The 115,343-nt window shown below is 39.1% G+C and carries 115 protein-coding genes, 3 pseudogenes and 2 other annotated features (1 of these 120 only partly in view); of the genes and pseudogenes, 59 read left to right on the top strand and 59 right to left on the bottom strand.

The genetic code is table 11. From position 1 onward, the window contains the following. From I6L31_RS17625 to I6L31_RS17600, 6 genes are all read left to right on the top strand, one after another. A protein-coding gene (locus tag I6L31_RS17625; protein WP_155237302.1) for an LPD1 domain-containing protein crosses the window boundary here: on the top strand, window positions 1–5,048 show its 3' portion. Its footprint begins 2,179 nt before the window's first position; only the last 5,048 of its 7,227 coding nucleotides appear in the window; the start codon falls outside the window, past its left edge; it ends in the stop codon at window positions 5,046–5,048. Window positions 5,049–5,057: 9 nt separating this feature from the next. Continuing rightward, window positions 5,058–5,489 carry a hypothetical protein gene (locus I6L31_RS17620; RefSeq protein WP_005005806.1) on the top strand — a complete coding sequence of 144 codons (432 nt, stop codon included), beginning with the start codon at window positions 5,058–5,060 and terminating at the stop codon, window positions 5,487–5,489. A gap of 272 nt (window positions 5,490–5,761) precedes the next feature. Continuing rightward, window positions 5,762–6,334 (top strand): hypothetical protein, encoded by a 573-nt coding sequence (locus tag I6L31_RS17615; protein ID WP_005005807.1) that lies wholly within the window; start codon window positions 5,762–5,764, stop codon window positions 6,332–6,334. Beyond that, a complete protein-coding gene (locus I6L31_RS17610) occupies window positions 6,288–7,076 on the top strand; it encodes a hypothetical protein (RefSeq protein WP_005005808.1) in 789 nt (262 codons plus the stop codon). Before I6L31_RS17615 ends, I6L31_RS17610 begins: the two co-directional genes overlap by 47 nt. Window positions 7,077–7,084: 8 nt before the next feature. Continuing rightward, the gene (locus tag I6L31_RS17605; protein WP_005005809.1) at window positions 7,085–7,567 is read left to right on the top strand and encodes a hypothetical protein; all 483 of its coding nucleotides are present in this window, start codon (window positions 7,085–7,087) and stop codon (window positions 7,565–7,567) included. 97 nt (window positions 7,568–7,664) lie between these two features. Then, window positions 7,665–9,521, top strand: coding sequence for a phosphohexomutase domain-containing protein (locus I6L31_RS17600; protein ID WP_005005810.1), 1,857 nt, complete (start codon window positions 7,665–7,667; stop codon window positions 9,519–9,521). Between the two features lie 48 nt (window positions 9,522–9,569). Here I6L31_RS17600 and I6L31_RS17595 read toward each other — a convergent pair whose 3' ends face one another. Together I6L31_RS17595 and I6L31_RS17590 are read right to left on the bottom strand one after the other, a co-directional pair. Then, on the bottom strand, window positions 9,570–9,971 hold the full coding sequence (locus tag I6L31_RS17595) for a hypothetical protein (RefSeq protein WP_005005811.1): 402 nt from the start codon (window positions 9,969–9,971) through the stop codon (window positions 9,570–9,572). Between the two features lie 49 nt (window positions 9,972–10,020). Continuing rightward, complete coding sequence (locus I6L31_RS17590; protein ID WP_005005814.1) at window positions 10,021–10,434, bottom strand: hypothetical protein; 414 nt, start codon at window positions 10,432–10,434, stop codon at window positions 10,021–10,023. A 266-nt stretch (window positions 10,435–10,700) separates the two neighbouring features. On the opposite strand from I6L31_RS17590, the gene I6L31_RS17585 reads away from it, so the two are divergent. Continuing rightward, entirely contained in the window at window positions 10,701–13,706 is a 3,006-nt protein-coding gene (locus tag I6L31_RS17585) for a DotA/TraY family protein (RefSeq protein ID WP_005005815.1), read from the top strand. A gap of 61 nt (window positions 13,707–13,767) precedes the next feature. Here I6L31_RS17585 and I6L31_RS17580 read toward each other — a convergent pair whose 3' ends face one another. Continuing rightward, window positions 13,768–14,262, bottom strand: coding sequence for a hypothetical protein (locus tag I6L31_RS17580; protein WP_005005817.1), 495 nt, complete (start codon window positions 14,260–14,262; stop codon window positions 13,768–13,770). Between the two features lie 243 nt (window positions 14,263–14,505). On the opposite strand from I6L31_RS17580, the gene I6L31_RS17575 reads away from it, so the two are divergent. The 3 genes from I6L31_RS17575 to I6L31_RS17565 are packed head-to-tail and all read left to right on the top strand — an operon-like array spanning window position 14,506 to window position 17,391. Continuing rightward, window positions 14,506–16,518, top strand: a complete 2,013-nt coding sequence (locus I6L31_RS17575) for a peptidoglycan DD-metalloendopeptidase family protein (protein WP_005005819.1) — start codon at window positions 14,506–14,508, stop codon at window positions 16,516–16,518. Window positions 16,519–16,540: 22 nt separating this feature from the next. Further along, entirely contained in the window at window positions 16,541–16,951 is a 411-nt protein-coding gene (locus I6L31_RS17570; RefSeq protein ID WP_005005820.1) for a hypothetical protein, read from the top strand. Window positions 16,952–16,965: 14 nt separating this feature from the next. Then, on the top strand, window positions 16,966–17,391 hold the full coding sequence (locus I6L31_RS17565; RefSeq protein WP_005005821.1) for a hypothetical protein: 426 nt from the start codon (window positions 16,966–16,968) through the stop codon (window positions 17,389–17,391). 52 nt (window positions 17,392–17,443) lie between these two features. Here the strand turns inward: I6L31_RS17565 and I6L31_RS17560 are convergent, their stop codons facing one another. From I6L31_RS17560 to I6L31_RS17545, 4 genes are all read right to left on the bottom strand, one after another. Further along, the gene (locus tag I6L31_RS17560) at window positions 17,444–18,088 is read right to left on the bottom strand and encodes a hypothetical protein (protein ID WP_005005822.1); all 645 of its coding nucleotides are present in this window, start codon (window positions 18,086–18,088) and stop codon (window positions 17,444–17,446) included. Continuing rightward, the gene (locus I6L31_RS17555; protein WP_228128638.1) at window positions 18,081–19,004 is read right to left on the bottom strand and encodes a 3'-5' exonuclease; all 924 of its coding nucleotides are present in this window, start codon (window positions 19,002–19,004) and stop codon (window positions 18,081–18,083) included. The genes I6L31_RS17560 and I6L31_RS17555 overlap by 8 nt, the downstream gene beginning before the upstream one ends. Window positions 19,005–19,070: 66 nt before the next feature. Continuing rightward, window positions 19,071–20,290, bottom strand: a protein-coding gene (locus I6L31_RS17550; RefSeq protein WP_155237303.1) for an IS3 family transposase whose coding sequence is annotated in 2 segments (ribosomal slippage) — window positions 19,071–20,014 and window positions 20,014–20,290 — 1,221 coding nt in all. Because the reading frame shifts where the segments join, the coding sequence is not laid out codon by codon here. Further along, window positions 19,899–20,015: a sequence feature (AL1L pseudoknot), on the bottom strand. Its footprint overlaps the gene before it by 117 nt. Before the next feature lie 985 nt (window positions 20,291–21,275). Beyond that, window positions 21,276–21,485 (bottom strand): hypothetical protein, encoded by a 210-nt coding sequence (locus tag I6L31_RS17545; RefSeq protein WP_004676710.1) that lies wholly within the window; start codon window positions 21,483–21,485, stop codon window positions 21,276–21,278. Between the two features lie 321 nt (window positions 21,486–21,806). Here I6L31_RS17545 and I6L31_RS17540 point away from each other — a divergent pair. Then, window positions 21,807–22,939 (top strand): IS3 family transposase gene (locus I6L31_RS17540; RefSeq protein ID WP_223235881.1). Its coding sequence is split into 2 segments (ribosomal slippage): window positions 21,807–22,059 and window positions 22,059–22,939, totalling 1,134 coding nucleotides; the frame shifts between segments, so codons are not numbered across the junction. Between the two features lie 332 nt (window positions 22,940–23,271). On the opposite strand, the gene I6L31_RS17535 is transcribed toward I6L31_RS17540, so the two are convergent. Next, window positions 23,272–23,541, bottom strand: coding sequence for a hypothetical protein (locus I6L31_RS17535; RefSeq protein WP_004984984.1), 270 nt, complete (start codon window positions 23,539–23,541; stop codon window positions 23,272–23,274). 94 nt (window positions 23,542–23,635) lie between these two features. Beyond that, the gene (locus I6L31_RS17530) at window positions 23,636–23,863 is read right to left on the bottom strand and encodes a hypothetical protein (RefSeq protein WP_005005832.1); all 228 of its coding nucleotides are present in this window, start codon (window positions 23,861–23,863) and stop codon (window positions 23,636–23,638) included. Window positions 23,864–24,547: 684 nt separating this feature from the next. On the opposite strand from I6L31_RS17530, the gene xseA reads away from it, so the two are divergent. Together xseA and xseB are read left to right on the top strand one after the other, a co-directional pair. Next, entirely contained in the window at window positions 24,548–25,810 is a 1,263-nt protein-coding gene (xseA, locus tag I6L31_RS17525) for an exodeoxyribonuclease VII large subunit (protein ID WP_005005834.1), read from the top strand. Then, window positions 25,803–25,997, top strand: a complete 195-nt coding sequence (gene xseB, locus I6L31_RS17520) for an exodeoxyribonuclease VII small subunit (RefSeq protein ID WP_004986572.1) — start codon at window positions 25,803–25,805, stop codon at window positions 25,995–25,997. The genes xseA and xseB overlap by 8 nt, the downstream gene beginning before the upstream one ends. 46 nt (window positions 25,998–26,043) lie before the next feature. Here the strand turns inward: xseB and I6L31_RS17515 are convergent. Then, a pseudogene (locus I6L31_RS17515) lies at window positions 26,044–26,246 on the bottom strand (transposase); the annotation flags it as partial. 260 nt (window positions 26,247–26,506) lie between these two features. Here I6L31_RS17515 and otsB point away from each other — a divergent pair. Together otsB and I6L31_RS17505 are read left to right on the top strand one after the other, a co-directional pair. After that, window positions 26,507–27,361, top strand: a complete 855-nt coding sequence (gene otsB / locus I6L31_RS17510) for a trehalose-phosphatase (protein ID WP_005005835.1) — start codon at window positions 26,507–26,509, stop codon at window positions 27,359–27,361. After that, the gene (locus tag I6L31_RS17505) at window positions 27,349–28,785 is read left to right on the top strand and encodes a trehalose-6-phosphate synthase (protein WP_005005838.1); all 1,437 of its coding nucleotides are present in this window, start codon (window positions 27,349–27,351) and stop codon (window positions 28,783–28,785) included. The genes otsB and I6L31_RS17505 overlap by 13 nt, the downstream gene beginning before the upstream one ends. Window positions 28,786–28,848: 63 nt before the next feature. On the opposite strand, the gene I6L31_RS17500 is transcribed toward I6L31_RS17505, so the two are convergent. The 5 genes from I6L31_RS17500 to I6L31_RS17480 all read right to left on the bottom strand — a co-directional run bounded on the left by I6L31_RS17500 (window position 28,849) and on the right by I6L31_RS17480 (window position 33,433). Further along, window positions 28,849–30,039: an MFS transporter gene (locus tag I6L31_RS17500; RefSeq protein ID WP_004986555.1), complete on the bottom strand. Its 1,191-nt coding sequence runs from the start codon at window positions 30,037–30,039 to the stop codon at window positions 28,849–28,851. A gap of 383 nt (window positions 30,040–30,422) precedes the next feature. Next, window positions 30,423–31,067: a glycosyltransferase gene (locus tag I6L31_RS17495; protein WP_005005840.1), complete on the bottom strand. Its 645-nt coding sequence runs from the start codon at window positions 31,065–31,067 to the stop codon at window positions 30,423–30,425. Continuing rightward, window positions 31,064–31,663 (bottom strand): class I SAM-dependent methyltransferase, encoded by a 600-nt coding sequence (locus tag I6L31_RS17490; RefSeq protein WP_005005841.1) that lies wholly within the window; start codon window positions 31,661–31,663, stop codon window positions 31,064–31,066. Before I6L31_RS17490 ends, I6L31_RS17495 begins: the two co-directional genes overlap by 4 nt. Further along, complete coding sequence (locus I6L31_RS17485; protein ID WP_005005846.1) at window positions 31,656–32,432, bottom strand: PIG-L deacetylase family protein; 777 nt, start codon at window positions 32,430–32,432, stop codon at window positions 31,656–31,658. Before I6L31_RS17485 ends, I6L31_RS17490 begins: the two co-directional genes overlap by 8 nt. Beyond that, window positions 32,420–33,433 carry an acyl-CoA/acyl-ACP dehydrogenase gene (locus tag I6L31_RS17480; protein WP_005005847.1) on the bottom strand — a complete coding sequence of 338 codons (1,014 nt, stop codon included), beginning with the start codon at window positions 33,431–33,433 and terminating at the stop codon, window positions 32,420–32,422. The genes I6L31_RS17485 and I6L31_RS17480 overlap by 13 nt, the downstream gene beginning before the upstream one ends. Before the next feature lie 264 nt (window positions 33,434–33,697). Between I6L31_RS17480 and I6L31_RS17475 the strand changes: the two genes are divergently transcribed. Beyond that, window positions 33,698–33,931 carry a DUF2171 domain-containing protein gene (locus tag I6L31_RS17475; RefSeq protein ID WP_004772208.1) on the top strand — a complete coding sequence of 78 codons (234 nt, stop codon included), beginning with the start codon at window positions 33,698–33,700 and terminating at the stop codon, window positions 33,929–33,931. Between the two features lie 200 nt (window positions 33,932–34,131). Here I6L31_RS17475 and I6L31_RS17470 read toward each other — a convergent pair whose 3' ends face one another. Then, the gene (locus tag I6L31_RS17470) at window positions 34,132–35,538 is read right to left on the bottom strand and encodes an iron-containing redox enzyme family protein (protein ID WP_005005848.1); all 1,407 of its coding nucleotides are present in this window, start codon (window positions 35,536–35,538) and stop codon (window positions 34,132–34,134) included. Window positions 35,539–35,711: 173 nt separating this feature from the next. Here I6L31_RS17470 and I6L31_RS17465 point away from each other — a divergent pair, with 173 nt between their 5' ends. The 5 genes from I6L31_RS17465 (at window position 35,712) to I6L31_RS17445 (ending at window position 40,912) form a co-directional block, all read left to right on the top strand. After that, on the top strand, window positions 35,712–36,644 hold the full coding sequence (locus I6L31_RS17465; RefSeq protein ID WP_005001898.1) for an IS5 family transposase: 933 nt from the start codon (window positions 35,712–35,714) through the stop codon (window positions 36,642–36,644). A gap of 563 nt (window positions 36,645–37,207) precedes the next feature. Continuing rightward, on the top strand, window positions 37,208–37,384 hold the full coding sequence (locus tag I6L31_RS17460) for a hypothetical protein (RefSeq protein ID WP_004986537.1): 177 nt from the start codon (window positions 37,208–37,210) through the stop codon (window positions 37,382–37,384). A 107-nt stretch (window positions 37,385–37,491) separates the two neighbouring features. Next, window positions 37,492–37,788 carry a hypothetical protein gene (locus tag I6L31_RS17455; RefSeq protein WP_004981674.1) on the top strand — a complete coding sequence of 99 codons (297 nt, stop codon included), beginning with the start codon at window positions 37,492–37,494 and terminating at the stop codon, window positions 37,786–37,788. Between the two features lie 71 nt (window positions 37,789–37,859). Beyond that, the gene (locus I6L31_RS17450; RefSeq protein ID WP_004986536.1) at window positions 37,860–38,543 is read left to right on the top strand and encodes a DUF421 domain-containing protein; all 684 of its coding nucleotides are present in this window, start codon (window positions 37,860–37,862) and stop codon (window positions 38,541–38,543) included. 290 nt (window positions 38,544–38,833) lie between these two features. Continuing rightward, the gene (locus tag I6L31_RS17445; RefSeq protein WP_005005850.1) at window positions 38,834–40,912 is read left to right on the top strand and encodes a catalase; all 2,079 of its coding nucleotides are present in this window, start codon (window positions 38,834–38,836) and stop codon (window positions 40,910–40,912) included. A gap of 67 nt (window positions 40,913–40,979) precedes the next feature. Here I6L31_RS17445 and I6L31_RS17440 read toward each other — a convergent pair whose 3' ends face one another. From I6L31_RS17440 to I6L31_RS18390, 9 genes are all read right to left on the bottom strand, one after another. Next, a complete protein-coding gene (locus I6L31_RS17440) occupies window positions 40,980–41,120 on the bottom strand; it encodes a hypothetical protein (protein ID WP_004981682.1) in 141 nt (46 codons plus the stop codon). 278 nt (window positions 41,121–41,398) lie between these two features. Beyond that, a protein-coding gene (locus I6L31_RS17435) for an IS3 family transposase (RefSeq protein ID WP_151833610.1) occupies window positions 41,399–42,618 on the bottom strand; the annotation gives its coding sequence in 2 pieces (ribosomal slippage) (window positions 41,399–42,342 and window positions 42,342–42,618; 1,221 coding nt in all). Next, window positions 42,227–42,343: a sequence feature (AL1L pseudoknot), on the bottom strand. Its footprint overlaps the gene before it by 117 nt. A gap of 47 nt (window positions 42,619–42,665) precedes the next feature. After that, window positions 42,666–43,271, bottom strand: a complete 606-nt coding sequence (locus I6L31_RS17430) for a UvrD-helicase domain-containing protein (RefSeq protein ID WP_228128632.1) — start codon at window positions 43,269–43,271, stop codon at window positions 42,666–42,668. Between the two features lie 228 nt (window positions 43,272–43,499). Then, a complete protein-coding gene (locus I6L31_RS17425; protein ID WP_005005861.1) occupies window positions 43,500–44,201 on the bottom strand; it encodes an IS1 family transposase in 702 nt (233 codons plus the stop codon). Between the two features lie 34 nt (window positions 44,202–44,235). Beyond that, window positions 44,236–44,634 carry a hypothetical protein gene (locus I6L31_RS17420; RefSeq protein ID WP_005005864.1) on the bottom strand — a complete coding sequence of 133 codons (399 nt, stop codon included), beginning with the start codon at window positions 44,632–44,634 and terminating at the stop codon, window positions 44,236–44,238. Next, window positions 44,634–45,203 carry a hypothetical protein gene (locus I6L31_RS17415; protein ID WP_005005866.1) on the bottom strand — a complete coding sequence of 190 codons (570 nt, stop codon included), beginning with the start codon at window positions 45,201–45,203 and terminating at the stop codon, window positions 44,634–44,636. Before I6L31_RS17415 ends, I6L31_RS17420 begins: the two co-directional genes overlap by 1 nt. Window positions 45,204–45,215: 12 nt before the next feature. Then, window positions 45,216–45,890 (bottom strand): hypothetical protein, encoded by a 675-nt coding sequence (locus I6L31_RS17410; RefSeq protein WP_005005868.1) that lies wholly within the window; start codon window positions 45,888–45,890, stop codon window positions 45,216–45,218. Between the two features lie 12 nt (window positions 45,891–45,902). After that, window positions 45,903–46,808: a hypothetical protein gene (locus tag I6L31_RS17405; RefSeq protein WP_005005870.1), complete on the bottom strand. Its 906-nt coding sequence runs from the start codon at window positions 46,806–46,808 to the stop codon at window positions 45,903–45,905. A 122-nt stretch (window positions 46,809–46,930) separates the two neighbouring features. Continuing rightward, a complete protein-coding gene (locus tag I6L31_RS18390) occupies window positions 46,931–48,460 on the bottom strand; it encodes a secretion/conjugation apparatus DotM-related subunit (protein ID WP_005005872.1) in 1,530 nt (509 codons plus the stop codon). Window positions 48,461–49,816: 1,356 nt separating this feature from the next. On the opposite strand from I6L31_RS18390, the gene I6L31_RS17390 reads away from it, so the two are divergent. Next, window positions 49,817–50,653, top strand: a complete 837-nt coding sequence (locus I6L31_RS17390; protein WP_005005874.1) for a ParA family protein — start codon at window positions 49,817–49,819, stop codon at window positions 50,651–50,653. 9 nt (window positions 50,654–50,662) lie between these two features. Then, window positions 50,663–51,724 (top strand): ParB/RepB/Spo0J family partition protein, encoded by a 1,062-nt coding sequence (locus tag I6L31_RS17385; protein ID WP_005005876.1) that lies wholly within the window; start codon window positions 50,663–50,665, stop codon window positions 51,722–51,724. A gap of 44 nt (window positions 51,725–51,768) precedes the next feature. On the opposite strand, the gene I6L31_RS17380 is transcribed toward I6L31_RS17385, so the two are convergent. The 6 genes from I6L31_RS17380 to I6L31_RS17355 form a co-directional block, all read right to left on the bottom strand. Further along, a complete protein-coding gene (locus I6L31_RS17380; RefSeq protein WP_005005878.1) occupies window positions 51,769–52,596 on the bottom strand; it encodes a hypothetical protein in 828 nt (275 codons plus the stop codon). A gap of 61 nt (window positions 52,597–52,657) precedes the next feature. Beyond that, window positions 52,658–53,748, bottom strand: a protein-coding gene (locus tag I6L31_RS17375; RefSeq protein ID WP_141738495.1) for an IS4-like element ISAba1 family transposase whose coding sequence is annotated in 2 segments (ribosomal slippage) — window positions 52,658–53,208 and window positions 53,208–53,748 — 1,092 coding nt in all. Because the reading frame shifts where the segments join, the coding sequence is not laid out codon by codon here. 33 nt (window positions 53,749–53,781) lie between these two features. Next, window positions 53,782–54,888 carry a ParM/StbA family protein gene (locus tag I6L31_RS17370; protein WP_005005883.1) on the bottom strand — a complete coding sequence of 369 codons (1,107 nt, stop codon included), beginning with the start codon at window positions 54,886–54,888 and terminating at the stop codon, window positions 53,782–53,784. Window positions 54,889–55,193: 305 nt separating this feature from the next. Further along, entirely contained in the window at window positions 55,194–56,489 is a 1,296-nt protein-coding gene (locus tag I6L31_RS17365; RefSeq protein WP_005005886.1) for an ATPase, T2SS/T4P/T4SS family, read from the bottom strand. Between the two features lie 27 nt (window positions 56,490–56,516). After that, window positions 56,517–57,326, bottom strand: coding sequence for a type IV secretory system conjugative DNA transfer family protein (locus I6L31_RS17360; protein ID WP_005005889.1), 810 nt, complete (start codon window positions 57,324–57,326; stop codon window positions 56,517–56,519). A gap of 37 nt (window positions 57,327–57,363) precedes the next feature. Then, entirely contained in the window at window positions 57,364–57,810 is a 447-nt protein-coding gene (locus I6L31_RS17355; protein WP_005005893.1) for a DotD/TraH family lipoprotein, read from the bottom strand. Window positions 57,811–58,886: 1,076 nt separating this feature from the next. Here I6L31_RS17355 and I6L31_RS17350 point away from each other — a divergent pair. From I6L31_RS17350 to I6L31_RS17295, 12 genes are all read left to right on the top strand, one after another. After that, window positions 58,887–60,107, top strand: coding sequence for a hypothetical protein (locus tag I6L31_RS17350; RefSeq protein ID WP_227518656.1), 1,221 nt, complete (start codon window positions 58,887–58,889; stop codon window positions 60,105–60,107). After that, complete coding sequence (locus tag I6L31_RS17345) at window positions 60,108–60,395, top strand: hypothetical protein (RefSeq protein WP_032055042.1); 288 nt, start codon at window positions 60,108–60,110, stop codon at window positions 60,393–60,395. A gap of 10 nt (window positions 60,396–60,405) precedes the next feature. Next, window positions 60,406–61,089: a DotI/IcmL family type IV secretion protein gene (locus I6L31_RS17340; RefSeq protein ID WP_005005897.1), complete on the top strand. Its 684-nt coding sequence runs from the start codon at window positions 60,406–60,408 to the stop codon at window positions 61,087–61,089. Between the two features lie 85 nt (window positions 61,090–61,174). Continuing rightward, window positions 61,175–62,050, top strand: a complete 876-nt coding sequence (locus I6L31_RS17335; RefSeq protein ID WP_227518657.1) for a DotH/IcmK family type IV secretion protein — start codon at window positions 61,175–61,177, stop codon at window positions 62,048–62,050. Window positions 62,051–62,071: 21 nt separating this feature from the next. Further along, complete coding sequence (locus I6L31_RS17330; protein ID WP_005005904.1) at window positions 62,072–63,595, top strand: DotG/IcmE/VirB10 family protein; 1,524 nt, start codon at window positions 62,072–62,074, stop codon at window positions 63,593–63,595. Between the two features lie 5 nt (window positions 63,596–63,600). Then, on the top strand, window positions 63,601–64,482 hold the full coding sequence (locus tag I6L31_RS17325; protein WP_005005907.1) for a hypothetical protein: 882 nt from the start codon (window positions 63,601–63,603) through the stop codon (window positions 64,480–64,482). 10 nt (window positions 64,483–64,492) lie between these two features. Continuing rightward, window positions 64,493–65,068: a hypothetical protein gene (locus I6L31_RS17320; RefSeq protein ID WP_005005910.1), complete on the top strand. Its 576-nt coding sequence runs from the start codon at window positions 64,493–64,495 to the stop codon at window positions 65,066–65,068. A gap of 167 nt (window positions 65,069–65,235) precedes the next feature. Then, window positions 65,236–65,649 (top strand): hypothetical protein, encoded by a 414-nt coding sequence (locus I6L31_RS17315; RefSeq protein ID WP_005005912.1) that lies wholly within the window; start codon window positions 65,236–65,238, stop codon window positions 65,647–65,649. A gap of 110 nt (window positions 65,650–65,759) precedes the next feature. Next, window positions 65,760–66,647 carry an HNH endonuclease signature motif containing protein gene (locus tag I6L31_RS17310; RefSeq protein ID WP_005005914.1) on the top strand — a complete coding sequence of 296 codons (888 nt, stop codon included), beginning with the start codon at window positions 65,760–65,762 and terminating at the stop codon, window positions 66,645–66,647. Between the two features lie 10 nt (window positions 66,648–66,657). Continuing rightward, entirely contained in the window at window positions 66,658–67,860 is a 1,203-nt protein-coding gene (locus tag I6L31_RS17305; protein ID WP_005005916.1) for a hypothetical protein, read from the top strand. A 61-nt stretch (window positions 67,861–67,921) separates the two neighbouring features. Further along, the gene (locus tag I6L31_RS17300) at window positions 67,922–71,104 is read left to right on the top strand and encodes a hypothetical protein (protein ID WP_005005918.1); all 3,183 of its coding nucleotides are present in this window, start codon (window positions 67,922–67,924) and stop codon (window positions 71,102–71,104) included. A gap of 122 nt (window positions 71,105–71,226) precedes the next feature. Continuing rightward, the gene (locus tag I6L31_RS17295) at window positions 71,227–74,019 is read left to right on the top strand and encodes a hypothetical protein (RefSeq protein ID WP_005005919.1); all 2,793 of its coding nucleotides are present in this window, start codon (window positions 71,227–71,229) and stop codon (window positions 74,017–74,019) included. A 40-nt stretch (window positions 74,020–74,059) separates the two neighbouring features. On the opposite strand, the gene I6L31_RS17290 is transcribed toward I6L31_RS17295, so the two are convergent. Next, the gene (locus I6L31_RS17290) at window positions 74,060–74,245 is read right to left on the bottom strand and encodes a hypothetical protein (RefSeq protein ID WP_058952567.1); all 186 of its coding nucleotides are present in this window, start codon (window positions 74,243–74,245) and stop codon (window positions 74,060–74,062) included. A 409-nt stretch (window positions 74,246–74,654) separates the two neighbouring features. Between I6L31_RS17290 and I6L31_RS17285 the strand changes: the two genes are divergently transcribed. From I6L31_RS17285 to I6L31_RS17250, 8 genes are all read left to right on the top strand, one after another. Further along, complete coding sequence (locus I6L31_RS17285) at window positions 74,655–74,828, top strand: hypothetical protein (RefSeq protein ID WP_005005921.1); 174 nt, start codon at window positions 74,655–74,657, stop codon at window positions 74,826–74,828. 86 nt (window positions 74,829–74,914) lie between these two features. After that, window positions 74,915–76,003 carry a DUF6685 family protein gene (locus I6L31_RS17280; RefSeq protein WP_005005924.1) on the top strand — a complete coding sequence of 363 codons (1,089 nt, stop codon included), beginning with the start codon at window positions 74,915–74,917 and terminating at the stop codon, window positions 76,001–76,003. Window positions 76,004–76,015: 12 nt separating this feature from the next. Then, the gene (locus tag I6L31_RS17275) at window positions 76,016–76,522 is read left to right on the top strand and encodes a hypothetical protein (RefSeq protein ID WP_005005926.1); all 507 of its coding nucleotides are present in this window, start codon (window positions 76,016–76,018) and stop codon (window positions 76,520–76,522) included. Then, window positions 76,515–77,057: a hypothetical protein gene (locus tag I6L31_RS17270; protein WP_005005928.1), complete on the top strand. Its 543-nt coding sequence runs from the start codon at window positions 76,515–76,517 to the stop codon at window positions 77,055–77,057. The genes I6L31_RS17275 and I6L31_RS17270 overlap by 8 nt, the downstream gene beginning before the upstream one ends. Next, entirely contained in the window at window positions 77,054–77,425 is a 372-nt protein-coding gene (locus I6L31_RS17265) for a hypothetical protein (RefSeq protein WP_005005929.1), read from the top strand. Before I6L31_RS17270 ends, I6L31_RS17265 begins: the two co-directional genes overlap by 4 nt. Before the next feature lie 9 nt (window positions 77,426–77,434). Continuing rightward, window positions 77,435–77,854, top strand: coding sequence for a hypothetical protein (locus tag I6L31_RS17260; protein WP_000145713.1), 420 nt, complete (start codon window positions 77,435–77,437; stop codon window positions 77,852–77,854). Between the two features lie 5 nt (window positions 77,855–77,859). Beyond that, window positions 77,860–78,312: a hypothetical protein gene (locus I6L31_RS17255; protein WP_005005931.1), complete on the top strand. Its 453-nt coding sequence runs from the start codon at window positions 77,860–77,862 to the stop codon at window positions 78,310–78,312. 102 nt (window positions 78,313–78,414) lie between these two features. Next, window positions 78,415–78,576 (top strand): hypothetical protein, encoded by a 162-nt coding sequence (locus tag I6L31_RS17250; protein WP_005005933.1) that lies wholly within the window; start codon window positions 78,415–78,417, stop codon window positions 78,574–78,576. Window positions 78,577–78,612: 36 nt separating this feature from the next. Here I6L31_RS17250 and I6L31_RS17245 read toward each other — a convergent pair. After that, window positions 78,613–79,703 (bottom strand): IS4-like element ISAba1 family transposase gene (locus I6L31_RS17245; protein ID WP_100607965.1). Its coding sequence is split into 2 segments (ribosomal slippage): window positions 78,613–79,163 and window positions 79,163–79,703, totalling 1,092 coding nucleotides; the frame shifts between segments, so codons are not numbered across the junction. Window positions 79,704–80,048: 345 nt separating this feature from the next. Here I6L31_RS17245 and I6L31_RS17240 point away from each other — a divergent pair. After that, a pseudogene (locus I6L31_RS17240) lies at window positions 80,049–80,165 on the top strand (IS5/IS1182 family transposase); the annotation flags it as partial. A gap of 30 nt (window positions 80,166–80,195) precedes the next feature. Here the strand turns inward: I6L31_RS17240 and I6L31_RS17235 are convergent. Then, window positions 80,196–81,215: an AraC family transcriptional regulator gene (locus I6L31_RS17235; protein ID WP_005005934.1), complete on the bottom strand. Its 1,020-nt coding sequence runs from the start codon at window positions 81,213–81,215 to the stop codon at window positions 80,196–80,198. Window positions 81,216–81,367: 152 nt separating this feature from the next. Here I6L31_RS17235 and I6L31_RS17230 point away from each other — a divergent pair, with 152 nt between their 5' ends. The 8 genes from I6L31_RS17230 to I6L31_RS17195 all read left to right on the top strand — a co-directional run bounded on the left by I6L31_RS17230 (window position 81,368) and on the right by I6L31_RS17195 (window position 89,398). Beyond that, the gene (locus I6L31_RS17230; protein WP_005005936.1) at window positions 81,368–82,813 is read left to right on the top strand and encodes a coniferyl aldehyde dehydrogenase; all 1,446 of its coding nucleotides are present in this window, start codon (window positions 81,368–81,370) and stop codon (window positions 82,811–82,813) included. A gap of 114 nt (window positions 82,814–82,927) precedes the next feature. Further along, window positions 82,928–84,646: a GMC oxidoreductase gene (locus I6L31_RS17225; RefSeq protein WP_005005937.1), complete on the top strand. Its 1,719-nt coding sequence runs from the start codon at window positions 82,928–82,930 to the stop codon at window positions 84,644–84,646. 480 nt (window positions 84,647–85,126) lie between these two features. Then, the gene (arsC, locus tag I6L31_RS17220; RefSeq protein WP_005005940.1) at window positions 85,127–85,561 is read left to right on the top strand and encodes an arsenate reductase (glutaredoxin); all 435 of its coding nucleotides are present in this window, start codon (window positions 85,127–85,129) and stop codon (window positions 85,559–85,561) included. A gap of 57 nt (window positions 85,562–85,618) precedes the next feature. Then, window positions 85,619–85,939, top strand: coding sequence for a metalloregulator ArsR/SmtB family transcription factor (locus I6L31_RS17215; RefSeq protein ID WP_004981310.1), 321 nt, complete (start codon window positions 85,619–85,621; stop codon window positions 85,937–85,939). 6 nt (window positions 85,940–85,945) lie between these two features. Beyond that, window positions 85,946–86,419, top strand: a complete 474-nt coding sequence (locus I6L31_RS17210; protein ID WP_005005946.1) for an arsenate reductase ArsC — start codon at window positions 85,946–85,948, stop codon at window positions 86,417–86,419. A 7-nt stretch (window positions 86,420–86,426) separates the two neighbouring features. Then, a complete protein-coding gene (arsB, locus tag I6L31_RS17205) occupies window positions 86,427–87,470 on the top strand; it encodes an ACR3 family arsenite efflux transporter (protein WP_005005948.1) in 1,044 nt (347 codons plus the stop codon). Between the two features lie 5 nt (window positions 87,471–87,475). Further along, the gene (gene arsH / locus I6L31_RS17200; protein WP_005005950.1) at window positions 87,476–88,180 is read left to right on the top strand and encodes an arsenical resistance protein ArsH; all 705 of its coding nucleotides are present in this window, start codon (window positions 87,476–87,478) and stop codon (window positions 88,178–88,180) included. A 153-nt stretch (window positions 88,181–88,333) separates the two neighbouring features. Next, on the top strand, window positions 88,334–89,398 hold the full coding sequence (locus tag I6L31_RS17195; protein ID WP_005005952.1) for an ArsO family NAD(P)H-dependent flavin-containing monooxygenase: 1,065 nt from the start codon (window positions 88,334–88,336) through the stop codon (window positions 89,396–89,398). A 274-nt stretch (window positions 89,399–89,672) separates the two neighbouring features. Here I6L31_RS17195 and I6L31_RS17190 read toward each other — a convergent pair whose 3' ends face one another. The 3 genes from I6L31_RS17190 to fahA are packed head-to-tail and all read right to left on the bottom strand — an operon-like array spanning window position 89,673 to window position 92,213. After that, window positions 89,673–90,248 carry a VOC family protein gene (locus I6L31_RS17190; RefSeq protein ID WP_005005954.1) on the bottom strand — a complete coding sequence of 192 codons (576 nt, stop codon included), beginning with the start codon at window positions 90,246–90,248 and terminating at the stop codon, window positions 89,673–89,675. A 21-nt stretch (window positions 90,249–90,269) separates the two neighbouring features. Further along, window positions 90,270–90,908, bottom strand: coding sequence for a maleylacetoacetate isomerase (maiA, locus tag I6L31_RS17185; protein WP_005005957.1), 639 nt, complete (start codon window positions 90,906–90,908; stop codon window positions 90,270–90,272). A gap of 21 nt (window positions 90,909–90,929) precedes the next feature. Continuing rightward, entirely contained in the window at window positions 90,930–92,213 is a 1,284-nt protein-coding gene (gene fahA, locus I6L31_RS17180) for a fumarylacetoacetase (RefSeq protein WP_005005958.1), read from the bottom strand. 185 nt (window positions 92,214–92,398) lie between these two features. On the opposite strand from fahA, the gene I6L31_RS17175 reads away from it, so the two are divergent. Continuing rightward, window positions 92,399–93,220 carry an IclR family transcriptional regulator gene (locus I6L31_RS17175; RefSeq protein ID WP_005005960.1) on the top strand — a complete coding sequence of 274 codons (822 nt, stop codon included), beginning with the start codon at window positions 92,399–92,401 and terminating at the stop codon, window positions 93,218–93,220. A gap of 253 nt (window positions 93,221–93,473) precedes the next feature. On the opposite strand, the gene I6L31_RS17170 is transcribed toward I6L31_RS17175, so the two are convergent. From I6L31_RS17170 to hppD, 3 genes are all read right to left on the bottom strand, one after another. Then, window positions 93,474–94,700 (bottom strand): amino acid aminotransferase, encoded by a 1,227-nt coding sequence (locus tag I6L31_RS17170; RefSeq protein ID WP_005005963.1) that lies wholly within the window; start codon window positions 94,698–94,700, stop codon window positions 93,474–93,476. A 29-nt stretch (window positions 94,701–94,729) separates the two neighbouring features. Next, the gene (locus I6L31_RS17165) at window positions 94,730–96,130 is read right to left on the bottom strand and encodes an amino acid permease (RefSeq protein WP_005005964.1); all 1,401 of its coding nucleotides are present in this window, start codon (window positions 96,128–96,130) and stop codon (window positions 94,730–94,732) included. A 165-nt stretch (window positions 96,131–96,295) separates the two neighbouring features. After that, the gene (gene hppD / locus I6L31_RS17160) at window positions 96,296–97,357 is read right to left on the bottom strand and encodes a 4-hydroxyphenylpyruvate dioxygenase (RefSeq protein WP_005005966.1); all 1,062 of its coding nucleotides are present in this window, start codon (window positions 97,355–97,357) and stop codon (window positions 96,296–96,298) included. A 548-nt stretch (window positions 97,358–97,905) separates the two neighbouring features. Here hppD and I6L31_RS17155 point away from each other — a divergent pair. The 3 genes from I6L31_RS17155 to I6L31_RS17145 all read left to right on the top strand — a co-directional run bounded on the left by I6L31_RS17155 (window position 97,906) and on the right by I6L31_RS17145 (window position 100,652). Further along, window positions 97,906–98,996, top strand: a protein-coding gene (locus tag I6L31_RS17155; RefSeq protein ID WP_100607964.1) for an IS4 family transposase whose coding sequence is annotated in 2 segments (ribosomal slippage) — window positions 97,906–98,446 and window positions 98,446–98,996 — 1,092 coding nt in all. Because the reading frame shifts where the segments join, the coding sequence is not laid out codon by codon here. A 21-nt stretch (window positions 98,997–99,017) separates the two neighbouring features. Continuing rightward, window positions 99,018–99,527, top strand: coding sequence for a hypothetical protein (locus tag I6L31_RS17150; protein WP_005005975.1), 510 nt, complete (start codon window positions 99,018–99,020; stop codon window positions 99,525–99,527). 240 nt (window positions 99,528–99,767) lie between these two features. Next, the gene (locus tag I6L31_RS17145; protein WP_228128633.1) at window positions 99,768–100,652 is read left to right on the top strand and encodes a hypothetical protein; all 885 of its coding nucleotides are present in this window, start codon (window positions 99,768–99,770) and stop codon (window positions 100,650–100,652) included. Window positions 100,653–100,707: 55 nt separating this feature from the next. Here the strand turns inward: I6L31_RS17145 and I6L31_RS17140 are convergent, their stop codons facing one another. From I6L31_RS17140 to I6L31_RS17120, 5 genes are all read right to left on the bottom strand, one after another. Continuing rightward, the gene (locus tag I6L31_RS17140) at window positions 100,708–101,085 is read right to left on the bottom strand and encodes a hypothetical protein (protein WP_005005978.1); all 378 of its coding nucleotides are present in this window, start codon (window positions 101,083–101,085) and stop codon (window positions 100,708–100,710) included. Between the two features lie 13 nt (window positions 101,086–101,098). Next, complete coding sequence (locus I6L31_RS17135; protein ID WP_005005980.1) at window positions 101,099–101,458, bottom strand: hypothetical protein; 360 nt, start codon at window positions 101,456–101,458, stop codon at window positions 101,099–101,101. A gap of 531 nt (window positions 101,459–101,989) precedes the next feature. Further along, window positions 101,990–102,940: a hypothetical protein gene (locus tag I6L31_RS17130; protein ID WP_005005981.1), complete on the bottom strand. Its 951-nt coding sequence runs from the start codon at window positions 102,938–102,940 to the stop codon at window positions 101,990–101,992. A gap of 11 nt (window positions 102,941–102,951) precedes the next feature. Beyond that, entirely contained in the window at window positions 102,952–103,422 is a 471-nt protein-coding gene (locus I6L31_RS17125) for a hypothetical protein (protein ID WP_005005983.1), read from the bottom strand. 65 nt (window positions 103,423–103,487) lie between these two features. Continuing rightward, on the bottom strand, window positions 103,488–103,895 hold the full coding sequence (locus I6L31_RS17120) for a hypothetical protein (protein ID WP_005005986.1): 408 nt from the start codon (window positions 103,893–103,895) through the stop codon (window positions 103,488–103,490). A 221-nt stretch (window positions 103,896–104,116) separates the two neighbouring features. Between I6L31_RS17120 and I6L31_RS17115 the strand changes: the two genes are divergently transcribed. Further along, entirely contained in the window at window positions 104,117–104,410 is a 294-nt protein-coding gene (locus I6L31_RS17115; RefSeq protein ID WP_005005987.1) for a hypothetical protein, read from the top strand. A gap of 195 nt (window positions 104,411–104,605) precedes the next feature. On the opposite strand, the gene I6L31_RS17110 is transcribed toward I6L31_RS17115, so the two are convergent. Both I6L31_RS17110 and I6L31_RS17105 read right to left on the bottom strand, forming a co-directional pair. Beyond that, window positions 104,606–105,409 (bottom strand): DUF4942 domain-containing protein, encoded by an 804-nt coding sequence (locus I6L31_RS17110; RefSeq protein WP_005005990.1) that lies wholly within the window; start codon window positions 105,407–105,409, stop codon window positions 104,606–104,608. A gap of 317 nt (window positions 105,410–105,726) precedes the next feature. Then, a pseudogene (locus I6L31_RS17105) lies at window positions 105,727–105,891 on the bottom strand (IS4-like element ISAba33 family transposase); the annotation flags it as partial. A gap of 70 nt (window positions 105,892–105,961) precedes the next feature. Between I6L31_RS17105 and sdhC the strand changes: the two are divergent. Next, complete coding sequence (gene sdhC, locus I6L31_RS17100) at window positions 105,962–106,336, top strand: succinate dehydrogenase, cytochrome b556 subunit (RefSeq protein ID WP_005005993.1); 375 nt, start codon at window positions 105,962–105,964, stop codon at window positions 106,334–106,336. 859 nt (window positions 106,337–107,195) lie between these two features. Here sdhC and I6L31_RS17095 read toward each other — a convergent pair. From I6L31_RS17095 to I6L31_RS18475, 6 genes are all read right to left on the bottom strand, one after another. Continuing rightward, window positions 107,196–107,462, bottom strand: coding sequence for a hypothetical protein (locus I6L31_RS17095; RefSeq protein ID WP_003464988.1), 267 nt, complete (start codon window positions 107,460–107,462; stop codon window positions 107,196–107,198). Window positions 107,463–107,631: 169 nt separating this feature from the next. Next, complete coding sequence (locus I6L31_RS17090; protein ID WP_003464986.1) at window positions 107,632–107,913, bottom strand: DUF427 domain-containing protein; 282 nt, start codon at window positions 107,911–107,913, stop codon at window positions 107,632–107,634. A 67-nt stretch (window positions 107,914–107,980) separates the two neighbouring features. Beyond that, window positions 107,981–108,253 carry a glutaredoxin 3 gene (gene grxC / locus I6L31_RS17085; RefSeq protein WP_005005995.1) on the bottom strand — a complete coding sequence of 91 codons (273 nt, stop codon included), beginning with the start codon at window positions 108,251–108,253 and terminating at the stop codon, window positions 107,981–107,983. Between the two features lie 453 nt (window positions 108,254–108,706). Next, window positions 108,707–109,453, bottom strand: a complete 747-nt coding sequence (locus tag I6L31_RS17080) for a ferredoxin reductase (RefSeq protein WP_002118292.1) — start codon at window positions 109,451–109,453, stop codon at window positions 108,707–108,709. Next, window positions 109,446–110,048 (bottom strand): sulfite oxidase-like oxidoreductase, encoded by a 603-nt coding sequence (locus I6L31_RS17075; protein ID WP_003464980.1) that lies wholly within the window; start codon window positions 110,046–110,048, stop codon window positions 109,446–109,448. The genes I6L31_RS17080 and I6L31_RS17075 overlap by 8 nt, the downstream gene beginning before the upstream one ends. A gap of 156 nt (window positions 110,049–110,204) precedes the next feature. Next, entirely contained in the window at window positions 110,205–110,330 is a 126-nt protein-coding gene (locus tag I6L31_RS18475) for a hypothetical protein (RefSeq protein WP_256380712.1), read from the bottom strand. Between the two features lie 185 nt (window positions 110,331–110,515). Between I6L31_RS18475 and I6L31_RS17070 the strand changes: the two genes are divergently transcribed. Continuing rightward, a complete protein-coding gene (locus I6L31_RS17070) occupies window positions 110,516–110,986 on the top strand; it encodes a TlpA family protein disulfide reductase (protein ID WP_003464979.1) in 471 nt (156 codons plus the stop codon). Window positions 110,987–111,311: 325 nt separating this feature from the next. Here I6L31_RS17070 and I6L31_RS17065 read toward each other — a convergent pair whose 3' ends face one another. The 6 genes from I6L31_RS17065 to I6L31_RS17040 all read right to left on the bottom strand — a co-directional run bounded on the left by I6L31_RS17065 (window position 111,312) and on the right by I6L31_RS17040 (window position 115,296). Further along, window positions 111,312–111,605, bottom strand: coding sequence for a DUF1330 domain-containing protein (locus I6L31_RS17065; RefSeq protein WP_010591688.1), 294 nt, complete (start codon window positions 111,603–111,605; stop codon window positions 111,312–111,314). A gap of 58 nt (window positions 111,606–111,663) precedes the next feature. After that, complete coding sequence (locus I6L31_RS17060) at window positions 111,664–112,095, bottom strand: GlcG/HbpS family heme-binding protein (RefSeq protein ID WP_005006001.1); 432 nt, start codon at window positions 112,093–112,095, stop codon at window positions 111,664–111,666. Between the two features lie 72 nt (window positions 112,096–112,167). After that, the gene (locus I6L31_RS17055) at window positions 112,168–113,181 is read right to left on the bottom strand and encodes a zinc-binding alcohol dehydrogenase family protein (RefSeq protein ID WP_002118279.1); all 1,014 of its coding nucleotides are present in this window, start codon (window positions 113,179–113,181) and stop codon (window positions 112,168–112,170) included. Between the two features lie 45 nt (window positions 113,182–113,226). After that, on the bottom strand, window positions 113,227–113,535 hold the full coding sequence (locus I6L31_RS17050) for a hypothetical protein (protein ID WP_005006003.1): 309 nt from the start codon (window positions 113,533–113,535) through the stop codon (window positions 113,227–113,229). Between the two features lie 91 nt (window positions 113,536–113,626). Then, the gene (locus I6L31_RS17045; RefSeq protein WP_002118270.1) at window positions 113,627–114,595 is read right to left on the bottom strand and encodes a magnesium and cobalt transport protein CorA; all 969 of its coding nucleotides are present in this window, start codon (window positions 114,593–114,595) and stop codon (window positions 113,627–113,629) included. After that, window positions 114,592–115,296, bottom strand: coding sequence for a glutathione S-transferase N-terminal domain-containing protein (locus I6L31_RS17040; protein ID WP_005006007.1), 705 nt, complete (start codon window positions 115,294–115,296; stop codon window positions 114,592–114,594). Before I6L31_RS17040 ends, I6L31_RS17045 begins: the two co-directional genes overlap by 4 nt. Between the last annotated feature and the right edge of the window lie 47 nt (window positions 115,297–115,343).

Here is a 115,343-nt window from a genome sequence, read left to right as displayed (position 1 = left end):
CTAAAAGTGCGTCATTCTTAAAGAACGGTGTAAATGAGATTTTATTCCGTAATTTATTGGTGCCAAATGCAAGTGAAAACTTCAATCGTAAGACTAAATCTGATTCTGTTCCTGAGGATATTTTTGCTAAAACTTCATCACATACAGATGGGTTTAGTCTGGACCGTCAGTTCAATCGCTTTGTTGAGGTTCAAAGCTTCCAAAAGGCATTAACAGCCAAATATCCGCAACAAGACTGGTCATTTATCACAAAGGATGACCGTGGCGAAAACATCAAGTCGATTGCTGAAGATATGCAGTCTGACATGGAAGAAGACCGCAAAGATGCAAAGGATCTGTTGTCGAGTATCGAACGTCAGTTTTATTCTAAAAATTCGACCTTATTTGTCTCGAACATGGATCTCGCTGCAGATGAAATCTATGTTCAGATTAAACCAACGGGTGACATTGACGATTTAAAAGTTAAAACCGTTAAATCAAATGAATTTGATGAAAACAAACATTTTTCATTGTCTACCGATGGCTACAAAGCAACAAATCAAGCGTATGCGAACATTGCCAAGTATTTTGTTGAGAAAACCCTATATCTAGAAGACGGCGATTATGACAAGGCAAAAAAAATAGCTGCCTTAGTGATTGCTGGTGAAGATAAAGAGCTCAAACAAGAAACTAAGAAAGTCTTTGGTGTAGAGCTGACTGCAGATGACTTGAAGCAAGTCCAAAGCATGCAGTTAGAAGATGGTAAGCTCCAGTTAAACAAAACTGCCCTACCGAACCACAACTACAACAACATTCAGCTATTCAACTATCTGAACCTGATTGATATTAATCAGCGTACAGTTTTTGGCAAATTTGATGTTGAAGTACAAAAAGAATTTGAGGTGATTAAGGAACTTCTCAAACCTAATGTAGCTTTTCAGAATAACGTTAAATATTTTTCGCTATCAGCTGAAGAAGAGAACGTACAGTTCAATAGTGAATCTGAATACTTTAACACTCAGCTAGAAAATGCTGTAAAGCACTATGAAGATCACCACGGCGCAATCAAGATCCCTGATCATGATATGTTTATCACCGTGTTTCAAAAGAATGATCTTCAGTATATACGCCTCTACAATCATAAAGACAAAAATGCGCCGTTTATTGGGCATTCAGTTTCCCTAGATGCCAATATGCATAAGGCTACTGGCTTTAATGATAGAGATGCGGTTAAAACGTCTGCGAATGCTTTGTTTAAGTTATCGACTTCACGCAACAGCATGACGTTTATGCCTCCAGCTAAGTTCACTTTTGAAAAATATTACGAGTCAGATCTCAACTTCTTCAAAGCTAAAGACAGTCAGCAAACTTTAATCAATAAAGTGTTTACGTCTTTACCAAACAAGATGTTCCAGTACATTTCTGATCATCCATCTAATTTCAACTCTAAATTAGATTTCATCAGCAATCTTAATTCTGCAACATACGAAAAGTTTGAGGATCTTAGCTACGAGAAAAAACCGAATGAAGTCACTGAGCTTCTGAGCAACATCTCTCCAGCGTACACCTATGTTATCGCTCATGTAGATGGCCAGACAGCAATCATGCCTAAAAACTTAACCAAAGTTTTTGATGTTCAGGCATTTGAAGAAGTTCATCCGTTTGATTTGGTGAGCTCTAAACTGCAGAAAAGCGATCTTAAAGAACTTTTTAGCAATGGTATCAATGGTGAACCTGATCCATTCATTAATAACCTTAAATTTAGTGTTGTATTAAAGCGTGTAGGCAATCCAGAACTTGAGGATATTCAGCCTAGATTTATGTTAGAGCAGATCGCCGTGAATGAGGCGTTTGCAGAAAAATATAAATCCTTAACCGCGTTAAATGAAGTCAATACCGTCATGCTTGAGCATGTCAAAGCTTTACAAGATACGGTTAAACAGGCTTATGCTGAGCATTTTGTAGGTTCCAACCCTAAAGTTCACCAATACAAGTTGCTAAACAAATCATCTCAACAAGATGAAACACCGCAATTGTTTATGGTTGATACGGACTATGAGCCTCAATTGACTGCCGTGCTTCTTCGTATACCGTCTCATGACTTTCAGTATCAATTGATTACTGGTTTTGATGATGTAGACCAGTATAGTCACGAAATCTTAAATGCTATCGAATCTAAGGTTAATTTCGGTACCACTTTAGAGCAATTAGCACTATCTGACTTGCCTGAAATTCAGATTAAACACAAAACTGACTTTGAGAATAAGCGGTTAGCAAGTTTGCATTTCCAAACTTTGATTACGAATACGCTTGGTGCTCTATACGATCAAACCGCACACATAAAGCCGTATATCAAAACTGAAAATCACAAATTGTTTTTGGCCATCAAGCCATCGACCGACAATGAATATGCATCGGTTAAACTTTTTGGTGATAAAGCCGATATTCACGGTGATTACAAGTCTCTGTGCGTTTTTCCTGTTAAAAGTATGCGCTCAGTTGAAGATGTCTTACAACTTCAAAACCGTGTGTTTACTGACTTCACGTTTATCGATCAATTGGTACCAAAAGACAAATATGTGCCTGTTGATGTAAAGGTAGAGCCAAGTGACTCCCCGGCTACGTACTTAGGTGATGTAGGTGCCAAGTTTGGCGGTGCACATAAAGATCGCTACGGTGAATATATTTCATTGGAATATATTTCAGCGACATCAGCCGATCAAACAGCTACGGACTATCGAAAAGCAAAAATCGTTGCAAATAAAGAATTCCAAGCTTGGTACACCAATACGCCACTCGGTATTGATGACAAAATATTCGTAAAGGCAATGTATGACTACTGCCCAACTAAACCGTTATTCTCTAAAAATGCGTTGATGCTTGATAGCCAACGTGCGACAGAATTACGTGCGTATGTGGCTGTTGTTTCTAACATCAGAAATTTGATGGTAGATACTCAAGAAGAGTTGATTCATGCGGTAAGAAACAATAAAAGCTTATCTCCTGAAAGTCTTGGTATGACTGATCGCCAACGTAAAGACTATATCGGGCTTTATAGTAAAGGTACCAAGAACAACTACAAAAACTACTTCCAATTGCTTAGCAATTTGAATGAGTACTACATTATGCCAGAACATACAGGCGGTATCAGTGTTCAGCTTGAGAAAATCATCGAAAAAACGATTGATAAAGAACTCAGTGAGATTCTATCAACAGGTAAGATCTTTGATTTTTACGGTAAGTCGAAAGTCACTAAAGATGTGAGCGATGCGATCAGCAACATGCAACGTACTGGCTTATATTCAACTGTGCTTGAACCATACGTTCTGAAAAGTGCGATTGAAAGTGGTTTAGTTAAAGCTGAATCTGCACCTATTTATGTTAAAGATCCTGTTGCACCAGTTATAGAAGCAACGACTGAAGCTGTGAATACACCTAAAGCACCACGTTTGCCGTCATTTACCAGTGAAGTGAAAAAACTTGAAAATGGTTTTGTGACTGAAAAAGTCCAATCAAGCATTTACGGATTGTTAAATTACTCTCGTACTGGTCCTGATCACCGCCAAGGTGCCGATGTGGATTCATTCAAGCTTAAAGATGACTTTTCTATCCGTGGTGTTGAAGTAGGCAATAAAGTTAGTCCTGTGGCTCAACAGTTGGTTAATGCCGTGTATGACTCATTGGCTGACTTAAAACAACTCATGGGCTTTAAATCAAACAATGGTTTATTGAACTTGGGCGTTGCTTTGGCTTCACGCGGAATTAAAGGATCTGCAGCGCATTTTGAGCTGTCTAAGAACGTGGTTAACTTAACTCGTGATAGCGGATCTGGAAGTTTGGCTCATGAGTATGGCCATGCGCTAGATGCACACTTAGGGATGTTGGAAAAAGCGGAAGTATATAAAAATCACGCTCAAATGAATCGTTCTGTACTTCAGGACTATTATGAAGACATTCCTAATTTTGAGATACCAGGTGCACGACACTTCTTATCAAATATGTTGGATGCTGGATACTCCCCTGTTACTGAGTCCGGTCGTGCTTTTGAAAAGTTACATCGTGCGATGATGAATGAGCCAGTTCAGGCAATGAAAAATTACGGTCAAGTACTTCATGAGAATGCTGAGAATGCAATCAAGGCGTACCACACTGTTGCTGATTCAATGCATGATGAAGTGATTAAGAATAAAGAGAATTATCCTAATTCTACGCGCAAAACTTTAAACAGCTTCTTTGACTGGCACCAAAAGCACTATGAAGATCTCATTCGCCGTCAGTTTGAGAAAATTGAAGAGTACTTGAAGAAGTATGAGCGTGAATATAAAGCTGATACAAACCTATCTTTCTTCAGTACGGTTCAAGACAAGGTGGATGTCATTGTCTCTAAAATTAACACTGACATTAATGCTATAAGCTTTAAGTCGTTTGAGCGCTATCAGCAAAAACTTAATGATATGCGCCAGCCAGAACATCATTTACCTACAACCGGTTTGGAAGAAAAAATTACAGGTGTTGCGACTGCAGCGAATGTGGATTTAAAAACACTATCGCAAAACCTATCTGAATACTTGATAGAGTCATCTAAATACAAGTTCTATAACCTGGTAGAGAAGTACATGCCTGAGGGTGTTAAAAATCCTCATACTCAAATGCAAAACTTCTTTGATAAGTCACAAGACGTTGAAATAAACGTAGGTGATATTCGTTTTAGTGACAATCTATCGCGTTATAAAAAGGATTGTTTAAATATCGACAGTGCTGAAAATCGTGCAACGCCGTATTACGCGACCAGTACCGAAATGTTTGCCCGTTATTTTGAGACTTATTTGTACTCTAAAGTTTCAAATGAAAATGAAATGAAAAACTCATTTTTAATTGACGGCTACCCTACCGTACAACCTAAAGGTTTAGAGTTTGAGATCTGCAGAAACTTGACTGAACAATTAGTCGAAACTTGTGTGAATGAAATATTTGATCAAGATCTGCAAAACGAAAATACCCAAAAAATTATTGCTGAAGTTTCGATTGAAAAAGAAAATGAAGCTGACCAATTAAGACTTGAGATGTGAGATAACTAAATGCAATACGAAAATATTCATGAAGCAAAAACGCCACTTAAAAGCATGATTACTCGTAGTCATGCCTATATTCGCCTGTTGGTAGAAAAAAGTATGGCTGATGGTATTAAGTTTAAATATCACAACGGTAGACGTTTAACTCAAATTGATGATCCTGAGCGTGTTGTTTCTCAAATCTTCCCTTATTTTTTCCGTTTAGTTTTCTTGGAAATATCTACTTATTACGGTCAAACATTTGATGGTCTTAAGTTTCATTCTAAGAAACGTGCAACAGGAACATTGCAATTAGAGGTCAGTATTCTTGAAGACAAAATACCGAACCAATTAGAGTTTTTCACCTTTATTAGTTACGTTTTTAACTATGGGTTTTTAAAAAATCAATTCCATGAAGACTTAACCCTTTTAACCAAAGCAACAAAGTTTGCCAGTTAAAAGGTAGATCCATTTTAAATCTTAGATTTAGGTATATACTAAAAATAATTTTTAAATATTTAAACTTTCAATGTGGCTTTATAATCAAATAAAGCCATATTGATTTAGAAACAAGTTAGATATTTTTAAATTAAAAGTGTGGCGAAAGTATCAGTTTTATAAGTCAAACAGTCTGCAGTCTTTTAGGTAGCTGTTGTAATGAAATAGTCATAATTGAGTCGCTGTACATTTGATGTGTATGCCCTTTTATTAATCCCATTGGAGATGATCGAATGCAAAAACCATTGCATGAAAATCTTGAAAACTTTCTGCCTTACTTGAAAAGTGAACTCGCTGCCAAAGGTATTTTAAGTGCGTCACTCAAAACCATCTTTTTGAACTACATTGATCAGATCACAAAAGAGAATAGATTCGTCACCCATACCAATACCACCGATCGACAAATTGTATATATAGAACGTGGCGATGATGCATTGTTGTTGCGCTTTAAATATTTTGTTGAAAATAATGAGTACTTAGAAGTTGAGTTAATCATCACGGATACTCATGTAAAGTTGGTTTATGCTGAATCACCAGAATTACACTTGCTTTATGATGATGAAACACCAATTTGCTTAGATGCTGGCCAATTAATCAAGTGTACCAATGACTATGGCACATCACTTGCTACTTTAATTAGCGCCCTATTCCACTGTTTACTCAGTGATGATCCACAAAAAAATATCCAAGACGTACTTAATCAAACTAATCTTTTTGACAAAGTTTCAGATGAAAATGCCGAATTAAACAAGGGTTCACATGATTTCGATAACCGACAAAATCAAGCAAATATCTGGGTTTTCTGATTCAGATTCAGAAGTTGTTAAGGATAGTGTTTTATCCTTATCTACTGCTTTGTGGATCATGAATATACTCATGTCCACAAATTTTGTTATTGGTTTAACCAAGAGAGATCAGAAGCTTTTTGATAATGCCAAAGAAACGCTGATTACTGAAATGAAGCGGTTAAATTACAATCTTAACGATTATAAAGTACTCCCTGTTTCAAAAAAGAATGAACCGCTTTTGCTTCAAATTAAACTTGAACAAAAATCAGATCGGATCATAGATTTAGTCAATGCCAATTTAAAGGATTTATCCAAAGACGAGTCCATGGTTATTGAAGTTCTTTATGCAAATTTAATGAATAGTAATAGTGGTGTTTGCATCACTATAAGCGATATTCATGATAAAACAGCGCTTCAAGTCAGTGAGATTCTTACTGACATTTCAAAAGAATTAAAGGTATCTACTTTATCCGATGTTCTTGATATTTATGCACGACCAATTGAACATAATAATGCCAAGGTGAGCTTTAACCTGGTGAACCCATGGGCATTATCAACCGATAGAAAAAAGACTCTTTGCATTGCTGCACCCATATTCAATGAATACAACAGTCCATTTAAATTGATTGCACTTCTTCAAAATCTCATTTATCTAATTAATCAGAAGTGTACTAAAGAAACGGACCTTCTATTCGATTCCATTAACCTACCAAAATTTCAAAATAGACTTTTTGGCCAAAGCTTTTTTTATATTAATTAGGACTAACCATGAAAAACCAAACACGCCCATTTACTGTAGTGTTGTTGGCTCCTATTGCAGAACAACCTATTCATGCTTTAGTTGCGCCATCAGGTGATTCAATTCTGTTATCACAAGATACGAAAGTCTCTACTCTCGCAAATATTCCAGATATGATCGAATCTGAGTTCGGTACATATGATGAATTTCTTATCGAACATCGCGATCAATTTATGCTGTTTAACCAAGTCGCATCTGATTTAGATCCTGATCTAATTTTTCCTAAAGTGCATTCAGACCTACTTGAAGATAGCTTATGTATTATTCGTTCTATTTTCGCTTTTGAACGTTTCAAATTAGAAGAAGAACAAAAGAATGCTACTCGTAAAGAGCCTAAAGAAATTAATCAAGAATATTTAATGAAACGTGCGATAGACCAGGCAATGACTTTAGAGCAAGATGTTTCTGACCTTTCATCAAATGTAGAGCGCTTACAAAGCCCGATGTCTTAAACTCCATTAAATATATTTAAAATTAACTTTAAACCCTCTCTTAAAACTTATATGCTTATTAGTAATAGTTTAAGGGTGTGGTTTAAAGTATTTTTAGATGGATACAAATTTAGTTTTTTTCGATGACTTTAACGCTACTTCTAACACCTCTTCTGGTGAAAATCACCGTTCTTTAATTAACGTACTATTCTTCTTTCTCAACTATCATAAAGGTACGTTTTTAGCTGATACGATATTTTTTGATACCCACTATCAAACAATTGACAACCGTAATATTGTCGGGGTTTTGCCTATTCTTTTTAGTATCTGCGAGATTGACCGTTCAAAAGGTCACACCGGGCAAATAGTCGATATTCAACAGGATCTAAATAACGTAGATGAAGATGATTATGAACTTGTAATTGATATAGATGATACGCAAACATTTAATTTGTTCTACCACTTCCTTAAACCATCCAATGATGCACCTGTAAAACCACACCTTAATCAACTAAAAGTATTCCCAGACAACTTAATCGATTCGATTAAACACCATGAGCTTTTAAATTACATTCTTGCTCTCATTGAGAATAAGATCTGGACCGATTCTGATGTATTTACGTATGAGTACAAAAATAGGTTTTTGTATTGCGTTTTTATCTATTTGTCCAAGACCATAGATCTAAGTTTTAATAGCTCTCACGATTCTTTCACGAGCTGGCTTGAGCTGCGTAACCTATCTTGGTTTGGTGCTAATGAAGTTGATACCAGTGACTTTGCAACATTAGAGCTTTATATACATGCCCTATCCTACACGCTAAAACTGGCAAACCATGTTGTAAAAGCAATCATCAATAATAATGTGACGCCGTTTAAAGTTGCACCGCAAGAAGAATTGTTTTACTTTTTTGCTGAACGTACAGACGCACGTTCTCCTAATGAAGAGACTACACCGCCGTATACGCCAGCGGAAGATGATGAAACTTTTTCCACTGAACTTTCTAGTGCTCCAGTACCAGCACCGTCAAATAAGGAAACACCAAAAGTAACCGATGCTTATTTATTGGTTGGTGCGGATCTTGAGGATTCTGAGTCCACAACACCAGAAAAGAATGTGATTACTCAAGACTTCAACTATCAAGCACGTTTAAATGAATTGTATGAGCTGTCAAAATCCATCAAAGATGAAATTATAGATGCTCCAATCATTTCTATTAATCAAGCGTGGAATATAGTGCAAGATAAATGGAAGTTTTATCTCGATACTTTTTCAAGTAGCTACTTCAATATGAATGATTTTGAGAAGACGGCTATTCTTAAACAATTGAAATCACTCAAAGCCAGTATTTTTATGAACTGGTTTGATATTAAGTCGGGTGCTGGCCAGCAAGTATTTATTGATCTAGTGTCATACGACACGTTTAAGATTGAGTTTCTTTCTTCTGAAGCTAAGATGATCCAAACTTACATGAAGGACCGTATCAAAAATCAGATGTATTTTGAAACTACAGCGCCACAACCAAAGTTTTTGAGAAATCTAAAAAACTTATTTAATGAACGTGTCGATACGCAAAAAATTAAAGACATCGAAAACACTGAACTTTTGTTGAAGGTGAATGGCATTCTTGACGGTGTTACCAAAGATCTCATTGACAATATCAATCTGCATTTATCAAATGACATTTATCTTGTGAACTACTTTTCTAATGTAGATAAGGAACTGGAACCGCCCAAATATCACTTATTAGATATTTTGCTTCGTACTTCAGTGCTTAACCTTATCTATGTTTGCCCTACCGCATCACTCAATGCAACCAAGGATCTTCTAAATGCAATCACTGATCCTGAAATTGAGGTTTCAGCTTTTGATACATTCGACCGCAAACAATATCAAAATCAAATTGTAAAAGAACTCGCATGTTCATTCCGTCAGCGCATAGATCCATCTGAACTTTTGAAGCTAGATATTACGTAGATATAAAAAATGCCCATCATTCGGGCATTTTCTTTTTAATGGTTAGGCTTACCAAGGTCTAGGCTCTGGTGGGCGTGATGTGTATTCGTTATCCGTATTGTTTTCAGATTCATTGTCTTGGTCCAATTCTGGATCTGTTTGTTTGTAGCGGTTTTGGTAATCTTGCTGCTCAATTAAATCTTCTAGAGCCATTTCTTTAAAGTGGCCAACAAGTAATGAACGTGTTTCTTCTTGGTATTCTGGTTCTTGCGCTAATTGACGACCAATTTCATTCGGTAGTTTATTGTCGTAGATATATTTTAGGTTGGTTCGTTGTGTTTGTAGTGTGGGTTGTGGGTTAAACTCGTCAGTAAGGGAAACTACTTTAGCTTCACTAAAACTAGCACCACAATTAAAAACGGCTCTGGTCGCGTCTTGAAGTATATCTTCTTCGTTCTGAATGTTTTCCATTTGGCTTAAACCCTTTATTAAAGTCAGAATCTTAAAATTAAGATATGTATTAAGATACCCAATTATACTTCAATAAATTTTCAATTTGTACCTTTAACGCTTCTTGCTCTAATCTGTCTAAACCTATTGTTGCGATGTTCTCTAAAAACTTGTCTTTATACTCGTTGTAACTTTCTATATCGTCTTTTTTAATGGTTTTGTCTAGATTTAACGTAAGCATGAGGTTTAATACTTTTAATATTTTTAGGTTCTTGCGTTTTTTGAGAACTTCAATAGGATCTAATTCAAAAGTATTTATTTTATCTAGTTTTTCTTTATAAGTTATTGCCATTAAAGGGTTTATGCTTTGGTTGAGTATGTAGGATAACTCTAAAACAGTTATATCTTCCCCCATATCTTTAGATACAGATTTCTTAATTTCCGACAGTAAAATTAAGTGAGATGTAAACTTTGCTTTATCCATAATAGTCTCTTGTATTTAAACTAAATCATTAAAACAATTAGCAAGTCATGTTTAAACTTTCTGTATATACCAATAATAGTTTTGTGGTACATTATTGCTAATTTAAAAACCATTGTTATTTGTAATAAAATGGTTTTAATGATTCTTTGGTTAAAAGGTATTAAGCCTTTTAGTTAAACGTCTAACTTGTAATTTATAACACTTTGCTTTTAGTCGTCTTAAGTAAGCGATGTATAAGAAGCATTAAGAAAAACGGTGAGTTAGCTATGAGTTTATTTTGTCAATCGACAAATCCGAATTGTGATGGCGACCAAGCCGTTACTCTTCTCTCATCTATCTTTGGACACGACTTCATCAATGCGTTTATCAATGCGTCTGGACCAGCTTCGACAGTACCATCATCAGGTTTACTCACTAATATATTATTAGGCGGTGTAGCTAGTGTGGCAATGTCGTTGGTTTTGGTTTTTGCGATCGGTATTGGTTTAACAGCACTTTTGAAAAGCGCCCAGGACGGTGAAGCTTTCGGGAAAGATTCAAAAGTCACTACGATGTTTTCCCGAATATTATATTCGATTATTTTACTTTTACCTACGGCGTCCGGCTACTGTTTCATTCAAGTAGTCGTGCTAGGTATGGTGCTATGGTCAAATAATGTATCCAATACAATTAATAATAGAACGTTAGGCGAATCCTTAATGGCTTCGGCTAGTTTGTCAGATACGCACGATCATCAGCGTGACATCTTTGGATTTAGGAAAAATGCGCCTGTTATGCTTCGCCAGTTGCATTGTATTAACGTTTTAAACCAAGAGTTTTATACTCTACCACCAGCATTCGGGCGCTATTTTAGTGATGGTGCTTATGGGGGGAATGCTAATCCTGGTGTTAGCATGACTGCAGTAGAGAAAAAGCAAAACTACATTGATAAAACCGCTAAAACTGCAAGTAACTGGACATCTGTTACTTATAACTTCGCTTACGCTGACAGCCGTTTAGAAGTTGGGGGCAAAAAAGAGCCGATCTGTGGCGGTGCTTCAATGAACGTTGTTAATCCAGCTGCGGTTAATGCTGAATTAATGGACATTCCTGTTTATAAACTTCGCCAATCAGATCAAAACAAGATCAACGTTGCTTTGGCAAATGTTCAAGCTAAGTTACAACAAGAAAAGAACAATCTATATCGTCAATTCTTTATCGATTTAGAAAAGTGGTATATCGCGTATCAAGTAAATGCTAATGCTACTGAGCAAGAAGGCACATTCCCTATTAGTAAAGCTGGAATGGATGCCTTTAATGCGCTAGTTGATAATTATGTGAATAAGAGTCATACCGTAACGAATAATGTTCTGACTTCTGAAAATGGCTATACTGCGGTTCAAACTGTTGTTAATACGCTAAATCAGCGCGGTTGGATGATGACGCCTGAAGCTCGTATTAAAGTAGGTCAATATCGCGCTATTGTTGAGAAGTATATTACTGAACCTTTGTGGACGTTCACCCCTCCTACACTGAATTCAGCAATCATGAGCAACTCAAAAGGTGAAGCAATTTATAACACCGTTTATGTTGCAATGGATAATGCTGTTGGTAGCCTTACATCCAACAATAATTGGGTGGCAAACGGCGATATTGCCGACTCTACCAACTTAATATCAATGTCTACCGATGGTGGTGACTCAAACAAAGTATCCAACATCGATCAAAAGTTTTCGGCGTATGGTTCTGCTTGGGCAACAAACATTACTAAATCATTGGTAATGGGTATATTGGTCGGTGAAAAAGGCGATGCGGAATTATTAAATAATAATTCGTCTAGCTCAAATATCAGCCCTACTACATTGCACCGCAATACGAATGTTATCCGTAATATTCAAGATACTGGTGAAGCAATCTTAGTCTATAAAGCTGTGGCTCAAGGTACTGTTGTCGGCATGAAATTAGTCGTGCTTACTGCTCGTTCTGGTTCTGCACTTGTTCAATGGGTACCAGGGCTTAAGGGCGTAACTGAAGAAGGCACCAACGCTTTAGAATATGCCGTTGAAAATATCTTTGCTCCTATCCTTGGTCAGCTAGTAACATATTTGACGATTCTTGGTGTGTGGATGGCGGTTGTTATTCCATATATGCCAATGATCTTCTTTGGTCTAGCTTGTGTGGGTTGGATCATCCATATCCTATACGCTGTGTGTGGTTTGCCTTTATGGGCGCTAATGCACATGATCCCTGAGCGTACTTTTGTCGGTAGCCAAACACAAGGTTATGTCACGGTATTAACGTTGTTCATGCGACCAATATTTATCATTGTTGGTTTCTGGATGGCTGAAATTATTATCGGGCCAGCTCTCGTTACGCTTACTGATATGTTCTTTAGCTACCAAGGTGCAATGAGCATCGCTTATTCATCTAATACGTTTACAGTTATCTTTACTGAGCTGATTACGTTTATCTGGAAGTTCTTCTTATATCTATTCTTGATGACTTCAGCGATCTACCTGATTTACGGGTTGGTATTTAGTGTTGCTGACCAAGTACAACAATGGATTGGTTCTGGATTGAATGGCGGTCAGTGGGGTGAAACAAACTCAAAAGAAGCTATTCAAAAGTTTGGTGGCGCTGCAAGTACGTTGTCTGGTCCATCTCCAGCATCTCGCCGTCCTTTACCGCCTGGTAGACGTCCTGATGGTGGTAAGGGTGGTCCAAACAATCCGAAAGGTGGTGGTGGTGGCAATGGTGGTACAGGTGGTAATACATTAGGCGGTACTGGTAGTACGACTGCATATAGCCCTGTAAATATGCCAGCTAGATCCGCTTCTTTTGGCGCTGCAACTGGTGGTACAGGTGGTATTACTCCAAGTGGTGTCAGTGGTGGTACGGGTGGTACAACTGGTCTTGGTGCTAAACCAACATCACCTAGCCCAAGCCAAGGTCAATCTACATTCGGTATGGGTGCTACAAGTGTAAGTGGTACAAATAATACGCCTACTACTGGTGGTGGTCTATATGGTGCAAATGCTTACGGAAAAACAGCTTCTACGTTTAATCGTGGTGTAGCTAAAGCATCAGCATCTAAGACTGGTTCTACTTTCGGTAGTGTGAATGTTGCAAGTAGTACTGGGTATACGTATGGTACTGGTTCGACTCCTAATGCACGTTTTGGTGCTAGTTCTAGTGCAACCAAGAAATCTAATATTTCTGGCCGTAGCTCTATGACTAATCGTGTGCGTTCAGGTTTAAGCTCAACTCTGTCTAAGTTTAAAGGTAAACCTTAAAATCTAGACAATAAAAAATGGTGCTCAAAAAGCACCATTTTTTTTATCAAAATATTCATAATTAAAAGTTAATTTTCTGAATGTTGTTTTTGCTTGTAGAGTTAAAAATAAATCTACGAACGCCGATATTAACAAGTTGCTGTTGATCTTTCTCTAGCTGACCAACTGCATGACTGTAAGCACGGTTCAAATTGTTATATGAACGGTTTTGCACAAGTAAGTCAAAGTTGTTGATACGCTCTTTTTCTAACTCAATTTGCTTGTTATTAAGCTCGATGTCTTTTGCTTTCATTTGGGCGCAAACATTGTTGTACTTGTTCGCCAGCTCATTGTGCTTGCTTGTAACGTCATCAATGTGTGCGTTCGCTTCAGCAACCAATTCGTTATACTGATTTGTAATACCTTTGATTTTGTTTTCTAGCATTTCAATGTGAGCTAACAAGGCATTTTCATTCTTCTGGTGTACTTTGTTTTGGATTAAAAAGTCTAATCCCATTGAAGCGCGGTCAATCGCTTGGTCGAAAGTAGCGCTTAAAACGTGTGCGTGATTTAACATATTTAGATACCTCACTACTTTTATTAAATTAAAATATTAAAACCATGTAACCTTATTCTTAAACCTATCAATAAGATTAACGCTATATGTATATACTATCTTAAAACAAAACCTAAAAACTTTTTTTAAAGTATAAAATAAGTATTTAATCGTATATACTTAATCCGTCCACTTAGATATTAGGGACATTTAATAAGAAGTTAATTTATTTTAAGAACTTCCTTTAAGCCTGGCGATTCACTTATGAAATTTAGACCCTCATTTCAATTAAAGCCCTTGAGCTGTGGCATTAAAGTCGCAATTTTAGTGACTTGCTCGGCTTTTATTTATACCGCTAACGCTGATCCTATTTCTGAAAACGTAACCGCTACAAACGCTAATACGGCAAAAGTTCCTAACAACGCTCAAAAAATGATTTTCCATAAATATTCGATCATGCCGAATGATGGGCGCCGTAGTGCTGGTCGTTTTGGTGAATTTCGTTTGCGAGGGGGCGCTGCTGGTAGTCATAACGGTATTGATATTAGTCGTGCGAATCCTAATGACCTTACACTTAAAGCAATTGGTTCAGGTTCTATTGTCTCTTATGACACACGTTCATCTGGTTCAAGCAACCAATCAACCACTAACCCACTAATTATGCAGATGGATACTGGCGATCGAATCATGTATCGCCATACTGATCCATCGTATCAAAAAAAATTTAACGCTTACCCTGGTCAACGTATTCAAGCTGGTCAAAACATCGCACACATGTCAAATAAAGGCTGTGGTTCATGTGCCGTGCATTTGCACATTGAATATGGTGTAAAGGCAAAACGTGGGCTAGATGTTTGGCTGAATAAAAACTTAGATCAAGTTTTTAAAAATCCATCCATTGCACTTCAGCAACGCGTTAAAGGATCTGCGCCATTTGTGGGTAGTTCTGAATATAAGTTAACAGATCCTACGCCATATTTACCTCAGGACGTTGTGATTAGTGTCTCGCCACAAGGACAAGCATTAGAAAACAAATACACACCGTACTTGGGTAACACCATTAGGACTCAATGGAATGCCTTATATTCATCATCAACAGGAATCACCCTCCCCGTTTCTTCATCGGTAGATGGCATTGCAGTAAAACAAGGCAAAAAGCTTCCAGCACTTGCATTTAGTGGCGATGTTTCGATGGATGCTTATGGATCTGCACAAGTGCAAGTCGCTCAAATGATTGCTGACGGTACTATCTCACCTGAAGCAGCTGCAAGCGGTACCATTTATGCAAATGATGTTGCTCAATATGCACCGCCTAGAACTATATTTGGTGGTACGGCTGATGATGTGGGTTTTGATATTGGTGCACTTCATTCTACGCCAGCAGAATTAATTGAAAACATTGGTACTGGACGTTATGGCAACTCTAAATGGTTTAATGAATTAGCAACCATGTCGATGATGGGGCTTTTGATTGAAAAGCTAAACATTATCAATGCACAAAACTATTTGACTAAAGAGATCCATAAACAAAATGAACGCTTAGAGGCTCTTTTGGCAGCTTATACAGCGTCAGAAACTCAACGCTATTCTGGCCGTGTAGATGAACTTTATACGAAAGCTGAACAACCAACTGTTATTCCTGAAGTAGCAGTAGTTGAAATGCAACAGCTTTTTGATGAAGGTGGAAACGGGCAAGTTTATTCAGATGCACAAATCTTAAAAGGTGGACAAGGTACTCCAGATCGTAAATGTGGTTGGGGTATACCAGGTGTTTTTGGTGCGGTTAAAGATGGTATTAAGCGTGTTGCTTTAAAACATGGTTATAACCCTAATGACGTTGCAGCTATTCTTGGTTTTGAATCTGGCGGTTTTAATCTTAAAATTGACAACAACGCTGGTGCATATGGTTTAAGTCAATGGACTAAAATTGGTATAACAGATATTAATGCTTCAGATTTAACAGCGAGAGGAATACCAGCTTCAATTAAATCAAACCCTAAGCAAATCACTACCCTGAGTGCTCAACAACAAGTCGAATTATTAGATTTATACCTTGCAGTAAAAGCACGACAACGTAAAAGCGACTATAATAATAAAACAATAGCTGGGTTTTATGCTCTAGTTTTAGGTGGACCATATAAAAGTCCTAGTCGTGAATATAATGCGAACAGAAACCTTGATAGAAACCCTCGTGATGGTGTTGTGACTTTAGGTGAAGCCGTTACATTTGAAGGTATTGTTATGCGTTTATGTCCTTACTATTCTGAATACCCTTAATAGAGCAATTAAAGGAAATATTATGAAAAACAGATTTTTGTCTTTATTGGGTTTTAGCCTTTTAGCATGTGCATCTTTTAATGCTAGTGCTAATACTAGCTCAGACTCTATTCGTGCTGAACTTGAAAAACTGCGCTTAGTAAACGTTAAATGTGCTGCGGTTTCTAACGATCCATTTGATGCAAAACACCTAAATTGCTATACAAATGTTTATAACCGCGCAAGTCAGCTTGGTAGCCTTGCTTCTAAATATATTAATAATGAAGAAGCTCCGCGTGTTCTAGCTGATCACAATCGAAACTTTACTCAGTTACTTGCTAACTGCGATCAGTTATACGCTGGCCAGACTGCAAAGTACAAAACACTAAGCATGCAATGTAAAGCGACCAACAAATTAGGTTGGGCAATGTTTATTCCGGCATTAATGAAGTAATAAAGGATCAGATTATGAAAAAGTTTTTAAGTTTAGCTTTGATATGTGCTGCTACCATTATTACGTCATCTGCCAACGCTGGTTATAAGACCAAAGCTGAAGCTATTCAAGCTTATAACAAGGTACAAGCCGAGTATCAAAAATGCGTATTTAATTATAATGAAGCGCGTGATTCTGAGTACGGTTCACCAGAACTTAAGTGCAATACACCGTACAACCAATCATTAACACGTTTCATCAAAGACGTTCGTGCGGAAAGTCAAAAGAATGCTGCAGCTTGGCAAGCAATCAATATACAACATATTAAATTTAGCCAAAACTGTGATAGTCAAACTATGGTGAGTTCATACAATCCATCGTTTTTTATTCGTCAATCTTATATGTGTGAATCCTCTGCTTTTACATCTTTAGCACAAGTGGCAATCGACCTTTCTTATTAATTTCAAAACATAAAAAGGGCATCTATAAGATGCCCTTTTTTGTCGTTTGGTTTTAGACTTTTTCTATAATTGTTTCGGTATCTGGTGTTTCAACTTCAAACCCAAAGTGAAGATTACCGTATTCAATTGCTTCTTCTACCCAATGCAAGCCCATGTTTTGCTCATTTCCTACTTTGCTTGAATCATAAGCCTCAAGGGGCATCACCCTCTTAATATCATTTTCGATGAAAAAATATGCATAACAGTGAGGGTGCACGTAGATTCCATCAAAATAAAATGGAATTAAATATCTCCCCTTTAATTCCTTAAACTGCTCAATTGTATGTTTACTTGAAGCAATTCCACCGCCTGAATCTATGACAATGCTTCTAAAAGATCCTGAAGGAATATCAACGATAGCTAGGCCATCGAACGTTTCTACACCATTTAATATCTCTTTAGTTTTGAGAAAAACACCTGGTTCAAAATGGCGTTGCTTGAAATTAAAATCTTCTGTGAAACTAAAGTTTGACTTTGTTTCCTTTTCAATTAGATGAAACATTTCAAGAAGTGGTGTGATTATATCTGCGACCTGTGAGCCCTTTTTCTTAACTAGCTCCATGATATACGGTTCGTGATGAAACTCTCCGCGAATATAACTAGCATTGTGACATGCCTGAAACACTCTATTTTGCAGAACTTCAACTTGATTAGGCATTTGAAATCTCCATATTTTTTGAATTTAAGTGTTCCAATAAATCATTAATGCCATCTGTAAATAATATGTTTTTGGCTCGTGTTACGGTCACATACAACAGCCGTTTTTCATCTGCAGAAATCATTAGCTTTTTATCGAGAATTTTATAGTTAAACCCTTTTGCGATTAGGACATTATCCCACTCTAAACCTTTACTCTTGTGTGATGTGCTAATGACCAAAGTATTTTTTGGGTCAGTTTCATCATCAGCCATACTATTTTCTAACGCCCACTCAATCACTTGCCATGAGTATTGGTTTGTTAGATCCAGAAAGGTTTTTAATTCTGTAGTTGCCCCCTCCACTTCTCCAAACACTTGTATATGGTCCACAAGCTCTTGGTAGGAAGAAAAGTTTTGAAGCTCTTTACACGTTGGCCGTTTATTTGCTCTCAGTTGAAAAATACCACTGAAAATATCTTTACTGCGCTTTCCATCAACCTCAAGACGTATTTTCTTTTCGCCATTAAGGTAGCTATGAAACTTAAAAAAGTATTCAAAAGCCGTAGCATTTGTTCTACAAATAATCGCGTTCAATGAAGATGGTGCATAACTTGATGTACTGAAAGTGGTAACTTTTGACGTTTTACTTGGTAAACCTTTTAACTGTCGGGTTTCACCAAAAAGTTTATTGAGAAGTAGATTAGCTATATCTGCAACTGCATTACCAAACCGAAACGACTGCTCTAAGTACAATGCTTCAAGATCTAGGTTCTGTAAAATATCTTTCGCACCCCTAAAGCCATAAATGCTTTGGTATGGATCTCCAACAAAAATAACTTTTGCTTTTTGACGTTTGAGTACATCTAGTATTAATTGGTCACTATCTTGGCTTTCATCTACCATCACGTAATCAAAATCAAGTTGTGGTTTTTGCAGTACCCACCACTTGAGATAGTAATCGTGTGAACCGTACCAGGTTTGTCGGAGACTTTTTTATTTAAGTTAGGCCACCTGACCTAACGGGTTAATCTTATCATAGTACATTGCTTCAAACTCAAAAGGCGATACATAACCCAGTGCACTGTGTACACGCTTTTTATTGAACCAATCTACCCAGTTTAGTGTCGCAAGTTGTACATCTGCTAAACCTTGCCAATCTGCTTTTAAATATTCAATCACCTCTGTTTTGTATAAGCCATTCACCGTTTCAGCCAGAGCATTATCGTATGAATCACCAGTTGTACCGACTGATGCTCGTAAATTTGCAGCTTCTAAACGATTGGTATAGCGAATAGAAAGATATTGAACACCTCTATCGGAATGATGAATCACATTCTTTGGCATGCCTCGATCGTGCAATGCTTGCTCCAATGCATCGAGCACCATATCTGTATTCATCCGTGTCGATACTTTCCATCCAACAATTGCTCGTGAGAACACATCAATAACAAATGCGGTATATACCCAGCCTGAATGAGTTTGAATATAGGTAAAGTCACCCACCCATAGTTGGTTTGGATGATCAGCATTAAAATTACGTTTCACTAAATCATCTGCCCGTTTTTGGTCATCTCGGCTACGGGTGGTTTGTTTATTCTTACCTCGCCAAACACCTTGTATACCTAGCTTTTTCATTAATCGAGCAACTGTACAACGTGCAATAACATAACCCTCACGTTTTAATTTTTGCCAGACTTTACGTACACCATATCGACCTGAACTTTCCTTCCAAATTCGTTTAATTTGTTCAGCATGATGCTCATCATGTAGATCTCGTTTCGCTCGATGTTCTGGATTGTCAGCGAGATCTAAAGTTCGGTAATAGGTTGAAGCTGCGATCGGTAAAATCCTACAAATCGCATCAACACCATATCGATCTTTATTGTTATGGATAAAATCCACCATTATTTGTATGGGCGGTCGAGCTCCGCCTGGGCGAAAAAAGCGGCTGCTTTACGTAGAATTTCATTGGCACGCTTTAATTCTTCAATTTCACGTTCCATTTGCTTCATTTTTTCTTGATCAGATATCTGTTGTACTTTGGCAGGATTTAGTTGATCCAGATGCTTTAAATACCAAACACGCAATGTTTCAGGAGTACAACCGATTTTAGGAGCAATAGCTGTGATTGCTGCCCAAGTAGAAGGATAATCTTTTTCAGATTCAATTAGTAATTGAACCGCTCTTTCTCTAATTTCGGGGGTATATTTTAATTTTGTCATCGGGATAGTCTCTCAGAATATTGACTCTCCGACAAACCCGGTACGATTCACCCGCGCTTCATATAACCATGCGAAATATTTGACTGATCGTAGAAAGATGCTTCAGGATTGGGCAAATATTGTAGATAGCTGGAGCACATGAATTATTGCATATTCCTATATAAACCTACCATCTATTCTTATTCGTAGCCTACCATTCATTCTTATTTCTAGTAGGCCACTCAGATATATCATCTTCTTTAATGATTAAATTAATTATTCACGTATGTCTTTAGTACTTTGTACCAAAGCATCATATTGAGTTACGTCATTAGCTTTCAATCTGTCCAATATAAATTTTGCAGCACTAATCATTTCTTGTGAAGAAATTGGTCTCATTGTTCGGCTTTGTTGCACAAAGATTTCATAACTATATGATTTTAAAAGTTTTGATAATTTTATGATCTAAAATTAAATTTATTTAAATCAGATGCTTACATATTTATGCAACAAAGCCATTAATTACTCGTTTGTTACGTAAACGAAACTTCCAGTAAATATTGTAAATTCATAATTACACTAAAATTTAACCAGTTTACATATTCTATCCATATTGTGATGTAGTTATATCTTGCAATAAAAAACCACCCGAAGGTGGTTTAACTAAACATCATGGACATCTGTCCAAACTCATAAATGAGTAATGTGAGACCAAATGCTGAGGCTGAAAATACGAGTACTTCTTGCGAGGTCATATCCATCTCCTTCTATTGTTCTATTTAATGCTCTAGTCATTAAGAATGCATTTGACTCTAAATGCAAACAATTATCACAAATTCTAGGGATAGACATGTAAGAGATTTTATAAAAGTAACTGTGACGTTAATTAAGTGTATAAAGTTGTATAACAACATCCATAAGAGAAAAAAACCTCCGCGAATAATAGATATCGAACGGGGTCTTTTATGTCTGATCCGTTTTAAAAAAATAGAGGCTTAGAACTCTCTTAAGATGGATTGCTTAAAAATTTACGCATCTGTCTATGTCTTCTAGTGAGACCTAGTACCTCTTTACGCTTAATAATTTCATCTTCAGTAAAAGGCAGATGATTGATAAGCTGCTCAATCACCATAAAACTATTTTCAATTAAGAAACTATCTTGCTCGGTTGTCCAATTTGAGGTTATATGCTCAGATTTTTTAGACTGTCTTTTCATAAAAAGAAATTATACCTGTTTATAAGGACTCTTGACTTTCTTCAAGCACTCTCGGCATACACAAATTTCTTTTTGGTCATTGGTGTAATCAATCTCTCTAGCACCATGAAGGCCAAATATACACATTAATAATCTGATCATCTTATTTCTCCTTTAAGTACTTAAAAGCTATATATCTTAGGCATCTATATTTATATGAATCCCTGTAAGACAGCATTTCGAACAACTTTATCAGAGGTGGATCAGGAAATTTGAACAACACTTATAAGTGATATTTTGCTCCCCAAATGATGTTATAAACATCAATATATGGAGTATTTTATGGCACGTAGACCAAGAAGAAATCATTCAAATGATTTTAAAGCTAAGGTAGCACTTGCTGCGATTAAAGCAGAAAAAACACTTGCTGAATTGAGTGCTGAATTTGATGTTCATCAAAACCAAATTATCGACTGGAAAAATCAACTGATTTCAGCTTCCTCGCAAGCTTTCGATCAATCAAAAGCTCCAACAGAACCACCCATCGATCTAAAAAAACTACATGCAAAAATCGGTGAGCAGGCATTAGAAATTGATTTTTTAGAAGGTGTGTTGAAGAAACTGGGCCGCTTCAACCACAAAAGTTAATCGATGACTCACTTCAGATTTCAGTATCTAAGCAAGCTCAGCTGCTGAAAGTCTCCCGTGGTTGTTATTACTATCGCCCAAAACCTGTGAGTGCATCAGATCTGAAGCTAATGCGGTGTATGGATGAGTTACATATGCAATACCCTTTTGCAGGTAGCCGGATGATGCGTGATTTGTTGAATCGTCAAGGACATCATATAGGACGACGTCATACACGTACTTTAATGAAGAAAATGGGCATTAATGCGTTATATTGCAAACCAAATTTAAGCCAGGCTAATCAAGCTCACCGCAAATATCCATATCTGCTCAAAGGATTGGCTATTCAGCGCAGTAATCAAGTGTGGTCTACGGATATAACGTATATCCCTATGGCAAAAGGCTTTGTTTATTTATGTGCTGTGATTGATTGGCATAGCCGCAAGGTACTTGCGCATAGAGTATCGATTAGTATGGAGGTTACATTTTGCATAGAAACATTAAATGAAGCTATTGAAAAATATGGTCGACCTGAAATATTTAATACAGACCAAGGCAGTCAGTTTACCAGTGATGCATTTATTGATGTATTGAAATCAAATGGCATTCAAATCAGTATGGATGGTAAAGGTCGATGGGTTGATAATGTGATGGTTGAACGATTATGGCGGAGCGTTAAATATGAAGAGGTGTATCTCAAAGCCTACAGCAATGTTTTGGATGCGAAGAAGCAATTAAACGCATATTTTGAATTTTATAATTTGAAACGACCTCATTCGAGTCTGGACAAAATGACTCCAGATGAGTTTTACTATGACCAGCTACCACAACAAAATAAGGTAGCTTAACTAGAGCAGAGTATCACTTATAAATAAGCTTTTAGTTGTTCAAACATGTGGGACCACCTCTATCGAAGTTTGAATGAAATGAATTTTCAGTAGTGTGACTCTTTAACAATAAACAGAAACTTGCTACCGCACCTATGCTCACCAAAGTTAAGAATTTCATCTTTAATTCCATCCATGTAGAACTTTTGATTCAAACATATCACTGTGATTTGTATTTATCTAACCGCCTTCTGATGAATTACTGTTCATAATGTAACCACATTATTATTTATGTAATTGAATTTGTTAAACAATGAAACAATTCCTATTAAATTACACTGATTTATTACAACTTATAAATTTAAAGCTTTATGTGCCCATTTCAGAAATTTATCTTTATCGTTGAAATTAGGGACATTCAATAAATTGATATAGGAAACTTCACCAAAGTTTCCTGAGATTTTATTTGATTCAAGAATTGTAAAATCTTCTTCTCGCCCTACATGTACTTCCCGAAAAAACTCCGTAACTTTACGATCAAGGTTTAGTGAGGTAAACGCCTCTCTTTCAACTAAAAAGTCATAGATCTGGCTAATCACATGTAGTTCAAATTTTCTATTCATTTTTTCCGTTCTCATAATTATTTTAACAATTGGTTCAATTTAAACTAATTTCTTTTACGGATAAAGACAATAAAAAACTTACTATCAGGGACAGTTAAATCGATTTTCGCTTAGTCTTTGCCAGTAAGATCTCTATACGTTGAGTAACTTCCAACAATTTAAGCTCAGCATCACGCCAAAAATAATAGACGTCACCATGTATGACATACATTTGCTTAATGTAGTTTTCTGCTTTTGTCTTGTTTACTTTTTTAGCATTAAAACATGGTTTATCAAGCACTATTACCCTGCCATCTAAATCACCACCGATACAAATATTCATTTCTATTCTTCTTGTTGTAAGTAATGATGGCTTTGTTGCATAAATATGTAAGCATCTGATTTAAATAAATTTAATTTTAGATCATAAAATTATCAAAACTTTTAAAATCATATAGTTATGAAATCTTTGTGCAACAAAGCCAGTAATGATTAAAATATATCAGAACAAAAAAGCGCAATTATTTGAACGCACTTTATCGACTAAGCATCTGATAAAAAATTAAAATTTATACCAATACGATTAAGTTAAGCTCCTATTAAAAAAGCCCTACATTTCTGTAAGGCTTTCCCCTTGGTCTTTTGCGCCGAAACAAGGAATCGTTGTTTTTATTTACAACAAAATAATTAAATCATTAATCGAATAAAAAATGAAGAAAAAAAAACCTGCAACTTGGGGAAGGTGCAGGTATAAACTGATATTAACTACCATGGAGAACTTAATACCAAATAATATACTTGGTTTATATTGAGATCTCATTCGCATTTTATACCAAATTATCTAGTAACAAAAAAAGCCCATCAAATGATGAGCTTTTTACGGTAATTAAGTGAATTTCCATATGTACGTCCACTATAGAAGAAATATGCCATATACCTTGATCAAGGTCAAGTGAGCATATTCTCAATTTGCACTTATAGCTTTGCTTTAATACTATTCATCTAACCACTTAAAATAATTGACCTAATGTCTGAACCTCAGTTTTCTCTTAGTGATTATCTATCCACAGTACAGGAAGTAATTCAAATTACTTTCAATGAGCCTGTATGGGTGAAAGCTGAGATCCGTAATCTAAATATTAAGGGCGGACATTACTATCTTGAGTTAGCTGAAAAGGATGAAAGTACCGACAAAGTTATAGCGAGTTGTAAAGGAACCATCTGGAAATTTATAGCTCAGAAAATGGTGCTTAAGTTTGAAAGAGAAAGCGGTGTAGAGCTTTCAAAGGATTTAAATGTCTTGTTAAAAGTTAGAGCCAAGTTTGATCCTCAGTATGGCTTTTCGGTGAATGTTGAAGATATTGATTCAAGCTATACGCTTGGAGACATTGCACGGCACTATCAACAAATTTTAGAAAGACTTACCTCTGAAGGCCTATTAAATAAAAACAAGCTCGTCCCTACTCCTTTTGATATTCAGAATGTCCTGGTAATTGCTCCTGAAAATGCTGCAGGTCTAGGTGACTTCAAAAAAGATGCTGATGCTTTAGAAAAATCTGATGTATGTCATTTCAAGTACTACTCAGCAACATTCCAAGGGAACACAGCTGCGCAAAGTATTATCACCTCTCTAAGTAATGGCCTCAGACAATGGGCTACCGATTTCAATACACCACCTGATCTCATTGTGATTATTCGCGGCGGTGGTGCTGTAAACGACCTTGCCTATTTAAATGATTATGAACTAGCAGCATTGTTGGCCAAACGAACCGTTCCGATTTGGGTCGGCATTGGTCACGAGAAAGACCGTACGATATTGGATGAAGTTGCAAACCGTTCTTTTGATACACCAAGTAAGGTAATTAGTGGCATTCGTAATCTAATTGCTGAACGGACTCAGGATGTCTTAGATTTATTCCAAACCATTAAGCTATTATCCCAACATCAAATCACGGCGTACCAAAGCCAAAATGATCAATACATGAGAGTGATTAAGACGCTTGCGCATGGACAGATTAATGAAGCAAATAAGAGCGTAGATTTGATGCTAAGCACCCTACATTATTTAGCCCAGCAACAGATCAAACTGGCAACTAATCAAGTCGAATCACTGCTGCGGGAAACCCTAATTCAGAATCCAAGAACCGTGATGGCTAAAGGCTACGGAATTGTTCGTAGTGAAGGAAAAGCTATTCGCTCTATTCAACAGATTTCAGGTGATAGCATCCAGGTCGAATTACAGGATGGCACCATTCAAGCAAATGTAACGAAGGTAATTAGTAATGAGTAAAAAAGAACTCTCTTTCAAGGAAGGCTATGGAGTCCTTAAAAAGAATGCCGAGCTATTGGAGTCACAGGAAGAGCCAGACATCGACAATTTAATGAAAATCGTTGAAGAGTCTATGGTGGCATACAAAGCCTGTAAAACACGTGTTGATGCTGTACAACAAGCTTTGAATGAGACATTTAAGGAATAATAAGTTAATAATATGGGAAAATTTTATTTTACTTTTTGGTCTACATTAGATGGAATAAGGATTTGATCATTAAACAATATTGAATAGCGGTGTCAGAGTAAGTTTGATTTCGACCATGCTTGCCTTGTGATTGTGCATACACTAGGTCTTTGGATCGAACCAAATGGCAATATTCCCACGATTAATGAGAGCTCGGTTATATGCGGGCCAATTGGTTGTGCGGTAGATTTTGTGTGTAGGCTTCTTCATTTGAAAATTATATTGCTGAAGAAGCCTTCAAGAATAGGTTTATGCAATAAAGCGACTTCAACTTATACATCTTTGTGTAGCAAAGCTATAATAAATATAAAAAATGAATTCTTATTAAAAATGTAAGAAATATTTACCATGTATTCTAAGCATTACTGATGTAAATTACGTTCTACTTGTGTTTGCTTATTGACAACTTAAGTATTATAAAAAAAATATCAACCTATAATAAAATATAATTGAAATATGAGATACTAAAATTGAGAAATATAATAGATGAATCAATTTCACAATTAGAATACTTGAACTCTTTATTAAGAGACAAGCTTAACTCAAATTACAATAAGCCATGTCTATTCTTAGATATAGATGGAACTTTATCTGATTTTCAATTAGATCCTACTAACAGTTATATTCCGACTAAGACTTTAAATATTTTAAGACAAATTATTTCAAATAAAATTCCTGTTATAGCTGTGACAGGACGAGACATTGATTCTGCACGTAAATTATTTGAATCCCTTGATCTTCCAATTGCTGCATTGCATGGATTAGAAATATATCTTGGAAATGAAAAAGAATTACGTACACCAAAGGGTTTCTTAGAAATTTCACATATTCACAAAATTTTAGCTCGAGCATGTATCGCCTATCCAAGTTTACTGATTGAAAACAAGAAATCATCAATTGCGTTGCATTATAGGAAAGCTCCAGAGCTAGAAGATATAGCAAAAAAAATAATGTTAGAAGCTCAAAAGATATTCCCCAACCTAAGATTAATTCAAGGGAAATTCGTTTATGAATTAATACCCGCTCAAGCCAATAAAGGCTTGGCAATCAAGGAAGTTTTAGCTCATTTAAACCAGTATGAGGTTTACACACCAATTTTCATTGGTGATGACTTTACGGACGAAGATGGTTTTTATTTTGTGAATCAGTTGGAAGATGGCATCTCAATCAAAGTCGGTCAAGGGCTTACCCATGCCAAATACCAGCTTAAAGACACAAAGCAAGTATATGATTTTTTAGAATTATTTTTAGACCATATTCGAAACCATGATAACAATTTTAAGGGTAACAACAACTTAGATGGAGAGAAAACATGTCTAAATTAATTATTTTATCGAATCGAGTCAGTATTCCCAACGGGCAAAAAACTACCGCAGGTGGGCTTGCAGTCGCTATACAAGATGCATTAGATGATATTGGTGGTGTATGGCTCGGATGGAATGGCGAACGAGTTCATAAGCAAGAGGAAGTACATTTTAATATTTTTCGGAAGGATAAAGTTGATTATGTCACCTGCCCTTTAACAAATTCTCAATATTCAGATTATTATGCAGGGTTTGCCAACAATTCACTTTGGCCTGCCATGCATTATCGTTCAGACCTGATTGAGTTTAAAACATCAGAATACGAAGGATATCAAAAAGTAAATTCTTTATTCGCTCAAAAACTTGCCGAAATTGCAGATCCAGACGATACCATTTGGGTTCATGATTATCATTTTTTAAGTGTGGCGAAATATTGCCGTGAACTCGGTATGCAGAATAAAATTGGATTTTTCCTGCACATTCCTTTTGCACCTTTATTTATCTGGCAAAAAATTCCATGTGCTCAACAATTGATTGAGGATCTATGCCAATACGATGTGGTGGGTCTACAAACAGATAAAGATCAAAAAGTGTGTATGCAAGTATGCACATCTTTATTGAACGCACAGAAAATTCAACAAACTTTGTTAAGCTACCATCAACGTTTAACCATAATTAAATGCTACCCAATTGGTGTAAATCCAACAGCGATTCAAAAAGCGGCCCATAAGTTTATTGATGTACAAGACTTCCTTACCCGTCCAGTAGAGCTGAATGCTGCAAAAACCATTATCGGCGTAGATCGGATTGATTATTCAAAAGGTTTACTGGAACGCTTTTTGTCCTATGCAGAGTTCTTAGAGAAATATCCTGAGTATCAGCAGCATATTCAACATTTACAAATTGCTTGCCCATGTCGTTTGGAAGTTCCAGCTTATCAACGTTTATTTGAGCGTTTCAAGATTAAGATCGAGATGATTAATCAGGAATTTGCAAAGGAAGAGTGGCAACCCGTGGAATGTATTTATGATGCAATAAAACATCATCATTTGATGCAAATCTATCGTCAAGCCGATGTGTGCTGGATCAGTTCAATACGAGACGGGATGAATCTGGTCGCGAAAGAATATATTGCCGCGCAAAATCCATCAAATCCTGGTGTACTTATTCTATCCAAATATGCAGGTGCTGCAGAGCATATGTCAGAAGCACTACTGGTTGATCCTACCGATAAAACGGCAATGGTCGATGTTTTAAAAACAGCACTGGAAATGCCACGACAAGAACGTATTTCACGCTACAAACAACTAATGAAAGGTTTAAAAGATTTTGATATTAATGACTGGCGCAATGCATTTCTTAACGACTTACAGAACAAAACCGCTATGCAGGATTTCAGATTCCTGGGAATGCGTAACGTTAACCCTATTTATCAAAATTTATAGTACTTCGATTTGTAAGGAACTGGCAATAATATCCAGTATTGCCAGTTCAATTCACTATGATGCTTATTTCACATAAGTAAACCGATTTAAAGCCACAATCAATAATAATAGACCAGATAACGCCATAAATACTGTCTTTAGACCAATCAGCTCACCAATCATTCCAATGAAAGCAGGTCCAACCAGAATACCTGTATAAGCCAAAGTCGAAACACAGGACAGTGCAACTGCGCTCGGCATCACCGTCTGACGTCCAGCACGGGAAAACATGATCGGGACGATGTTAGAACAACCTGTACCAACCAGTGTATAACCCACTAAAACCAGCCACCAATGAGGCGCGATACTGACTAAAACCAAACCTAAAGTTGCACAAATCGCGCTAAAAGTTAATAGCTTTTTTTCACCAAAATAACGGATCAGATAATGCCCCGTAAAACGTCCTGTGGTCATGGCAATCGCGAAGAAGGTATACGCCAATCCCGCAAAAGCGGCATTAACTCCATATTGTTGCGTTAAATAAATACCACTCCAGTCCATCGCCGCACCTTCCGTCATGAAAATGATGAAGCAAGTAATACCAATTAATATAATCAAAGGTTGTGGCAGACGCTGGCGTATCGACTTTTTCACTTTCGATGACGCTTCAAGAAGGGTGTTTTCTACAGCTTTTATGTTGTATGGCACTGAAAGAAAAACAATAATTACCAACAGTAAACTCACAGCAAATGCGCTTATAACAGACGAAATACTTAAAGCAAGCAATGCAGTAATCGTCAGTACCCCAGCTAATCCACCTAGACTTGCCATACCATGAAAGCCAGACATCAATGATTTTAAGCTATTTTTCTCAACCACTACGGCCTGAATATTGAGAGCAACGCCCAGACTTCCTGCTGCTGTACCAAATAAGAATAAGGTGATCGCCATCATTAACGGCGTGCTCAATAAGCTTAGGCTTGGCAATAAAACGGCAAGCAAAAGTAAAGCGAAACCGATCGGCACACGACAACCAATACGCTGAACAATTTTACCCGTTGCAGGCATAGCTAGCATTGCACCTAAGCCGCCGCATAATAGCAACAAACCAAAATCGGCATGATTAAAATGTAAACGTTGCTGGGCAAAAGGAATCAGCGGTGCCCATGCAGCCGTGGCGAAACCCAGACCGAAAAAGCTAAAACGAGTTGAAAGACGTTGAGCACTTAATTGAATTTCAGGATCAATAAGAGCAGTTCTGGAAAAAAGGATCATTTAATACCATCCACACAAATTAACTCAGAGCGTCCATCTCGGATAAATCGCCATAGAAAAACCCCTGCTAATCTATAGAGAAGTTCTATAAATCCACAGAGGCTTTTATGACGAAATTATACACAAAACCAATCTAAAAACAGTATTTTTTACAAAAATAAAATTTATATATATCAACAACTTATTATTACTTATCAAAATAAAATTAAAGCATTTATTTTTAACACTTTTTCTTCTTAGCTTTTCAATTTAATTAGGCAAAGATATGAATTTACTTAAATTTTGTAAGGATGACAGAATTAAGTAGCTCATTTATAAAGCTGAATAATATATGTCACCCGCTAATGCTGTGGATTAACTTTCTCTCTCGAATTCGGTCAATTTTATAAATGTTTTAAAAAGTACGATAAACCTTCAGGTGCACGTCCATTTAATCGACTGCTAGTGGTGACCCGAACCAAATTACTCCAAGTGATTTTGCAACATTGCTTAATAAATTTTTCAATTAATGAGACATCCTCATGACAAGGAATAGGTTCAAAGCCTCCTGCCTGAATATAGGCTTCGGCACTAAAGCTTAAATTCGCCCCATGTATATGTTGATGATCCATCATGTCCTGATAATGCGTCAGATATTTCTGCTGTTGTTGTATTGATAAGTGACTAAGATCATCCAGTATAACGATACCACAAATGGCATCTGTTGGCTGATGTCGCATTTGGCATAGTAACCAATCTGGATCTACAATTGTATCAGCATCCGTGCAAGCGACCCATGTAACTCCTTGATCGATTAGCTGCCTAATACCAAGGTCTCTGGCCTTGCCCACACAAGCAAAATTACATTCAATCCAGTTCATCTGATGTGACTTTACAATCATGAGGGACTGGTCAGTACAACTGTCTAAAACCACTAGAATCTTGACCTGACCGTGACCTATATACTGTATAGCGTGTTCAATTGACTGCAAACAAGCGGATAAATTCTGTTCTTCATTATGGGCTGGGATAACAATACCTATTTTCATATTAAGCCCTGTTGTTTTGCCAAAGATGAAGGATTTACCGTCCAGATATCAATAATGAAATCTGGATCATTCAGACTTAAATAATGAGTGAACAACAAAGATTGTTTTAAATGATGATGGACTTGAGAAGCATCTAGTTCAAAATCCTGAATAGCGTGACGCCAGTGACAACACAGGATTTCACCTTGTGGCGTTAAACTGTTTTTGAGCTGATAGATCAGTTCATGAAGTTCAGTGCGTGATAAGTAATAGGCCACTTCACTGATGACAATCAGATCAAATTTCTGTTCAGGAAAATATTCAGGAATTTTTTGGTGTTGAACGCTCACATGCTTCAAATTCTGTAAACGTTTAGAGGCCCAATGAACAGCATGTTCAGAAAAATCTAGACATAAAAGCTGATCAGCGCGTTTGGCTAAATGTACACTTAAATGGCCATTGGAACAGCCGATTTCCAACACTGATGAATAATGCTGTTGAGTGAGCAATGCCAAACAAATCTGCCTTTTACGAGCTTCATACCAATGTAAATCATAGCCCCAAGGGTCATTATTGTGATGATATAAGGCTTCGAAATATTGACTAGAATCATTCACAAAGATAAACCTCCCAAGGCATTAACAAACGTTCGATGATTGCTGGAGATAAAATCGCAGCATTGCCTGTACTTTCATCAGCTTCAATCTGACTCTTAAACTGCATGATGGCCTGACGTTTTTTGATTAATTGGGCCTGAGTTAAGTTGTAAGCTCTAGCCTTTTGCCAGTTGATACGCGGATCTAGTGGTTGCGCCCAATGCCAAGCCCAGATCAGCACGTGTAAATATGACATGTCATGAGCTAGAGCAAATGCCTGTACAGTTTTTCCTACCGCTTCATGATCTGGATGCCCATCCTGTGCATAGCTACAAATTAAAATATCTTCCGCTTTAACCAACTTGTCTAATTCTTGCCACAGATGTTCCCTGTGCAAATGAATCTGCCCGTCTGGTAAATTTAATGCAATACGTTGAACATATTCAGAAATATCTAGACACTGTAAAGCCGCCAAGCTTTCTTGTGGGCGAATTTGATCTAATTGATCTGGGCTGTATTTGGTTGAATGTGGATGGCTTTGTGTCCCATTACTGACGGCAACGATCACCAACTGACAATTCAACATAATTAATTGTTGCATCAAGCCGCCACACCCCAGTATCTCATCATCGGGATGGGGTGCGACAATCAAGATTCTTTTGGATTGAAATTTTTTAAAATTGAGTAGAGAAAGCGGCTGATGCTCAAATGCATGCAGCCATTGTTCTCGGGAGGTCCCATGCCCTTCAATAATACGATCTTCGACTAAAGGATGTTTTAGATCTGCCATGATATTTGCTCCTGTAAACATCGTTCAGCAATTTGCTCATCATCAAATGCCGCATGACTTTGCCGAATAAATACAGGTAAATCAGCCATTAGGCTGGCAAAAGTTGCTTGTTCACAAAAAGGCCGTGCTCCAAGCGCTTTTCCTACCCCTTCAATAACCTCCAAACAGCTTTGTTCTGCCTGCGCACGCAAGATCCGTACATCCCGTTCATGGCTAAGCTTGGGTTGGCTATCAATCAGTTGCGCGATATATTGGAAATATTGTCGGGTTACAGCAAGTCGAGTTACCAACCGCCCTAAATACATTTTCTTAAAAGGATTAGGGGCTTTAAGGCAACTTTGTTGTAGCTCATCCACTAACCGCACCGCGGCACCGTACCAGCAAGCTGCAACACCCGCAGCACCATGCCAGAAACCAACCCGATCAAGGTAGTCATTGGGGTGACCAATGAGTTTGACTGCTATCTCTTGAAAATTGACTCTTGCGGTCTGTGTTCCCTTCATGCCTATAGCTTGCCAGTGAGCCAGATCAATGGTGATCAAGGATTGGTTGAGGTCAATAATGCAGAGCTGAGATTGCCCCTGTTGATCTTTAAAACTGATTAATGCTTTATGAATAAATTCAGCGCCTGAACACCACGGCTTAATTCCATTACAAAGCCCATTTTCGACCTGTAACGGCACGGGTCCACCATCGGCAGCCCAAACAGCCCATGTCTCCTCATTGATTTCATGTTGATAACCGAGTTCATGCAAAATACTTAAAGCATCAAAATGGGACTCAAAAAGCTTTGCTAAACTTAGGTCAAAGCCAGCTATCTGGGCAAAAATTTGCCAGCGTTGATAGGTTTGTCCCGAAGCAGGGTCAGGCAATCGTCCAACAGAATGAATCAACTGTTTCAACACAATTGGACGTTGAGTTAGCTTTTCTTCAGCTGAATACTGCTCAAAGCGATTTAATATGTCTAAAGTTGAGCTTTTTATAAATATTTTTCTATTCATTCTTAAAATGTTAATTCAAATGAGTTTATTTAAACAATAATTGAAATAATCTGTTTAGTTAAATAGATAAATTGTAATGAAAAGATAATTATTCGTAATTATTTAACTATTTATTTCTTTTTGTTTCATTGTTAACTAAATAGTAGGTTTAAGTGAATCTATAAAATCATCATGTAAGGATTATTTAAAATCCAACAATTATGAGGAAATAAGCAGTAGCTTAAAGGCTTCTGTGTTGTAATGTTTATAAAAGAGGTTTAAGAAATGAGTACTTTAAATATTCAAGATATTAAAAAACATTCAGATGTAATTGCTTCTTGTGGTACCAAAGTCGGAACAGTTGATCATCTCGAAGGTGATAGCCAACTCAAACTGACGCGTGATGAAAATGATCAGCATCATCTGATCCCAACGGCATGGATTGGTGAGGTCAAAGATGACAAAGTAGTTCTGATTAAAAATTCAGAAGAAGTTAAACAACAATGGCAAGCTATTTAAATTATCGTAAAATAAAGAGTACTGCTAGAATTTGATCGTACTCTTTATTTCTTTGTAAGTAATTTCAAAAAAGCCCTAAGCCTTCGCAATGTCCGTTTGAATCAAAGGTGTTTCATTTCATACGTGTAAAAAATAGCGAGATGCAATCTATTTGTCATAGACTACATCTATTCTGTATAAATTAATAAGTTAGCCTACTCTTATTTAAAATTACTGCCTAAGAATGGGAAAATATATTCAACTACTTTTTGCGTAGCCCATAAACCAATCTCTTGGTGATGTTGATGTGGAGCTAAATATGGCATCAATTTGCTAATTTTATGTCCAGTATTTGTAGATATCTGAATTTGCTGCTGTAACAGCAATAATTCCTTTTCTGACAAATAACTAAAATCATTTAGTTCTATAAAGTTTTTTATATATTCTGTATTTACTGGGTTAATGCGTCTACTTGAATTAGCACCAGCAATCCAATCATAAATAAAAGCTTTTTCTGCAGCAGAGAAAACTCCAAACATTTTCCCATCTTCATCATTGATCATTTTCCAAAATCGGCTATGTTCAGGATCTTCGTTAAGCTTAATCCATCCTATTTTTATTAGCTCAAGAATGAATTCCTCAACCTGATCTTCTTCTGATAGCCATGAATTTACAGACTTATTCTTAAACTTGCATTTCTCATTATGCATGTGCTTTCCAACCAAAGCTTTGCTCTTGAAAATGTCCAGAACCACTCGCTCAGTATTTAGGTTCTTTATTATTTGAACTGAGCTAATTCCCCGATTATTCAATAAAAAGCCTATCTTTAATTTACGAATAAATTCGGATTGATTTGGGTAACGTTTGGCTAAACATTTGATCGCATTTGTAGCTAATTGAGCATGTCCATTATCAAAGTTATCAATTGTAATGTGTAGGTTAAAATATTTGGAATCAATACCTAACTCTTTAAGTTCATAATTTGTAATCAGTAAATGAAGTGGTAGTTGTTCGTATCCAAAATTAAAACCTGCAATCTCGGGTATAAAATCTGATGGAGCATAAGCTAAAGCCAATTGTATTGCTGACTGGTGATAGTATTCATCAGGTAAATTCATTGAAAATTGATGAAGACCAAGTGATAGAAGTAATTTATTGAAAATTTTTACATGGTTACTTTGACTAGAACCTAACCCCAACTCCTCAACATATATCTGTATAAAGTCTCTAAAAGCTGGATCATTCCAGTACTGCGTAAAGCTATAAAGCCAAGCACCGTCTACACGTTTGGTCGGTGCTACTTTGTATAAAAATTCATAAGCTTTACTTGTAGTTCCAAAAAACTCCCTTGCACTCCCATTTTCACGCCTTTCTAAGTACTCTTTGTAATGCAAGCATTGCGTTTTATTATGTTTCTGCATCCAGACTGCCAATTGATCAACATTAGTAGGAAAATCAGAGAAATCACTATCCAAATGAAGTATTTCGTTTTCTAGGAAATGATAAGCTTTCAACTCTTTTTCAGAACGTGACATTGATGGATCTAAGAAAAATTGTGTTATTTCAAAATATTTCTGATGGGCATCGGTTATTAAATTTAAAATTCTCTCTTTTACTGCAGTAGGCATTATAATTCTCTCGCGGTAAATAACTTATACCAACATAATTGACACTTGTACTTAATTAATTAACAACTTTGAAAAGAAACGTTAACAAATGTAATCCTTTAGTTTATTTAGTTTTAAAAGGCTTTGTTGCACAAACCTAGCCTATAAGGTTTATTCAGTCCTATAATTTCAAAATGAATAAACCTACTCTTAAAACTTATCGTACAACCAACTGGTCTTCCTATAATCGCGCTCTCATTAATCGGGGCAACATTTCCATTTGGTTTGATCCAAACACTCAGTGGTATGCACAACCACAAAACAAGCAAGGTCGAAATCAAACTTACTCCGATACGGCTATTCAATGCTGTTTAATGATCAAATCTTTATTTAGACTCTCTTTACGCATGGTCACAGGTTTTGTTCAAAGTCTGATTAAACTTTGTGGATTAAATTGGACCGCACCAGATTACAGTACGCTTTGTCGAAGACAAAAACATATTGATATTGCGATTAACTATCAAAAAAGTAGCGATGGACTGCATCTACTCGTAGACTCTACAGGCATGAAGTTTCTAGGTGAGGGCGAATGGAAACGCAAGAAACATGGAGCTGAATATCGTCGCCAATGGCGTAAACTACATATTGGTATAGATGCCAAAACCCTACAAATACGCGCTATTCAGCTCACAACCAATAATGTCAGTGATTCACAGGTGCTTGGTGATTTACTTAATCAGATTCCACAAGATGAGCAGATTGACTCTGTTTATACCGATGGAGCTTATGACACCAAGCAATGCCGTCAGGTCATTGCAGATCGGCAAGCACATGCGGTGATTCCACCTAGAAAAAATGCGAAACCATGGAAAGATACAAAGAGTAGCTCGCTAGAGCGAAATGAATTACTTCGAACAGTTAAACGTTTAGGCAGGACATTATGGAAAAAATGGTCAGGCTATCATCGCCGCAGTTTGGTGGAAACTAAGATGCATTGCATCAAATTATTAGGAGATAAACTCAGTGCAAGGAGTTTTGATAGCCAAGTGAATGAGATCCATGCACGTGTAGCAGTCCTTAACAGATTTACGGAATTAGGTCGACCACTTACCCAAGTTACGCCTTAAATTTGGCTCAATTAGGGGCGCTTTGCATTTCAAATCTTTGTGCAACAAAGCCGTTTTAAAATACAAAAATTTAAGTAAATAATTATAATATTTGAAATAAAGAAACATTTCACTATATGTGATTTCAATCACATTCATTAAAATTAAAAAAATATGGTGCTTAAAATTAGTGAAAAAGCATTTTATCTAATTTATAAAATTGTTAACTGTATTTATTGAAAGTACAAGCACTGCTATTATTTCTGTCGTTATTCTGTTGATATCCTACACGGATTTTTCTTTTTTTTAAAATTAAAAAAAATCAATAAATTACAAACACAAATCCAATCAAAAAGATATAAATCTGAATTAAGAATAAAATTTAACATTGTTAGCCTTTTGTAAAAAACAAAATATATATTTCCATTTATTATCAACACCTAAACCTTTAAAACAAACACAATTTAACTCAAAAATTAAAATGTAACACCTCTGATGTTTTTTAAAACACAAATTATGATATTAATAATAAATCTACTGATTAATTAATGTAGATTAATTCTAATCTTATGAGGTTCAGTAAAATGACTAATCAAAATCAACAGCAGAAAAATCAGCAACAGCAGCAGCCAAATCAACCGCAAAAAAAGCCAGATCAGCAACAACAGCAACAGCAACCAGACCAACCACAAAAAAATCCGAATCAGCAAAAACAACCGAACCAAAACCAGAAAAATGACCAACACGCTCAACAGAAATAATAGTTTTTCATGTTGAATAATATTATTAAATTCTTAAACTCATTCATTAATTAAATCCAACTATGAATTTTTTTTGAATTCTTAGTTGGATAGAATTGGAGTTCATTATGACTATCAATGACCATCAAGACGAAAACCCAATCAAGCATGATTGGCGTACAGATTATTCAAACCGCCCATATTACGGCGATATCCAACGAGAACTTCCTGATGTAGATTATGACCGTGATCTTCGTTCAGCCTATGAATTAGGTCAGCATGCCCGAAATGAGCGTGGTACTGATGCACGATTTGAGGATTCAGAAAGTGATCTAAAAGTAAAATGGGAAGAACTAAAGGCTGAATCACGCTTAAAGTGGGAACAAGCCAAACATGCGATTAAAGATGCATGGGACAAAATGTAAGCCAATATAATGATAATGAGCCTTTTAGGCTCATTATCAGCACATCTAAATAATAATTAAATAGGTGTAAAATGGACTTTATAAAAATACTATTAGCTGATACTACATTTACTTTTGCAGCAGAAATTGTACTTCGTAGTGTCTTGATGTACTTCCTGATTATCTTAGTTTTAAGATTTTCTGGTAAACGTGGTGTTAGACAACTTTCCATCTTTGAAATCGCAATTATTCTTAGTTTAGGATCTGCTGCTGGCGATGCTATGTTCTATGAAGAAGTTCCGATCATACATGCTGTCATCGTTTTTGCAGTAATTATGGCTTTATATCGCTTAACAACTTATTTAATGATGAAATCCGATGCTATTGAGACCGTATTGGAAGGTCGACCTATATACATCGTCAAAAATGGTTTACTGATTGTTGAAGATATTAAGCAAGAAAAGTATTCATACGATGAATTCTTTGCTGAAATGCGCCAAAAAAAAATAGAGCATCTCGGACAAGTTAAAATAGCACTGCTTGAGACTGATGGCTGCCTAAGCGTGATCCCATATTCTAAAGAAAATATAAAATGGGGCCTTCCTCTGTTTCCCGATGAATACCAAATCGCAGATCATCATAATGTCGATCACTTTTATTCTTGTATGTTGTGTGGTCAAACCCAACGTTTAAATCATTTAAATGAAGAATGCCCTCGCTGTCAAAATACAAAATGGGCTAAATCCTGTTTGTATTGTGAGGAATATCAAAATTAATAAGCTTTTGTTTTGACTTAGATTAATTCAATATTATTTAAAATGAATAGTTTAAGCGAACAAAAAATACACATTTCTTTACCTTACTCAAAGCGTAAATACTTAAAGTTTATATGGGTATCTTTGATCCAAAAAAGAGTTTTCTTGCAAGTAACTCATATTCGATTGTAGATAACCTATTAAATTGTATAAGCACAAAATATCCGTCAACAAATAAGCCATTAACTTACGTGAAAATAAATACTTATTTTCATAAAACGTTATAAAGCAAATGTATAAGAGAATGTGATATGAAAGAATCAAATACACCAAAAATTGACCAACTTTCTGAGGAAGCATACGTGGATCCTATAGGTAAAACCCTTACCTCTTCTTTAGGTGTTCCCGTAGCTGATAATCAAAATAGTCTAAAAATTAATGAGAAAGGCCCTACTCTTCTCGAGGACTTTCTTCTAAGGGATAAACTTATTCATTTTGATCGTGAGCGTATTCCAGAACGTGTTGTACATGCTCGAGGGGTCGGTGCTCATGGTTACTTTCAAGCTTATACCGGTAATGAAAAATGGACTAAAGCTAAGTTCCTAACGGACACAAATAATCGGACTCCTATCTTTGTCCGTATTTCTACAGTTCAAGGTGGGCGAGGTTCGGCTGATGTCGTTCGAGATGTACGAGGTTTTTCTATAAAATTTTATACTGAAGAAGGAAATTATGATTTGGTGGGGAATAATATCCCTGTCTTCTTCATTCAGGATGCTATTAAATTTCCGGACTTTGTTCATGCAGTAAAACCAGAAGATGCCAATGAAGTTCCAACTGGTCAATCTGCCCATGATACTTTCTGGGATTTTATTTCTTTAAACACCGAAGCATCACATATGACTACTTGGATAATGTCTGATAGAGCAATTCCAAGAAATCTACGCTCTATACAAGGTTTTGGTGTTCATACATTTAGATTGATTAATAAGAATAATGAAGCATTCTTAGTGAAATTCCATTGGACTCCAAAGCAAGGGGTAGCTCAAGTCGTCTGGGATGAAGCCTTAAAAATTAATGGCAAAGATCCCGATTTTCACAGACGTGATCTGTGGGATGCTATTGAGCGTGGCAATTACCCGGAATGGGAATTAGGCGCACAAATTTTCTCTGAAGAAGATGCAAAACAATGGGACTTTGATGTCTTAGATGCTACAAAATTAATCCCAGAAGAACTTGTACCAGTCACTCCACTAGGTAAATTTGTTTTAAACAAAAATACAGATGATTTTTTCGCAGAAACAGAACAAGTTGCTTTTAGTCCTGCAAATATTGTCTCAGGTATAGATTTTAGTAACGATCCCCTTTTACAAGGACGGCTATTTAGCTATACGGATACTCACTTACACAGACTAGGTACGGTAAATTTTAATCAAATTCCAATTAACAAACCCGTTTGTCCTTTTCATACGAATAGACGAGGTGGTTATGCTAATCACGAAGTTTATAAAGGAAAGGCAAATTATGAACCTAATTCTGTTGATGAAAATTGGCCAAGAGAATCACCTAATGACAGTGGTGCCTTCAAGACACATCCTGAAGAAGTACAAGGCAGCAAACTAAGAGTTCGACCAGAAAGTTTCGCTGATCATTTCTCGCAAGCCACAATGCACTACCATAGTTTGGAAAAACATGAACAACAGCATATTAAGGATGCATATTCTTTTGAATTATCTAAGGTTAAATCGGAAGATATCCGCAGACGTGTAGTTTACGCTGTCTTAGCTAATATTGACTTGGACTTAGCTGAATATGTTGCGAAAGAGCTAGGTATTAAAACTCCCCCTAAACAGCAAGATAGTCTGCACCAACCCGTAATTGCATCTTCGAAAAGATTAAGTACCTCATCTTTTCCTGCATCTGATATTAAACAGCGAAAAATTGCCTTGCTCGTTCATAACGGTGTAAATGCGTCATCAATAGATGATATTAAAATATGGGCTGAAGCAGAAAAAGCTATTGTGGAAACTTTAGCACCGAAAGCAGCCCCTGTTAAATCTAGTGATGGCAATGAAATACCAGTAGATGGGAGACAAAATGGCGAGCCTTCAGTGACTTATGATGCCGTAATCGTGGTTGATGGGAATAATTTAGAAGTATTTAAGGCTGATGGAGTTTCTAAACATTATGTATTAGAGACATATAAGCATCTCAAACCTATTGTTTTCCTCGGTGATAAATGCGCTTTAATAGATGAGTTTCAGCTCAGTAAGGATGCAGCTCTATTCTCTACTCAAAATTTTAAAGAGATCCAAGATCAATTTAAACAAGCTATTCAAAATCACCGTTTGTGGGATAGAGAAAAAGTTGTCGCAGCTATTCCAGCATGAATTTATTTGAGATTAAAAGTAGTGTAAGCATTTGATTTCAAAAAGCCCTCGACGAGGGCTTTTTGATCTACTTCTGCTCTTTAAGCGGGTTCTCGGGCTCTTCATTAGGTTTTTTTTGGGGATCCGGATTCTGATAGGTTTTCTGATCACCCTTGTCATCGTTTGATTCTTTTTGAGGATTGGACTCTTGCGTTTGTTTATTAGTCATAGCGATTCCATCACCAGTATAGCTTATATAAATAAATATGACTTGTAGAGCTGAGTATCAATTATAGATATGTAAAACTCACTGTTTTTAGGTTTAATACTGCAAATTCTTATGTGAGCACTGCGTTGACGATACTAAATTGTTTTGAAATCATTTTATTCTTAGTTGGGTTATTATTTGAGCGATGATTACAAAGAATAAAAAGGGATAAGTCTATGTGCGCAAACTTTGAAGCTATCTGAACCGTACCAGGTTTGTCGGAGACTTTTTTATTTAAGTTAGGCCACCTGACCTAACGGGTTAATCTTATCATAGTACATTGCTTCAAACTCAAAAGGCGATACATAACCCAGTGCACTGTGTACACGCTTTTTATTGAACCAATCTACCCAGTTTAGTGTCGCAAGTTGTACATCTGCTAAACCTTGCCAATCTGCTTTTAAATATTCAATCACCTCTGTTTTGTATAAGCCATTCACCGTTTCAGCCAGAGCATTATCGTATGAATCACCAGTTGTACCGACTGATGCTCGTAAATTTGCAGCTTCTAAACGATTGGTATAGCGAATAGAAAGATATTGAACACCTCTATCGGAATGATGAATCACATTCTTTGGCATGCCTCGATCGTGCAATGCTTGCTCCAATGCATCGAGCACCATATCTGTATTCATCCGTGTCGATACTTTCCATCCAACAATTGCTCGTGAGAACACATCAATAACAAATGCGGTATATACCCAGCCTGAATGAGTTTGAATATAGGTAAAGTCACCCACCCATAGTTGGTTTGGATGATCAGCATTAAAATTACGTTTCACTAAATCATCTGCCCGTTTTTGGTCATCTCGGCTACGGGTGGTTTGTTTATTCTTACCTCGCCAAACACCTTGTATACCTAGCTTTTTCATTAATCGAGCAACTGTACAACGTGCAATAACATAACCCTCACGTTTTAATTTTTGCCAGACTTTACGTACACCATATCGACCTGAACTTTCCTTCCAAATTCGTTTAATTTGTTCAGCATGATGCTCATCATGTAGATCTCGTTTCGCTTGATGTTCTGGATTGTCAGCGAGATCTAAAGTTCGGTAATAGGTTGAAGCTGCGATCGGTAAAATCCTACAAATCGCATCAACACCATATCGATCTTTATTGTTATGGATAAAATCCACCATTATTTGTATGGGCGGTCGAGCTCCGCCTGGGCGAAAAAAGCGGCTGCTTTACGTAGAATTTCATTGGCACGCTTTAATTCTTTAATTTCACGTTCCATTTGCTTCATTTTTTCTTGATCAGATATCTGTTGTACTTTGGCAGGATTTAGTTGATCCAGATGCTTTAAATACCAAACACGCAATGTTTCAGGAGTACAACCGATTTTAGGAGCAATAGCTGTGATTGCTGCCCAAGTAGAAGGATAATCTTTTTCAGATTCAATTAGTAATTGAACCGCTCTTTCTCTAATTTCGGGGGTATATTTTAATTTTGTCATCGGGATAGTCTCTCAGAATATTGACTCTCCGACAAACCCGGTACGATTCAGTGTGTAATACCATAATCACCGTTTGGATCAACTACATCATTCCAGATCATTTTCGCAATTGAAGTGATTTTATCTTCAAGAACGTCATTGCGCTTAATTGATGTTTGTTCTTTTAATGCTATGTAAGCATGATCATTGGTAACAGTCTGATCCACTGTCATACAAAAATAACGTAATGTATTAAGGATAATCAGCGCTAATGTTAGATCGGTGAGTTGTCGGTTTTTCCCGTTGTACTGAAATCGAATGTTTTCAAGTTTAAACTTTTGAACAATATCTTTAGGAAGTAACGTAGGCTTGTTAATCTTATTTTTCAGCCAACCGGGTATATTTCTGTAAGCTAGGGAATGGAATGTAGAACATGTGACTGAATTCAATCCATATTCAGCGAATTTTTGATTAGCTTCATCTGCCATCTTTTTATTAAATGATAGATATAGTCCAAGCTTACCTAGTTGTTGCAAAGCACTACTACAGTGGATCAATGTCGTAGTCTTACCAGTACCAGCAAAAGCAATCAATTTAAAACTGGTTTTTAGTCGTGTTGCCTTATCAATTGCTCGTTGCTGTTCACTGGTAGGTTTTTGAGTAATTTTCTTCACAACCATTGCTTAATTTCGTGCTAGAAAAGAACTTGGTTTTTTGTTTTTCATTACAAGCACATCGCTTTCAACAATTTGCATCTGGCTTGCTAAAAAGTTAACTTGTTGCTTCAGTTCGTTTATATCGCTTTTTAGTTCAACTACTTGCACTTGCATGTCAAGGTTTGAATATTTGAGCTTGTTATTCTCAGTTTCTTTCTCGGTGGTGTTTTAAAAAGTATGCTGACATTAAATGAAGCCATTATTGATGTAAAAGAAGGTTAAGTCGAAGGCTTTAAAATGGTTTTCAAGCTTTTTGGAGAAATTGCAACTTCTTCTAAAACCACGCCTTATTCGATGCCTTATTTTGCAATTATTACCTTCAATTCCTACAGTAAACAACTTACCAATACTTTGCTTGCAGTTTTTAAAAGCAGTGATGAAACTGTCCCAATGATCACTTGCAATTCGGGTGTAGTGAATACCTAATTGTTTAAGCTTTGTCTTCAACCTTTGGACTGTAGCTAAATCTCTCTTACCCCAAACATAAGCAACAATCTCACCTGTTTCTCGATGGTAGGCGTAAATAAGCCATTGTTTATTATTTTTATTTCCAACAAAAGTCCAGAATTCATCTACTTCGAGAGATTCATAATGACTTTGTTTAGGCTGAATTTGATAGGCCGATTCAGTTAAAGTCCGTAAGACTTTACCGATACTAATGCGCTCAACTTCAGCGATATCTCGTATACCGCTGCCTCTGACCATTAACTGTAATATTTTACGAGTAATGCCAGAATTACATCCTAGATAGCTCAGAGCATGGTCACCAATAAACTGACGTTTGCAGTCTTTGCATTGGTAGTTTTGTTTCCCATCTACTTTGATGCCATTTTTCTTTATACTGTCACTGAGGCAGGTTGGACATTTGATTTCTAGAGTTATTTGCATTTCTCTATTTTATCAAAATTCAACCTGCTTTTTTTTAGCATACTTTTTGATACACCACCTCTTTCTCTTTTAGTGCTGCCTGTAATCTTTTGATTTCCTGTTGGCTCTCTATGTTAGCCACATTAATATTGCTTTTGCTTTGAATATTTTGTGCTTGAGAAGATGTACTCGCAATTGGAACAGGTGTTGGCTTCGGTTCTACTGTGCCATTATATTTGGTTGTCTCTGAGATCTTATCCCATAGTGAATATGTGCGTAATGGCGCTGGTATATTTTGATTTGGTGTTGAAAAACTGGTGCGTAAAGCATTTGCACTGTCTTTAGAAACAATGTCTCCAGAACTATTAATTTCAGTAAAGCCAGCATAAGCAAGTGAAACAACTGTTGAAACTGCTACTGCACCAATTACCTTAAAATAGTTTGATTTCTTCATTAGAATGCCCCTTTCAAACGCTTATTTTTTGCCGTTTGATTTGATGATTTTCGATTGATTGTGTTGTTTTCTAAATTGATAGAAACACCTACATTCATGACCTGATTTTTCTGTGGGTTGTATTGAATAAAGACCAGTTCTTTTGCATATTTCTTTGCGTGTGTTAAACGTTCAGCATGAATTTCATCAAGATTAAATCTGATTTGCATTCGCGATATATACAGCTTGAATAACTGATCATTTACTTCAGCTAAATTTAAAACTAAGCCTTTTTCATCTATAGAAGCAGACTCGAAAGCTAAATCATTTAAAAACCAATTTTCGGGTTGTATTAGTAAATAAAACTTTTCAACTTCGCTTGTGATTGCATATGAAAAACAAAACTCATTCACCTGATAGGTGCTTAAACAAATGGTTTCATTGTTATAGCCACGTTTCATGTTTCGGTCATATGAGCTCAACCACCAAACTAAATAGTGTCGTGCTTCCAACTCTTTAACGGTTATTTGTGCTATTTCTGAGGCCTTTAGCTGTAATGCTTCAAGGTTTTCTATTCGTCTAGCTCTCATAGATAATTCACCTTATTTTTCTTTAAAGCATGAGTTATCAAAAGCCATTGAGTTAGGATCTAACCCCATGTTTTTAAGAGCCAAGGCTTTACCGTCAAGTTCAGGGTTATCAGATGTGCTTAGTTGTTGCGAACTTGTTTCTGAAGATGCATTTTTCGCATTAGTACCTGAACCTAAAAAGTAACCGCCTCCAGCAAAAACAACTACTGCAGCTACAATGCCCATAGCTGGCCAAGACTTTTTAAAACTAGAGAATCTATCTTCTAAAGATAAGCTGTATTTTTCTTCATTAGAACGTATAGTGCTGTCTGTAACATCAGCCTTATATTCATTTAGAGCTTGATGCCAAACTTCCTTTATGTAGCTTTGAAGTTCATTTGTACTGAAACGAACCTTGCTTTTGTTTAAGTAATAGCATGGCTCACTAATAAGAATTTCTGTGTTTTCGTCAGAATTTAAGAAAACTTGTCCTCTAAACAAATTATTCTCGACCTGATCAAATCCTTTGATCGTTAATAGTAGATCTGTGGCCTTTGCATCTATATTGAAGATGCTCACCTGGCGATTTCTATCCGTATCTCCAGAAAGGTCAGAATCTAAAAACATAGACTCATTGTTTATCTTAGAGAAATAAGGTGAAAAGTTACCGACAATCGATTGGAAAGCTTTCAATTGAGTTTTGTTCATCTCAATTCCCTCTTATTTGAAAATATAGTCAAGAGTGGCTGTTTCTGAAGTTCCTCTACGAGCTTCAACTTTTCCAGTCTTTTTATTTACAAAGATAGCAACTGGTACACCAGCAGTTAGTGGCTGTGGCTTTTGTCCAGCGCTACGAATTGCTTCTCGCTGTTCACGATCTTCTTTTGGCATTGCAACAATATCTTCGTGATAGAAGAAGATAGATTGAAGAGCGCCTAAGTGTTTATCCAACTCAGCAAGTTCCTGTGGTGTAGGAATCACTTTAATTGAGTTAATTTCTTCATCTGTTCCATTAAAGGTTTTATTAATAGTATCTTCAGATGGTTTACGAAGAATTCCAGCAGCTAATTGTTTTCCGTTTTCACTTTGGTTTAGAACTAAAGCTGGAATCCATTTAATAGTTGCACCGCTTTTAACGTATGAGCGAGAAAGGTTGAATGTTTCGTGGCAATATTTACAGCGTGGATCGTAAATGATGTAAACAGTGTTGTTATCATTCGCTTTTCCCTCTTTAAACCCTGAAAGCGTTTTTACAGCTTTAAAGACTGGATGATTGTATGCACTGGCCAAATTCCCAACGGAAGCTGTTGGTTGTTGTGCTGGTGCATTCATTTTTTTTGCAGTTAATTTAAGAGGCTCAGATATATTTTTTTTAGTAGCAGAATCCCAAGCTGTACCATGTAAGATGACTTTTTCATCGGATGTTGTAAAAAACACCGCATTTTTCCCATTAGGTGCCTCAAGAATCCAAGAAGTTAAACCTCCACTAAAGGGTTTAACTTCTTTTACTTTGCCCATTTTTTGCATCTTAGAAGTAAGGTCCTGAGATGGTGCAGCGTAAGTAGAGATTGTAATAATACTAATAGCGCAACTTGCTACTATTTTAGTGAAATTATTTAAAAGCATTTTAGAGTATTACCTTTTAAGCCATGTTTTAATAGTATAGTTAAAATATGGTTTTAAAAAAATAGTTAAATAAAAAAGACCGGTGTTTTAATACCGGTCAATTATAACTTATAAGTATAAGACTAAAACCCTTTTTGCTTGTTTTTTTGTATTTCATCCTGTGGTATTTCTACACTCACCATATCAAAAACATGATCATCACTATACTTAAAATCATCTTTATAATTGTTTTTAGAGTTATAAGATCCGTTGTTTAATTCCTTGTCCGTAAACTCTACTACTCGAATAATACTGTTTACATCTTCAGCAGCTTTTTGTCTAGCTTCAGTCATGGCAAAACTCAATAATTCGTATTCAAAACCAACAAGACCAATGTTAAAGTCTGGCTCTTCTAATGGCTTCCCTAATTTCACCTCAATTAGATAATGCGAGATTGGACCTAAACCCTCACTAAACAAAGACGGTCTACCAATATTCTGTATGAATGCGTATGCAGTTCGATTGTATAGTTTTAACCAGCGTATATCTGTTGGTGGCATTACACCTAGCTGTCTTGCTGTTAATACAACCTCACACAAAATAGTTCTTACATATGCATGGTTATTAAAAATCTTAGTAGCAACGGGATGTTTAATGTATTTGTGAATTCTTTTTCTAAGGAAGTCAAAATTAAACCCTACAAGCTTACGATCGCCCTCAACATACTGATTTTCAATTGTAAACAATGGGTTGCTAGGTATATTTTTTGTGCAAATATCCCAATAGTAATTAATTAATGTTGTTGAATCTTTTTTGATTTTACGGAACTCTTCATCATCCATAGATTCATCAGTCGCACATGCTACTGGTAAATACAAAGCTAGCAAAATTGTATCAACATCGGATAAATACGATAATTCATCGGGTGTTGTTTCTTTTGAACTATCAAGGGTTATCCAAAGATCCCCTAGTTGTGCACGTAAGACATTTAAAAACTTCTCTTCATCTATGATAGGTACTGTTTCGCTTTTATCATTATATTCTTTCGTTACTCCGTTGATTGTAATGTTCACAAGGCGCTCTTTTGTTCCTGTAATTAACTCATGCCTATTTGCAAACTCATAAGTTGAATCAAGCGCTTTAAAATGACCATTGTTCGTATCATATTTTGACAAGTCTAATGGACCAAAAACCTGTAAGTGTCTTTGGTTTGGAATTTGTTCCTCTATGAACTCTTCTAGGTTCATGCTTTTGATAAAGCCCCGTGCTGGATGCTCGCTGTTGAAGCGGTCATAAGCTTTCTTTATCCAAGGTGTTGCCAGCAAAAATATTAATAAATTCCATGCTTGACTGGCTTTTGAAATTTGAAAAATAGTGACTTTGCTAAACTTATTTTGACAAAATAATGGAAGCCAATTGTTTGTTGGTTTACATAGGTGTTCTGTCGAATACACCAACTCACTTAGTAAAGGTACGTAATTAAGCCCGATAGCTTTGAATAGGCTATGTATCCACCATAGAGGAATAATTAAAATGCCTTTTGTGTATACTAAAAACCCTACAATTTGAGGTTTATAAGCAAACCATACAGCCAAAAAAGCCACTAAAACCATAACAACAGTAAATATATAAATATGATTCTCATGTACAAGCTTATCTTTTGGATCTGCCATTTTATACCCTATTAATATGTGTATTGTTGAGTATTATATAGTTAATATTGGTTTTAATCTAATTCCCCTTAAACCTTTTAAGGATTTTAAGTGTGGTTTTAAGATGTTGACTAAAGTGGCACTTAATACCTTTTAAAGCTTAAATCAGGTCAACCTCAACACTAAGCCAGTATTCTTGGTCAAATACTAAAAAGAATGAATAAGAAGCCCTCCCCTACTAGACATTTAAGTGTATTAATCGCCTATATTATAAATTTCTCTATAAATATTGTTGGTAGTCTTTTTAGTGAATAGGGCACTCCCCTACTCAGCTAATATAGATCATTTTCAGTTGTGCATTTCACTACGTCTACTCATTTGTTTAACTGTAAGTAGTAGTAAGCCCTCCCCTCTTCTTGGCAACTCCCCTGTTATCAGTCTGATAATGAAAAAACCACGCTAAGGAATCTAAAGCTGTTATCAGTCTGATAATGAAAAAACCAACGATTAAGAATCTAAAGCCGTTATCAGTCTGATAATGAAAAAATCAACGATTAAGAATCGAAAGCTGTTATCAGCCTGATAATGAAAAAACCACGCTAAGGAATCTAAAGCTGTTATCAGCCTGATAATGAAAAAAACCACGATTAGGAATCGAAAGCCATTATCAGTCTGATAATGAAAAAACAACGATTAAGAATCGAAAGCCGTTATCAGTCTGATAATGAAAAAACCACGCTAAGGAATCTAAAGCCATTATCAGCCTGATAATGAAAAAACCACGCTTAGGAATCTAAAGCTGATATCAGTCTGATAATGAAAAAATCAACGATTAAGAATCGAAAGCCATTATCAGCCTGATAATGAAAAAACCACGCTTAGGAATCTAAAGCAGATATCAGTCTGATAATGAAAAAATCAACGATTAAGAATCGAAAGCCGTTATCAGTCTGATAATGAAAAAACCAACGATTAGGAATCTAAAGCTGTTATCAGTCTGATAATGAAAAAACCAACGATTAGGAATCTAAAGCCGTTTTCAGTCTGATAATGAAAAAACCACGATTAGGAATCGAAAGCTGTTATAAGTCTGATAATGAAAAAAACCACGCTAAGGAATCTAAAGCTGTTATCAGCCTGATAATGAAAAAAACCACGCTTAGGAATCTAAAGCTGTTATCAGTCTGATAATGAAAAAAACCACGCTTAGGAATCTAAAGCTGTTATCAGTCTGATAATGAAAAACACATAAGATATGGACACATGTTAGGCATATAGATTGAAAAAGTTAAAATATATTAAAAATAAAGTGAAAAAGTATTTTAAATATTTTTCAAATATTGTATTGTTTGACTTTACTTGAAAGGTGATTGAAAAATGGAAAAGAACTCAGGAAAAACTTATATTTGTACAAGCATCCATTTTAAAGGTGGTGTGGGCAAAACAACATCTACAGTGAATTGTGCTGCTAAGCTTGGAAAATTAGGTTATACGGTTTTAGTAATCGACTTAGATAGCCAACGTAATGCAACAAAACATATTTCAAATGTTCCAGATATTGACGATATAGATGGCACTCTAAAAGATATTTTTGAAAACTATAAAACAATTAACATCCACGATGTTATACAAGGTCCAGATAAAACCAACTTTGAAAATGTATCTTTGATTCCTTGTGCTAAAAACATTCGTGATGTTGAGATCAATATTCAGCGTTCTAGTCCAGTTCCTAATGAAATTATTAGAAGTGTATTAAGAAAGATAAAAGGGGATTTCGACTTTATTTTGTTAGATTGTCCACCGCGAATGGAAACTTTAACTTTTAATGCTTTGTTAGCATCAAACAGTTTATTAATTCCATTACAGGGTGAATACAGTATTCAGGGTTTGGAAGATATACTTAACTCTATGGATGATTTAGAGACAAGCAATCCAGATTTAAAAATTCTATCGCCAGTACTAAACTTTTATAACAAGCGTAATACAGTGGATCTTACCTTGGCTGAAGATATTCGCAATGAATATGCTCAACCAAAATTACAAGAAAAACTGGTAAATAAGGAATTAATCTGTATTCCACATGCTACGGTTTTTAGTCAAGCATCATATGTTAAGTGTTCCGTATTTGATCTGGATGCTGGAAAAGAAACACCAGCAAAACAAGCAATTAATCAACTTGTAGATCTAATGGTTTCTGAATACAAAAAATTATAAGGTGCTGATATGAACTTTAAAGATAAAGTAAAAAGTATGAAAAAAACACCTGTTGCTAATGCAACAGGGAGTGACGCTCAAGTTACTGATGTAAAAGAAAATACAGCGACTCCAGCCATAGAAGAGGGGAGTCTTAACCCACTAGCTAAGCGAGAAACAAAAAATATTGTTAGCGGATCTCATTTAGAATCAATCGACATTGATTTAATTGATCCATCACCTTATCAACCACGTATCATGAATAAACGTGTATATGAGAAGTTGCCAATTTTGGCTGCTGATATAGAAATTAATGGACAAATTAACCCAATTACTGTTCGACAGAAGGGTAATCGTTACGAGTTAATTGCTGGTGAGAGACGTTTTAGAGCAATTAAAGAGATTTTAAAGCTAAAGAGAATTACTGCTTTAGTTAAAACATCTATGAATGATGATAAAGCTGCTATAACAGCTTTATTGGATAATACTGCTAGACATAATCTTACAGATTTTGAAAGCATATTAAAAATCAAGCAATTATGTGAAGAGTTCGGTTATCCTTTTGAAAGTTATGAATTTGTTACTGAAAAATTTGCGATTGATAAGTCGAAGTATTTCCGTCTCAAATATATTCTAGACTTACCTGAGTTCATTTTGGACTCTTTGAACGAAGATCCTGAGCTAATTTCTGGATATATTGCTCAAGAAGTGAATACCGCAATAAATAAAGCTTTAGAAACTAAAACCGAAAAAGCAATTTTCGACTTGTTAAGACCAGAATGGGATAAATACGTTGAAGAATTTAAATCCACGGGCAAGCGTCATAAAGGATTTATAGCTATTTTGAGTGAAGAAGAAAAAGCAAATAAGGCGACTAAGCCTGAAAAAACTGAAGAAGCTACTACTGAAGAACAATCGAGTAAGAATAAATTCGATTTTAAAACAGATAAGGGCGTTAAATTTGGTTCTATGAGTTCTGAATGTGGTACCAAAGGTAAGAGTGTACTTAAGTTGCGAGTAGCCTTGGATGCCGATATTACAGAAGAGAAAGCTAGAAAAATTGAAGAGTTTTTTAAGAGCTTGAATGATTGAAGTTTCAAAACTTTGAATGAAAAAAACCGGCATTGCCGGTTTTTTTATAATAGATCTGGATTAAAAGTCTTGTTAAGCCAATCCGAATTACTTGGATTGGTTACTGGTTTTGATTCAGATACGTTTTGACTTGGTTTAGCATTGTTAATTTCGGATGTTTCGGTATTTTGAGATGTTTCAACGGTAGGGGAGTGGTCCTGAATGTTTTTATGTTCAGTATGTTTAGCTTCCTTTATCTTAACTGCTTTTTGAACAGGAACCTCCTTGCTCTTGATAGAATCAGTTACGGGCTTTTTAGGTGATTGTTCACTTTTCTCCTTACTACTTTCTGGTATTTGTATGGTGATATGATCAAGATACTTTTTTTCAAGATATTCAATATCATACACATAGTAAGCAGTATTAAACTTGGTGTATGTTTCAACACAAGTACTTAAACCAAACCTTAATAGGAAAGAATTGACAGAATATAGGCTTGCCATATCCTCATTAACTTCATACAACTTATAAAGGTATGAAAGCTCAATTAGAACCGCTATACCAGCATGTAAAACAGCAGTTATGTAATTTCTACGAAGCTTTCCTTGAGGATGTTTTTTAATTGAATTAAATAGTTTTTGATTTGCATTTTTATCTATTTTCATTCGTACAGGCTGTGCAAACATCTCGTCTATTTCATTTTGCACTGGCGCATTTAGAAAAATCTTCTGCTTGTCAGTACAAAAGATAAATCCCAAATACAGCAGACTTAAACTAAAAGCGTTTAAGTCTAGACCTGGTAGATTTCTATTAACACTACTAATCACATCAAGATCTTCTCTTGTTAAGTGAATTAATTGATAGGATAGTTGTATGTAGTTTGAATCTGTCATTTGATTTCTGCGTACATTTTATACATGTATTTAGCTAACTTATCTCTGTACACGACAAATTTCACAGAACCCTTATCCTATCAGGGTTCTGCCTTCTTAAAATTGCCAAAATTTCCTTAAACTCTTCTTTTTTCCCAAAACCAATTAAACGCTGAATCGCCATTTGAACATAGTCTAAACCATAGCGAAATAAACTCATTGAGAGTCGTCCATGCTTCTTTATTTTTATCACTTTTTTTTGATCATGTTGCCATTCACCCGTTAAGTAACACCAACAGAAGCTTATAGCTAACACCGCAATCAATTTTTTCACTCGTCTAGCGTCTGTCAAGCGCGTATTTTCAAGATTAAACCCGCGTCCTTTGAGACAACTGAATAAGGTTTCAATTTCCCAGCGTAATGCATAATCCTGAATAGCATTGGCATTAAACTGAGGAGAAACGACGAGTAAAAGCTCTCCATTTTCTAACTGTAGTGCACTTATATATAGTTTCACCCGACCAACCAAAATCCGTCGTTTACGACATTCAATTTGACCAACTTTAAGATGGCGAAATAAATCACTAATTTTATGATTCTTTCCTAAATGATTGGTGACAATGAAGTTTTTTTAACACGAATGCAGAAGTTGATGTCTTGTTCAATTAACCATGTAAACCACTGCTCACCGATAAACTCTCTGTCTGCGAACACATTCACAATACGGTCTTTACCAAAAATGGCTATAAAGCGTTGAATCAAAGCAATGCGCTCTTTCGTATCTGAATTTCCACGTTTATTAAGCAATGTCCAAAGGATAGGTATCGCTATTCCACGATAAACGATTGCGAGCATCAGGATATTAATATTTCGTTTTCCCCATTTCCAATTGGTTCTATCTAAAGTCAGTTGCACTTGGTCGAATGAAAACATATTGAAAATCAACTGAGAAATTTGACGATAATCAAAATACTGACCTGCAAAGAAGCGCTGCATACGTCGATAAAATGATTGTGGTAAGCACTTGATGGGCAAGGCTTTAGATGCAGAAGAAAGATTACATGTTTGCTTTAAAATAATCACAAGCATGATGAGCGCAAAGCACTTTAAATGTGACTTGTTCCATTTTAGATATTTGTTTAAGATAAGATATAACTCATTGAGATGTGTCATAGTATTCGTCGTTAGAAAACAATTATTATGACATTATTTCAATGAGTTATCTATTTTTGTCGTGTACAGAGCTAACTTATATAAACCTTTAGCATTGGCGTACTCTGGTGATTCTGCGATTCTTACGTTCGGTAAGTCGTACTTTTCTTTAATCTCTTTTTCAAGAAAAGCTGCACCGCCTCCACAAAATAATACTAATGCTAAATCATCTCCTCCACCGATCTGTTTAGAGATAAAGTTATTTAATTCGATCATGAATTCGTTTTTAGCTTGCTGAATTAAACCTGTAATATCTTTGGCTTGAGATCCTATACCATAATTTCCAGATTTTAGTGCGAAATCTAGCCAGTTAGCGTTAACCGTTTTATAGCCAGATTCAAGAATTAAGCTAGTGATTCGTTCATAGATGGTAAGAATACCAAGGTTACGTGATGTAGAACGATGGCCATCAAGCATGTTTCCTCCATCTAATGTGACTACAATATCAGTGGTTTTACCGCCAATATCGATTACAGCACATTCAGAACTTATTAAAAGATCACTATCTTCTGACCCGTTTCCGTGTACATCAATAATCTCATTAAAATAAGCTGTTTGAGCTTCACATTTAACAATATGTCTTTTAATGATATTAAGCGGTTTACCAGCTTTATGATCTTTTAAGTTGTAGCAAACATCACCATTGAGTAGAAAATTAGTTTTCATATCAATAAGTGGCATGTTTTTGGTTTTTTCAGGTGTGTAATAGCGACTAACAGGAAGTGAAGTAGCGATTGCAAACGCTCTACCATCATATGTTCCGATATGGTCAATATAGGCCTTAATTGCCTGGTGTATTAGTGCCTTGTTATATTCAGATGTCGGGTATTCATCTGTTCTGGTATCTAGAGGAACACTACTATTGATCTTCTTACCAACTGTATAAAGGTTTTCATTAACTTTAACCACATAATAGTCAGTAGATTCCTCTTCGCCAGTGAGGACTTTTCCTGAATAAGCAATACTAGGAATAGTCAGTTTGATTTCATTTCCATCTGGATCTAGACCAGCATAAAGCTTTGTACCGCCATGTCCATCATCAATACCTAGAACAATATAACGTTCTTCAATCGCTGGTTTTTCATTTTGAGTATTTTTCATAAGTTTACCTTTCAATTTTTCAAGATTTACAACGAGTAACGTCTTCTACCGCGTCTAGTGTATTTATTGCCCCCAAAAACTAAGCGTCTAAGAGCAGAGGGGATATAGCTGTATTTGTATTTAAATACTTTTTCAATAACCAATGTTGCTACTATCAAGCCGATGAAAAGCATAAGTTTGAATAAGGAAAACTTAATAACAACAGCTAGAAAAGGTATAAACAAATATCCGTTTAAACCGCCCCATAGGATTAGATTTAATCTAAATTGCGACCAGTGTGCATATTGATCATCCATATTCGCCTCTTAATAAATCAGTTTGTAATAGTAGTCTTCATGCAAACGACCAGCTTTGAGTAGATCGTCAGCTTGTTTCCTGAAACTCTTACTGATGTTTGGATCTGAACCATCAGAATTAATCATTAACTCTCGAATAAACTTCTGTTGAGCATGAATATCATCAATTAAAAGCAATTGTTCTTTAAGTTGAGGTGATAAAATTAAGTGTTCCCTTACAGCAAATACCTTGCCGTTCACATCTTTAACAAGACGTTGAGCAATCAATGTATAAACTGAACCAATAATGTCAGCTGCAGCCTGAAGATGTTCTTCATGCTTAAAGCGCTTCAACATACGTGGAATAATTTTGTCTACTGTGGTTGCGTGAACCGTTGCAAAAACAGGGTGGCCAGTTAAAGAAAGTTCTAGAGCTGCAGAAATTGTTTCTTTATCTCGCAATTCACCGATTTCAACTGCAGCAGGACGTCTACGCATCGCCTCTCTATTTGCATCCGCAAAAGTCTCGAAGTTATTGGGGATTTCACTTTGACTAACAATACTGTGTGTGCTTTCAATTGCGTCATACTCGTATTCGATAGGCTCATTGTGAGTTAAAATATTTCCACGAATATGAGTATTATTTTCCAACACATAGCGAATATTTGAAGCTAGTGTTGTACTTTTACCAGAACCAGTGATACCGCCGATGATGTAGCAACCATTGTGAGGTAGTGATCTATTGATGAAATCTTCATCTAAACCCACTTTTGAAAAGTGAGGGGGGATGCCAGAAATTGTACGTAACGTTATCTGAAAAGAATCTCCAGATCCACGATACGAAGTTCGAGATACGTTCACACGAAAGTTATAACGAGTTTCCTTACCTGAAGCGTCTTTCTGCAGAATACGATATGCCTTATTAATAAACTTATTATTAATAAGGACTAAGTAGGCATTTTCATCAGCAATCGTTCTTAGGATGTGTAAAGCTTCATCACGATTGATAATACGGTGTGTTAACGAATATAAGTCCAAGTCTTTCATCATTGTGATGGGGCGATCTGGACTAATGAAAATATCTGAAGCACCATGAGCTAATGCTTCATATAGAAGACTTTCAAATTCATCGCGACTTTTAAACCCTTGTTTCGGATCTTTGTATGTCGTTATGGCTGTTAATGTAGCCAAACCAAAACCACGACTAGAATCGTAGTCTTTGCGAATGTCTTTGGTAGCTGTCAGAATCTTATTTTCAGATCCTTTAATCTTGTTAACATCAAATAATGCAGATTTTGCTTTTAATGTCGAAACCTTCATTTGCATTTAAAACTTCCAATTGAGTTAGCGAACTTAAGGTTCGCTAACAAGGTTAATTTTTGGAATTTGATAGCTAGGTGCAATTTGTTCAGGTTGGAGAATTGGTTTCCAAGTTTCAATATTTGAATTGAACTGCGGTAATTGTTGGATTTGAAGCAATTTCATATCAAGAGCAATAGTGTCTTGTGTAGAAGTAACAGCCAGTGATTGACTGCTAATTGCTGGCATTGATAACTTGCCCTCTAAAACAAACTTATGGAAAGTAACCATCCCCAAATAATCTCGTTTAAGACGATCTACTGCATCTTCAACAATATTTCGGCCCTCAACTAAACCCATTTCATAAGACTTAGCAGCAGTCTCTTTCCATATTTTTCGTTCTTGTTCGTTAGCTGGTAACATTTCTTTCGGAATGAAAGTCACGTAATCAACATTGCTATCAAGTGTAGGGAAAACAAGGTACTGACGCCAATCAGGTGCACGAGTACTGAAACGAGCTTGTTTCAAGATTTTATAAGTCTGCTTAGTCGTCTTGTACGACATGGCATTAGGTGTCTCAGTTACATCTTTTGATTCAATAATAACCGGGGGAACAACAACACCTTTGATCATGTAAGGTTTAAAGTTAAAGATTGTATCAAGGTTACGCTCTTGGCTTTTGATGACCTCACGAGAGTTGCTTAAATACGTATTGATCCCTAACTTAATACCTTTTTGCTTAACCAATTCAAGCATGGCTTCATAACGAGCTTGCTGTTCAACATTACTAACATGAACTTCTAAAGAAGACTGGTTAGATGGGTTTAGTAGCTCTTGTAATGAAGCATTATTAGAGTAGTCCATAAAAACTCCAGATATTTATAAAAGGATTTAAAGGGTGTTAGTTATAAGTCAATAAAATACTTTTATTTTGATGATCTAGAGTTATCGAAGCAGTATTTAAATATGCAGAAATATTGCGTAAAGCTTCTACACCCGTAACACGCTTTTTATTAAAATTAACAATTGGAAGCTCATGGGTAGGACCAGCTTCTACAAAACGGTATCCGTATTGGCTAGAAATACTTTTAATTAAAGGTATTGGATCGCCTATGTAGTCGATATTTAAAAGGTCATGGTTGATGCTACCTTGTTTCTTCTGAGCAGTTTGCATTTGAATTGCAGTAGAGTTCTTTAAATTCTGTTGTGCAATTAAAGCCTCTTGAGATGCTTCAGATATAATAGATAAAGGGCTTGCTACGTTTAATTGCGTTACATCACGACTAGCACATCCAGATATCATTAAACCAATTGCAAGAACGCTTAAAAGCTTTTTATTGTGCTTCATTTTTACTCCGGATTAAGTGGGTATAAAGACAAAATGATTTTAGTCTAAAAACTTTTAAAATGCACTTTATTAATTATAAAAAACCCCTTAAAAGGTATAAAGCCGACTTTTAGACACTCGCTTAAACCTAATTTATAAGCTTTAACGTATATCTAAGGCCGTTCTTTAGGCAGTCGTACCTGGCCTAAACAAGACAAATCTGTAAAAAATACTCTTTTTAGGTGCATTGTCTGTCCAAAACAATGCTTTTTTTTAGTAGTACTTATCTGAAATGGAAATACAACGTACTTTTTTCAAACAATTGTAGAGAGTAAATGAGCTCTTATAGTTTGCTAGACGTCTTTTATAATCCTTTATAGTCTTATTCTCTCTTTTTATTATCTTTATTGTTCTTTTTTTAGAATAAATTTTATACAGAAAATAACAAACTAGATTTAGTTTATTTTTTACTTAAAATATTGTTAATACTGTAATTTATATTTTACAATATAGAAGTACATTAATAAAGATGTTTATATACTTTTTTAATTAACAATAAAAATATTAATGTGGATAATGCAATTTATTTATAAGTCAGCTTCTTTAATATTAAATAAATTGATAAAAACTGTTTGAAGAAAAAATGCATCTTGGTATATACCATTACTAATTTAAAACTTTAAAGACATTACAACTGCTACTTATAAAAACCTACCCTATGGTTTAGTGCTGTGCATCTTAAATATAAAGTTTTACACCTTAAACACCAATTAAACTGCAATAATGATGTGCTTAGAGTCGTATTTATCCCTAAAAATTTAAGGCATCAGCACTGGCAAAAGACTATTGAAACTACGCATATCAAGCACTTCACTGTAAAAAAGGCCCACTGTGTTTTTATGATTTCTCAACTTCATTTTTTTGATTTTTCCACTGTACTAACAAGAGAGGAGTCAAAAAAGACATTTGCATTTATTGGGCTTAAAAGTGAAAAACATTGTGCTTAAAGTGAAAAACGTTTTAACGAGTACTTTTAGAAAGGTGTTTAACGTTGTAGTATGTGCTCATGTTTTGCATGTGGATTAAGGGTGGTAGTGGTGAGCAGTTTTGAGAATCCTAATAGCTATCCAAAGACATTAAAAGAATATACAAGCCGTATAGAAGATTTTCCGTATTCTACTAAGACTAAATATGATATTGAGCTTAAGCAAAAGATTGATAAACATTTAGATAGTTCAGAGCTAGATTTAAAAATGTTATATGAAAACATATATTCTGAATTTAAAACTAAATCTGAAAATGGATATTATGCGGAATCTACATTTAGAACATATCGTGCATATTTAGTATATGGAATCGGTCTAAAGCTTAATGAGCTAAATAATGGCTCTATTAATGATGAAGATATAGATGCTGGTTTTGATGAATATTTTTTAGAAGAACTATATTTAAGAATCATTAACACAAAATATACAGCTAATAAGGACAAACCTAAGCGTACTTCTGAGCTGAAAACAAAGTACTTTGAACGCACGTTTTACAACTACTTGGTAAGAGAATTCGAACATAAGAACGAGAGTAACACTAGGGTTAGTGAGTTTGATCGGATGATGGTTGCTTTTGTTGATGCCAATCTTGTTGTTGGATTGCGTCCTGTTGAGTGGTTTTCCGTTTCATTCTGTTGTGCAGTAAAAGGACCAAAACTGATCATGATTGTGGAAAATGGCAAGGCTACACATGGTCGGGCTAATGGACTTAAAAGGTATTTAATACTTGATGACCTTAAACATGAAGATCAAGAAAAGATATACCTTTACTGGAACTTGCTAAATAGGTATGTGAGAAAGGTATCTAGTTTAAATAAAAGTAGTGGCTATACCTTTGGATGGGATGAAAAACAGACTTTTATTAAAATACTGCAAGAGCGTTTACGTTTAAGTTATATCAATTACTTTAAACTTAGAGGCAAGGTTTTAACTAATGAAGATCAACGACCTACTTTATACAGTACAAGGCATCAATGTATTGCAAATGCTAAGGTAAAGGGTATTGATAAGTTTGTGATAGCTGGTGCTTTTGGACATGCTGGTAAAGATACTGCTTCTAACTTTTATGGGCGAAAGTGGAGAGGCCATAGTGGTTTTAGTATAAAGCCTACTTTAGATTCTATTGAAAACGTTAATGGTAGCCATGAATTTGTTAAAACACTTTTAGCTAATAACCTAGATACCTTTTATTATTTTGATCTTAATATAGCAAATGAGTTTAATACCGACTATTATAAGGACGAATTAAAGTCGGGTTTAGTGATTGACTAAATGGATAACTCTAAAACTAATTTGACTACTTCAACATGGGGCTCTCCTTACGCTGAAGTATCAATAATAGGTAAAAGAAAATACGCAAGGCTTTTAAGAGTGTTGGTTGGTACGTTTGCCTCATTGTGCATTTTAACCGTTTTAACAACGCTTAGTTTTGTGGCTTTTAAACTCACCACAACAGATTTCGAATCTATGGTTTTTGATGACGGCACACCAGTTAAGTGTGTGCTTAGCTCTAAATCAGATCGTCCAATTCCATCTGTTATATATCAGCCAGCGAAATAGGAGTGCTGTTGTGTCTAAAGACAAATCTAATGAAAACGCTGAAATAGGTTCTTGTGATCCTAGTCTTTGGCTAAGAAAACAGGTGGATGAAAAAGATAAGGAGATTGCAAAGTTAAGACGATGGCTTGTTTTCGTGTTTTTCGCTTTTATCGTGAGTGCTGTTCTTGCGATGATTATTTTTGCTGCCTTTAATGCATACCCTAAAGTTAAAGCTGTTCAAACAGTAGATAACTCGGTTATCTGTCCAATCGAAGCATCAAAAAACCCTCGCGTTACTGACGTTGTTATTTCTGAATTCGGTAAGAGTGCAATACTTTCTGTCTACAACTTTGATTTCTTGAACTGGCGTGACGTTATTAACAATGCTGGTTCAATGTATTTCACTGAGGGCGGTAAAGATTCATTGATGAAGCAAATCGCTCAATCACAAACAGTTGGCACAATCGTACAAAACAACCTAACGATGCGAACTACTGCTACTGATGTTCCACAAATCGAAAACCGTGATTTACATGCTGCAGAACCTAGTTGGACTGTTCGTGTTCCTATCACTACTCAATTCTTTTTAGGTGACAAACAACCTAAAGAGACTCACCGCTTCATTGCGACAGTTACTATTGTTGAGCATCCACGTTCTTATCTGAACTACAACGGTATTGCTGTTAAGACAATTACGTTAACTCCAGCGCGTTAATTGGATGAAACTTATGAAATTGAAAAAATTATCTTTGGCTCTTTTTGCTTCTACTGCATTAACTACAATAGTTAATGCTGCTGATATGCCCCCGAATACTTTTGCGGATGCTCAATCTCCTTTGGTTGCACCTGAGGTAGTTGATACAGCATCGGAAATTGACAGACAGGTTCACAACCTTGTTGGTTTGCAGTTCACACCTGAGCAAACAAAAATAGTTAAAGGACTTTTGTTGCAACAAAAACGAAGCCTTTCTAGTCCTTATGTAAATACGCCACAAGCGAAAACCCGTAGTTTGGGTATTTCATTAAACCCTGGTGAGGAACCGCCAGTAATTCGTTTAAGCGCTGGCATGCTATCTACTATTGTCTTTACCGATTCTTCAGGAAATCCATGGAACATTGAAAAGATTTCTTTGGACCGTGGACGTTTCTCAGATGGTTTGGGTGAGCAAAACGAAAAAGAGCCAGATGAAATCCCTGAAACTAACATCCTTTCAATCGAACCATTAGATCCAGCTGCTTTCGGAAACGTAACGGTCACATTAAAGGGATTGGGTGCTCCAGTAATTTTGATGTTAGCTACTGGCCAACGTGATTTAGATGTTCGTGTAGACGCACGTATACCTGGTCGAAGCCCAACAGCCAAAGCTATGTATTCAACAGGCAATCAAACATCGATTATTCCAGATGGTGTGAGTTTGCAATTTATGGATGGCTTGGCGCCTGAAGGTGCTGTCGAAATGCGAACCGATAGTCCTAATGTCCGTGCTTGGAAGTTTGGTGGCTATATATATGTGCGTAGTAACTTTGGTGTTATTCAACCAGCCTTTTTGAGTTCTTTCCGCGCTAACAACGGTATGAAGATCTTCCGTTATGAAGATTCTGAAGATCTGAAATACATCACATTTTCAACGACTGGCGGTACACCTAAAACTGTTTACCTCGAAGACGCATTTTAAGTCATTAAGTGAGAAGTAAAAATGGATTCAACGAACCAACAAAATAACCCGAATGACATTGAAGAGAATTCTAGTCGTAGCACTGAAGTAGGTACTACCGATGAAACTATTATTTCTGCAAACCAAGTTCATTCAGAAGAAGACCAACCTAAAAAACTGAAAAATACAAGTATTAAAACTGCTAACAAAAAACGTGTTTTTGCAGATACGCGCTTTCGCGTTGTTGCAATTATTGGTTTGGTAGTAGTTGGTGGTTTAGGCTTTTTTATGTTTAACCCAATGGGGAAAAGTGACCAACTAGCTTTAGATAATCAGGTTGCTATTGCTACACCAGAAATCCAAGGACAGGGTACAAATGTTATCCCTCCTGAATACGTAGAATATGAACGTCAAAAACAAGCTGAAGAAGCTGCTCAAGCTGGCAAAAATGGTGAAAGCTATTTACCCGAATTTAAAACAGTTGCAACACAAGATCCAAACGGCGATCTGAACGATCAGAATTTTATTACAGGTCCAAATGGGCAACCTGTAAACGGTTCTGCAAAAGGTGGTACACCAAACATTACGCTTGAACTTGACCAGATGGCCAGAGCTAATATGGCAAATCAAGGTGGTGCTTATGGTGGCGCATTACCTCAACCAACTAGCGGTGGTCTACCACAACAACCACAAGCACAAAACGGTGCTAATCAAAACGCACCGATTTATCAAACTAACTACGCGCAACAATATGAGCATGCTTCATCTGCTGCTAATGATGTTGCTAATGTATATAGCCAACAAGCAGCTGCTAATGCAGAACGTAATGTTGCAACGCGTGAATTAAGTCAAACTGCTTTTGTTGATCAACTTGCTGCGTTTTCTAATACAAAGAACAAGGTCAACGGATATTCAACATATAAATATTCACACAACACTAAAGCATCGGAAGGGCAACAAAACCTTGGAAGCTTGAACGTTGCGAAAACGACTAGCGAATCTACTAAAGGACTAGCAATCATTAAAGCTGGTACAACAATGAAAGCGCGTTTAGATACAGGTGTGAATACTGATAAAGGTAAAAACCTATTTGCTACTGTTATTGGCGGTAAATTTAACGGCGCAAAACTTATTGGTACTGTTGGTCTGAATACTGCGGATATTGAATTTAACTTTACCCGTATGTTGTTTAAGGGCGAAGAGTATGCAATCCAAGTACGAGCTTTAACTCTTGGAACAAAACAATCGGGTATGGCTGATAAAGTCCAAAAACACACTTTGCAAAAGCTTGGCGGTATGGTTACTGCTGGAATCTTTGAGGGGTACGGACAAGCCTATCAAAACATTGGTACAACCCAAATCACAAATACTGGCAATGTTGTAAGCACGAAGGAAGAGCCAAACGATAAAGAAATTGCCGGGAACATCATTGGTAACGTTGGTACGGAAATGGCGAACATGGCACGTACATCAACAGTTCGACCAACTACGTATATCGTTAACAGCGGAAAAGTATTTGAAGTCTTTTTTGATGCTGACGTAACAACACCGAAAAGTAAGGGGTAAGCGATATGTCTGATAATCAAATGACTGCTGAACAGGCAAAGAAAAATTTAAAAGATGCTGAAGGCAAACCCCAAAAAGGCGAAGGTGGTGCGAAGGGTGGTATTCCTCCAAAACTTCTTATTGTTATTGGTGTTATTGCCTTAATTATGATTGGTACTTTTTTTTGGATACAAATGAGTAAACCAAAAGACGTCAGCACGGCAGTTGCTCCAGAACAAACACCGGAATCCATTGATACTGTTGGTCAAGGCATTCAACAAACACAAGCAACATACAACCAAAATCAACAACCTTTACAGGACAATAGTATTGCTGATGATACGGCGTTCATTGTTGATGAAAATATTGTGTTTAAAGATCCTACCACTGGTCAATACATGATTATGTACAAATCCATGTCGTATCCGATTGATTCTGATCTAGGAAAAGAGGCAATTAGCTTCTATCAAAGTCAGGGTACGAATGCACTTGTTTTATTACAACGTTTGCAAGAAAAAGAGCAAGCGCAAGGGCAAGTACAAAACGGCGAACAAACTGCAGTTGCTCAATCAGAAACCAAAATCAAAAATGAACAACTGAAAGCTGAAAATGACGATCTTAAAAACCTTGTTGAATTGCAAGAACAGGCAATTAAGGAGTTAAAGACTAGTTTAATCACAATAGCTAAAGACCAGGCCAAGCAAAAGGCTTTAAGTACATCGGGATCTAAAACCTTATCAATTCCAAAAGGTGCAAAACGTTTGGATGCTTTTGCGGTTGTAGGCGATCGTGCTTGGATGACAGATTCTCAAAACCATACATATACAGTCTATGTAGGTCAGAAGATGCCAGACAATCGCACGGTCTATGCTGTTGACGAAAACGAACAAGCCATTTGGGTGAAATAAGGAAAATAGCGTGGATGCATTAGATATAGTTAAAGCGATATTAAACATATACGGTCCACTACTAAGCTTTATACGCATTTGCTTTGTTGTAACGGGGTTGGTGATTACTGGCACGGCGCTTTTTGACTTAGTGCAAGCATCATCACCTCAACAAAAGTTCTTTGGTCATGGAATGAAAGAGCCTACCACTGGTGGGGCATTGTTGAAGATTCTTATCGGTGGTGCTTTTGCATCACTTGGATATGACGGATATATCATTGGTGCACTAGGTTCTTCATTGTTTGGTGGTAATGGCATAGAACTTGTAACGGTACAAAGTTACTTGCCTGATGCTGGTGCTAATGATTTAGGTGCATATATCGTTACGGCGGTTGTAGGTTTTACGCAACTGGTAGGGATTATAGCGGTAGCTCGTGGCTTATATGGTTTTGTAGAGAAAATTGATGCTCAAGGCAATGCGACATACCGCAAAGCATGGGTTTTAATTATAACAGGTGTATTATGTGTATACGTTCAGGACGTACACGATGTCTTTGTTAATACCTTTGGAACACAAATAGGAGGAACCTTTTTTACAATATTTTAAACAATCTTCTTAAAATAGGGTGAGAGTTTCTTAAAAACATTGTATAAGATATTGAAGATATTTAACGAGAAGTTTAAAATTAAGCAACTTAAAGCAATAGGGTTTTAAGAATGTTTAATTACAGTGCGGAGATTAGCTCCCGTATATTAAATAAAAGGAAAGTGACAATGGTATCATTAGTAAAACACTCAGTTCGCACTGTAAAAGCGACTGCATTCCGCGCAAAAGTAATGTTTTTAGCTTTTGTTTCTGCATTAATGGGTCAAGTTGCATATGCAAACACTGGCACATGGAACCCGGGTGGTTCAGCTTACGGAAAACACGCTGCTGGTTCTGATGCGAATGAAATCTTAGGCCGTGGTGAAACATTAGGTCAAAACGTTTATAAATTCTTAATCGTAGTGTTCATGGTGCTTGGTTTAGGCTTAGTTGGTACTGGTTTGTATATGATGTATACATCAGAAGAAGATCAACAAAAGAAAAAGAAAACTGCTTGGATCTGTATTATTGTAGGTGGTGCGTTATCAATCGTAGGCTTCATCATGTTCTCTGCTGCGAACACTATTACTGGTAAAGCGTAATATAATAATAAATAAGTTTAAAAGCGTGGCTTAGGCTGCGCTTTTTTTATTTTAAAAATAGTATATACATGTTTTAATTAGACCTTACTTAATAGTATTAAGAGGTTTAAGTGAAACATATAAACCGTAAGTTTGGTATTTTAAGACCTATTAACGGCGTAAACGACAAGCAAGAGATACGTCAAGATAAAACTATCCATGATGGTTTTAAAACCAATGAGACAATAAAGCAAATAATGTCTTCACAACCAGCTAAATGCTATTTTTGTGATTTCTATGACGAATACTTTTTAGAGCCACATCACTTAGACGGCGATCATAGCAATCATACGGCTGAGAACATTGTAGCGGTCTGTACGCTATGCCATGCACAAAACCACATCTTTGCACTATCACTGGAAAAGAAAGCTGAAATATGCGTATTGAGTACGAACATACCTCAAGAGATCTTTAATCAATATCAACGTTCATTACTGGTGTTATCGCATAAGTCTGACAACCAAGATCCTGAGCTTGCTAAGTTCGCACGGCGACATCGCCAAAGCTTGCTTGTAGAGCCGTTAAAGCGCCATCAACGCCCTAATCCTACAAAGATGTCTGAAGCAGAATACGCACGTAATATGTTTGAGGATATACAGGCGTTTAATGCGATTAAGACACGAGCCCAAAGCATTGATACCCAACTGTACTTCACGGACATTAAGTTCAACACAATGGCTGAATATGAAGAAGCCAAGCAAGAAGATATGTTGGTAGCGAACGTTGATTACGTAGACCAGCTCCGCAAGTACAAAGAGTGGTATTTGAATGCCATCAAAGAGAACAAAAACTTTTCTTTGTATCAACTCGCAAAAGCTTTGGAAAAGGTATCAGACGAAGCATACGAGAGCTTTAATCTGCCAAACCACTACATAGTATTTTCCCCGAATATCTTTACTGACGAGCAGTATGAGTACTACCAAACACTAGATGTATTTAAGGGTTTGGGTGATAAGTGAGCTCACAAAAATGACAGAATGCTTAGCAGATACCGAATACATAGATATGAGCTTAGAAGAGGTTATATCGGGCATAGTGTTACAGCCATTTAAGCCTGACATAGTGAATGATATAGCGGTATTGGATAGCGTATTTGAGACGGACATATTGAATGATGATGAATACTCATTTATTGGTCCATACATCTACAAACATTGGGAACTTGGGATAGATGCACTACCAAAGGAAACGCACGATCAGCTATCGATATTTCGCTTATGCGTTATAGGTACTGAGGCTTTCAACTTCCTGAACGATTTGTATATACCAACGACACGGGACACTGGCCATACATCTAACACGCTATTGCTACTCCATGTTGTACATATAGCGATAGGGAATCAGACAACAACTGGTGAAGACACAACGGGGCATTTTCAAGATCCACTGATTAAAGCGCTACTGTTGATGAATATCCCCGTTAACAGCGATTGTTTGCTGTTGGATGACACTTTGGTACACCTAAACAAAATAACGGCGCTGAGTGGCTTAGACGTTGAAATACAGGTTAAGCAAAGTGTGAGTGTGAAGCATAAGAAATTACTGAGCACCAACTTTGGATTTGACAATCCATTATCAATTATAAGCGTTTTGGAACAAAAGAAACTGTCTGAAGAACTGACACGCTACTTTCCGATGATACACCTACCAACGTCCGTAGAAGATGCGACAAACCAGATAGATACGGGCAACTTAAAAATGAGTTCGCTGCAAACTTATTGTATATACCAAAACTTAAAGCTATCGGTGTCTAAAGTTTTCCACGAACAGGGCTTATACCAGAACAAAGAGATCTACATAGAGCTTGATAAGGTTCACTTCCAACTTAAAAATACAGGTTCCTTAAACTTCAAGGTGGGTACTTTAGGGGAAAGCCAAGAGGTTTTAGAAACGGCGTTTTGGCAACTGCTTAATAAGGGTTTAGTGTTTGACCTAAATAGTTTTAAGAAGTATGTCGAATTAAAAGAGGACGAAACCGTTAAAACTGATGTATTTACTAATTCAAAAAATGATAATATCCATTTTAACAGTACCTACTATGAACTTTTATTAAGGTTGGTTTTAGATACAAGCTTAAAACCCTCTGTTAAAAGTCTTGAAGACGCAATTCAAAATAAGGATTTCGACAGTGCGATTAACGTTTTAAGAGAATTACCGTTTTTTAGTGCTTAATGCTTAAAGGCATGTCTAATCAAAGATAGACGTAGAAAGGTGAATTAATAAAGGTGTTTAAATGAGTAAGAAGAAAGCTGAGAAGTCTGGTTATAATAAGACTGGTTACTCCAAGATTGAAATTATATTGATGTTATTCCTACAAAGCATGAAAGCTGACGTAGAGGATTATTGCGATTTAGAAACAGTATCGGACGAACATACGTTTGTCACAAAAACTGGTGCAATGATTACGATCATCGAATATAAGGGGATTAAGAGTTTAATTAGTGGTGATGCATTCAGCCGTCAAATTGGTTTGATGACGAGCAACATGCGTAACTACTTCAAAGACCGTGGACATACGATTCATCTAGCGTTCAAAGTAGACCATGAGACGCCATACGCGATTCATGACTTGAACACCATGCAAAAGGCGACCACGGCGCGTTGTGCGATGAATCTAGACATCATCATTGATGAAATGACAGAAACCATTTCAGGCGGTGTATTTAACGAAAGCTGTTATATCGCTTTAATCTCTGAGCCAACCTTACTATCGCCAATCGATAAAGCTCAAGACTCAAAAAACCGTAAAAAGCTACTGTCGCAAATTACAATGCCAAGTACGGTCAATGCTCAAGACATGCTTAAATCATCGGACAGCTTATACGTACACCATGAGTCTTTTGTCTCACAATTCTTAAACTCACTCTCAACTGAAGAATTTCCAGCAATCTATGAAGTATTGAATGTTATTGAAGCTGGTCTAACGATTAAAAAACAAATTGCCTCACATTCAACTTCAGATGACTTCACCTTGTCTGTGCCGATGTTGAATACACGCTTACCGATGCGTTGGAAAGAAATACCATCAGAACATGATGCGTCACACGTTTTGTATCAACCGATCTCAGAACAACTCATGACGAATGCGATCTTACCTGGTACAAGTCAAGGTTCATTCTATCCAGTGGGAAGTGTTATCACTGACGGCGTTGTATATGCGCCATTGATGGTAGATATATATCCAGCTAAGACGAATACGTTTGAAACGCTATTCCGCTTACTACACCAGGCCAAAACGCACGACACTAACGGTAACATCCGTTCTATCCCATATGCGGTGAGTTACTGTATTACTGGTGATGGTATGGCTGGAACCATGATGAAACGCACGTTATCAAGCGTTATTCACTTTATGACGGCACAAAACAAAGCCATTCGTAATGCTGGTAACATTTTGATGGCCACTAAAAATGACCTAGATCAAGTATACACTGTTGCTGGTCTGCAAATGACCATGATGACATGGGCACCGAATACCGAAGATGGTGTAAACATTCTTGTAGGACGGCGCCAAAAGCTTTGGAAGAGTTTTGAAGCGTGGGGCGGTGCAAAAGTCATGGAACAGGCTGGCGATCCTATTTTGACTTGGGCATCACATATACCGGGCTTGATGGTACGTAATCACGCACCTATTTCACCAGCACCGTTGTTTGATGTGTTCTACATGTTACCGCTGACACGTATTAACTCACCATTCCATAAAGGGCATCAGCTCAACAAAACCTTAGACGGTAAACTGATTATTCTTGATTCGTTCTCAAATGAAGTGACTGTATGGACGACTATTAACATTGGTAAACCGGGTACGGGTAAATCGGTCACAATGAACAAAGGCATGCTTGAGGACATCATGATGCCTGGTAACGAACGTATCCCGTTGACCTATATTGTCGATGTGGGTGAGTCAAGCCGTGGGTTAGTAGAAACAGTGCAAGATTCATTGCCTGAAGAGCTACGTCACTATGCCATCTATAAGCGTATTAAAAACTCAAAAGAAGAAGCGATTAATCCGCTTGAATTCAGTATGGGCTTACGCTACCCGTTGAACTACGAAATGCGTCAAATGACAGCGTTTTTAAGTTCATTGGTAACACCGCCTGAATTGAAAGGGCAACCAGCCAAAAACACTTCTGACGTTATTGGTGCGGTCCTACGCCGTACATTCTATTTTGCTGATGATACGAATGCTGATCATAAAGCACGTAAGTACATGCGCTTTGCAGATCCAGAACTAGATCGCATCATGGAAAAACACGGACTGATTGAGCCACATTCTGAACAAGGTAAGGATATTTCTTATTACGCTCTACGTGATCTTTTCCATTCAATGAATGAGATCCGTGGACGCACGTTGGCTCACCGTTACGCAATGCCGACTATTGGCGATATGATTGAAACACTTTCTGATTCATCAATTTTAGATGTTTGGAGTGATGTTCATATTGATAATGAACGAGCACTGGACTTTTTGGCGCATCAGATTATGGCTGCACAAAATACCTATCCAGCATTCTTCTATCACACCAACTTTGACATTGGTAACGCTCGTGTAGCTTCTATCGACTTAAACGAAGTTGCGACATCATCAGATCCTAAAACTACATCGCTATTCTTCCAGATTGTACGGATGTTCATTAAACGTAAGTTCGCCGTGAGCCGTGACGATATTCCAAAATTCCCACAAGCTTATCGTGAATATGCAACCCAACTGATTAATGAGCTTCTTGAAGACCGCAAAATTATGTCTTATGACGAATTGCACGTTGCGAAAGGCGATCCAATCCTATTAGAAGAATTGGCTGAAGACGCACGTACATTGCGTAAATGGGGTGCTCGTCTTAACTTGGCATCTCACAAAGTAGAAGACTTTAAAGACTTGGTGGGCTTTGCTACGGCGTATGTGATTGTCGATCCTGGTACACGCGAATCTCGTGAAGCTATTCGTGACAGCATCGGTCTAACTCAACTAGAAATGGATGCGCTTGGTTCAGGTAACGTAGGTTTCTCAGATCAAGGCTTAACGTACTTCAGTAAAATTAAACTCGAAAAAATGGAATGTTCGGGCTTATATACCGTTTCACTTGGTCCAATCCTTTTATGGTCACTCAGTACACATCCCGATGAACGTGCGCTCCGTAACTACACGTATGACCTTATCGGTGAACGTGGTAAGGCGTTGAAGGTCCTTGCACAATTCTATCCAAAAGGTGCGAAGAACCAGATTAAGACACGGCGTACCATGATTGAGAAAAATGCCAAAAATAAAGGCACGGACTTTGACGAAAACAAAGCAACTGCTTCAGTGATTTCTACCATGGCACAAGAGATGGTTGTTGAATATCAACGCTATGAACTTGAGCAAAACATGAAGAAAAAATTACTGAACCAACGTAAGTCTGAAGCTGTTTCTTCTTAACTCCAATCAGCTATATAGATTTGCGTTAATTGGTATATACATTGAAGTGCTTGGATATGGGTAAGGTCGTTAAACAACGACTTTGCCTATTATCCTGAAGATAAAAGAGTAGGTCGCAAAGTATGGCTTCTACACAAAAATACGGCACACAAACAAAGTTCAGACCTAGTTCGCTTAAGCGTGATACACGATCAGGCTTAGAGAAAATCCATTTAAAACTTACAGCGCCAGACGGCGCTAATTATTTGGTTGGCGTTCTTGGTGCTATTGCAGTTATTTTGTTTGTTGTTCCGTTTGGCGGTGAGATATTTATAGGGATCGCGTATTACCTATTAAAACGCTACACACATCCGAATGATTACTTTTTTGAGTGGCCATTCCGTGCGCCGTTGCATTCAAACTCACTGGATGCGTCAACTGACATTACATCACGCGTAAAAGATGACGTACTGGACAATCCAAAAGCCTTTTTGGAATACGCACGTACCAATCGCGATAAGCTACAAGGTGAGGGTGTGACTTACCTTGGTCGTTGCCGTGAAACTGGTCTACCTGTTTATGCATCCAACTCCGATGACCGTACACATCAAATTGTGTTAGGTACTACGGGTTCGGGTAAAACAGAATACATGCTAGGTAACTGTGCCAACCAGTACGTACAAAACTCAGGTTATATCTTTGTAGACGCAAAAGGTGATACCAAGGCTCAACAAGACCACTATCGTTTATGTAACCGCTTTGGGCGTAATGAGGATCTATTAACGATCAACTTCATTACCTCAGGTCGTAACATGCTACGTGCACAAACCGACAAGATGACCAACTCAATGAACCAAATGAGCAACACCAGCTCAGGGATGTTGATTGAATTCTTGATCAACTTGCTTGATGACTCAGGCGGTGGCGGTGGTGACATGTGGAAAGGTCGTGCGATGGCCTTTATCGCTGCACTTACACGAGTTTTGGTCTATCTACGTGACAATGGCTTCATTCAGCTTTCACCAAAAGTATTCACGCAATACATGGAACTTGAAGCACTTGAAGAATTGGTATTTTGTCATAACGATAAATACGGGATTGACTTTGAACGTGTGGCTGAACAGCTTCAAGGCTACCTCGTTTCATTACCTGGTTATTCAAGCAACCCTAAAAAGTTAAAGAAACAAGAAACCAAAACCCGTGAGCAACACGGTTATATCACCATGCAGTTAACCAAGGCGATTAACGACTTGACGTTTAACTATGGTCACATCTTTGGTGTAGAGCATGGCGGTGATATTGATATTTTTGACGTTGTACTTAACCGCCGTATCTTAACTGTGCCATTACCAGCTCTTGAGCGTTCACCAGACTCACTCAAAATGCTCGGAAAATTAATCATTGGCTCAATTAAACAAATGATGGCTGGTTCCCTTGGTAACAAAATGGAAGGTTTACGCCGTGCCATTATTGACGCACGACCAACCAACGCCTCTACTTCATTTAAGCTATTTTTGGACGAATGGGGCTACATCGTTATTGTCGGTGCTTCGGTTTTACCAGCTCAGGCACGTTCGCTTAACTTCTCTATTACGTTCGGTGCTCAAACATTTGAAGATATTGAACGTGGATCTAAAGAGGAAGCAGCTGCTACATGGGGTAACACGACCGTTAAAGCCATTGGACGTACTACTTCGGGTGCTGAAAGTACAACATACAAATTGGTTGATGGTTTTGCTGGTGAAGAGTGGCAAGGTAAAGTTAACTCAATCAATATGTATCAAGGTCTAGTATTCAACCGTTCGGTACCACAAACAGAAGTCCAGTTCGCCAAAGAAAAACGTGTGACAATTGAACAAATTGCCGGACAGCACAACGGCGAATTTACCTTGCTCATATCAACTAAAGGGGAAGGTGGTAAAACTTCAGACGTTAAAATCGTATCAATGTTGGCGTTCTATGTGGCTGGTGATCAACCCAAGTACTTACGCTTAAATGACCTTTGCCCAATCTTCAATATCCAAAAATCTGAAATCTACGATCCTACTTTAAAAATTGAAGACTTCATTCATGAGATTGAGGAAAAACACACGCTACTGACAGACAACAATTCATCTGCCAATGTCACGGCGCTTGGTGATTTTGAGATCTGCAGAAAGCTCAATAACACCTTGTACGAAAACAACAACACGGTAAAAGACTTTACTCAAGATTTTGTACATCAGATTCTTGAAGCAAGACGTCTTGAATCCATCACACCTGAAGGGATGGCACCTGGTCAAAGAACAGTAATGTCTTCGTCCACGGCGAAAGGTGAAATCTCCAAAGAACAAAAACACCGTGAAAGTATTGTTTCAGCACAAAAAGAAGCAAACATTAAAGACCAGATTATTGAGAAGCGAAAACAGTTCCAGTACTTCGGTAAAGATTCTGACATTTCACCTCAAGTACAAGCTGGTGCTTACAACAATGCGGATCTTGATGCTGAATTTAATATCTATGGTGAACGTATAAGCGAACCTGAACAGGCTCAACAGGAAAGTGATGTTGAAACTGTGACTCGCGCCGTTATCACACCAATGAACCTAGACAGCTACTATGATGAATTGAAAGAGATCCTAACAGGATATGACTTAACCGTTGCGCCAATTACTGAATATCAGCTTGTTCAGATACCACGCCATGTAAAACCTGAAGATCAGACACAATACATTGCGGAAAACAAAGCCAGTCTTGATCAAGCCATCTCACATAGCACTAAAAATGAAATGGAATTCGTAGAACAACAGTATGCAGCTAAGTTTGAAAAAGCTTTGATGAAAAACCCGTTCTCGCACGAATGCGTTACTTTTGAAAAATTGTTGGTGATACTTGGTTCAAAAGGTTCTTCAGCTTCATTACGATCAGGCATTACAATCAAAAAAAAGGATGACTAAACGCATCCATGTAGAAGACATAAGGCTGGTTATCCAGCCTTTAGTTTTTTTGGGTGAGCTGTTTGTACTTAATACGCCTTAATTCATCACTCGGCATGTATTGGGCTATTTCATATTCGCTCTTATACGGCGTTTCATTGAATATGGCCAATAACAACAACTGCGACAGCGGAATGGCTTCAGGCACCATCATTTCGATTAAGCGAAACTTTTCAGACGCATTCACATCAAATGCAACCAATAGCGCCGTATATGGAATGTGGCGATCTGCAAGTGATAAATCGGGGTAAATAGGTTGGTCCTAGTGCTAACGTTTGAAAGTCATACATATTCAAGCAAGAGATAGCTTTAGGTACATTGGATAGGTTCACGGCGTAAGATTCAATGTTTGAACACATATTGGCATCCAGTTTGGTTTTAACCCTAGTTTAGATGCATTTTAATATAATAACTTAGTTTTAACGTGCATATTCTTAAACATAACTAAACCACTTCTTAAAACCTTGTTTTGTTTTAGGCTTAATCGGTATATACCATTTCATAAAAAGTTTAATGAACTGTGTTTTACCCTTTACAATCCTTAATACATCAATTAAATTGCCCTTAAATCACATCCAATATACAGGATATAGGCAATGACTAAAGAACAGCTAGAAAACTTACAAACACTTGGAATGACTGACTATAAAACACGTTTACACGTTAAAGGTGTGCGAATTGTTGAAGTGCAACAGTACTCAAAGTCTGTCGATAACAACGCCGTACAACCACTTGCAACTAATACCACTCAACCGCAATTCTTAAATTAATTTTCCAAAAAAATACTTATAAGCACTTTCTGTATTAATATATCTTTATTAGTTTTAATAAAGCATTAATCAATGGAGTGCTTAAAATGTTAGACACTTTACTTTCGGTATTTTCAGCAAAACATAAGCTTTATAAGAATCTCAAGTTAAAACCCTTTATTGATACCCGTTTAGTCAATTCTGACAGCATCGCCATGACCGATGTTTTCCCTTTTCATCAAATCAAAGATTCTCTTTGTATGACTGGTATATCTCCTACTAATTTTGTACCAGGCAAAAACATTGTTTTGAATCCACATGCCAAAGATAACGATTCCATCAGCTACCTTGGTCAAGATACGCAAAATCATAAGCCGTTCTACATCTCTACCTTTGCTGAAGAATTGGCTGAAGTATTTAATCCGATTTTTGCAGAAATCATTCATCTTGAAACACCATGCTTACTTGACCTATCTGAAATTGGGGGCTTCTCAAATTCCAAGTCGGATTTAAGCCAGTACCGTAGCATTGATGATTTTGTAAAAAACGCATGCCCTGATTACATTAGTGATGTGAGTATGGAAAATTTAGATCGAATGTTGTTATGGCCAGAAATCCGTTTATTGAACTCTCCAGATACAACCACTGATCAATTTTTTATCTATGGCTGGAGTCCTAAGATTTTTGTTCAAAATGCTGGTGGATCACATCACATGGCTGCTGCACATTACTTGGCTAAGAAACTGAGCCAATGTGTGCCGATTCAAAGCAAAGTAAGTTTGAATCTAATCTCAAATAAAGCACTTCAAAACTTTGATTCAAAATACGCTGCGTTCGCCGTACCAGATGATGCATTGATTGATATGGGGAATGATTTATCAGAATCAGGGCTTGAATATCAGCTGGTGTTTTTCCGTGAACGTGAAGTTAATTTTATCTTCTTCAAAAAGAATGATCAGAATGCCCGTGTTATTTCGCTATTCAACAATCTGCATGCTTCATTGAATGGTGCATTAAAGACGGCGGTTCAAGCGCAATTCAAAAATGAAGCACTACTCACCATCATGAGTGCTAACCTCTCTGATACATCAAAAGATCAATTTTTTAGCACACGCCCTCACTTGGCTGAGATCTACAATCACGTTCAAAACGAAGTTTGTTTGAGTGGTCCTAAACCGACTAGCCCGACAATCTAAGGGGTAGGGAATATGGATCACCAATCATCAACTACACCACATGCACTCATTCTCGGTCTGACACTTGAACAGGCCATTTCTGTTTTAGCAAAGAAACCCGTTGATGCTACCCACTACAACTATCTTGAAGATGACGAGTACAACACCTACGTCATGATGAAACCTGAGTGGACTAGTCTCAACAAACATGCCTACCTACATGTAGATGGCTTAACCCATGAGCGTAAATGGATGTTTATGCCGAATGCTTCAGGTGAGTACAACTTGCTAGAGGGCTGTATTGACCTGTTTGAACTTAACCAGGCCATCGAACAGCAATATCTTGTGTTTGAACAATTCCTGAATAGCCACGGCGCACCGTTCCGCAAAGTTGGTGAGAAGTTTTCTTTTGTCACTCAACTTCTCTTTGATGCATGGGTGATAGATCCAGAACGTGCGATTCAAAAACTTCATGAGATGAAGGAAACAAAAATCTCATTACAAGTGCCTTTGCTTCATGGGGATAGTCAGCATGATTGATACGCAAAATACTAATGAAAACATTGCTTCAGAAATTGAAGCTCGTAGCGCTTTTGAAAATAGATACGGCGTGGTCGGTAGTCTGTTGGCCAGTGGCAATTATTCTTCTTGGGTGCATCAGGCGAAATGGGAAGCTTTTCGTGATGGTTGGATGCAAAGTGAAGTAGAAACTAAAAAATCTATCTATCAAATGCAAACACCAGCCATCAGCGATGACCAATTGGAAGTGGAAAAATTACTGCAGTTGCTCGATGACTTTTGGAATAAGAAATGGGGCGATTGGAAATCATCTGCAGATATGGTGGCGCAAGGTGAGGCAAATGCCTATGAACATGCGAGAGGATTGCTTGAAACGGCGATAAAACAAGATGAAGCCACATGCCAGTGGTTACGCAATCAATTGGCAACGATTCAAACTGAATTGGATGCTTTTATCACATTCGTTAATGAACACCTTGTTTACCATGAAAGTGATGGTCCAGATTTAATGTCGAAGATCCAGAAGCTCAAACATTTGATAAAGGTTAAACCATGATTACGGTTCAAATAGAGATGTGTGGCTTTGGGATTAAACGGCGTTGGGAGTTTGGAGATCCGCGCCGTGCGCCAATTACAGTTTTAGAAATGGGCTTCATTAAGGTTTGTAAAATGCGTGGTGATAGCAAACTGGTTGAGTTCATGAGGGGTTATGCAGACGACAAAGAATTCAACTGGCATCCCAAAGTTCGCATTGCACGTAGAAAAGCAGAACGTAAAGCCTATTCGTACTATGACAACCACTACAAACAGCAGATTAGAGAACTTTTCGATCGCCAAAATGTAGACCGTCAAAAACAATATGAATTGGAACGCCAAAACAAAGCGTTATTGGCTGTTATTGAACTTAAAAAAGAACAATCGTAGGTATATACCATGACGGGAATTGAATATTTTCAGAAGTATGGCTGGAGTCACGCCGTCCAGTCCGTTAGTCGAATTCCAAGTGAATACAACGAATATTCACCAGATCTCAAAACTGTTGTTGTAAACGGCAACTTTCGTTATGCGATGGCTGCGGAAATCAGCAAAAAGAAAACTGAAGTCTATGTTACTGAGCTCAAACAAATCATTGAGAGTGAAAAGCTACTAGAAGACTTCTTTAACTTGAATCTGGTTGGTATAGAAAAAGGCTTAAGTAATGCTAAGCGTGAAATGCAAGACATGGAAGAACAGGGGATTGTTGAATTCAACCATCGTTTTGATGACGACCTGACTTGCACCACGGAACGCATGAAACTTGCCATCGCTCAAATAGACCATCTTTATCAAAACAACATTACAAAAAGTGAGTAATGCCCATGTTAGAAATGTTCCAAAATCAAACCATGCGATATATCTCTATTGCCATTGGCGTGATTAGTATCTTTATATTCCTATACCTACTTAAACTCGGTGAGGGGCTTGTCATTAGCCTTATGGTTGCTGTGTTCATATGTGGTTTGAGTTTATTCAAACTGAAAAACTACTATGAAAAAAATAACCCATACATCAATGCAGAACACCTTGCTTGGCTGTATGGTGAATTGCAAGAATATGACCAGGATCTATTCACAACTGTCAGCAATCTGACCAAGAGTACTGGACGTTTAGAATTGAGCCAGCTTAAATCAATCCGTAACCGCTATGCTTCTTCCATGAACGAAACTCAACTACAAGCATTGGCCAGTGAACATACTGAAGAAAGCAAATATCGCTTAGACCAGTACAACTACTCAATTTATGTGATGGATGAAATCATTAATCAATATTAATGGCTGTAATCTAATGGTGAGAAATATGAGTCAGCAAAAACAAATTAAGCAAAAAGTGAAGCTTTTAGATATATCCCCTCTATCCGCTTTTTTTGGATTTTAATGTCTGAACTCTCAGTCGTTTATGCGTTTTATTCGCCCTTATATGATGAATTATCGGGTGCCAACCTGATCATCATTCTTCATGCAATCTCTATTAACATCGCCGTGTTATATATCTGCTATACGCGGTATCAAATGTATAAAGAGCTACAAAACTATTGAAAGGTTTATAAAATGAACCTCTGTACACGACAAATTTCACAGAACCCTTATCCTATCAGGATTCTGCCTTCTTAAAATTGCCAAAATTTCCTTAAACTCTTCTTTTTTCCCAAAACCAATTAAACGCTGAATCGCCATTTGAACATAGTCTAAACCATAGCGAAATAAACTCATTGAGAGTCGTCCATGCTTCTTTATTTTTATCGCTTTTTTTTGATCATGTTGCCATTCACCCGTTAAGTAACACCAACAGAAGCTTATAGCTAACACCGCAATCAATTTTTTCACTCGTCTAGGGTCTGTCAAGCGCGTATTTTCAAGATTAAACCCGCGTCCTTTGAGACAACTGAATAAGGTTTCAATTTCCCAGCGTAATGCATAATCCTGAATAGCATTGGCATTAAACTGAGGAGAAACGACGAGTAAAAGCTCTCCATTTTCTAACTGTAGTGCACTTATATATAGTTTCACCCGACCAACCAAAATCCGTCGTTTACGACATTCAATTTGACCAACTTTAAGATGGCGAAATAAATCACTAATTTTATGATTCTTTCCTAAATGATTGGTGACAATGAAGTTTTTTTAACACGAATGCAGAAGTTGATGTCTTGTTCAATTAACCATGTAAACCACTGCTCACCGATAAACTCTCTGTCTGCGAACACATTCACAATACGGTCTTTACCAAAAATGGCTATAAAGCGTTGAATCAAAGCAATGCGCTCTTTCGTATCTGAATTTCCACGTTTATTAAGCAATGTCCAAAGGATAGGTATCGCTATTCCACGATAAACGATTGCGAGCATCAGGATATTAATATTTCGTTTTCCCCATTTCCAATTGGTTCTATCTAAAGTCAGTTGCACTTGGTCGAATGAAAACATATTGAAAATCAACTGAGAAATTTGACGATAATCAAAATACTGACCTGCAAAGAAGCGCTGCATACGTCGATAAAATGATTGTGGTAAGCACTTGATGGGCAAGGCTTTAGATGCAGAAGAAAGATTACATGTTTGCTTTAAAATAATCACAAGCATGATGAGCGCAAAGCACTTTAAATGTGACTTGTTCCATTTTAGAGATTTGTTTAAGATAAGATATAACTCATTGAGATGTATCATAGTATTCGTCGTTAGAAAACAATTATTGTGACATTATTTCAATGAGTTATCTATTTTTGTCGTGTACAGAGAAAAAATATATAAAAGTTGAATCAAATATTAAGAGCAAAAATCCTTAGTTTTAAATATAGATGAATGAAGACAGATGGTCATTAAGCGGTGTAATCAGCACTCTATCTTGGCTTAAATAAGTTATCGTTTTGTTATACCGTTAAAAGCATAATTTATTAAAAAATTTAGAGTTTTAGTTCGCTATCGCTCTACTGTGAACCATAAATGATTAGAAGGATGGGCTTTGTTGTACAAACCTATTCTTAAAGCCATCTTTAGCAATATAATTTCCGAATGAAGAAGCCAGCACCTAAAATTGACCGTACAAGCAATTGCTCCTCATATAACCGAGTTCTCATTAATCGTGGAAATATTGCCATTTGGTTTGATCTTGAAACTCAGAGGTATGCTCATTATTGAACAAAGTAGCAAAACCAGAAGTCATACAATATGGCTTCGACTTTTGTCTCTTAACTCGGTTGGAGGAACGCCAAACCAACTTTTAAAGTTGCGACTAAAAATAGATAACTCTGCATAGCCCAACTGTAGAGCAATATCCGTCAAATTCACATTGCCTGCATCAAGCATACGCAGTGCTTCTTTTTTTCGGACATTTTCGAGTATATCTCGATAGCTTGTTCCTTGCATTTTTAAAGCGCGCTGAAGCTTTTTCGGATGCATGCCCATACAGAGTGCGATATTTTCAATGCTGCAGTCTCCTGTCGCCATCAGCATGCGGACTGAACTCTCTATCAGTGCGGTATTGTCTTCAGTTTTGGTGCTGCTTTGTGTTTCAAGCTGTTGTACGATTAGTTGATTAATGGCATCTTCATTAAAATTATAGGGTTTATAGCTTAAAAAGCTTGCCGGAAAATAAAGTGCATCTTCATCGGTTTCAAACTCTACTTGACATGAAAAATGTGCTTGGAAAGTTTGAGCACCTTTTTGTGGTGCTTTTTGCTTGAAGCAAATTTTTTCTGCATGCCACTGCGGGCCAATCAAATCTTTTAAAATATTCGCGACAAGGCAAATGGCCAGTTGTGATTTTTGTGGTACATCGGTGTTGTATTCACTTAAACGCACAAAGTTCAGCTTACAGAGCAGAGCATTATGTTGCGAGACGTGGAAGACAATGCCTTCAGCATGTAAATAGACATATTTTTGCGCCACGCTTAAGGCTTCAAGTATGGTCATTTGTCGGGACATATAGACGCCAATCAAACCGATTGTGCTAATATTTTGGAGTGCACCGAGTTTTAAACCGAAGCAATCATCCTGACAAGCTAAGGCCGCTTTTTCCAATAAATTTAAATAATGATCATAATGAATAAATGAATCTGGATCACGGAGTAAAGCAGGTAAAATCCCGATCTCTTTCAAGATTTCTATAGGGTTGATGCCATAACTACGGACTAAGTCTTCAAAACCGCCGAGGCTGGCTGCACGAATATAACTTCCCATCACAACATTCCGTGTTGTCCTAAAAGATCAATTTAGTGTCCTAAAAAGTCAAGCATAATTCAAGCCATTTGTTAAAGTAGGATAAGAGATTATCTCAACCAACATAGAAAAGAAGTATTGAATCACCATTTTAGCCGTGAAAGGAAAAGCATATGCAACTTACGGTTCAGTCTCATATCGAGCAAACAGTGATAGAACAGACATTGCACGATTGTTTTCAATTACAGCGCAAAAGCTTTCATCAGCAAGGCATTGAAACGATTGCACAACGCAAGCAACATTTACTGAATTTAAAAGCACTGATTAACGATCACCGTGAAGCAATTATTGACGCCTTGAATCGTGATTATGGCAATCGTTCACGCCATGAAACCTTATTGGCAGAAATTATTACTGTCACGGATGACATTAACGGCAGCATCAAACATTTGAAGCAATGGACGAAAGTACAAAAACGACATGTCGATCATAGCCTGTATTTTGGTGCGAAGAACCGTGTGATTCCTCAGCCACTGGGCGTGATTGGAATTATTGTGCCGTGGAATTTCCCCATCAATTTGATGTTTTCACAGTTGTCGGCCGTGTTTGCTGCGGGAAATACCGCTATGGTTAAAATGTCTGAAAATTCAAGACATTTGGCCGAATTGCTGATGGAGTTAAGCCCCAAATACTTTAAAGCGGAAAAATTACAGATTTTCGATGAGACGGGTGAAGTAGGCATCGCATTTTCAAAATTGCCGTTTGACCACCTGATGTTTACTGGCTCTGGTGCGACAGGGCGTAAAGTCATGGCTGCTGCTGCACCAAACTTGACGCCAGTGACTTTGGAGCTGGGTGGTAAATCTCCTGCGGTGATTGACCCTGAATACCCCATCGATAAAGCTGTAGAACGCATTATGTTTGTGAAACAGTTTAATGCGGGACAAATTTGTACCAATGTCGATTATTTATTTGTGCATGAGTCGAAGTTACAAGCATTTATTCAAGCCGCGGCAGCGTGGGTTCAGGAACATGTGCCTGATATTCATAGCAAAGATTATACTTCTGTGATTGATGAGCGCGCATTTCAGCGCTTAGTGCATAGCTTGGCAGATGCTGAAGCCAAAGGGGCAAGTTTGATTAATTTAAATCAGCAAGAGCCAGATGCTGCGACACGAAAATTTCCACTGACTTTGGTGTTGAACAGCAATGATGAGATGGAAATTGATACGCGTGAAACCTTTGGTCCGATCTTGATGGTCAAAACCTACCAGAAGCCTGAAGAGGTAGTGGACTATATTGTGCAGCGTGATCGTCCATTGGCCTTTTATCCATTTAGCAATAATAAAAGCTCAGTCGAATTTTATATCAGCCGAGTTATGTCGGGCGGGGTTTCGGTCAATGATGCCTTATTTCATGTCGGGCAGCATGACTTGCCATTTGGTGGGGTCGGTGCCAGCGGGATGGGGCATTATCATGGCTATGAAGGCTTTTTGACTTTTTCCAAAATGCGTCCTGTGTTTTATCAGGCGGGTTTTTCGAGCTTGAAGTTTCTCGCGCCGCCTTACGGAAAATTTGCCAATTGGCTGTTGAATTTATTGATTCGGATGAAGTCATAAGCGCTTAAATTTAAAAACCTCAACATCACTTTTCACTTCAAGATGGATATTTTGAAGTGAAGGAATTAGTGTATTTAAAAACAGAAAAATAAAACTATTAAAGGAGTTAATAGGATGAATAATAAAGATTTTGATTTTGATCAAATCGTGATTGGCTCAGGCTTTGGTGGATCGGTCAGTGCTTTACGCCTTAGTGAAAAGGGCTATAAAGTCCTGATTTTGGAGAAAGGATTACGCCGTGAAGACAAGGATTTTCCAACTACAAATTTAGACACCAAAAACTATTTGTGGCGGCCTGAACTGGGATTCAGAGGTACGATGCAATTTACTTTCACCAGTAAAACCACCATTTTGCATGGGGTGGGCGTCGGTGGGGGCTCACAAATTTATGCCAATGTACATTTAATTCCACCTGATGCTGTTTTTGAGTCTGAGGCATGGACCAAGATTCGTAAAGACTGGAAAGAAACCTTAAAGCCGTTTTATGGTCTCGCTCAACGTATGTTGGGTACAGCGAATAATACTTATACCAATATTGCAGACGAAACGTTAAAAGAAGTTGCGAGTGAAATTGGATATGCAAATTCATTTAAAACGGTGAATACGGGGGTCTTCTTTTCGCAAGTAGCTGGTCAAGAAGGACAATTAGCGAAAGATCCGTATTTCAATGGAGAGGGGCCAGATCGTAACTCCTGTATTTATTGTGGCGCTTGTATGTTGGGCTGTCGTAATAATGCCAAAAATACCCTGATGAAAAATTACCTGTATTTTTCTGAGCGTAATGGCGTTGAAATTCGTCCAAGTTCTGAAGTGGTGAAAATTACACCACTGAATGAAGATGGTAGCGCAGGTTACGAAGTAATAGTCAAAGAAACTTTAGGAAAGAATGTTCGTCAGTATAGTTTGCGCAGTCGTGGGGTGGTGTTATCTGCGGGTGTAATGGGTACGGTACCGATGTTGTTAAAAATGCGTGATCAGCATAAAACTTTACCCAATATTTCTTCATTGCTGGGACAGGAAGTTCGGACGAACTCGGAAACCCTGACCACAGTGAACAATACTGGTAAAAAACTGGATGATGGTGTGGCTATCAGCTCCTTTATTTCAGTCGATGCAGATACCAATATCGAGGTCACACGTTTCCCTGAAGGTGCGGATGCTTCATGGATTTATATTCCATACGTGCCTATGGTGACTGGTCAGGGCTTTATGCGCTTTACGAAGTTTGTGTTCACTACACTGTTGCATCCCTTAAAAACCTTTAAAGTACTGCGTTATAAGGGTAAAGCCAAAGACTCTATTATTTTATTGGTAATGCAAAAGTCTGAAGCATTCATTCATTTTGAATGGCGTAGAAAGTGGTATCGACTGTTCCAGAATAGTATTACTGCCGTGCAAAAAGAAGGGGATACGCCACTCACAGTTTCATTCCCTGCGGCTGAAGAAGCCACTAAAATGATTGCACAAAAGTTGGGTGGAGAGCCAGGTTCTGCACTTACTGAAATTCTACTGGGAACGCCAACGACAGCACATATTATGAGTGGTGTCGCGATGGGTAATGACAAGTCGAATGGCGTTGTGGACTTCACTGGTCAAGTCTTTGGTTATCAAAATTTACGCGTATTAGATGGTTCGATTGTACCTGGAAATTTAGGTGTGAATCCCTCACTGACCATTACCGCACTGTCTGAATTTGCGATGAGTCAAATCCCAGTGTTCTCCGCAGAGCGGGCAGCAAAGATTCAGCGTATTGAATTTAATCAGCCTTTGGAGGGACAGGTGTCTGACTTGAAGGGCACTGGTGATTTAGCCAGTGCATTAAGCAATGCTTAAAAAAAGTGGATATGGTTTGGGCTGGTGATGGTGCCTAATACGGCAAAATAGACAGCCGAAGCAATACAATCTTGAGATCATTATCCCTCTAACGCTGTATTAAAGCGTTAGAGGTCGTTGCTGATTTTATGGGCTATAATTCAGAAATTCCTAAGCTAAGAAGAGAGCGAAAAGCTGTCTTACCTTGTTACCGATTAATTGGGCGGGCATTACTGAGTCTATTCGTAAACCCAAAAGCCATGGTTTATTTTTTCTTTTTATAGAATATGACAAGTAAAATCAAAATAATAACTAAGATCAAAGTAATCATGACTGTTTCCATAGCTTGACCTCTAAATCTTGGGTTTTATCTAATTTTAACACGCTCATTCGATCACTATATATTCAAAAAAGATCATTTTATATTCTTTAAATATGGAGTTGCATATATATGATTATTCATATATAAGTATATATAAAGATTCAATTGAGTTTGAGCAAATGTCTGCTACTCCAAAAGTTAAGATTTATCACAACCCTGAATGTGGTACATCACGTAATACATTGGCGTTAATCCGTAATGCCAATATTGAACCTGAAGTGATTGAGTACCTTGTAACACCTCCATCTAAAAATGAACTGATTCAAATGATCGCGGATGCAGGTTTAACGGTGAGAGAAGCGATTCGTAAAAATGTTGCTCCATATACAGAATTAGGAATTGATCAAGAGGATTGGACTGAAGATCAATTGCTTAACTTTATGCTTCAGTATCCAATTTTGATTAACCGCCCATTCGTGGTGACTGAACTAGGAACTCGTTTAAGTCGTCCGTCAGAACTGGTTTTAGAAATTCTGCCACTCCCACAAAAGGGTGCTTTCACTAAAGAGGATGGTGAACAAGTGCTTGATGCAAATGGGTTACGTTTGAAATAAAAATTTCATGGATATATGTGAATATTGATATATCCATATGTCAGAGTGAGTGAAAGTATGGATCAAATCAATTTCTTTAAATGTTTGGCTGATGAAACGCGATTCAACATCGTCATGTTGGTTCTTGGAAATAATGAACAGTGTGTTTGTGATTTGACTGAAAAACTACAACTCAGCCAACCCAAGATTTCACGGCATTTAGCCTTATTACGCTCTTCTGGTCTTTTACAAGATCGACGTCAAGGACAATGGGTCTATTACAGTCTCAATCCCAATTTACCTACTTGGTGTATAGACGTACTTAACACCCTTAAAAATGCTGATTTACAGCCAAAAGTTGCTCCATCATTTCAACAAATCAATAGTTATTGCGAGTAGAACAATATGAAATTCCTTTTTTTGTGTACTGGAAATAGTTGCCGTAGCATCCTGTCAGAAGTGCTGTTTAATAGTCGTGCCCCAGAGGGTTGGAAAGCATACAGTGCAGGTAGCAAGCCATCTGGACAGGTACATCCATTGACCATTGAAACTCTGGAAAACTTAGGTCTTTCAACCGAAGGTTTGTGGAGTAAGACCATTGATGACTGCGAACAATTCCAACCTGATGTGGTGATTACGGTTTGTGATTCAGCCGCTCAGGAAGCATGTCCGCTCTATTTAGGTGGTGCAATCAAAGCACATTGGGGTTTAGCAGATCCATCACACTTGGATTTACCGAAAGAAGAAAAACTCAAAGCCTTCCAAGTCACCGTTGATCATATCAACCGACGCTTAGACGCTTTATTGGCACTCGATACAGCGCATATGTCTCGTCCTGAGTTGATAGCCGCGATCAATCAAATTTCGCATATTGAATGAGATCATCATGGCTCAACAAAGATTATCCTTTCTAGATCGTAACCTCACGCTATGGATTTTTATTGCCATGGCATTGGGCATTGCGATTGGTGTGTTCTTTCCGCAAGCCTCGGTGGCTTTGGATAAAATGAGTGTGGATTCAGTCAATATTCCGATTGCGATCGGTTTGATTTTGATGATGTATCCACCTTTGGCAAAAGTGGACTATGCTGCTTTGCCACAGGTGTTTAAAGATAAGAAAACGCTGACACTCTCCTTAGTACAAAACTGGCTTATTGCACCTGTTTTGATGTTTGCCTTAGCCATCATTTTTTTACATAGCTATCCTGAATATATGACCGGCTTGATCTTGATTGGTTTAGCACGCTGTATTGCGATGGTCTTGGTGTGGAACGGTTTGGCCTGTGGGGATAACCAATATGTTGCTGCATTGGTGGCCTTTAACAGTATCTTCCAGATTTTATTCTTCAGTACTTATGCTTGGCTCTTCTTGACCTTTTTACCGCCTTATTTCGGTATTGCAGGACAGGTGATCAATGTCGATTTCTGGACCATTACCCATGCGGTATTGGTGTATTTAGGGATTCCATTTTTTCTTGGCTTTATGACCCGATTTATTTTGGTTCGTGCTAAAGGTTTGGCTTGGTATCAAAATACCTTTTTACCCAAGATTAGCCCACTGAGTTTGCTGGCTTTATTGTTTACGATTGTGGCGATGTTTAGCCTTAAAGGAAACGATGTAGTGAGCTTGCCACTCGATGTCTTGCGTATTGCGATTCCATTGACAATCTACTTTATCGTGATGTTCTTCATCAGCTTCTTCATGAGCAAATGGATGGGGAATGACTATCCTAAAACCACAGCAATTTCTTTTACTGCTGCGGGAAATAATTTTGAATTGGCGCTGGCTGTAGCCATTGCAACTTTTGGTTTAGCTTCACCTGTGGCGTTTACTACTGTAATTGGTCCACTGGTTGAAGTACCAGTGTTGATTGCTTTAGTCAGTGTGTCTTTGTGGCTTAGAAAAAAGTTTTTTAAAGAAGAGGTGTAATTTCTATGACTCTCCCAAATGTAGATATGAATCTTTTGGATCAACCGACTTTAGAAAAAGTACAAGCTAAAGTGCTAGATCATCCACCCCGTATTTTGATGCTGTATGGTTCAAACCGTGAGCGCTCATACAGCCGATTGGCGGTGATGGAAGCTGGTCGTATCTTGGAGCAGTTTGGCGCTGAAGTAAAAATTTTTCATCCTAAGGGCTTGCCCTTACCTGAAGATGCGGATATGGAACATCCAAAAGCCAAACAACTACATGAACTTTTGGCATGGTCAGAGGGCATGGTGTGGTGCTCGCCGGAACGCCATGGCTCAATGAGTTCAATTTTCAAATCGCAAATTGACTGGATTCCACTGGCAGGTGGTGCTATTCGTGCAACCCAAGGCAAGACTTTGGCGCTCATGCAAGTCAGTGGTGGTTCACAGTCTTTTAATAGCTTAAACCAGATGCGTATTTTAGGTCGTTGGATGCGTATGATCACCATTCCAAACCAATCGTCTATTCCCAAAGCTTTTTTAGAGTTTGAAGAAGACGGCAGGATGAAACCTTCAGCCTTTTATGATCGAATTGTCGATGTCATGGAGGAGCTGTATAAATTCACGCTACTGACGCGTGGGCAAAGTCAGTACCTCACAGACCGTTATTCAGAGCGAAAAGAGTCGGCAGAAGAATTATCTAAGCGTGTCAATCAACGTAGCTTATAAACTTTAGATGATCAAAGATGTTGAAAAGCAGCTTGAGCAATTGAAAAGCCCAATTACAGAGTTGATCAATTTGTAAAATTCGCTCAGCCTGTTGCATAGACTGGGCTTTTTAATTTTGAATATGGCTTAACTATAGCAAATGGGAGAGTGGCTTTGGCTCAACTAAAAGCAGAAGTTGATGTGGTTATCATCGGTGGTGGTCAGTCGGCACTTGCTACAGCGTATTTCCTCAAACGTAAAAAAGTGCCATTTGTGATTTTAGATGATCAATCGCAAGCTGGCGGTGCATGGCTGCATGCTTGGCAGTCGCTATGTCTTTTTTCACCGCATACATGGAGTTCGTTGTCAGGTTGGATGATGCCAACGACTGAACGCACCTACCCAACGCGAAATGAAGTGATCGAGTATTTGTCGGCATACGAGCAACGCTATCAATTTCCGACCATTCGGCCAGTCCATGTCGATCATATTGAACAAGAAGATGACTATTTAGATGTGTATGCTGGAGATCAATATTGGCGGGCAAAGGCTGTGGTCAGTGCAACAGGTACATGGAGCAAGCCTCATATTCCTAATGATATTGGACGTGAAAAATTTAAAGGAATACAGCTTCATTCAGCGGACTATATGAATGCAGCGCCTTTTAAAAACAAGAAAGTCATCGTGGTGGGGGGCGGAAACTCAGGCGCACAAATTCTTGCTGAAGTTTCAAAAGTTGCAGATACCACTTGGGTCACAGTAACACCACCTCAATTTTTATCGGATGATGTTGATGGGCGGGTCTTGTTTCTTCGGGCAACGGAGCGTTTAAAAGCCCAACAGGAAGGTAAAGTGATCAATCAGCCTGTTGGTGGTCTGGGTGATATTGTCATGATAGACACTGTCAAAGAGGCCCGTGAACGTGGCGTATTACATAGCCGAGAACCGTTTAATGCATTTGAAGAACATTCAGTTGTTTGGGCGGATGGTACAACACAAGCCGTAGATGCTGTGATTTGGTGTACAGGGTTCAAAGCTTCACTGAATCATTTAAGAAGTCTTGATGTGGTAGAACCTGATCAAACGGTTGCTGTCCATAATGGGCGTTCAATGAAAGTAAATAATTTATGGTTGGTTGGCTATGGTGAGTGGACAGGCATGGCATCGGCGACTTTAATTGGAGTGTCCAGAACAGCAAGAGCTGCGGCTGATGAAATTGCTGCCTACTTGACTAGCTAAAACGTATAAGTTTAAAGGGATGCATAGACAGGTTTCATGCATGAACAATTCGATTTGATTCGATACGGAGGAGGACGGAAATAGAATTCGCCGTGAAGCAAATGGAAAGCAATTATTGATGATTGATAGGAGATTTAAGCTACTGTAAGTAGCTAATTAAAATAAGAAAACCTATCTATTGAAATCAGAAAAGCAGCCGAAGCTGCTTTGCGTTTTTTTATCATCGTTGAACTTGCCTCTAAGGCATTCACCATCAGCACAACTTCCGCCAGACTTAGGCGTCTACTTTGGCGGTACGAGAGTTATGGCTTAATTCATCTGCATGTAGGAAATGCGTATGCTGCGGTGCGCGTTTGGTTTTGCTCCATTCTTCCAGCATGTCATATTTCATTTGTTCAGTAATCATGGCAATCTTTTGTGGCGCTTTTTCATCGTCATAGGCCAGTTCCAAACGATGGCCATTTGGATCAAAGAAATAAATTGAGTGGAAAATACCATGATTGGTAATGCCCAAGACCTCTATACCATTGGCTTCTAGGTGTTCTTTCGCATCAATCAGTGCCTGACGGTCTTTGACTTTGAGTGCAATGTGCTGCACCCATTTTGGGGTGTTTTCATCACGGCCCATTTCAGGCTGGGTTGGTAGTTCAAAGAAAGCCAGCACATTGCCGTTTCCTGCATCTAGGAAGAGGTGCATATAGGGATCAAAGGCTTTGGTTGAAGGGACATGGTCTTCAGCAAAGGCGAGAATGAAATCCATATTTAGATTTTTTTTGTACCATTCCACCGTTTCTTTGGCATCTTTACAACGGTAGGCCACGTGGTGAATTTTTTCAATTTGAATGGTCATTTTTATATCCTTATAAAAAACTTAAGCTGCTTCAGGTTGCATTTCAGGTGCAGCGTGTTGAAAGGCCTCTAAACTGTTGCAATGGGTATAGATCGAACAAATTTTTGGATAATCGGATAAATCAAGATTAAAACGTAGAGCGTTATAGACTTGTGGAATCAGGCAGCAATCCGCTAGGGTCGGCTGATTGCCAAAACAGAATTTGCCATTTGACTGTTCCAGTTGTGCTTCAAGGGCTTTAAAGCCCATTAAAACCCAGTGTTTATACCAAGCTGTTTTCTGCTCATCACTTATTTCAAATGTACCCGTCAGGTACTGAAGTACCCGTAGGTTGTTGAGTGGATGGATATCGCAGGCAATACTCAAACTAAATGCACGGATCAAAGCACGCTGCTGCAAGTCTTGAGGGAGCAGGGCCATGTCTGGGAATTTTTCTTCTAAATATTCAAGAATACTTAGCGATTGGGTCAAGACAAAATCTTGCTCTGCCCATGTGGGCACCAGCTCACTAGGATTGATTTGACGGTAGCTTTCACTATGATGTTCACCACCATTATTGACTAAGTGCACAGGTACATGTTCAGCAGTCAGACCTTTTAAATTCAGGCCAATACGAACTCGGTAAGCCGCAGAACTACGAAAATAGGTATACAGTTTCATGGGCAAGATCCTAGTCTGCAATTATTGGGTAAAACCAAAATCCACTGCTGGCAGAATTTTGCCGCTGACTTCACCAAAGCCAATACGCAAATCATCTTTTTCGCAATAGCCTTTCATAATGATGGTATCGCCGTCTTGAATGAAGTTACGCTGTTCGCCATTTGATAGCGTTAAAGGTTTGGTGGCATTCCATGTGATTTCGAGCAATGAACCATAAGAATCTGGGGTTGGCCCTGAAATGGTCCCTGAACCCATCAAATCACCGACCTGCAAGTTACAGCCCGCAATCGTATGGTGTGTCAGCTGCTGAGCCATGGACCAGTACATATATTTAAAGTTGGTTTTGCAGATCACATCACTTTTGTCGTCATTCTCAGGCTGAATTTCAACCGAAAGATGAATGTCATAACTATTGCTGCTGTTGTCTTCACGCAGATAAGCCAAAGGTTTCGGCTCTTGTTCAGGAGAACTGGTTTTAAATGGCTCAAGTGCTTCCAGCGTCACAATCCAAGGTGAAATAGATGACGCAAAAGTTTTGGCATTAAACGGGCCAAGTGGCACATATTCCCATTGCTGCAAGTCACGAGCAGACCAGTCATTAAACAGCACCATACCGAAAATATGATCCCAAGCGTTTTCAATTGGAACAGGTTGACCCAGCTGACTTGACTTGCCTACGATAAAACCAGTTTCCAGTTCAAAGTCGAGTTTACGACAAGCAGAAAATACAGGACGTTCTGAATCTGGCAGCTTGATTTGTCCTGATGGACGGACAATGTCAGTGCCGCTCACAATGACTGAGCTGGCACGACCGTTATAACCAACAGGGAGTTCTGACCAGTTGGGCAGCAGCGCATTTTTCGGGTCACGGAACATGCAACCGACATTGGTGGCATGTTCTTTAGATGAATAGAAATCGGTATAGCCTGAGATGTGTACAGGTATATGCATTTTGACATCTGATTGTTTGAAGAAAACCTGATCACGCAGGGTCTGATTATCACGAAGATCAGGATTATCTGCAGACAACAAAGCTTGTAATTCTGCGCGGACTTTAGACCAATTGGTTTTACCTGATTCAATAAACATATTCAGTGTCGGCTGATTAAAGAGCAGTTTGCCATCTGCCACTTTGCAATAACCATGCGCTTCTAGTACCGCCAGATCAATTACCCATTCTCCCAGTGCTACGCCAGCACGAGGCTGCGAATTGTGTTTTTCACTAAAAATGCCATAAGGTAGGTTTTCTAGTGGGAAATCTGAATGTGCAGCAATTTCAACAAATGACTTCAAGCGTTTGCTCATGGATATTGATCCTTTCCGTGGAAAATTTAAGTTCTAGATAGAATCATACTTATATTTTAAAATTACGCAATAAATAATTTATTTATGAATAGTGTAAATTGTTGAGCTATACTACTCTGAATGAGAGAGTCAGGTTTAGATGGCTCACATTTTTGATTTAAGTAGTACAATTCACCAATGGAGTTATGACAACTAATGCAGCTATGCAGGGTAAAGCGATGAGTGTTGAGGAAGAAAAAATACAGGGAGGGGTTCAGTCTCTGGAAGTTGGATTAACCGTATTAGATGCATTAACCGCACATAATGCACCGATGATGTTAAAAGAGCTGTCCGAAGTTTTATCCATGCATCCAGCTAAAGTACACCGTTATGTAGTGAGCTTGATTCGTAAAGGCTATGCTCAGCAATTAACGGATGGGCGTTATAGTTTAGGTGAGCGTGCACATGCTTTTGGGGTGAATGCACTCAAACGAACAGATATGTTGGAATTAAGCCAGCGTTATATTCAGGACATTCAGCAACATCTGAATTGCAGTATTCATGTGAGTAAATGGTTCGCCGATGGCGCGGTCGTAGTTCAGTCTCTAGAATCTAACCATGTCTTTAATATTATTACTCGAGTTGGTTCACGCATGCCGCTGCTGAAATCTGCGACAGGGCGCTTGCATGCCTGCTATCAGCCCGAGCACATCATCAGACCATTATTGGAAAAAGAATGGGAAAGTAGCGCTAAACCAGAGCAGTATCCTGCAAATTGGGAAGATTTTTTAGAACTGAAAGCGAAAATTCTGAGTCAAGGTTATGCTTCAGTCACAGGAGATATGATGGCTGGGATCAATGCGATTAGTATTCCAGTCTTTAATTTCACGCAGCAACTGGATCATGTCATTACTTGTATTGGCACAGAAGATCAGTTACCCGAAGGACAAATGCGGCAGGCAATTGATTATGTTCTTGGCGTACAGCGACAGATCGATGCTTTATTTCATCCAGCTGCTGCCATATAAAAGCATCGCTTACATTGAAAAGATGAATTAAGTTTTAAATCCACCCTCTGGTGGATTTTTTATGGGGTTGTGGAGGCAGACAGTCGAAATATTTGCTTTTTTGCCACGCTATCTAAAGGAAAAGAGGAAATTAGGAACTAGATAGTGATGCTGAAACCCGTAGACTTAGGTTGCCTTGATTCAAGTTCTGAAAAATAACGATAAAAAAGGCTTCTAACCCTAGAGTGAGAAGCCTAAGTGAGCATGATATATCTTAAGCAAACACAGACTCAGTGGAACTTGCAGCTTTAAGCACAGTTGCCATCGACTCAGCCACATAATCAATATTGTTTAAATTTAGGCCAGCAGTACACATACGGCCGCTGCGGACTAAATAAATACCATAATCTTGTTTCAGCAAATCGACCTGTTCTGCACTTAAGCCCGTATAACTAAACATGCCTTGTTGCTGGGTCAGATAGCTAAAATCCATATCTGGTAGCGCTTGACTGAGTTTGTCTTCAAGTAAGCGACGCATCTGTAAAATGCGCTGACGCATTTCTTCTAATTCAGACTGCCATAGCTGAGACAACGCTGTGTCATTTAATACCTGACTCACCAATAACGCACCGTTGGCTGCTGGGCTAGAATAAATGCGGCGGACTGTCGCTTTAAGCTGACCCAATACATTTTGGGTAATGTTTGCGTCATCACAGACAAAGCTCAAGCTACCAACGCGCTCGCCATAAAGGGAGAAAATCTTGGAAAAAGAATGGCTGACAATAAAGTTCATACCAGACCGATCTAGCGCGTGGATTGCATAAGCATCTTGCTCCAATCCTTGACCAAAACCTTGATAGGCCATGTCCAAGAAAGGAATCAAGTCATTTGCTTTTAGAACCTCAATCACTTGATCCCATTCATGAGGTGCTAGATCTGCACCTGTCGGGTTATGACAGCAAGGATGCAGTAGTACGATACTTTGAGCAGGTAGCTGCTTTAAGGTATCTAGCATCGCCGTTAGATTTACGGCATGGGTGTCCGCATCATAATAAGGGTAGAAATGGGTTTGAACACCAGCGCCATTAAAGATCGCAATATGGTTTTCCCAAGTCGGCTGACTGACCCAGATCTCGGACTGCGGAAAGTATTTGTTCAAGAAGTCTGCACCCACTTTGAGTGCACCAGAACCACCCAAAGTCTGAATGGTGACGACACGCCCTTGCTGACGGGCAGGGCTAGCGTGACCGAAAATGAGTTCTTGTGCAGCCTGATTAAAGCTCTTGAGCCCATCCATCGGCAAATAGACTCGGACTTTGTCATAGTCAGGAATTAAATGAGTATAGGCTTTTTGAACCGACTGTAGCTGCGGCACGATATTATCTTCATTATAATAAAGTCCGATACTGAGATTGACCTTATTCTGGCGCGTATCTTTGCTGAATTCCTCCATCAGAGAAAGAATCGGGTCACCTGCATAGGCATCAATATGTTGAAACATGAATACATCCTAATTTGATAAATACGATATTACGCTTCTGGTAAGGAAGTGATTTTACTTTTTTCAAGCAACGCAACATGATCTTCTTGCTTCCGTTTAAAGAAGTAAGCCGTCAGTAAAATCGTAATCCAGACTGGAATCATGAGAACTGCGATTTGCATATCTGGGCTACGACTCATAATAAGCAGAATACACGCCATGAAGGCAATACATAAATAATTGGTAAATGGATAGGCCACACTTGGAAAGTGAGTTTTTACCTGCATACGATTCATAGCTTTTTTAAACTTTAAATGGGTATAAGAAATCACGACCCAGTTAATCACAATAGCCGCTACGACCAGCATCATGAGTAAGTTAAATGCTTTTTCAGGAAATAAATAGTTAATCAGAACACATATTAAAGTAAAGAAAGCTGAAACCATAATGGCATTTACAGGAATACCACGCGGATTAATTTTGCTTAAAAATTTTGGAGCATTGCCTTGTTGTGCCAGACCAAGCAGCATTCGGCTGGTACAGTAATTGGTGCTGTTATAGACAGAAACAGCCGCAGTCAAAACCACAAAATTTAAAACAGCGGTCACGGTCTGGCTGCCTAAAGAGTCGAAAATCAATACGAAAGGACTACCGCCTTCAGCCATCATATTCCATGGATAAAGCGACAAAATTACGACTAGGCTCAAGATATAAAATAACAACACGCGGTAAACAATTTGATTGACGGCTTTTGGGAGAGTTTTCTGAGGGTTATCTGTCTCTGCTGCTGCAATGCCCACCAGTTCAATTCCACCGAAAGCAAACATAATCATGGCCATAGCCATCACTAAGCCTGTAATACCATTGGGGAAGAAGCCACCGAGCTGCCATAAATTTTGTAAGCTAGACTGGCTATGACCACTACCGCTGGCCAGCAAGTAACTACCAAAAGCAATCATGGCAATAATTGCCACGACCTTAATGATGGCTAACCAGAATTCCATTTCACCAAATAATTTCACGTGCAGTAAATTAATGACATTAATAAAAATAAATAAACCCAAAGCAGAAACCCACGTTGGAATATCAGGCCACCAGTAATGGATATAGAGGCCGACAGCGCTGAGTTCAGCCATACACACTAAAATATTGAGTACCCAATAATTCCAGCCAGACATAAAGCCCGCAAATTTGCCCCAGTATTTATAAGCAAAATGACTAAAAGAACCACTCACGGGTTCATGCACAATCATTTCACCGAGTTGGCGCATCATAAGAAAGGCTATAAGGCCTGCGATGGCATAGCCTAAAATAACAGAAGGTCCTGCGAGTTTGATGGTTTGTGAAATACCGAGGAATAACCCTGTGCCGATAGAACCACCGAGGGCGATGAGCTGAATATGACGATTACTTAAACCTTTTTTCAGGTTTCCTTGTTCAATGTGCTGCATTTTTATTCTTCATCCATGTGAGATAAAGCCCTGAGCCATGATGATGTTTAGTTATTTTTATATTGTCATCGGAGCGGACTTTAATTTTTACGAGTATAATTTTTGCGCAAAAGTTAAATTTCCCTGTACATAAAACTATATGTACAGGGAAATTCTAGAAATCGTTTAAGCTTTAGATACATCTAAAACGCCACGTTTAATTTGGTCGCGTTCAATCGACTCAAATAGCGCTTTAAAGTTGCCTTCACCAAAACCGTCGTCATCTTTACGCTGAATAAATTCAAAGAAGACTGGGCCTAGCATATTTTGAGAGAAAATTTGCAAGAGGAGACGCTTATTACCGTCTTTAGTATTGCCATCCAGCAAAATGCCACGTTTTTGTAGTTCATCAGCAGGTTCGCCGTGGTTAGGCAAACGTTCATTTAGCATTTCATAATAGGTATTGGGTGGAGGTGTCATGAACTTGGCTCCTAAAGCTTTGAGTTTGTCCCAAGTGCTAATCAGGTCATCACAAATGAAGGCAATATGCTGAATGCCTTCACCGTTAAATTCATTCAGGAACTCGGCAATCTGACCATTTCCTTTATCCGAATCTTCATTCAGCGGAATACGGATTTTGCCATCTGGCGCCGTGAGTGCCTTGGACGTCAGGCCAGTATATTCACCTTTAATATCGAAGTAGCGAATTTCTTGGAAGTTGAAAATCTTTTCATAGAAATCAGCCCAATACTGCATACGGCCTTTATACACATTATGGGTCAAATGGTCGATTTCATATAAACCTGTGCCGACAGGATGGGAGGGTACATCATCAAAGAAAATGAAGTCATTTTGGTAAATGTCACAATCGACGAGGAAAATAGGAGAGCCGCCAATCCCTTTAATTGCTGGGATATTCAGCTCCATCGGGCCAATTTGATTGTAAATTGGTTCTGCACCAATTTCTATTGCCTTTTTAAATGCCTTTGCCGCATTCTTGGTGCGGAAACCCATTGCACAGGCAGAAGGGCCGTGTTCTTTATAGAAATAAGCTGCATACGATTCAGGCTGATAATTTAGAATGATATTAATTTTGCCCTGACGCCATAAATACGCATTTTTAGACTTATGCTTTGCCACTTTGCTGAACCCAATGGTTTCAAACACCGCATCTAGCTGACCATCTTTAGAAACAAATTCAATAAATTCGAATCCACACAGTTCTAATGGGTTGGCTAATTCATTCATACAACGTCCTCATTTCTTTTTTAAGCAATCCTATTGCTTATCTTTTTAACGATTCCTTTCAGAGCTAACGGACTGGTCGCTACAATTCTAGAGCGAGAGAGACAAATCCGTTTGTCTGACATGGGGCACCTGTTCAGCAACATTCTCAATGTTGAGTGAACAAGTGTAGAAGTTTTAATTCATCATACTTGATCTAAATTATTATTCAATACGTAATTTAATTACGTAATAAATAAAATTGGTAAACGATTGACCTATAAATTAAATTAATATTATTCATAAAAATATTTTTTAAAACAGGGGGCTTTGTTATACCAAGATTTCAGGATGAAATCAGTGCTATAGGACTAAAATAGAAGGGAAAAATTGGGTATGAAATTTGGCTCATTCAGTGCATCTATTGAGAACAGCTATTTTGAATATCGATTTGAGTCTTGGTTTTGGCTTCATATAAAGATCTAATCTTGTATAATCGATCTCTGTACACGACAAAAATAGATAACTCATTGAAATAATGTCACAATAATTGTTTTCTAACGACGAATACTATGACACATCTCAATGAGTTATATCTTATCTTAAACAAATCTCTAAAATGGAACAAGTCACATTTAAAGTGCTTTGCGCTCATCATGCTTGTGATCATTTTAAAGCAAACATGTAATCTTTCTTCTGCATCTAAAGCCTTGCCCATCAAGTGCTTACCACAATCATTTTATCGACGTATGCAGCGCTTCTTTGCAGGTCAGTATTTTGATTATCGTCAAATTTCTCAGTTGATTTTCAATATGTTTTCATTCGACAAAGTGCAACTGACTTTAGATAGAACCAATTGGAAATGGGGAAAACGAAATATTAATATCCTGATGCTTGCGATCGTTTATCGTGGAATAGCGATACCTATCGTTTGGACATTGCTTAATAAACGTGGAAATTCAGATACGAAAGAGCGGATTGCTTTGATTCAACGCTTTATATCCATTTTTGGTAAAGACCGTATTGTGAATGTGTTCGCAGACAGAGAGTTTATCGGTGAGCAGTGGTTTACATGGTTAATTGAACAAGACATCAACTTCTGCATTCGTGTTAAAAAAACTTCATTGTCACCAATCATTTAGGGAAGAATCATAAAATTAGTGATTTATTTCGCCATCTTCAACTTGGTCAAATTGAATGTCGTAAACGACGGATTTTGGTTGGTCGGGTGAAACTATATATGAGTGCACTACAGTTAGAAAATGGAGAGCTTTTACTCGTCGTTTCTCCTCAGTTTAATGCCAATGCTATTCAGGATTATGCATTACGCTGGGAAATTGAAACCTTATTCAGTTGTCTCAAAGGACGAGGATTCAATCTTGAAAATACGCGCTTGACAGACCCTAGACGAGTGAAAAAATTGATTGCGGTCTTAGCTATAAGCTTCTGTTGGTGCTACTTAACGGGTGAATGGCAACATGATCAAAAAAAAGCGATAAAAATAAAGAAGCATGGACGACTCTCAATGAGTTTATTTCGCTATGGTTTAGACTATGTTCAAATGGCGATTCAGCGTTTAATTGGTTTTGGGAAAAAAGAAGAGTTTAAGGAAATTCTGGCAATTTTAAGAAGGCAGATGCCTGATAGGATAAGAGTTCTGTGAAATTTGTCGTGTACAGAGAAAATGAACACAACTCTACCTATTCTTATTCATAGCGTTATTGGTGGTATTGGTGAACATCCAGATGCTAAAAAACGAAGCTTAGGATACGGCGCTATCATGCTGTATATACCGATTGAACATATGGTCGGTTCAGGTGTACTTAAGCTGATGATTGATGTGAATACACTGTCGATCTATGCGTCTGAAAATCCTAATTACCTAAAACAACCACATACCATCAATGAAGCTTCTCACTTGTGGAATGCATTGCGCTTTGACAGTGCTTCTAAAGCCAGTCGGAAGGTCATTCATGATAATGGGTATGTTGAGTGTTTGTTTTCCATTCCTATGAAGGTTCTTGAGCCATTTATGGGTGCTGAATTGATTCAAAACGAATTAGGACTTCCATACATGGCCATCGATCAAAGTGACAAGTCGAAATGCATGCCGATTTGGTATGATGTCAGTAAATCGACCAATCAATTTATTGATGGCAACTACAACGATTATCCTGGTGTGCAGCCAACTTAAATTTTTAAGAAAAGTTTTTAGCTTTGATGATTTGTTAATTATTTATATCGACCACATTGGCGATGATGAAGAGAACAGACTCAATATGGCCCGTTTAATGGGCCACATTTATTTTTATAGATTAGGGATGCTAACTGCGTGAAAACAAAAATCATTTTAAACATCATTTTGTGGACCTTAACCGTCCTAACTTGTTATGCGTGGATTGCCTTTACGTTTATTAAACCAGTTGGCTACACCATGACTTTTCTTGTTATTTTAATATTGATGACAGTAGTGCTCAGCTGGTGCTTGGCAACACCTTATATTAAGACCAAAGACCGAACCAAGCGACTAGACGAAAACTTTAAGCTACTTATGCTCTCTGTTGCTGTTGTTCCACTCCTAATGTTTCTACTGTCATATGGTTTTATATGGTGTTTCAAAACGCTAGAAAAGAAACAGTTCAACCATGACCATATTGCTGCGATGGTACCGGGTAGTAACTTCAATCAACTACAAAAGTTTGCCAAGGAAAACTACAACGCGCCACTTGTGTTAGGTGACTTTAACGAAAGTTGGGCTTTAACTTCCTTAGATATACCGCAAGCTTCTCCAGCTTCATTAAGATCTAGTACAGGATATTGCCTGGTGAATATGTCTAAAACCAGCATGAACACCATGTATAAAGAAGCAAAAACCGATGTAAGCTACAACGATTGGGAAATGCTGATATTAGCGCACGAGTTATCTCACTGTTTAGATCGTGCGACCGATGTGCCTGGTGAACTTGGCCAGCCACTTAAAGCATTAAATTCAATTGCGCCGTCTGATCGGTCCAAAGTAAAGATGGATGATGTATCTACCTTTGTAACCGCTGAAAGTAGCGGTAAAACGCAACTATGGCGAGAATCTTATGCGGATCTGTTTGCGGTAGGTTTTATGTCACTTGATCCAAAATACGATACTGCAGCGTTAAGAGAAAGCCTGATTAAATTACGTGAAAAACGTAAGGCACAAGATCCAACCCATAATTCGGTGTGTTGGTTGCAGTATTCTAAGAGTCAGCCTTTCCCACAAAAAGGTTCGGATGTTTTTTCTTGGGCAAATAACATCAGAATTAAAGCGCCGTGCGAGTTGAAATAACTTGTCTTCAGACAAATTAAAAGCCCGAATTTCGGGCTACTTTTATACCAGCTAATTAACAATAAAAGCCAGGGCTTATAGTTGGTGCAGACATATCATCATAGATGCAATCTATACTGACTGCAGGTTTATCAATGTGGCTAAATAAGCTTGGATTGACCAATTGATTTGTTAGCTTAGATTTTTCTATACTAAAGCCAACCAGTTCAACTTCACAATCACACACGTAATGGAATTTTGCCTTACCGTGCAACACAAATACATTAGGTGACTTCTCATACATCTTGAAGTACTCGGCTTGAGTTTGTGACAATGGAACCTCCAGCACCACAAAGCCATTTGGTACGACAAAAACTGCAGATCCATCATTTACTGAGTAAACGATGGCTTGAACATCAGAAGCACGTTCAAAACCCACACTTTTTTTTATCATTTAGATTACCTTTTTATATTGTAGCGAATGAACGTTGTAAAACAGATTGTAGATCTGCTTCATTTGTAATATTCGCCTCGAGCGCAGCGTTTCGTACATCAGCTAGGTTTAACCAATGGCGGTGCTCAGCTTTAGTTTTTTCAATTTTGTGTGGTGTTCTTGGGTATTCCCAACTCCAGTAATGCTTTTTATAAATCTCCTTATCTTTCACAAGATACGCCTGTATAGATTGACTATCCTCATTAGTTGCATAGCCAACGCCAAAGTAAATATCTAAACCTTGCTTTAGTGCAGTTTGATAATCGGCTTCAAATTGAATAACAAGGGATTCAATCCTAGCTTCATGAGAAAAGATACTAGATAGTTTTAACATCACACGGCTCCAAGTTTAAGGCAATATGCCTCGAGATAAAACCATTATAACGGTCAAAATCCACTAAATTAGTTTATTTAAAAAAATTTCATTAAAGTTAAACCCTTGAAGATTAAAACATACGGCGAAAAACTTAGGTTTTTTATTCAATATTAATCAGACTTACTCAAATTTAGTCTAGATGAACTGGTATTTTTAAAATTAAGGCTGCTTCGCGTTCCCATTTGTGAACAGATTCTCATTTTTGAGAATGAATTATATTTCATTTTTTGACTGACACTGGAACAATTAGCCATAGACGAGTAGGGGGTGGGTAAAGCCATATACCACATTTAAGAAATAACGCCGTAGTGGTGTTAATTCATTGTTAATTGAATATGGTTTGAATTAAGGCTTGATGGAAATGCATTAGTAGAATTATGGGTGCTGAATTATCAAAATTAAGTTTTGGATTATTTTAATCAATTAAAAAAACATCGTTTGCGTTTATAAAGCCAGCAGTTGATCAATTAGCTGATCAACGCAAGGGTATTAACCTTTTTTATGGTTTAAATACTTTTGAGTACGTTCTAATAATTTCGGGATGGTTTTTTCTGCTTCTTCTTGGGTGAGATGCAAACCATAAAATTTATTAGTTGTTCCGTAGCTTTCATTAAGTACTGAATAGGGAATATATAAGGTGTACATGTCTTGTTCTACTGAGTACAACGTGATGAAGTCAGTCGTATATGAAAACTTGCCATTTTCGCTCTCTAGCTTGATTTGTTGGTGTTTAACGAGCTTGAGTGGTGAAATGCAGTCACCGCCATAGATCGCAACTGTGCCACGCTCTTTGTACAGCTTAATGAGTTTTTTGGTGCATTTTAACGGCTTGCCGTGTTTGTCCAATTTTGGTTGGTTGCGAACAAAGATGTTATAGCGAAGATTCGAGTCACCAAGCATCCCGCTTGTTGTTTCACTGATGGTCAATTGGCGTTTAGACTTCTTATAAAACTCTAATAAGCGTTGCTGTAAATTGAACCGTGAAACACCGCATTCGATGTCAAAATCTAGACTTTTAAAAGCGTTTTTATTACTGTTGTTTCCAAAGTAACAAACTGCATCGTTAAACATTTGCGTTAAGTTTGCAAAAATTAAGAGAAAGTCGTTTTGTGGGTACGGACGTTTTTGATACATGCACCCAAACTCACTGTCTGACAACTTATAAAAATAGGTGCGAACGCCAGTATAACTGCAAAGTGAATCATAAATGCGTGTGCCTTTAATTTGAATCTGAGTAACATAGCTAGATGAAAATTCAGGGGTAGCCCAAAGCATAGGGCTGAACAGGATGTCTTTCACTAATCCATTGTCGTATGCACGGTCGCCAACGCGACTCTTTTGGTTAATGCGGTCGTTTTGGGTGTAAACATGGATGTTCTTCAGCTCCAACGTTTCACGTTTGAACACGGTCTTTTCAGCGGTAGCAGTAGCGGTCGTCATGGTGAAGTTCCTTATCGGCTTAAATACGTGTGTGCAAAAATTGCTTGCATGGTTTTAAAAATTTGGTCTGTTTCAAAGTAGTCAGAAATTTGCTCTTGGAATGGGCTTTGATGGTTGCGAACCAACGTGCGAATCGCAGAACTATTTAAGGTGTCTGAGTTGGTAAAACCATTTTTTAGTACTTTGATCTCAAAATATGGGCTAGTGGATGCAATCACACTGACAATAATGTTGCCGTCTTGGTCTGTCTTAACTGACAAATCAGCAATTGGGCTTAGCTCATGGCGTAAAAAATACATATTGTCGGGGTTATAGATTGCTTTAAATCTGATTCCGTCTTGGCATATAGCGCAAAACAGTTCATTCACCGACTCAGCAGTAAAGATCGCCCCAAACGTCACAACAACAGGCCCGACATTTTTTTGCTGTTTTTCATCATGTTTGATGGTTAGCTCGCAATGCGCTGTAATTAGGTTTTGCATGGTTTATATCCTCAAATGTGATTCAGTGGCATACGCACGTTATCCGTGCGTATGGGTGAATTGAATTAAGAAAGTTCGCGTGACCAACAATCTTCTATACGGTCGTATGCGTAGCCGTTTTGAGCCATTAACGTGCAAATGTCTTCAAGGTTTTTGCCAAAGATATTTACTGAGGTAACTTGGTCGAGTACTGATGTATGACCAAAGTTTTCTTTTAATGTTGCAACGTAGATTTCAACGTCCATGAAGAAGAAATTTGTTTTATCAGCCAATGTCGGCATGTGCTGTTGAAATTGAAGTTGAGCATAGTCACTATCCGCTTGAAGATCCGCAAGGGTTAAATCACAGTTGTTGTCGATGTAATCTGAGATTTCATCAAACAATGTTTCCATGTGAGCACCGCTAAAAGTTTTAGGGAAACCGATGTATAAAGTGCCTTGTAACTGTACTGATTGAGCGTTTAAATTTGACATGCTGTTCACTCCAAGTTTTAAGCTTTCTGCTTTTGATAGTTTCATTTTATGGGAAAACACAACCTGGCAAACTTTTCTCGAAAAATAAGATTTTCAATCTTTTTTTAATCAATTAAAAAACATCGCTTGCGTATTAATATGATTTTTCTATTAGCCGTATCGCCGTAATGCATTAAGAATAATTTAACGAGCAATTAGTTAATTAATTAAGTTTAATTAAATTGTTAAGTTTTAAAACATATGAAGATGAACCAGCTCAAGACCGTCTTGTGCTTGAAAACATCACCATTGCTGAAGCGATGAAGTTAGCTGAAAACAACGGATTCTTTAAAGCAAAGTACCAGGTGCTTAAAGTGATTCAATATTTTGATGTTGAATTGGTACTCACGGCGTCTGATGTTGAGTACTGTGCTGAATTACACCAGTTTAGCGGTGGCTATAACGTGACGGTGCTTGCTGATACACCTGAACAAGATCTTATTGCAATTCTCAATTCATTGGGGATATTGAATTAGAGCCATCTCGTGATAAGAGAATGCAGCTCCGAAAAATGGAGTCTAAATTTAAATCTGCCTTTAAGGGATATGATTTATCCCAAGTATCCATAGTGATATGGTCAGTGTATGTTCACCAGTGGCACGATCGCAAAATTAGTACCGTATATATCTAAAAAAAAACCACAATAACAATTGATGGTTTTTTAATGAGCTTTATAAAATGGGTTCATCATACGCACGGCGTTTGTGTTTTACATTTGGATCTATGCCAATTTGATTCGGATATAACAGGTTTAATACCTGGTTAATGCGATCAACTACGCATTGATTAAACAAGATATGACAGTTACCGTTTTCGTAGATCTTAATGCGTAATAAATTATCATCAATGCTATGCCAGATACCACGATCTAACCTGAGTTTATCTAATCTAGTGTGGTCTAAAGGCTTGCCAAATAACTGCCTTGCTATAAAGCGTACTTCTTCCACTAAATTATCTCGTCTGCAATAAGAATGGTAGCTATTGTGATGAATGATCACGCACGGGTTAATACCAGCACCAAGATTGGTTTTGTATTTGCTTGATAATTGGCAAAACAATGAATCAACTTTACGAGCATATGCCATGTGGCGCGTAGACCAGATAGATTCTAAAAATACATTCACGTTATCCATCGTGAAATCTTCAATTTCATGACGAGCAATTTTATCTGACAACGCATCATATTCTTTTTCAGATATAAAGTTTCTAAGATTGATGATCTCAGTTAACTTCCTCCAGAAGCATGACGATATTTGTTTTAAAGCAGATTCTTCAGTATTGAATGATGATGAATATGATTTTCGGGTGATTGCACTCACAATCTGGTAAGCATCAAGTTCAATATCTTTGATGCTTTCATAAATAACCTTTATTGACGATTTTGCTTTTTCGCATTGCAAAATTAGCTTTTCGACTTCAATAAAGTCTAATTCAGATGCTTGCACTTCTCTTTTTATATTTACCAACATATTCATAATTGCCCACCTAATTAGCTTAATTGTCTATATAGATATTTTAATAAAAACCATGGTCATTAATTTTTTTTTAAAATTTATAAGCTAACTTTTTCACTATAATTAAATTAAATAAGCACAACGCTTAAAACTTGGTGTAGTGGAATATGGCTCAACCTTTAAAATTCCTTATTACCTCTACTCATAAATGATGATGTCGATATGCTTATGAAAAAACAACATTCAGTTATGTTCTCAACTGATCGAACAAATACCAATGCTATAAAAATCTGTAATGAGGATATTGTTAAATGAAAAAACTCTGTACACGACAAATTTCACAGAACCCTTATCCTATCAGGATTCTGCCTTCTTAAAATTGCCAAAATTTCCTTAAACTCTTCTTTTTTCCCAAAACCAATTAAACGCTGAATCGCCATTTGAACATAGTCTAAACCATAGCGAAATAAACTCATTGAGAGTCGTCCATGCTTCTTTATTTTTGTTACAGCTGCTATGATGAATGAGATCGAAAACTGAAATCCCCCACTAGAATTGTTGACTGGAGTCAAAATGAATAAAAAGCGGCCGGTTAATCTTGATATTCGAACCATTCAGCTTCCTCTCACGGCGCTTACATCGATTCTGCACCGGATTTCAGGAATTATGCTCTTTATTTTTCTGGGACTGATACTGTATATGCTGAGCAAATCGTTGGAGTCAGAAAAGGGTTTTAATGAAGTCAAGGAGATTTTTTCTTCACCTTTCGGCAAAGTTAGTTTCTGGTTGGTATACTCTTCATTTATTTATCATCTCGTAGCCGGAATTCGACACCTAGTTATGGATGTGGGTGTTGGTCATACTTTGAAAGGCAGCAATCGCGCCTCTACTATTGTTTTAGTAGTGTCGGGTGTTTTAATGGTTGCTGGCGCCGTATGGATTTGGTAGCTGTGGAGTCGTAATGCGTATTTACAAGGACTAAAAGCGTCCTTTAAAGCTAACTTACGAAAGTATTTATAATCGACGGTTCACGCTTAAACGGTTGAATCCTTTCGGGCTTCCGAATAGCTGTTAGCTGAAAGCTATCATGAGCTAAGTTTTCTGTGCATCATCAAATGTGTTAATGGGAGCGCCATAGTACTAGGTACAAATATGGCTCTAGGACAATGTTAGATGTTTTGGATTTTGAGGCGGATCGCTCTTATCGAAGATCGTCTAATTCGCTCTGAAGCGCAGGTTTTTTGAAACTATCACCTGGTTGGCACACTGTGCGAATCAACATCAGATATGAGAAAGCCAATCAGGTGAACACTACCCTCGAGGGCTCATCTGTCCAGTTAAAGCCTCGAGTCTTTCTGGGTGCGCAAAAGACAAGAAGGTTATATGGAAAATTATGAGGCCTGGATACCATGCGTCATGGGCGTGCCGATGCTGTGAGTGACAGAGCGAGAAGCAAGTGAAAGTCCCTGAAGTAGGGGCGGGATGCGCCCGAGTGGCATTTTTTGTCTTAAGGTAGATCGCGTAGCTGTTCTTCAGAATAATCTTCAGAGCGTTGACGACAGCCATCGCTGTGCATTCCTCAAGAATAGAATGTGTCGGAAGGGTGGCGTCATTGGTGTTAGTCATCGCTTAGGATTTCTCAATCTGGCTTACACGGGCGCCTGTACCGATATCCCCGCGGATGGCGACGTATCGATGTTGAATTCCTCGCCAGACGAAGTGCAATGAGCTGCGGCTATAGGCTTGCGCAGCCTTAGATAGCCGGCCGTCGCAGGCGCGCCGGTTGGCCGGGATCTTCTTCTGCCCGTCAGGTGTCCGGTCGGAACTCCAGCACGAACGCTACGACCTTTTCGGCGGACATTTCGCACGGCTTCAACAATGTCCTATCTGATGTAACGCGGAAGAGGTTGAAGCTGACAATGTCAGTCCCGTCCAACTCCCTGGCGAACAGACTGTTGCGACGTCCGTCCCCAGATCGCCGGACGATCAAGCTGAAACGCCGGCCTTCATAAGTCCCTTCTCTGTATCCCTCCGCAAGCTTCGCGAAAGCGGCATCGAACTCGGAATGCTCCATGTCATCCATCCTTATTGATAGAACAGAGGCGCGGCGGGTGCGAGACCGCCAGTGCCGGGTCGCGCTAAGGTGCCGGGCAGATTCCTGCAGCCGACGAGGCCCGGGGTGGGCAGGATAATTGAGATGTCGGCGCCCGCATGGCTATCAGCGAAGTCGTCCGTCCAGTCTGCTAGGCAACGTCCACGCCTTTCCAGAAAGCGATGTAATCCCGGATACCCTCGGCATCCGGAGTGGGGGCGGGATAGGTCCAAGCGGCGTTCACGTTGAGCGCGTCACCCGCGCGAACATGAAAGAAGCGCGCGGCGCCTTTGATCGGACAGACAGATGTGTGCGGGCTCATCTCAAGCAGGCTCAGGTCGACTCCTGACGGTGGGAAGTAGTGATTTCCCTCGACGATGACTGTTTCGTCGCTTGTGGCGATAGTAGTGTCTTTCCAGATGGCTGAGACCAACGGACTCTCCTTTTGTATTCATCAACCGGCGAAGGCTCGCGGGCTGGCTGCCCCAAGCCGCACCTCCTCAGGTGGCAGGCGGGTTGCGCCCGAGAAGTTTGTCGAGCTCGCCTCTGACATCGAGCGCGAATAGCTCATCGGAGCCACCGATAAGGGTGCCATTGATGAAGATCTGCGGCACGGAGCTTCGCCCCGACGCTTCCGCCATGGCCTGCCGGTGAGCCGGATCCGCCTCAATATCGAGCTCCTTCCATCGCACGCCCTTTTCCTTGAGGAGCGCCTTCGCTCGGCGGCAGAACGGGCACCAATTCGTGGTGTACAGCAATACATCAGTTGTCATATTGCATCTCCGGCAGTTGCACGCGGATCGCTGTCATGGCGTTGATCTCCAATTCGCGGCGTTCAAAGATGGCGACTGCACCTTGGCCGACATCGGAGCAGATGCTGACGATTGGCTGCTATCCAGGCGACATGGCCCAAAGTGCTTTCACCGCCAGGCAGAGGCCGCACGCGCCTCCTGTAGCGCCGAGCCGATGCTCTAAGGTAACCGAGCCTCGATTGGGACGGAAGCGGTCCCGCTCGAATCGCCCATCATGCTGGTCGAGCATATCAGGACGACGGATAGTGCAGGAACTTTCAAATTGAGCTTGATGTCGAGCCAGGTATCGCGAGCGAAGGCGTTCTAGAGGCCGGGGGGTACGAAGACTGTGTTCGGCAAAACGGTTCACGTTGATCGCCAAAGCTTCCCAGGGCGCACGTCTACGATCGGCGCGACGTGAGATAGCTCGCGCCGCTAGCCCCCGTAGCGCTCCGTCTTGATGATGGAGGCGTCCAAGCCCGCCAGCAGCGCGCTATCGGTTGCGATGTTGACGAATCCGTTAGACCCGCAGACGAACACTTGCGTCGGCTTTCCCTGAAGCCTGGTTAGAATTTCTTGGACCATCATGCCGTCGATCCGTCGCGCAAAGTCCGATGCGCGAACCGGTTTCTCGCGCGTAATCGCGAGCGCCAGGACGAACGCCGGATCGCTGATTTCGATGCAATGAAGTTCTTCTGAGAAGAGAACGTCCTCGGCGGTTCGTGCGGACAGGAGCAACGCTGTCGGAACGGCTTGGGCCAATGCGCGGCGCTGCCGGATCATTGCCATCAACGGCACGAGGCCGGAGCCTCCCCCGATCAACAGAACCGGATCTATGGCAGGCTCAGGCCAAAGGAAATGGCCACCGAGCGGACCGCGAACTTCGATTTCGTCACCAATCGCCGCGATGTCGTGAAAAAACGGCGAAACTTCGGCATCCGGCATGCGCTCGATAGCTATCTCGACGATCGGGGTCGAAACTGCCGATGACGCGATCGAGTAGCTGCGCATTGCACTGTAGCCGTCGGGCGCGGTCAGCCGGATATCGACGTGCTGACCTGCGGTGTGCGCGAACGGCTTGCTCAACCGAAGGAAGAAGCTCTTGATACTCGGTGTTTGCTGGATGATGTCGTCGATCACGCATGATTGCCACGAACGGACTTGCGCTTCGTTTTCAGTCATGGGTGTATCGTTGTTCGCGCCACGGATCGCCGTAGATGTGATAGCCGTGCAGCTCCCAAAAGCCGGCCTCGTCACGCGTCGTGAATTGCAGCGCATTCACCCATTTGGCGGATTTCCAGAAGTAAAGGTGCGGCACTAGAAGACGCGCCGGCCCCCCATGATCGCGGGAAAGTGGCTTGCCCGCATAACTGAGGGCGACCATCGCTTTCCCGGAAAGCAGATCCGTCAGAGGGACGTTTGTCGAATAATTATCGTAGCAGTGCGCCAAGACGAAATCGGTAGGCCGATCAAGCTCTGCATCTGCAAGGATGTCTTCAATGAGTACACCCTCCCAAACGGTATCCAGTTTGGACCAAGAGGTGACGCAGTGAATATCCTTTGTCACCTGGGTCTTTGGTAGAGTGTTGAATTCGCCCCAATTCCACGTTTTGACGGGCTTCGGACCAATTTTGACTGTGAATTTCCAGTCGGAGGGCTCTACCCTCGGCGTAGGGCCGGCCGACAGAACAGGGAAATCCTCCACCAGATGCTGACCTGGCGGAATCCGATCGGACTGGTCGCCTGAACCGCGACCGGTGAAACCTCTGGTGACCATAGTGACCCCTCTTGCTCGATACGGCAGACCGAAGCCGGCCTTCATTTCAGTACTCTGCGTAAAGCATTTGCCCGCACATCCGCCGAATAAGCCAATCGACTAAAAATCAGATACAGATGCTCTATCATCGTAAAAAATCGCGTATCGAACATAGCGTCAGGCCAGCATGATTCCCAATACCCAATGGCTATAGGGTAGATAACCCCAAGGCTGCGTACGCTGATCTGCGGTATGCGGAGCGGAAGTTGCAGGTTCGCTCTCAAACGGATGGGCAGCGTGCAAAGCTCAAGGCTCACCAGCGCATGGTTGCCCAGTTCGCGCTCGCCGGCAGCTTGAGTATATTAAGGACGAAATGTCGATCTGATCTATTCTGGCTTCAGGAAATAGGGAAAATAAGGTCGGACGTTCGCGCACCGTCGCGACGCGCGATCATCCACTAAGCTTCTGTATCGGGGTTGGAGGATCAGATGAACGAGATCGAACGACAAGCGCCTGAGCTGCGGGTGCAAAAATGGATTGGCAAAGATGGGGAAAGTATCGCGCCGTTCAAACTGTCAGATATCGGGCCCGGCCCGAAAATCTTGTTTGCCTTCCAGCATTGGTGCCAAGGTTGCCATTTGCATGGGTTTCCGACGCTACAAAAGTTGCATGCAGCGTTGAGCTCAAAAGACGTGGGGTTCGCAGTGATCCAGACCGTCTTCGAAGGAACGCATGAGAATACCTTCGAGAAGTTGCGCGTGAACCAGCTCAAGTATGAGCTTCCTATCGTTTTCGGTCACGACGAGCAACCGACCGGCTCGCCGTTTCCAACCTTCATGGAAGACTACCGCACACGAGGAACTCCGTGGTTTACGGTTATCGACGCTGGCGGTAGCATTGTTTTCTCGGACTTCCATCTCGACGCGGAGCGACTAGTGAAGCAACTTGAGCAAGGTTAATCGTTGGAAGGTGGGCAATCATCCTGATTGCCACCCATCCCCTGATGCCCACTACAGGCGTTGCGCGCTGTAACTCTGTTGATCAGCGTGCGAAAACCCGGATCCGGATAGGAGGAGCGTCAACGATTGAATCAATCCGTTGGGAGAGGGCGGCTCCGCTCCGTCAGCTCGGCAATAGATAACCCATTCTCGCCGAGCAACTCTCTGATCCGATCGACGATATGAGCCCCTAGCGCCGCTGTCTTGGTCCCCCCCACAGATTCCCAAGATGCGAGTTCACACGCCGATACCTCGTGGTCAGCGCCGAAGTGCTTCTGTCGGTATGTCACCGCCGCCCTTCAATGATAAAGGCGCGGTAACGGGAACCGGCAAAGCGTTGAGCAGCGATGGTTTGGTAGGCGGGACTGTCATACCAGTCGCGAGCGGCCTGCATCGTCGGGAAACGCAAGATTACGGCCCCTTCGATGGGCGGCCCCTCCAAATGCTGGATCGCGCCATAAGCGGCGAGAAAGGTAACGTCGTGACCATCGAACGATGGTCCGACGCCTGCAGAATAGGTTGCGAGTGCATGTGGGTCGCTGGTTTCTTCCCGCGTAAAGACGACGAACGCTTCCATCATTAGGCCTCTCAAAGGTTGGATCTGTTGGCCATTACCACCGGTGATGGCCTCACAGTCGTCAGGCTGGCAACTGGAACCCGATTTTCATGAGTGCCTCGACGCACGCATCCTGATCCTGCTGATAGTTGCCTCCGGAGATGCCTATGCCGCCGATCAACTTCCCATCCTCCAGAATCGGATAACCGCCGCCGACAGCGACCATCCGAGGGCGATAGGCTAGCGGCGCCACTTTTGGATCGTTGGTCACATAGTCGTTCCAGACATGGGTCGGGAACCCAAACGAGGCGGAACTCCAGGCCTTGTCGATGGCAACATCGACGGTAAGGAACGGCGCATCGTCGGTGCGCTCGAACGCGCGCAGGTTACCGGTGGCGTCGACGACGGCGACGGCAGCCGGGATGCCGATGGCACGGGCCGCAGCGAGCGCCGCGTCGATGAGGGCGACTGCGGTTTCGCGGTTGATCGAGGCGGTGGCAATAGATTTGGTCATGGGATTCTCATCGCTGGGGCATAACCCGTTCGGCTTTTTGAGGTTGGACAAGATGTTTGGCGATCGCGGTCGTTAGAAGCCTTCGAGGACGATCTTGCCTTTAGCCGCGCCACTTTCGATCAGTGCATGCACCGTCTTCAGATTGGCGGCATTGATCGGCGACAGTCGCCGGGTCAGCGTCGTGCGGATTTTGCCGTCGTCAACCAGCGCTGCCATCGCATCCAGAATCTCGCCCTGCTCATTCATGTCGGGCGTGCCGTAGATCGACCGCGTGAACATCAGCTCGTGGTGGATCGACACCGCCTTGCGCTTGAAAACCATGATATCGAATGCCTTGGGATCGTCGATCAGTCCGAACCGTCCTTGTGGGGCGATCAGTTCGGCGATGTCGGCGACATGTTGCTCGGTATGTGTGGTCGAAAAGACGAAAGCGGGAGCACCGATGCCGAGTTCGGCGATCTGTGGCGCGAGCGGACGAGAATGGTCGATGACGTGGTGAGCTCCAAGCCCTCTTACCCACTCTTGGGTTTCCGGTCGAGAGGCTGTGGCGATGACGGTGAGGTCCGTGCGCTGTCGCGCGATCTGGACGGCGATCGACCCAACCCCGCCCGCGCCACCGATGATGAGGATCGCCTCCGCCGCACCGGGTACGGGCTTCGCCACGTCCAGGCGGTCGAACATCGCCTCCCAGGCCGTCAACGTCGTCAGCGGCAGCGCCGCCGCTTCCGCCCAGGAGAGCGACGCAGGTTTGTGACCGACAATCCGGGCGTCGACGAGATGGAACTCCGCATTGGTACCGGGCCGTGTGATCGATCCGGCATAATAGACCTCGTCGCCTAACTCGAACTGCGTGACGTCGGGGCCGACCTCGCGCACAATCCCGGCGGCATCCCATCCCAGCACCTTCCAATCGCCATCTGCCGGCGGCGTGCTGTTGCGGACCTTGTAGTCGACCGGGTTGACCGAGACGGCCTTCACCTCAACCAGGATATCGTATCCTGCAGCGACAGGCCGAGGCAGATTGATGTCGACCAGCGCGGCATCCGCGGCGATGGGTCCCGGAACCTTGTAACCAATGGCTTTCATAAATGTCTCCAGCTTGCTTGATCGGATGACGCGAATGCTCGTTAGTCAACTTCTTCTACATTGAGGTCCCGACTCTTGAACTGGGTCGCGGTAGCAGATTTCATCGAACACGTCGATCAACAGGCCTTTATGCTCTGTCGCCGGATCGGTGATCGCGTAGATGTTGGAGGCATCTTCGCCGTCGTCCCCGCTCTCGAGGCGCAACGCCGCATCGACGCGAATGCTGCATGCATCGAGGGTTGACCCTAGTTCGAGATCGACGAGATTGCCGTCCTTGACGCGGTATTCGCGGTCATAGCCGTTGGCGATGAATGACTGGACTGCTTCTAGAACGTCGGTCACCTGGGAGGTCATGGAAGCACCTTCATCTTGAACTGGATTGGACACGCTCGCGCACAAAGCGCGCTGTGACTCGGCGGACGGAGAAGCTCGCGAAGTGCGTTACTCATAGCCACTTGGCCTTCTTGAAGCGCATGAACAGGAGAAGGCAGAACACCGCTATCACTCCGAGCACGACGAAGTAGCCATATGGCGTGTCCAGTTCCGGCATGTGCTTGAAGTTCATGCCATATATTCCGGCGATCGCCGTCGGGACCGTCAAGATCGCCGCCCAGGCCGCGAGCTGGCGAGTGACCACACCGATCCTTTGCGCTTCCAGAAGGCTGCTGGCCTCGAAGACCGTGGACAGGACAAGCAGGAGGCCGTCGACCATGGACTGCACGCGGTGGACATGGTCCGCGACGTCGTGGAAATATGGTGTCATTTCGGCGCTGATGCAGGGAAAGTGGCCGCGAACGAGCTTTCGCACCAGCTCGGCCATAGCCCCGAGCGTGCGCTGGAACCGCGTGAGTTCGGACCTTAGTTCGAAGATTCGCGCCACCTCTTCTGGCCCGAGGAAATCGTGCAGCGACCGTCGCTCCATCGCCAGGACGTCGTCCTCGATCATTTCGAAGATGGGCAGATACTGGTCGACCACTCGGTGCAAGATCGCGTGCAGCACATAGTCGACACCCTTGCCGAACTGCGTCGGCGATGCCTCGAGTTGCTCCCGAAGTTTGCCCAGCGCTCCGGCATTGCCGTGCCGCACGGTGATAAGGTGATTGTGACCGGTGAAGATCGCCATCTTGCCGTAGCTGATCCGGTCGCCGACCAGCTCGGCGGTCTGGGCGACGACGTACAACTCATCGTTGTAGACCTCGAGCTTGGGCGGGCACAGCGGGTGCATGGCGTTGTCGATCGCCAAAGGATGGAGGTTATACGTCGTCTGGATCGCGCTGAGTTCGTCTGCGGTGGGCTCGCTAAGCGCGATCCAGCAGAAGCCCGAGCGATTCTCGTTTAGTTCGACGTGCTCATCGAGCCTGATTTCACGGACTCGCTTACCTTCGTTGTAATAATATGCGGCGATAATGGTCATGCAGGCCTCGCAGGAATTCGCAGGCCACGCTGTACAGCCGGTCGCGCCAGCCCGCGTTCGAGCCATGCCTGCACGTTCGAATAGCTACTTAGGCCGAGGATGTCGCCCGCTGCGTAGAATTCGACCAGCGCATTCACCCAGCCAAACGTCGCAATGTCCGCGATCGAGTAATCATCGACAATCCATTCGCGGCCCTCCAGCCGGTGATCCAGGACCCCGAGAAGACGCCTGGATTCATCAACAAAGCGCTGCCGAGGTCGCTTGTCCTCATAGTCCTTGCCGGCAAATCGCAGGAAAAAGCCTAGCTGTCCGAACATCGGCCCGATGGCCGACATCTGAAAGAACACCCACGCTAGGGTCTCGTAACGCTGGCCTGGTTCGGTGGAGATGAACTGACCCGTCTTGTCGGCCAGATAGAGGAGGATCGCACCGGATTCCCATAAGGCGATGGGTCTACCGTCAGGGCCAGCCGGATCGATGATCGCCGGTATGCGTCCGTTCGGGTTCAGCGACACGAACGCCGGATCCTTCGACTCGTTGTTCGAGATGTCGATCAGGTGGGGCTCGTACGCCAGGCCAGTCTCCTCAAGCATGATCGAGACCTTGACGCCATTGGGCGTAGGGGCTGCGTAGAGTTGCAGGCGATCGGGATGAGATGCCGGCCAGCGCTGCGTGATCGGAAAGGACGAGAGGTCTGGCATAAATCTGCGATCCTGGTGTTGCGATGGCGACTGACTGGAACGAGCCG

The organism is Acinetobacter septicus (assembly GCF_019355975.1).
Taxonomy (GTDB): domain Bacteria; phylum Pseudomonadota; class Gammaproteobacteria; order Pseudomonadales; family Moraxellaceae; genus Acinetobacter; species Acinetobacter ursingii.
Note: the sequence above shows the minus strand (reverse complement) of the source record. Positions and strands in the feature narration are given on the sequence as shown.

Excerpts from the sequence above, each read along its gene's own strand:
- I6L31_RS17620 (WP_005005806.1), top strand. The coding sequence starts at position 5,058 with ATGCAATACGAAAATATTCATGAAGCAAAAACGCCACTTAAAAGCATG.
- I6L31_RS17615 (WP_005005807.1), top strand. The coding sequence starts at position 5,762 with ATGCAAAAACCATTGCATGAAAATCTTGAAAACTTTCTGCCTTACTTG.
- I6L31_RS17610 (WP_005005808.1), top strand. The coding sequence starts at position 6,288 with ATGATTTCGATAACCGACAAAATCAAGCAAATATCTGGGTTTTCTGAT.
- I6L31_RS17605 (WP_005005809.1), top strand. The coding sequence starts at position 7,085 with ATGAAAAACCAAACACGCCCATTTACTGTAGTGTTGTTGGCTCCTATT.
- I6L31_RS17600 (WP_005005810.1), top strand. The coding sequence starts at position 7,665 with ATGGATACAAATTTAGTTTTTTTCGATGACTTTAACGCTACTTCTAAC.
- I6L31_RS17595 (WP_005005811.1), bottom strand. The coding sequence starts at position 9,971 with ATGGAAAACATTCAGAACGAAGAAGATATACTTCAAGACGCGACCAGA.
- I6L31_RS17590 (WP_005005814.1), bottom strand. The coding sequence starts at position 10,434 with ATGGATAAAGCAAAGTTTACATCTCACTTAATTTTACTGTCGGAAATT.
- I6L31_RS17585 (WP_005005815.1), top strand. The coding sequence starts at position 10,701 with ATGAGTTTATTTTGTCAATCGACAAATCCGAATTGTGATGGCGACCAA.
- I6L31_RS17580 (WP_005005817.1), bottom strand. The coding sequence starts at position 14,262 with ATGTTAAATCACGCACACGTTTTAAGCGCTACTTTCGACCAAGCGATT.
- I6L31_RS17575 (WP_005005819.1), top strand. The coding sequence starts at position 14,506 with ATGAAATTTAGACCCTCATTTCAATTAAAGCCCTTGAGCTGTGGCATT.
- I6L31_RS17570 (WP_005005820.1), top strand. The coding sequence starts at position 16,541 with ATGAAAAACAGATTTTTGTCTTTATTGGGTTTTAGCCTTTTAGCATGT.
- I6L31_RS17565 (WP_005005821.1), top strand. The coding sequence starts at position 16,966 with ATGAAAAAGTTTTTAAGTTTAGCTTTGATATGTGCTGCTACCATTATT.
- I6L31_RS17560 (WP_005005822.1), bottom strand. The coding sequence starts at position 18,088 with ATGCCTAATCAAGTTGAAGTTCTGCAAAATAGAGTGTTTCAGGCATGT.
- I6L31_RS17545 (WP_004676710.1), bottom strand. The coding sequence starts at position 21,485 with ATGAAAAGACAGTCTAAAAAATCTGAGCATATAACCTCAAATTGGACA.
- I6L31_RS17535 (WP_004984984.1), bottom strand. The coding sequence starts at position 23,541 with ATGAATAGAAAATTTGAACTACATGTGATTAGCCAGATCTATGACTTT.
- I6L31_RS17530 (WP_005005832.1), bottom strand. The coding sequence starts at position 23,863 with ATGAATATTTGTATCGGTGGTGATTTAGATGGCAGGGTAATAGTGCTT.
- xseA (WP_005005834.1), top strand. The coding sequence starts at position 24,548 with ATGTCTGAACCTCAGTTTTCTCTTAGTGATTATCTATCCACAGTACAG.
- xseB (WP_004986572.1), top strand. The coding sequence starts at position 25,803 with ATGAGTAAAAAAGAACTCTCTTTCAAGGAAGGCTATGGAGTCCTTAAA.
- I6L31_RS17505 (WP_005005838.1), top strand. The coding sequence starts at position 27,349 with ATGTCTAAATTAATTATTTTATCGAATCGAGTCAGTATTCCCAACGGG.
- I6L31_RS17500 (WP_004986555.1), bottom strand. The coding sequence starts at position 30,039 with ATGATCCTTTTTTCCAGAACTGCTCTTATTGATCCTGAAATTCAATTA.
- I6L31_RS17495 (WP_005005840.1), bottom strand. The coding sequence starts at position 31,067 with ATGAAAATAGGTATTGTTATCCCAGCCCATAATGAAGAACAGAATTTA.
- I6L31_RS17485 (WP_005005846.1), bottom strand. The coding sequence starts at position 32,432 with ATGGCAGATCTAAAACATCCTTTAGTCGAAGATCGTATTATTGAAGGG.
- I6L31_RS17480 (WP_005005847.1), bottom strand. The coding sequence starts at position 33,433 with ATGAATAGAAAAATATTTATAAAAAGCTCAACTTTAGACATATTAAAT.
- I6L31_RS17475 (WP_004772208.1), top strand. The coding sequence starts at position 33,698 with ATGAGTACTTTAAATATTCAAGATATTAAAAAACATTCAGATGTAATT.
- I6L31_RS17470 (WP_005005848.1), bottom strand. The coding sequence starts at position 35,538 with ATGCCTACTGCAGTAAAAGAGAGAATTTTAAATTTAATAACCGATGCC.
- I6L31_RS17465 (WP_005001898.1), top strand. The coding sequence starts at position 35,712 with ATGAATAAACCTACTCTTAAAACTTATCGTACAACCAACTGGTCTTCC.
- I6L31_RS17460 (WP_004986537.1), top strand. The coding sequence starts at position 37,208 with ATGACTAATCAAAATCAACAGCAGAAAAATCAGCAACAGCAGCAGCCA.
- I6L31_RS17455 (WP_004981674.1), top strand. The coding sequence starts at position 37,492 with ATGACTATCAATGACCATCAAGACGAAAACCCAATCAAGCATGATTGG.
- I6L31_RS17450 (WP_004986536.1), top strand. The coding sequence starts at position 37,860 with ATGGACTTTATAAAAATACTATTAGCTGATACTACATTTACTTTTGCA.
- I6L31_RS17445 (WP_005005850.1), top strand. The coding sequence starts at position 38,834 with ATGAAAGAATCAAATACACCAAAAATTGACCAACTTTCTGAGGAAGCA.
- I6L31_RS17440 (WP_004981682.1), bottom strand. The coding sequence starts at position 41,120 with ATGACTAATAAACAAACGCAAGAGTCCAATCCTCAAAAAGAATCAAAC.
- I6L31_RS17425 (WP_005005861.1), bottom strand. The coding sequence starts at position 44,201 with ATGCAAATAACTCTAGAAATCAAATGTCCAACCTGCCTCAGTGACAGT.
- I6L31_RS17420 (WP_005005864.1), bottom strand. The coding sequence starts at position 44,634 with ATGAAGAAATCAAACTATTTTAAGGTAATTGGTGCAGTAGCAGTTTCA.
- I6L31_RS17415 (WP_005005866.1), bottom strand. The coding sequence starts at position 45,203 with ATGAGAGCTAGACGAATAGAAAACCTTGAAGCATTACAGCTAAAGGCC.
- I6L31_RS17410 (WP_005005868.1), bottom strand. The coding sequence starts at position 45,890 with ATGAACAAAACTCAATTGAAAGCTTTCCAATCGATTGTCGGTAACTTT.
- I6L31_RS17405 (WP_005005870.1), bottom strand. The coding sequence starts at position 46,808 with ATGCTTTTAAATAATTTCACTAAAATAGTAGCAAGTTGCGCTATTAGT.
- I6L31_RS18390 (WP_005005872.1), bottom strand. The coding sequence starts at position 48,460 with ATGGCAGATCCAAAAGATAAGCTTGTACATGAGAATCATATTTATATA.
- I6L31_RS17390 (WP_005005874.1), top strand. The coding sequence starts at position 49,817 with ATGGAAAAGAACTCAGGAAAAACTTATATTTGTACAAGCATCCATTTT.
- I6L31_RS17385 (WP_005005876.1), top strand. The coding sequence starts at position 50,663 with ATGAACTTTAAAGATAAAGTAAAAAGTATGAAAAAAACACCTGTTGCT.
- I6L31_RS17380 (WP_005005878.1), bottom strand. The coding sequence starts at position 52,596 with ATGACAGATTCAAACTACATACAACTATCCTATCAATTAATTCACTTA.
- I6L31_RS17370 (WP_005005883.1), bottom strand. The coding sequence starts at position 54,888 with ATGAAAAATACTCAAAATGAAAAACCAGCGATTGAAGAACGTTATATT.
- I6L31_RS17365 (WP_005005886.1), bottom strand. The coding sequence starts at position 56,489 with ATGCAAATGAAGGTTTCGACATTAAAAGCAAAATCTGCATTATTTGAT.
- I6L31_RS17360 (WP_005005889.1), bottom strand. The coding sequence starts at position 57,326 with ATGGACTACTCTAATAATGCTTCATTACAAGAGCTACTAAACCCATCT.
- I6L31_RS17355 (WP_005005893.1), bottom strand. The coding sequence starts at position 57,810 with ATGAAGCACAATAAAAAGCTTTTAAGCGTTCTTGCAATTGGTTTAATG.
- I6L31_RS17345 (WP_032055042.1), top strand. The coding sequence starts at position 60,108 with ATGGATAACTCTAAAACTAATTTGACTACTTCAACATGGGGCTCTCCT.
- I6L31_RS17335 (WP_227518657.1), top strand. The coding sequence starts at position 61,175 with ATGCCCCCGAATACTTTTGCGGATGCTCAATCTCCTTTGGTTGCACCT.
- I6L31_RS17330 (WP_005005904.1), top strand. The coding sequence starts at position 62,072 with ATGGATTCAACGAACCAACAAAATAACCCGAATGACATTGAAGAGAAT.
- I6L31_RS17325 (WP_005005907.1), top strand. The coding sequence starts at position 63,601 with ATGTCTGATAATCAAATGACTGCTGAACAGGCAAAGAAAAATTTAAAA.
- I6L31_RS17315 (WP_005005912.1), top strand. The coding sequence starts at position 65,236 with ATGGTATCATTAGTAAAACACTCAGTTCGCACTGTAAAAGCGACTGCA.
- I6L31_RS17305 (WP_005005916.1), top strand. The coding sequence starts at position 66,658 with ATGACAGAATGCTTAGCAGATACCGAATACATAGATATGAGCTTAGAA.
- I6L31_RS17300 (WP_005005918.1), top strand. The coding sequence starts at position 67,922 with ATGAGTAAGAAGAAAGCTGAGAAGTCTGGTTATAATAAGACTGGTTAC.
- I6L31_RS17295 (WP_005005919.1), top strand. The coding sequence starts at position 71,227 with ATGGCTTCTACACAAAAATACGGCACACAAACAAAGTTCAGACCTAGT.
- I6L31_RS17285 (WP_005005921.1), top strand. The coding sequence starts at position 74,655 with ATGACTAAAGAACAGCTAGAAAACTTACAAACACTTGGAATGACTGAC.
- I6L31_RS17280 (WP_005005924.1), top strand. The coding sequence starts at position 74,915 with ATGTTAGACACTTTACTTTCGGTATTTTCAGCAAAACATAAGCTTTAT.
- I6L31_RS17275 (WP_005005926.1), top strand. The coding sequence starts at position 76,016 with ATGGATCACCAATCATCAACTACACCACATGCACTCATTCTCGGTCTG.
- I6L31_RS17270 (WP_005005928.1), top strand. The coding sequence starts at position 76,515 with ATGATTGATACGCAAAATACTAATGAAAACATTGCTTCAGAAATTGAA.
- I6L31_RS17265 (WP_005005929.1), top strand. The coding sequence starts at position 77,054 with ATGATTACGGTTCAAATAGAGATGTGTGGCTTTGGGATTAAACGGCGT.
- I6L31_RS17260 (WP_000145713.1), top strand. The coding sequence starts at position 77,435 with ATGACGGGAATTGAATATTTTCAGAAGTATGGCTGGAGTCACGCCGTC.
- I6L31_RS17255 (WP_005005931.1), top strand. The coding sequence starts at position 77,860 with ATGTTAGAAATGTTCCAAAATCAAACCATGCGATATATCTCTATTGCC.
- I6L31_RS17250 (WP_005005933.1), top strand. The coding sequence starts at position 78,415 with ATGTCTGAACTCTCAGTCGTTTATGCGTTTTATTCGCCCTTATATGAT.
- I6L31_RS17235 (WP_005005934.1), bottom strand. The coding sequence starts at position 81,215 with ATGGGAAGTTATATTCGTGCAGCCAGCCTCGGCGGTTTTGAAGACTTA.
- I6L31_RS17230 (WP_005005936.1), top strand. The coding sequence starts at position 81,368 with ATGCAACTTACGGTTCAGTCTCATATCGAGCAAACAGTGATAGAACAG.
- I6L31_RS17225 (WP_005005937.1), top strand. The coding sequence starts at position 82,928 with ATGAATAATAAAGATTTTGATTTTGATCAAATCGTGATTGGCTCAGGC.
- arsC (WP_005005940.1), top strand. The coding sequence starts at position 85,127 with ATGTCTGCTACTCCAAAAGTTAAGATTTATCACAACCCTGAATGTGGT.
- I6L31_RS17215 (WP_004981310.1), top strand. The coding sequence starts at position 85,619 with ATGGATCAAATCAATTTCTTTAAATGTTTGGCTGATGAAACGCGATTC.
- I6L31_RS17210 (WP_005005946.1), top strand. The coding sequence starts at position 85,946 with ATGAAATTCCTTTTTTTGTGTACTGGAAATAGTTGCCGTAGCATCCTG.
- arsB (WP_005005948.1), top strand. The coding sequence starts at position 86,427 with ATGGCTCAACAAAGATTATCCTTTCTAGATCGTAACCTCACGCTATGG.
- arsH (WP_005005950.1), top strand. The coding sequence starts at position 87,476 with ATGACTCTCCCAAATGTAGATATGAATCTTTTGGATCAACCGACTTTA.
- I6L31_RS17190 (WP_005005954.1), bottom strand. The coding sequence starts at position 90,248 with ATGACCATTCAAATTGAAAAAATTCACCACGTGGCCTACCGTTGTAAA.
- maiA (WP_005005957.1), bottom strand. The coding sequence starts at position 90,908 with ATGAAACTGTATACCTATTTTCGTAGTTCTGCGGCTTACCGAGTTCGT.
- fahA (WP_005005958.1), bottom strand. The coding sequence starts at position 92,213 with ATGAGCAAACGCTTGAAGTCATTTGTTGAAATTGCTGCACATTCAGAT.
- I6L31_RS17175 (WP_005005960.1), top strand. The coding sequence starts at position 92,399 with ATGACAACTAATGCAGCTATGCAGGGTAAAGCGATGAGTGTTGAGGAA.
- I6L31_RS17170 (WP_005005963.1), bottom strand. The coding sequence starts at position 94,700 with ATGTTTCAACATATTGATGCCTATGCAGGTGACCCGATTCTTTCTCTG.
- I6L31_RS17165 (WP_005005964.1), bottom strand. The coding sequence starts at position 96,130 with ATGCAGCACATTGAACAAGGAAACCTGAAAAAAGGTTTAAGTAATCGT.
- hppD (WP_005005966.1), bottom strand. The coding sequence starts at position 97,357 with ATGAATGAATTAGCCAACCCATTAGAACTGTGTGGATTCGAATTTATT.
- I6L31_RS17150 (WP_005005975.1), top strand. The coding sequence starts at position 99,018 with ATGAACACAACTCTACCTATTCTTATTCATAGCGTTATTGGTGGTATT.
- I6L31_RS17145 (WP_228128633.1), top strand. The coding sequence starts at position 99,768 with ATGACTTTTCTTGTTATTTTAATATTGATGACAGTAGTGCTCAGCTGG.
- I6L31_RS17140 (WP_005005978.1), bottom strand. The coding sequence starts at position 101,085 with ATGATAAAAAAAAGTGTGGGTTTTGAACGTGCTTCTGATGTTCAAGCC.
- I6L31_RS17135 (WP_005005980.1), bottom strand. The coding sequence starts at position 101,458 with ATGTTAAAACTATCTAGTATCTTTTCTCATGAAGCTAGGATTGAATCC.
- I6L31_RS17130 (WP_005005981.1), bottom strand. The coding sequence starts at position 102,940 with ATGACGACCGCTACTGCTACCGCTGAAAAGACCGTGTTCAAACGTGAA.
- I6L31_RS17125 (WP_005005983.1), bottom strand. The coding sequence starts at position 103,422 with ATGCAAAACCTAATTACAGCGCATTGCGAGCTAACCATCAAACATGAT.
- I6L31_RS17120 (WP_005005986.1), bottom strand. The coding sequence starts at position 103,895 with ATGTCAAATTTAAACGCTCAATCAGTACAGTTACAAGGCACTTTATAC.
- I6L31_RS17110 (WP_005005990.1), bottom strand. The coding sequence starts at position 105,409 with ATGAATATGTTGGTAAATATAAAAAGAGAAGTGCAAGCATCTGAATTA.
- sdhC (WP_005005993.1), top strand. The coding sequence starts at position 105,962 with ATGAATAAAAAGCGGCCGGTTAATCTTGATATTCGAACCATTCAGCTT.
- I6L31_RS17095 (WP_003464988.1), bottom strand. The coding sequence starts at position 107,462 with ATGGAGCATTCCGAGTTCGATGCCGCTTTCGCGAAGCTTGCGGAGGGA.
- grxC (WP_005005995.1), bottom strand. The coding sequence starts at position 108,253 with ATGACAACTGATGTATTGCTGTACACCACGAATTGGTGCCCGTTCTGC.
- I6L31_RS17080 (WP_002118292.1), bottom strand. The coding sequence starts at position 109,453 with ATGACTGAAAACGAAGCGCAAGTCCGTTCGTGGCAATCATGCGTGATC.
- I6L31_RS17075 (WP_003464980.1), bottom strand. The coding sequence starts at position 110,048 with ATGGTCACCAGAGGTTTCACCGGTCGCGGTTCAGGCGACCAGTCCGAT.
- I6L31_RS17070 (WP_003464979.1), top strand. The coding sequence starts at position 110,516 with ATGAACGAGATCGAACGACAAGCGCCTGAGCTGCGGGTGCAAAAATGG.
- I6L31_RS17065 (WP_010591688.1), bottom strand. The coding sequence starts at position 111,605 with ATGATGGAAGCGTTCGTCGTCTTTACGCGGGAAGAAACCAGCGACCCA.
- I6L31_RS17060 (WP_005006001.1), bottom strand. The coding sequence starts at position 112,095 with ATGACCAAATCTATTGCCACCGCCTCGATCAACCGCGAAACCGCAGTC.
- I6L31_RS17055 (WP_002118279.1), bottom strand. The coding sequence starts at position 113,181 with ATGAAAGCCATTGGTTACAAGGTTCCGGGACCCATCGCCGCGGATGCC.
- I6L31_RS17050 (WP_005006003.1), bottom strand. The coding sequence starts at position 113,535 with ATGACCTCCCAGGTGACCGACGTTCTAGAAGCAGTCCAGTCATTCATC.
- I6L31_RS17045 (WP_002118270.1), bottom strand. The coding sequence starts at position 114,595 with ATGACCATTATCGCCGCATATTATTACAACGAAGGTAAGCGAGTCCGT.
- I6L31_RS17040 (WP_005006007.1), bottom strand. The coding sequence starts at position 115,296 with ATGCCAGACCTCTCGTCCTTTCCGATCACGCAGCGCTGGCCGGCATCT.